The following is a 115343-nucleotide window of genomic DNA, read 5'->3' as shown; positions in this document are numbered from 1 at the left end:
ATGCCGCAGCAAATATAGTATGTTTGCCTTCCTATCGAGAGGGTTTGCCGAAAAGTCTTGTGGAGGCTGCTGCTTGTGGCCGTGCGGTTGTCACGACCGATGTGCCGGGTTGCCGCGATGCGGTCATCTGTGGTGTAACGGGTGTGCTGGTGCCTGTTAAAGACGCCGATGCGTTGGCAGATGCCATTCAGTGTCTAATTTCCGATCCTGTGATCAGACACCGAATGGGGCGCGAAGGTCGACTATTGGCTGAAGAAAGTTTTGCGATTGAAAAAATTGTGGAGCAGCACATGAGTATCTATAAGGAGCTGCTACATGGTGCTTAAGCCACATAGAGTTCTTGTCACAGGGGCGACTGGGTTTGTGGGCCGGGCCCTAATGTTTGCGTTGGCACAGGAAAGTATAAATGTCGTTGGGACGGTTAGGCGATCAACGCTAACCGGCCCTAATAGGCAGGATCTAGGATGTGTTGGTGAACTGAATGCAACAACCGACTGGTCGTCAGTGCTTGTTGGGGTACAGATTGTCATTCATGCTGCGGCTCGCGCCCATATAATGAAAGATGAGCTTGCCGATCCTCTTGCCGAGTACCGGCTTGTCAATGTGGAGGGCACGCTTAATTTGGCCGGCCAGGCTGCTGCTGCCGGAGTCAAGCGTTTTATTTACATCAGTTCTATTAAGGTCAATGGTGAGTCGACGCCCTTGGGCAAACCATTCCTATCCTGTGATGCACCTAGGCCTGAAGATCCCTACGGACTTTCCAAGTGGGAAGCTGAACAAGGCCTGATGCAACTGGCGGCCGATTCTGGCATGGAGGTAGTCGTCATTCGCCCTCCGCTGGTGTACGGGCCAGGAGTCAAGGGGAACTTTGCGACCATGATCAAACTGGTCGACAAGGGGTGGCTGCTGCCCTTGGGCGCCATCCATAACAAGCGCTCCTTGGTCGGTATCGACAACCTGGTTAATTTGATCATCCGTTGCATCGATCATCCCGCTGCCGCCAATCAGGTATTTCTAGCCAGTGATGGTGAGGATCTTTCGACCACTGGATTGTTGCGTGGCGTGGCCGCGGCGATGGGTAAGCCCGCACGACTGATTCCCGTGCCGGCTGGCATACTTCAGCTTGTTGCTACGTTGCTGGGCAAAAAAGCGATGGCCCAACGGCTGCTCGGCTCGTTGCAGGTCGATATCAGAGAGACCTGCGAAATGCTGGACTGGAAACCACCCTATACAGTGCAAGAAGGGCTCAAGCGTTGCTTCGAGCGTTCCAATTGATCTATTACCGGATAAACCCGTGATTCGAGTTTTTGATTTTTTCTTTTCGCTGGTGGGCTTGGTGGTTGGCTTCCCTGTGTTGCTCGTGCTGACGCTTATCGGCCTATTCGATACGGGCTCACCGATTTTTCGGCAAGTGCGTGTCGGCCGCCACCAGCAGCCGTTTACGCTGGTTAAATTTCGCACCATGAAGGTGGACACCGCATCGGTGGCCACGCATCTTGCGAACAGCGCGTCCATTACCCGTTTTGGCCATTTCCTGCGCAAGACCAAGCTGGATGAGCTGCCTCAGTTATGGAACGTCCTTAAGGGCGATATGAGCCTGGTGGGGCCGCGGCCGGGGTTGTTCAACCAGGAGGAACTGACTGCGGAGCGCGCCAAGCGAGGGGTGTTCGATGTACGTCCAGGGATTACCGGACTGGCCCAGGTGAGCGAGATTGATATGTCCACACCCGCTCTGCTGGCCGAGACGGATCGGAAGATGATCAGCAGCCTGACGCTGGGTGATTACTTCAAATACATCTTCATGACCGTAGCGGGCAAGGGCGCAGGGGACCGGATAGTGAAGCGCTGACCTCAGCACACTCTCTAACCATGTTGTCTAGCGTTCGATCGATTGAATAAATGGACTGGGTAACCGAAGCGGCCGGTGTTCCGGCTCTGGGAAGGGTAGCTTTGTGTTGAGATTGGCTGAAAAACTACGTACGAGGCTGGTGCGGTTGCCCAGGCGCTACAAGCGCTTGATTCAAGTATCGACCGATGTGGTGTTGGTTTGGGCTGCGCTTTGGTTGGCGTTTGTCGTTCGATTGGGCGATACCCGTAACATTGAGCCTTTTGGTGGGCATGCCTGGTTGTTTAGTATCGCGCCTTTGATTGCCATTCCGTTCTTCGTTCGGTTTGGTATGTACCGTGCGGTCATGCGCTATTTCGGCAATGACGCCCTGATGGCTATTGCCAAAGCCGTAACGCTATCAGCGCTGCTGCTTTCCCTGGCTGTGTATTGGCGCAGTGATGCACCCAAGGTCATTCCGCGCTCGATGGTGTTCAACTATTGGTGGCTCAGCCTGGTATTGATCGGCGGCTTGCGCCTGGTAATGCGTCAGTACTTCATGGGCGACTGGTTTTCGCCGGATTCGCCCACCAAGTTCAAGGGGCGCGATGCGGGTCTGCCGAAGGTCGCCGTCTACGGGGCCGGTGCAGCAGGTAACCAGCTGGTAGCCGCATTGCGCCTGGGTCGGGGCATGCGCCCGGTCGCGTTCATCGACGATGATCCCAATCTCTACAACCGGAGCATTTCCGGGCTGCGGGTGTATTCGCCCAAGCATATCCAGCAGATGATCGATGAAACGGGTAGCGACGAGATTCTGTTGGCCATCCCTTCGGCCTCGAGAGCGCGGCGGCGCGAGGTGTTGGAGACGCTCGAGCATTATCCTCTGCATGTGCGCAGTGTGCCGGGCTTCATGGATCTCGCTAGCGGGCGCGTGAAGGTCGAGGACATCCAGGAAGTGGATATCGCCGACCTGCTTGGGCGCGATGCGGTGCCGCCGCAGCAGGCGCTGTTCGAGCAGTGCATTCGCCGTAAGGTGGTGATGGTCACTGGCGCCGGTGGCTCGATCGGTTCGGAGCTGTGCCGGCAGATCATTTCCAACAAACCCAAAGCCTTGCTGCTGTTCGAGCATAGCGAGTTCAACCTCTACAGCATTCACATCGAGCTTGAGCGAGAAATCGAGCGGGCCTCGTTGCCGATCAAGTTGGTGCCAATCCTGGGCTCCATTCGTAACGCCGATCGTCTGTTGGATGTGATGCACACCTGGCAGGTAGAGACCATTTACCACGCGGCGGCCTACAAGCACGTGCCGATGGTGGAGCACAACGTCGCCGAGGGTGTGCTGAACAACATACTGGGCACCATGAATACGGCCCAGGCTGCTGTGCAGGCAGGTGTGGCCAACTTCGTGCTGATCTCCACCGACAAGGCGGTACGGCCCACGAATGTGATGGGCAGTACCAAGCGCGTGGCCGAGATGATCCTGCAGGCGCTGAGCCGCGAGACAGCGCCGGTGCTGTTCAACGCGGACGGTGCGGTGCATCACGTCAACAAGACGCGATTCACCATGGTGCGGTTTGGCAATGTGCTGGGCTCGTCGGGGTCGGTGATCCCGCGGTTCTATCAGCAGATTCGCAGTGGCGGCCCAGTGACGGTGACCCACCCGAAGATCACGCGTTACTTCATGACCATCCCTGAGGCGGCGCAGCTGGTAATCCAGGCGGGCTCGATGGGGCAGGGCGGCGATGTCTTCGTGTTGGATATGGGCCAGCCGGTAAAGATTGCTGAATTGGCCGAGAAGCTGATTCACCTGTCTGGTCTGAGCGTGCGGTCGGAGAAGAGTCCGCATGGCGATATCGCCATCGAATTCACAGGCTTGCGGCCGGGCGAGAAGCTATATGAAGAGCTGCTGATCGGCGACAATGTCAGCCCCACCGAGCACCCGATGATCATGCGGGCCGACGAGGAGTATTTCACTTGGGACGTGCTGCGTGGGGTACTGGCAAAGCTGCTCAAGGCGGTGGAACAGGATGATTATCCGCAGGTTCGGGTACTGCTGCGCGAAGTGGTGAGCGGCTATGTGCCTGAGGGTGAGATCGTCGATCTGATCTACCAACAGCGGCGGGTTGGGCCGGCTGAGTAGCGATTCCGGTTGGCGGGCTGCCGCCCGCAATCGCCGCGGGGGCGGCCCCCACAAAAAAGCAGGTCACTGCGGGCGATGGGCGCTTCGGTTTTCTTTGGCTTTTGAGCTTTGTTTCTGTGGGAGGCCCGACCCCGGGGCGAAGCGTTTGGCTCTTGGGTGAGTAGGAAGCCCGTGTTCGCCGCGGGGCGCGGCTCCTACAAAAAAGCGCCTATCGGTCTGGCCCGTCCATCCACTTCGGTTTTGGGTAGCGGCGGTCGGCTTTACCTGCCTTGAGCACAGCGCCCGGAACCTCATGGCCGACCAGCTCGGGCAGGCTGGCGGCACATTGCAGCAAGCGGTCCAGATCGACGCCGGTATCCAGGCCCATGCGCTGGAACATGTGCACCAGATCCTCGGTACAGATGTTGCCGCTGGCGCCGGGTGCGTAGGGGCAGCCGCCCAGGCCGCCGAGCGAGGCATCGAAGCGGTCGATACCGGCGTTCAGCGCAGCCAGTGCGTTGGCCAGGCCCATGCCTCGGGTGTTGTGGAAGTGCGCGGTGAATACCGCGTCTGCCCAGCGGGTCGTTGCGTGGCGGCAAAGGCGTTCGACCTGTGCCGGATCGGCCATGCCGGTGGTGTCGCACAGGGTGATGCCCTGCACGCCGATGTCCAGCAGGCGTTGGATCAGTTCATGAACCCGCGCTTCGGGCACCTCGCCCTCGAACGGGCAGCCGAAGGCCGTGGACAGCGAGGCGTTGATGAATACCTCGCTGCCGCGCGTCACCTCGATGATCTCGCGAAACTGGGCCAGCGATTGCTCCGGTGTCATGCGTAGATTGGCCATGCCGTGTGTGTCGCTGGCGGACATCACCAGGTTGATCTCATCCACATTGCAGGCGAGGGCGCGCTCGCAGCCCCTGACGTTGGGGGCTAGCACGGTGTATTCGACACCGGGTGCACGGCGGATCCCGCGCATCACATCTTCGGCATCGCGCAGGTTGGGGATGGCCTTGGGCGAGGTGAAGGAGGTGACCTCGATCTTGGCCAGTCCGGTTTCCGAGAGGCGGTCAATCAAGGCGATCTTGTCTTCGGTGGAAATGAAGTTCGGCTCGATCTGAAAGCCATCGCGCGTTGCGACGTCCTGGATATAGAGGCGTTTCGTCATGGTGATCTCCATTGGGTGGCAAGGCTGCGTTTAGTTCATGGTGTGAGTCGCGACCGGAGGGCTTTGCCACCGGGTAAAACGGCTTTTGTAGGAGGCGCGACCCCGCGCCAAAGGCGGGCGTTCGGCCCGCACAAAAGCAACAGCTTCGCCCCGGGGTCGGGGCTCCCACGGAAGCGCCAAAGCGGCACCCGCACAGCTTTTGTAGGAGGCGCGACCCCGCGCCGAATGCGGGCGTTCGGCCCGCACAAAAGCAACAGCTTCGCCCCGGGGTCGGGGCTCCCACAGAAGCGCCAAAGCGGCACCCGCACGGCCTTTGTAGGAGGCGCGACCCCGCGCCGAATGCGGGCGTTTGGCCCGCTCAAAAGCAACAGCTTCGCCCCGGGGTCGGGGCTCCCACAGAAGCGCCAAAGCGGCACCCGCACGGCCTTTGTAGGAGGCGCGACCCCGCGCCGAAGGCGGGCGTTTGGCCTGCTCAAAAGCAACAGCTTCGCCCCGGGGTCGGGGCTCCCACAGAAGCGCCAAAGCTTCGCCCCGGGGTCGGGGCTCCCACAGAAGCGCCAAAGCTTCGCCCCAGAGTCGGGGCTCCCACAAAAAACCAAAAGCGTTGTGCGCAGCGTCTGGAATGCTCAGATAACTCCTCTATCGCGCAGCCCCTGGCGTTGCGCTTCGGTCAGGCCGAGGCCCGCCAGAACGTCTTCGGTGTGCTCGCCTAATTGCGGGCCGCCAGCGCCGATACGGCCGGGGGTACGGCTGAGTTTGGGTAGCACGCCTGGGACCTTGAGAGGGCCGGCGAAGGTCTGTACCTGCTCGATCATCTGTCGCGCCAGGTAATGCGGGTCCTTGACGATATCCGCGGCGGTGTAGGGGTAGCCCGCCGGGACGCGGGCCGCTTTCAGTGCTTCGATGACTTCGTCGCGGCTGTGCTGGATGGTCCATTCACCGATGGCCGCATCGATCAGTTCGGCGTGCTGGGCGCGACCGTCGTTGTGCGCGAAACGCGGATCCTCGGCCAGGTCCTGGCGGCCCATGAGGGTCATCAGGCGCTTGTAGATACTGTCGCCATTACCGGCGATCAATACGTAGGCGCCGTCATTGCACAGGTAGGAGTTGGACGGCGTGATGCCGGGCAAGGCGCTGCCGGCCGGTTCGCGCACATAGCCGAAGGCATCGTATTCGGGCACCAGGCTTTCCATCATGGCGAACACCGATTCGTACAGCGCGACGTCGATTTCCTGGCCTTTGCCGCTGCGGTTGCGTTCCTGCAGGGCGAGCAGCACGCCGATCACGCCATACAACGACGACAGCGAATCACCAATGCTGATGCCTACGCGCACCGGCGGCTGGCCTGGATAGCCGGACAGGTGGCGCAGCCCACCCATGGCCTCGCCGATCACACCGAAGCCGGGCAGGTCGCGGTAGGGGCCGGTCTGACCGTAGCCGGAAATGCGCAGCATGATCAGCCGCGGGTTGAGTTTGGACAGTTCGTCCCAGCCCAGGCCCCAGCCTTCGAGTGTGCCGGGGCGAAAGTTTTCCACCAGTACATCGGCCTCGGCGACCAGCTGACGGACGATCTGCTGGCCCTCGGCGGCCTTCAGGTCCAGCGTGACGGATTGCTTGTTGCGCGACTGCACGTGCCACCACAGCGACGTACCGTCCTTGAGCTTGCGCCATTTGCGCAGCGGATCGCCCACCCCCGGCGGTTCGATCTTGATCACCTCGGCGCCGAATTCGCCGAGCATCTTGCTGGCGAAGGGGCCGGCGATCAGCTGGCCCATTTCGATGACCTTGAGGCCGTGCAGCGGCAAGCCGTTTCCATTCTGTTCGTTCATCGCAACACCTGTACCGGGTCGAATCATGTGCGCAGGATGACCGAGCGCCGCGTGGCGGACAATTGCTGAATAACCAAGGCTGGTTTCGTGAAGCACGAAGGCTGCTGGTTGATGCCTTTCCGTTGCAGGCGGTTTATGGTGATCGCTTCGTAACCTGCGAATCCGAGAGGCAACCATGCGGCGTGTCGATTTCGTTACCCTGCGCCTGTTCGTCGCCGTAGCCGACGAGCGCAGCCTTACCCGCGCTGCCGAGCGCGAACACTTGGCGCTCGCGGCGGTGAGCAAGCGCATCAGTGACCTCGAGGGCCAGCTCGATGTGAGCCTGCTCTATCGCCAGCCCAAGGGCGTCGAGCTGACGCCCGCGGGCCATGCGTTGCTGCACCATGCGCGCAACCTGCTCGACGGGCTGCAGCAGATGGATGCCGATCTCAGCGAATTCAGCCAGGGCGTGAAAGGGCATGTCCGTATCCATGCCAACACCTCGGCGGTGATCGAGTTCCTGCCGGAGCACCTCAGTGATTTCGCGCGGCTGCACCCGGAAGTCAAGATCGATCTGGAGGAGCGCGTCAGCAGCGATACCCTGCGTGCCTTGCGCGAAGGCTTGACCGACATCGGCATCTTCGCGGGGCATATGCCAGCCGACGACCTCCAGGTGTTCGGCTATCGCGAAGACAGCCTGGTGCTGGTCACGCCCCGCGAACACCCACTGGCCTCGCGGCAACGCCTTGCGCTACGGGACGCCGCCGGCTTCGATTTCATCGGCCTGCAACAGGACGCCTCGCTGCATGCCCTGCTGCAGCAGGCCGCGTTGCAGGTGGGTACGCCGCTGCGTCTGCGCATCCAGGTGCGTAGCTTTGAAGCCATCTGCCGAATGATCCATACCGGCATGGGAATCGGCGTGTTGCCGGAAAAGGTGGTCCGCAACTATCTGCCGGCGTTGGATGTGGCAGTTGTCCCGCTGACCGACGCCTGGGCGCGGCGTGAGTTGAAGATTGGTGTGCGTAACCTGGAGAGCCTGTCGGTGACGGCGCGCCAGATGCTCGAACACCTCACCGGCCGCGAAGGCAACCACTGAGAAGCGCCGAAATGCGGCGTGACCAAGCCGCTGCCTTCGTCGAAAGCGAAGCCTAGCTTGGCCAAATATGAATGTCGTCTGCCAAGGACTGCGGGGTAGAGTCGGACCGGCTATTCGGCTCACACAACTACAAAATGGAGCTTTTCCATGGCACGACTTACCCGTGGTATCACCCGGCTGCTCGCCGCTTCGGCCCTGTTCAGCGTTTTCGCCGCGCAGGCTGCCGATCCGATTCTGATCAAGTTCTCCCACATCACCGCCGACAGCACGCCGAAGGGGCAGGGTGCGTTGCTGTTCAAGAAGCTGGTGGAAGAGCGTCTGCCGGATCAGGTGAAGGTGGAGGTGTATCCCAACTCGTCGCTGTATGGCGATGGCAAGGAAATGGAAGCCTTGCTGCTCAATGAGGTGCAGATGCTCGCTCCGGCGCCATCGAAGCTGGAGCAATACACCAAGCAATTGCAGCTGTTCGATCTGATGTTCCTCTTCGATGACGTCGCCGCGGCGCAACGCTTCCAGCAGTCGGACAAGGGCAAGGCCATGCTCAAGTCGATGGAAGACAAGGGCATCACCGGGCTGGCTTATTGGCTCAACGGTATGCGCCAGTTCACCGCGAACAAGCCACTGCGCGAGCCGGCCGATGCGCGTGGGCTGAAATTCCGCGTGCAGCCCTCGGATTTGCAGGCAGCCCAGTACACCGCACTGCGCGCGGTGCCGCGCAAGATGGCCTTCGCCGAGATCTACCAGGGCCTGCAGACCGGCGTGGTCAATGCCCAGGACAATCCCTGGTCGAACATCTACAGCCAGAAGTACTACGAAGTGCAGAAGTACATGACCGAGTCCAACCATGGCATCGGCAACTATCTGCTGATCACCAATACCCAGTTCTGGAACAGCTTGCCGGCGCCGGTGCGCACCGAGCTGGAGCAGATCATCGAGGAGGTGACCGTCGAGGTGAACCGCCAGGCTGAGGCCCTGAACGAGAAGGCGAAGCAGAACATCATCGATACCGGCAAGAGCGAAATCCTGGTGCTCACCGAAGAGCAACGCAACGCCTGGCGCGACGCGGTACGCCCGGCCTGGAAAAAGTTCGAGGCGGAAATCGGCACCGACCTGATCGAGGCCGCCGAGGCGGCGAACCACGCGCAGTAAACGCTACCGCTATGCGCCTCCAGAACAGCCAAAGCACCGCTCGCACAGCTGTTGTAGGAGGCGCGACCCCGCGCCGAAGGCGGGCTTTCTGCCCGCTCAAGAGCAAAAGCTTCGCCCCGAGGTCGGGGCTCCCACTGAAAGGGCAGGCTTTTGCCCGAGGTCGGGGCCTCACAACAAAGGGCAGACCTTTGCCCGAGAGCGAGGCCTCACAGAACAGCCAAAGCACCGCTCGCACAGCTGTTGTAGGAGGCGCGACCCCGCGCCGAATGCGGGCTTTCTGCCCGCTCAAGAGCAAAAGCTTCGCCCCGAGGTCGGGGCTCCCACTGAAAGGGCAGGCTTTTGCCCGAGGTCGGGGCTCCCACTACAAAGGGCAGACCTTTGCCCGAGAGCGAGGCCTCACAGAACAGCCAAAGCACCGCTCGCACAGCTGCTGTAGGAGGCGCGACCCCGCGCCGAAGGCGGACGTTCAGCCCGCTCAAGAGCAAAAGCTTCGCCCCGGGGTCGGGGCTCCCACAGCAAAGGGCAGGCGTTTGCCCGAGGTCGGGGCTCCCACAGCAAGGCTAGGCTTTTGCCCGAGGTCGGGGCTCCCACAGCAAAGGGCAGACCTTTGCCCGAGATCGAGGCCTCACAGAACAGCCAAAGCACCGCTCGCACAGCTGTTGTAGGAGGCGCGACCCCGCGCCGAAGGCGGGCTTTCTGCCCGCTCAAGAGCAAAAGCTTCGCCGCGAGGTCGGGGCTCCCACAGCAAAGGGCAGGCTTTTGCTCGAGGTCGGGGCTCCCACAGCAAAGGGCAGGCTTTTGCTCGAGGTCGGGGCTCCCAGAGCAAAGGGCAGACTTTTGCCCGAGATCGGGGCCTCACAGGACCGCAACAAGCTCTTTCCGTAGCGAGCGCGCGTCGTCAGCTTAACGGCAGAAGTTCTGCTCCAGGACGTGACGCCCATCGTGCGCCCTGGGTCTGCAGCAGCCGTTCGAGCTCTTCGTTGATGGCGCGGCGGTCGCGTGGGTTTTCGATCTTCGCGTCGGCTTCGTCGCGCAGGGCATGAATTTCCTCCCGAAAGGCGTCGAGCTGTGCGTCGCTCGGGTCGCCATGCAGGGCATTCTTCAGGCAGCGCAGCAGCGTGATCAGCACCTGCGGATCATGGCCGGCGTAGATGCGGATCGGGGCGATTACGGTCTGTAGCAAAAGCGTCATGCCCGGTTGCGGATAGAACAGGCGCGCCTGGCCGTCGATGCAGCCGATATCGAACGTCGGCACGCCGCCGAGCCGCTTCAGCAGAACGCCGAGCAGGTTGATTGCCCGTATCGCCGTACCAGGGTCGTTGATGGCCGGGCTGATGGCCTTGACGGCAATTTCGGATATCTGGCGCATGCCATAGGCGACGTTGGCGCCAGCGAATTCCCGGTCATGAAAGTCGAAGCAATCGAGTACTTCGGCCGCCTCGGCATCGTTCAGCGGCTCGCTGAACTTGATCAACGGGTGGCCCTCGATCAGAAAGAATCCTGGCTCGACCTGGATTACGGCCATCAGGTCGCGTTTGCCCATGAGTTTGCCCAACCGACGTTCGTTTACTTCGCGCAGGTAGCCGGGCCGGATGGCAGGCAGACACCACCAGTCGCCTGCGTCGGGCGGCTCGGCGATCCCGGTGATACGTCGACGGCGCTTCTCGAGATTGGCCAATGCATCGCCGTAGAGCTGACTGAGGATCCAGTCGACCTGAATCGATTGAGATACCGAGCGAATGAAAACGACGAACAACGCCATGCATACCATGCCGAACAGCAACGCCAGCAGCAGGCCGAGTGCCGGAACGCTGGCCGGGTCGTTCTTGTTCAGGGTGCCGATCATCAGCAGGAAATAGACGATGCTGCCCAGGTAGATGCCCAGGATCACCTGATTGCGCGTGTCACTGACCAGCCCGGGCAACACCCGCGGTGACAGGCGCGCAGCGGCACCATTGAGCACGACCATCACCATGGAAAAGCTGAACACGGTCAGGGAGATGATGCCGGTGATCAGCGTGCCGAGGATTTCACGGCTGTTGTCGGCATCGATCAGACCTGGCGGGAGCTTGTCGCGCAGGGCTGCGGCAGCGCCGGTCGACTCGAATGCCAGCACCAGCACAGCCAGCGCGGCATAGGCAGCCGGAATCAGGACCGGATAGAGGGCGATGCTCCCCCTGATGCGTTCAGCGACACGAAAGAAGACGTTGGCTGGATCTGACATCCGCGAGTTCCCGGGACGGCGAGCACTGGCCCTGAATATTCTAGGACCACAACGGACGTCGAAGTACGCCTCGGCCGAAGGGTCTATGCTCTAGTGGAAAGTCAGTTCTTGAAGGCTCGCAAGCCAGCGGAACGCTTCGACCCCGCGTCGCTCGAACGTGGAGTCGCCAGGCGCTCGGTGTGATTCGCATGGACGCCTGTGGACAGGGTTATTCAAAAAGATAAAAAGACCGACGATTGAGGTATTGCCAATGAGTGCTGCGTCCCTGTACCCCGTGAAACCGGAAGTTGCGGCTCGGTCGCTGACCGACGAGGCCGCCTACAAAGCCATGTATCAACAGTCGGTGGTCAATCCTGACGGCTTTTGGCGCGAGCAGGCGGAGCGTATCGACTGGATAAAACCATTTTCGCGGGTCAAGCAAACCTCTTTCGATGATCACCACGTCGATATCCGCTGGTTTGCCGATGGCACGCTGAACGTGTCGGCCAATTGCCTGGACCGTCACCTCGAAACGCGGGGCGACGAGGTCGCGATCATCTGGGAAGGAGACGATCCGTCCGAGCACCGCCACATCACCTATCGCGAGCTGCATCACGAAGTTAGCAAGTTCGCCAACGCATTGCGCGGGCAGGACGTGCATCGGGGCGATGTGGTGACCATCTATATGCCGATGATTCCCGAGGTAGCGGTCGCCATGCTGGCCTGCGCGCGCATCGGTGCCATCCACTCCGTGGTGTTCGGCGGGTTTTCCCCGGAGGCCCTGGCGGGTCGCATCATCGACGGCAGCTCCAAGGTGGTGATCACCGCCAACGAGGGGTTGCGTGGCGGCAAGCGTATTCCTCTGAAAGCTAACGTCGATGAAGCGTTGACCAACCCGCAGACCAATTGCGTGCAGAAGATCATCGTGGTGCGCCGTACCGGCGGAGACATCCGCTGGCACGAGCATCGCGATATCTGGTACGACGATCTGATGCGAGTGGCCGGCGATGTCTGCGCGCCGAAAGAAATGGGCGCCGAGGAGCCGCTGTTCATCCTTTATACCTCCGGCTCGACTGGCAAGCCGAAGGGTGTGATGCATACCTCAGGCGGCTACTTGCTGTATGCCGCACTGACTCATGAGCGGGTCTTCGACTACCGGCCTGGCGAGATCTATTGGTGTACCGCTGATGTCGGCTGGATTACCGGGCACAGCTACATCATCTACGGACCGCTGGCCAACGGTGCGACCACGCTGATGTTCGAAGGCGTCCCCAACTATCCGGACATCAAGCGGGTCGGCCAGATCGTCGACAAGCACAAGGTGAATATCCTCTATACCGCGCCCACGGCGATCCGCTCGATGATGGCCGAGGGGAGTGCGGCCATGGAGGGCGCAGACGGCTCGAGCCTGCGACTGCTTGGTTCAGTGGGTGAGCCGATCAACCCCGAAGCCTGGCACTGGTATTACGAAACGGTCGGCCAGTCACGCTGCCCGATCGTCGACACCTGGTGGCAGACCGAGACGGGCGGCATCCTGATTAGCCCGCTGCCTGGCGCGACGGCGCTGAAACCTGGCTCCGCGACGCGGCCGTTCTTCGGCGTGGTTCCCGGCCTGGTGGACAACCTCGGCAACCTGCTCGAAGGCGCCACCGAAGGCAATCTGGTCATCCTCGACTCCTGGCCGGGGCAGATGCGCAGCATCTATCGCGACCACGATCGCTTCGTCGACACCTACTTCAAGACCTTCCGCGGCATGTATTTCACTGGCGACGGCGCGCGCCGCGACGAGGATGGCTACTACTGGATCACTGGCCGGGTGGATGACGTGTTGAACGTGTCCGGCCACCGCATGGGCACCGCGGAAATCGAGAGCGCCATGGTCGCCCACCGCAAGGTGGCCGAAGCGGCGGTCGTGGGCGTGCCGCATCCGCTCAAGGGGCAGGGGATCTACGTGTATGTGACGTTGCTGGCGGGTGAGGAGCCGTCCGAACAGCTGCGTCAGGAGCTGCAGCAGTGGGTGCGCAAGGAGATCGGGCCGATTGCCGTGCCGGATGTCATCCAGTGGGCGCCGGGCTTACCGAAGACGCGTTCGGGCAAGATCATGCGGCGTATCCTGCGCAAGATTGCCACCGACGAATATGACGCCCTGGGTGATATCTCGACGCTGGCGGACCCGGGCGTCGTGCCGCAACTGATCGAGACTCACAAGCAGATGCGCCTGCGTTGAGCTGAACCTTGGTAGCGCCGCCAGAGATGGCGGCGCTACCACTGTCATCAACTGTTCGGCAAAGCGCTAGGCGCTTGTTGCTGGTTGGCAGCGGGCGTTTCCTTCGGTACGCCCGCCACCGTCAGTTCCGGAAAGCTGCCGCCAATGAACTCCACACTGCGGGTCGGGAAGGCGAACTGAACGCCCATCTCACGAATCCCGTCGAGCAACCGCAGGTTGATCTCCTGCTGGGTATCCATGTACGCGTTGTAGTCCGACACCTGCATGATGTAGACGACCTCGAAGGTGAGCTGGCTGTCGTCGAAGGCGAGAAAATGTGCGCGGTCGAACTTGGCGTTATCCAGCCCATCGATGATTCGCTTCACCAGGGCTGACACCTCGCGCACCTTGTCCGACGGCGTGTTGTAGGTGATGCCGAATTTGAACACGATGCGTCGGGTGTTCATGCGTTTGTAGTTGTGCAGGATCTGCTTGAGCAGGTCGGCGTTGGCGCAGACGATTTGCTCGCCGCTCAGGGCGCGGATGCGTGTGGTCTTCAGGCCGATGTGTTCGATGTTGCCCGCGACGCTGCCAAACACGACGAAATCACCGATCTCGAAGGGCTTGTCCACGCCGATGGACAGGGATGCGAAGATATCACTGAGCAGCGTCTGGACGGCCAGGGCAATGGCGATACCGCCAACGCCGAGGCTGGCGACCATGGCGGTGATGTCCACGCCCAGGTTGGCCAGGATCGACAGCAGCATCATCGTCCAGATGACGATGCGAATCATGATGCCGATGATCGTCGTGGTAACCGGGTTTCGCGCTTTACCGTCGCGGGTCAGGCTTTCCATCCACAAGCGAACGGCGGTATCCATCCAGAGCGCGATCTGGAACGCCAAGGCGATGAACCAGCCGTGCGACATGGCCAGTTCCCAGCGCGTCGGCAGTTCGACGACCTTCAGCGCGATCAACAGCGACAGCGCAATCAAGAGCAGATGGCTGGTGCGGCTGAGCATCTCGGCGGCAATGGCCACAAAGCCGCTCTTCGAGCCCTTGGCCATTTTTCGCAGGCGGTTGGTGATGATCCGTAAAACGGCCTGCAGGATCAGATAGCTGACGATCGTGACGCCAGCGATTATGGCGATATTGATCCAAAGCCGTTCATTCAACATCACATCCCAATTCATCGGCTGGATTCCTCCGGAGTACGCGCGACCAAGCGCTTGAGCAATGGCTCCTTTTTCGGTAGCCACGGCTGCGCATTAGTTCCCGCGATAGGCGAAGGGCTGATGAGTCAGTTGAAGCGATCGGGCGGTCGGCGAGGCGGATATGGGCAGGTCAGCGAGACGGGACGACGTCCTTTAGATCGTCATAACCACCGGCGTTGATGACCTGGCGATAGCCCATGTCTTGCAAAAGGTCCTGCGCGGCGGACGAGCGCCTGCCGCTGCGGCAATAGACCACCACCGGTGCGTCTTTGTCGGGTGCGACGCTGGCGATGCGCGCGGCGAGATCCTGGGTTTCGATCCGTGTAGCGCCAGGCAGCGCGCCGTCGGCGTATTCCTCCGCGGTGCGGACGTCGAGCAGAACGACATCAGGACGCTCCAGGGCCGACAACGCGGCGGGTCGATCGATCTGACCGCCCAGCACGGTGCCGGTCATCGCCATCAGCAACCAAAACACACGATGCATACGACTTCTCCGGATTCCCCGCTGCAGGCTAGCTGATCAAGCGGGTCAGATTCGGCAGGATCAAGATGACTGCGGTAGCCACGAGGATGAAGGTTGCCTGCCTGACTTTCTTTTGTTTGAACATAGTAGCGGCCTTTTCTTGTTCTGACGCCAAGCCCTCCGTTTGATTGGATGAGTCATTGCGCCTTGCCGGTTAGGGGGCGCGCCTCGAAAGGAAGCGCAGTGAAAATGCCCTGGCGAGTAGCAGAGGTCTGGTCCGCTTTCCAGACATGCTCGGCCGAAGGACCGATTTCTGAACAGAGCGTTGCCTTTGCTAAAGCAATATATGGGCCAGCGGTTCGGTGAAGACTTGCTTGTCGACCTTTCTGTGGAAGCCCCGACCTCTTTCCTGTGGGAGCACCGACCTCGGGGCGAAGCTTTTGGCCCTTCCTGTGGGAGCCCCGACCTCGGGGCGAAGCTTTTGCTTCTGGGCGGGCAGAAAGCCCGCACTCGGCGCGGGGTCGCGCCTCCTACAAAAGCGGTGCGGGTAGCGGTTTTGTGGAAGCCCTGATCTCGGGTTGGAGCTTTTGGCCCTTCCTGTGGGAGCCCCGACCGCAAGGCGAAGCTTTTGCTTTTGGGCGGGCAGAAAGCCCGCCTTCGGCGCGGGGTCGCGCCTCCTACAAAAGCGGTGCGGGTAGCGGTTTTGTGGAAGCCCTGATCTCGGGTTGGAGCTTTTGGCCCTTCCTGTGGGAGCCCCGACCTCGGGGCGAAGCTTTTGCTTCTGGGCGGGCAGAAAGCCCGCCTTCGGCGCGGGGTCGCGCCTCCTATAAAGCGGTGTGGGTAGCGGTTCTGTGGGAGCCCCGACCTCGGGGCGAAGCTTTTGGCCCTTCCTGTGGGAGTCCCGACCTCGGGGCGAAGCTTTTGCTTTGGGCGGGCAGAAAGCCCGCCTTCGGCGCGGGGTCGCGCCTCCTACAAAAGCGGTGTGGGTAGCGGTTTTGTGGAAGCCCTGATCTCGGGTTGGAGCTTTTGGCCCTTCCTGTGGGAGCCCCGACCTCGGGGCGAAGCTTTTGCTTTGGGCGGGCAGAAAGCCCGCATTCGGCGCGGGGTCGCGCCTCCTACAAAAGCGGTGCGGGTAGCGGTTTTGTGGAAGCCCGAGCTGGGGTGAAGCTTTTGGCCTTTCCTGTGGGAGCCCCGACCTCGGGGCGAAGCTTTTGCTTTGGGCGGGCAGAAAGCCCGCATTCGGCGCGGGGTCGCGCCTCCTACAAAAGCGGTGCGGGTAGCGGTTTTGTGGAAGCCCTGATCTCGGGTTGGAGCTTTTTGCCCTTCCTGTGGGAGCCCCGACCTCGGGGCGAAGCTTTTGCTTCTGGGCGGGCAGAAAGCCCGCCTTCGGCGCGGGGTCGCGCCTCCTACAAAAGCGGTGCGGGTAGCGCTTCTGTGGAGTCCCGATCTCGGGTTGGAGCTTTTGGCCCTTCCTGTGGGAGCCCCGATCTCGGGGCGAAGCTTTTGCTTTGGGCGGGCAGAAAGCCCGCCTTCGGCGCGGGATCGCGCCTCCTACAAAAGCGGTGCGAGTGGCGCTTGTGTGGAGTCCCGATCTCGGGGTGGAGCTTTTGGCCCTTCCTGTGGGAGCCCCGACCTCGGGGCGAAGCTTTTGCTTTTGGGCGGGCAGGAAGCCCGCATTCGCCGCGGGGTCGCGCCTCCTACAAAAACGGTGCGCTTCTGTGAGCCCGAACCTCGGGGCGAAGCTCTGTTTTTCGATCGACACCCACTTGTATTAGCCGCGGGGCGAAACGAGCGTCGATTCGGTCCCGACCGTTCGTCAGGTCACCTCCAATACAGCATTTTAAAGGTGAGCGATCGGTCCCCGCGTCGTTGCGTTCGCTCAAAGGGTGGAGCGAATGGAAACGCCGCCCGACCTGCCTGCGTCAGCGGCGGGTGAAATCGGAACATCCAGAGTAACGAGCGCGGCTGCGCCTTCGGTTGAAGAGCGAGCCCAACACATTGGGCACGCGTCGGTCTGCGAAAGCCAATAGGCAGAAACAACAAAGCCCCGATAAACGGGGCCTTGTAGGGGATCTGGCGGTGAGGGAGGGATTCGAACCCTCGATACGATTTCTCGTATACACACTTTCCAGGCGTGCTCCTTCAACCGCTCGGACACCTCACCGGATCTCGGCGGAGGTTTGAAGTCCGTCGAGGCGCGCTAATGTAGCCGAAGTGCTTGCCTATGGCAAAAGTTTTTTCAGTTTTTTCATGCGGTTAAGGCACCGTTGGAAAACCGGCTGAGTGGCTATGGCAATGAACCTCTCGTTGTTCTAGCGTTCGAACGCCTATGGAAATGGTGCCAGCGCCAGCGCCAGCGCAGTTACCTTTTGTGAATATGTAGAGCCGGGAAATGGCTTGATGAAGTTATTCAAAAGCAAGCGTAAGCGTCCAGACGTGGTGGAGGTCGCCACGAAACGGCGTCTACACGTCAGCCATCTGGAACTCGGCATGTATATATGCGAGCTGGACCGGCCATGGCGTCAGACTGACTTCCTGTTTCAGGGCTTTCCGCTGCTCAAGATCGAGCATATCCAGGCGGTGCGAGAGCGCTGCGATTATGTCTTCGTCGACGATACCCGGCGGGTGATGCTCGATCAGGGCCAGGTGATCGTACCCTCGGCGACGCCGCTGCGCGTGACGCGCACGATGACGCGTATCCCGCTCGCACTCGAGGTCCAGGAAGCGCAGGAGGCCTATCGCAGCAGCGCGTTGGCGCTCGATCAGGTGCTGTCGGATGTTCAGCATGGGCGGCCGATCGACACCAAGGCCTGTCAGGCGCTGGTCAAGCGAAATCTCGAAAGCATGCTGCGCAACGAGAGCGCCATGCTCTGGCTGGCGCGCTTGAAGTCACAGGATATCTACACCAGCCTGCATTGCTTGTCCGTCTCCATTTTGGCGATGGGTTTCGGTACGCATCTCGGCCTGCCCGACGAGAAGATCGAGCTGCTCGGGCTAGCCGGTTTGCTGCACGACGTCGGCAAGATGAAGATCGATCCGGCTATCCTCAATAAGCCGGGCAAGCTGACCCAGGCCGAGTTCGAACATATCAAGCTGCACCCGAGCTTCGGTTACCAGGCGCTGTGCAGCCAGGACGACATTCCCGCCGCTGCCGTCCAGGCGGCTCACGGGCATCACGAACGGCTCGACGGCAAGGGCTATCCGCAGGGGCTCGATGCGTATCAGATTCCGTTCATCACGCGGGTGGTCACCATTGTCGATGCCTTCGATGCCATCACCAGCCATCGCGCCTACGACGATGCGAGGCCGATTCAGACGGCCTATGACGTGCTGCGCAGCGGTGCCGACAAGCAGTTCGATGGTGCCCTGGTACACGAATTCATTCGCTGGCTCGGCGTCTTTCCGGTGGGCACGCTGGTGGAGCTGCATACCGGCGAAGTCGCCCTCGTGCTGGAAAAGCACCCCCAGCTGCATTTGCGGCCAAAGGTGGTGGTGCTGCGCGACGCGAACAAGGCACCCTGCGAGCCGCGCTACCTGGATCTTTCCCAGTTGACCGTCGACGTCGAGGGCACGCCTTATCGGATCAGCCTCGGTATAGCCGACGGCTCCTACGGTCTGTATATCGCCGATCCCCAGTTGCAGTCGATCTTGCATCCAGAGCTGTTCGCAGTGCTCGAGCTCGAGCCGGAAGAACCGGAAGCCTGAGGGCGTCAGGCTGCCCTGGTTGGGCCGCGATTCGGCTGCGTTTCATGACTCACCGGTCAGTCACGACGCTTTACCTGACGGGGCGTGCTGGGTAACGTCAGCGCACTTCTAACAAGGAATATTCGTCATGAGTGATCTGGTTTCTTACGAACTCGAAGACGGCATCGCCACCCTGACCCTGAACAATGGCAAGGTCAACGCGTTGTCTCCGGTGATGTTCGACGCGCTCAACGCGGCTTTCGATCGCGCCGAGCAAGACCGTGCCGTCGTGATTCTCACGGGCCAGCCGGGGATCCTTTCCGGTGGCTACGACCTCAAGGTCATGACCTCGAGTCCGGAAAACGCCATCGCGCTGGTCACGGTTGGCTCGACGTTCACTCGACGGATGCTGGCTCATCCTTTCCCGATCATTGTCGCGTGCCCAGGGCACGCCATCGCCAAGGGTGCTTTCCTGCTGCTGTCGGCTGACTATCGTATCGGTGTGGAAGGGGCGTTCAACATCGGCCTCAACGAGGTCCAGATCGGCATGACCATGCACCACTCCGGTATCGAAGTGGCGCGCGATCGCCTGACCAAACCCGCTTTCCATCGCTCGGTGATCAATGGCGAGATCTTCAACCCACAGGCGGCACTGGACGCCGGCTTCCTGGACAAGATCGTTCCGGCCGGCGAGCTGATGGAGGTGGCCAAGACCACAGCGGCCCAGTTGAAGAAAATCAACATGACGGCCCACAAGAACACCAAGCTCAAAGCGCGCAAGACGCTGCTCGAGACACTGGACCGCGCCATCGAACTGGACCAGCAGCACTCGATCGTGCCTTGAAGAGAATTTTCGCTGGACCGTCCATTCTCGGCGGGCCTGCGTTTAAACTGAGCCTGCAACGCCCCGCCACGGTGGGGCGTTTTTCATTCCATGAGTGCCGTATCGCAGGAGAGTCCTGATGTCCGCCCCGCACACCCCGGTAGAACGCGCCGATTTCGACCAGGTTATCGTTCCCACTTTTGCACCTGCCGCCTTCATACCTGTGCGCGGCGAGGGCTCGCGAGTCTGGGATCAGAGCGGGCGAGAGCTGATTGACTTCACCGGTGGTATCGCCGTCAACGTGCTTGGCCACGCGCATCCGGCATTGGTGGCCGCGCTCACCGAGCAGGCGAGCAAGCTCTGGCATATTTCCAACATCTTCACCAACGAACCTGCGCTACGCCTGGCCAAGAAGCTCACCGCGGCGACCTTTGCCGACCGCGCGTTTTTCTGCAATTCGGGCGCCGAAGCCAACGAGGCGGCATTCAAGTTGGCCCGTCGTTACGCCCATGACAAGCACGGTGCGCAGAAGCACGAGATCATCTCCGCTGTGAACAGTTTCCACGGCCGGACCCTGTTCACCGTGACGGTGGGTGGCCAGCCGAAATATTCCGACGGTTTCGGACCGAAGATCGAAGGCATCAGCCACGTTCCGTACAACGACCTCGACGCGCTCGCGGCGGCTATTTCAGACAAGACCTGTGCCGTGGTACTGGAGCCGATCCAGGGCGAGAGCGGTGTTCTGCCAGCCGACCAGGCGTACCTGGAGGGCGCGCGCAAACTCTGTGATCAGCACAACGCGCTGCTGATCATGGACGAAGTGCAAACAGGGATGGGGCGCACCGGTGAGCTGTACGCCTACATGAACTACGGCGTCACGCCGGACATCCTGACCAACGCCAAGAGTCTCGGCGGCGGCTTCCCGATCGGTTTGATGCTGACCACCAACGAGATCGCCGCCCATTTCAGCGTCGGTACCCACGGCACGACCTACGGCGGCAATCCGCTGGCCTGCGCAGTGGCCGAGGCGGTGGTCGATATCGTCAATACGCCGGAAGTGCTCGGTGGGGTCAAGGCGCGCCATGAGCGCTTCAAGCAAGGTCTGCTGGAGATCGGCCAGCGCCACGGGTTGTTCAGTCAGGTGCGTGGCATGGGCCTGCTGATCGGCTGTGTGCTGAATGACGCCTGGAAGGGCCGCGCGCGGGATATCTTCGATGCCGCGGAGCGGGAGGCGCTGATGATTCTGCAGGCCGGTCCCGACGTGATCCGCCTGGCGCCGAGCTTGATCATCGAAGAGGCCGACATTGCCGAAGGCCTCGCCCGTTTCGATCGCGCCGCGGCCAAACTGACCCAGGCCTGAGCACGGCCGTTATCCATGGCAGGACGTCATCCGTCCTGCCTCGTTCCCCTATCGAGAAAATGACCATGAGCGATAGCCTGCAACTGATTCTGGAAGATGTAGACGGCACCCAACTGGAGACTTCCTGCACCCGGTTTGCCGTGATGTGGCAGGGACGGGAGGTCTGGATTCAACAGGTCGGCAACAACCAGTTGATGATCGGTGTCGATGTTGAAGACGGTGATACCGAATACGCCAATTTGCTGCTGCGTCCGTTGGCGACCAACCTGGTCAGCCTCGAGCTGGAGATGGAGCCGGTCGAAGCCGTCGAAGACGATCACGTGCATGGGCCCGACTGTAATCACGACCACTGACGACTCCGCCACGCCGGTCCTCGGCCAACTGCTGGAGCTGACGCTGGCCGGGCGCGAGCCCGATCAGAAAGTTCACCTCACGGCTGAGGGTGTCAGGCTGCAGTGGCTGGGTGAGGGCGCGCTGGAAGTTACGCCGCCGCCTGGTCAGGACGCCGGTCTTGATTTGATCGTGTCGGCAGGCGTACACGGCTGCGAGCTCGTCCCGATCACGCTGCTCGATCGCCTGATACGCGCAATTGGGCATGGCGAGATCCGTCCCCGTGCCCGCCTGTTGCTGCTGTTCTGCAACCCGCCGGCGATGCGCCAGGGGGTGCGCCGGATCGGTCAGGACCTGAATCGGCTGTTCTGCGGCAAGCATGCGGGTGATGCCTCCGACGAGGCTCGCCGCGCCGCGCAGCTGGAAGCTTGGGTCGCCGGGTTCTTTCGCGATCCAACCCGACGTCGTTGGCACTACGATCTGCATTCGGCCATGCGCGCATCGAAGTTGCCGCAGTTCGCCGTGTGCCCGTGGATGCCGGATCGCGAAGCATCCGCCGAGAGTCTGCTGCGGTTGCGCCAGGCTGCAGTAGATGCCGTGTTGTTGCAGCAGAAACCTTCCGCGACGTTTAGCGCCCATACCGCCACTCGCCACGCTGCCGAGGCGTTCACGCTGGAAATGGCCGAAGCGCCTGACGGGACATGGCCGCAGTGCCTCGATGATTTCCTACAGGCGGCCCGCCAGTGGATCGAGGTGAGCCCCCCTGAGCAGACGCAGCTGTCGCGGCCGTTGAGGGCGTTCCGGTTGGCGCGGGAAATCATCAAGCGTAGCGAGGCATTTGTCCTGCGCCTGCCAGCCGATATCGAGAATTTCACCCTATTGCCACCGGGAATGTTGCTGGCAGAGGACGAGGGTGGCGTCCGGTGGGTCGCCGAGGAGCCAGACGCGCATATTCTGTTTCCACTCGCCGACGTCGCGATCGGCGAGCGCGCCGGGTTGATCGTGGTGCCGCGCGACTGAATGGGGAGGTCCGGGCCTCGTATTGGCGGTTCTGTGCAAGGCGGTGGTGGCTCTTGCGCGCCTTTGTAGGAGCCCCGCCCCGGGGCGAAGCCTTTGCTCTTCCGCGGGTACATCACGCCCGCATTCGGCGCGGAGTCGCGCCTCCCACAAGATGCAGTGAGTCGGTGCCTTTCGCGCTTTTGTAGGAGCCCCGCCCCCGGGTCGAAGCCTTTGCTCTTTCGGGGGCATGACGCCCGCATTCGGCGCGAGGTCGCTCCTCCCACAAGACGCCGCGAGTCGGTGCCTTTCGCGTTTTTGTAGGAGCCCCGACCCGGGGCGAAGCCTTTGCTGTTCCGCAGGCATGACGCCCGTACTCGGCGCGGGGGCGCGCCTCCCACAAGATGCCGTGAGTCGGTGCCTTTCGCGCCTTTGTAGGAGCCCCGACGCGGGGCGAAGCCTTTGCTCTTCCGCGGGCATGACGCCCGTATTCGGCGCGGGGTCGCGCCTCCCACAAGACGCCGCGAGCCGGTGCCTTTCGCGCTTTTGTAGGAGCCCCGACCCGGGGCGAAGCCTTTGCTGTTCCGCAGGCATGACGCCCGTACTCGGCGCAGGGTTGCGCCTCCCACAAGACGCCGCGAGCCGGTGCCTTTCGCGCTTTTGTAGGAGCCCCGACCCGGGGCGAAGCTGTTGTTCTTCCGCGGGCATGACGCCCGTCTTCGGCGCGGGGTCGTGCCTCCCACAAGACGCCGTGAGTCGGTGCCTTTCGCGCTTTTGTAGGAGCCCCGACCCGGGGCGAAGCCTTAGCTCTTCCGCGGGCATGACGCCCGTATTCGGCGCGAGGTCGCGCCTCCCACAAGATGCCGTGAGTCGGTGCCTTTCGCGCTTTTGTAGGAGCCCCGACCCGGGGCGAAGCTGTTGCTCTTTCGGGGGCATTACGCCCGAATTCGGCGCGGGGGTGCGCCTCCCACAAGACGCCGCGAGTGCCTTGCGCACCTTTGTAGGAGCCCCGACCCGGGGCGAAGCCTTTGCTCGTTCGGGGGCATGACGCCCGAATTCGGCGCGGGGGTGCGCCTCCCACAAGACGCCGCGAGTGCCTTGCGCACCTTTGTAGGAGCCCCGACCCGGGGCGAAGCCTTTGCTCGTTCGGGGGCATGACGCCCGCATTCGGCGCGGGGTCGCGCCTCCCACAAGATGCCGTGAGTCGGTGCCTTTCGCGCCTTTGTAGGAACCCCGCCCCGGGGCGAAGCCTTTGCTCTTTCGGGGGCATGACGCCCGCATTCGGCGCGAGGTCGCGCCTCCCACAAGATGCCGTGAGTCGGTGCCTTTCGCGCTTTTGTAGGAGCCCCGACCCGGGGCGAAGCCTTTGCTCTTCCGCGGGGTATTCGGCACGAGGTCGCGCCTCCACAAAACGCCGCGAGTCGGTGCCTTTCGCGCCTTTGTAGGAACCCCGCCCCGGGGCGAAGCCTTTGCTCTTTCGGGGGCATGACGCCCGCATTCGGCGCGAGGTCGCGCCTCCCACAAGATGCCGTGAGCCGGTGCCTTTCGCGCTTTTGTAGGAGCCCCGACCCGGGGCGAAGCCTTTGCTCTTTCGGGGCATGACGCCCGCATTCGGCGCGGGGTCGTGCCTCCCACAAGACGCCGTGAGTCGGTGCCTTTCGCGCTTTTGTAGGAGCCCCGACCCGGGGCGAAGCTGTTGCTCTTTCGGGGGCATGACGCCCGCATTCGGCGCGAGGTCGCGCCTCCCACAAGATGCCGTGAGTCGGTGCCTTTCGCGTTTTTGTAGGAGCCCCGACCCGAGGCGAAGCCTTAGCTCTTCCGCGGGCATGACGCCCGCATTCGGCGCGGGGTCGCGCCTCCCACAAGACGCCGCGAGTGCCTTGCGCACCTTTGTAGGAGCCCCGACCCGGGGCGAAGCCTTTGCTCTTCCGCGGGCATGGCGCCCGTATTCGGCGCGGGGTCGCGCCTCCCACAAGACGCCGCGAGTCGGTGCCTTTCGCGCTTTTTCGCGCTTTTGTAGGAGCCCCGACCCGGGGCGAAGCTGTTGCTCTTTCGGGGGCATTACGCCCGAATTCGGCGCGGGGGTGCGCCTCCCACAAGATGCCGTGAGCCGGGGCCTTTCGCGCTTTTTCGCGCTTTTGTAGGAGCCCCGCCCCCGGGGCGAAGCTGTTGCTCTTTCGGGGGCATTACGCCCGAATTCGGCGTAGGGGCGCGCCTCCTACAAAAGCCGCGAGGTGAGTGCTTTGCCTGATCAGACGCCCGCTGGCGGGTTGTCGAGCGAGTCGTTGCCGGTCACGGTCGCTGTAGCGGTAGCCGCCTGGGCGTTGGTTTTCAGGCGCACATCGTCGGCTTCACTGCGCTCGAGCGGCATGCTTCTGGAGTTGCCTTCGGCCATCCTGGCATGCTCGCTCACTTCGCAAAGCACGCGCTTGGCTTCGCAGTGGCCGGTGAACCCGCGCGCCAGAGCCATACCGCCCATTGCCAGTTGGATCAGTCCGCCTAAACCGCCCCGTCCAAGCCCTTTGCCGACAAAATAAAGCCCGCCGATGACCGAGGCGGTGCGCTCCCAGCCATGCACGTTCTGCGATGTCCTGTTCATGTCATTTCACTCCAAACGGTGATATGAGACTGACAGTGGCGGGCAGGGCGCCGTTCCGACCGTAAGTCGGCGGAGGCATCCGTGCCTGCCAATGCGCCAGCGGTGCCGCATGCTGCACCCACCTGACGCTAGGCCATGCCGAATACCTTGAGCACGAAGGCGTATTCGAGTGCGACGTCCTTGAGCGCCTGATAGCGACCGCTCATACCGCCATGCCCGGCGCCGAACTCGGTCTTGAGCAGTAGCAGGTTGTCGTCTGTCTTGCTGGCGCGCAGCTTGGCGACCCACTTCGCCGCTTCCCAGTACTGCACCCGGCTGTCGTTATAGCCGGCCACCGCGAGGATCGGCGGGTAGGCCCGGGCCTGCACGTTCTCGTACGGCGCATAGGCCTTGATACGCTCGTGGACGTCGGGCTGGTTCGGATCGCCCCATTCGTCGTATTCGGTGACGGTCAACGGCAGGTCAGCGTTGAGCATGGTGTTCAACACGTCGACGAAAGGCACTTCGGCGATCGCGGCGCCGAACAGCTCGGGCTGCAGGTTGAGCACGGCGCCGATGAGAAGGCCACCGGCGCTGCCGCCGCTGATAGCGAGTCGAGCGGGCTCGGTGTAGCCCTCGGCGATCAATGTCTCGGCGCAGGCGATGAAGTCGTTGAAGGTGTTGGGTTTATGCTCCAGCTTGCCGGCGCGATACCAGGCTTCGCCCAGATCCCCACCGCCCCGCACGTGGGCGATCGCGAAGACGAAACCACGGTCGAGCAGCGACAGCCGTGCGTGGGAGAACCAGGGGTCGAGACTGTGCCCGTAGGCGCCGTAGCCGTACAGGTAGAGGGGAGCGGGCTTGCCGAAGTGCTCGCGACGGCCGACCAGGCTGATCGGCACCTGCGTGCCGTCCGCGGCGGTGGCCCAGATGCGGCGGCTCTCGTAGGCATCGGCATCGAACGGGCCTTCGACCGGGGTTTCCTTGAGGACTTGCTGCTCGCCATTGGCCAGACTCAGCTGGCGGATCTGCGCCGGGCGGTTCAGGGCTTCGTAGCGCAGCCGGATGACAGGGCTGTCGAACTCGAGCGTGTTGTGTACGTGCAGGCTGTAGGCCGCATCGGGCAGCTGTAGCCGGTAGGGTTCGCCGGCCGAGGGCCTTACCTCGATGATCGGCAAGCCCGCTTCGCGCAGGCTCAGCGTGACTGCGCTGGCGTTCAGGCTGACGTCCTCGAGCATCACCGCATCGCGATGGCCGATCAGTTCCTGCCAATGCTCGCGTTGCGGCGTGCTTTCCGGTGCCTGATACAGCGCGAAGTTGATGCCGGCCTGGTTGCTGCGGATCAGCCAGCTCCACTGGCCGTCGAGCAGACTGTGATCGGGGAAATACTCATGATCGTCCTCGCGCGGCGCGAGGCAGGTCCAGCGTCCTTCGGGTTGATCCGCCGATAGAACCCAGGCTTCGCTGGTGGTCTTGCTGTTGGACAGGATCACCAATTGGCGCTCGGAGCTGGCGCGGTAGCAATGCACGAAAAAGCGCCCGTCCGGGTCGTGGTAGACCTCCGTGCGGCCGCTTTCGCCCAGCCGATGGCGGTAGATCTTGTGTGGGCGGTGGGTCTCATCGAGTTCGCCGAAGAACAGCGTCTGATGATCGTTGGCCCAGGTCAGGCTGCCGTCGCAATCGTCGAAGGGCAGGGCGATGACCTCGCCTGTGCTCAGGTCCTTGACGAACAATCGGTAGATTTCGTCGCCCTGGGTGTCGAGGCTGTAGGCCAGCTTGCTGTGGTCCTGGCTGATGGTGAAGGCGCCGAGTGACAGGAAGCCACCAGCGGCCAATTCGTTTGGATCGAGCAGCAGTTGCTCGGCATGCTCGTCGACGTCGAGCGAGCCGTCGGCTGGTCGCGGGCAGCGGTAGTGGCGTGGGTATTCGTCGCCCGCCGTGGTGCGTTGGTAGTACAGCCATGGGCCCCACGGCGAGGGCAGCGACAGGTCCGTCTCGCGAATACGGCCTTTGATTTCCTGGAACAACGCCTCGCGCAAATCTGCCTGCTCTGCCAGTTGACTGTCCAGGTAGGCATTTTCCGCCTTCAGGTAGTCGAGCACCTCAGGTGCGTCGCGGTTCTCCAGCCACTTGTACGGATCTTGACCTTGATCGGCGCGGGCAATGGGGGCAGGCATGCATGACTCCTGTGAAGAGGCCGCGAGCGGGCGCAGCTGTACGATGGGCGGGCACGAGTGTACGCCTGCCCCACCGGTTTGTGACGATGACGCGCGGGCGGGGTTCACCGGCCAGCCGGCGCCGATCAGCGATATGAATGGCCGACAATGCGATGAAGCCAGGCCCATCCGGCTGCAACATGGCGGGTCTTGACTAGGCTTATTGATCGGACCGCGAAGGAAGGTGGTGGTCTGGATCGGCCAGCCGATTGACATTGCATCGCTTTTCCATGAAGGTGTGCTCACCCAAATCAAACGGGCGTATGAATCGAGCGTTTGCCACGCAAGCGCCGTCAGCCCGGTTTATCGTGTCGGTGGGTGTCGTTTCACCGGGCGTCGCTACGCCGCAGCGGTGACGGTCTGAGGACCGATGACGTGCGACACGTAACGTTCAGCTTCCATACCGTGGAGATCAGTTGATGATTTACGAAGGTAAAGCCATCACGGTTAAGGCTCTTGAGAGCGGCATCGTCGAATTGAATTTCGACCTCAAGGGTGAGTCCGTCAACAAGTTCAATCGCCTCACCCTCAACGACCTGCGCCAGGCCGTCGATGCCATCAAGGCCGACAGCTCGGTGAAGGGCGTCATCGTCACCAGCGGCAAGGACGTGTTCATCGTCGGCGCCGACATCACCGAGTTCGTCGACAACTTCAAGCTGCCGGACGAAGAGCTGGTCGCCGGCAACCTCGAAGCGAACAAGATCTTCAGCGATTTCGAAGACCTGGGCGTGCCCACCGTGGCCGCCATCAACGGCATCGCCCTGGGTGGCGGTTTCGAGATGTGCATGGCTGCCGACTACCGCGTCATGTCCACCACCGCCAAGGTTGGTCTGCCGGAAGTGAAGCTGGGCATCTACCCGGGCTTCGGCGGCACCGTTCGTCTGCCGCGCCTGATCGGTGTGGACAACGCTGTCGAGTGGATTGCCTCGGGCAAGGAAAACCGCGCTGAAGACGCCCTAAAGGTGCGTGCGGTCGATGCCGTGGTCGCCCCTGAGAAGCTGCAGGACGCTGCTCTGGACCTGATCAAGCGCGCCATCTCCGGTGAGCTGGATTACAAGGCCAAGCGTCAGCCCAAGCTGGACAAGCTCAAGCTCAACGCCATCGAGCAGATGATGGCCTTCGAAACCTCCAAGGGCTTCGTTGCCGGGCAGGCGGGTCCGAACTACCCGGCCCCGGTCGAAGCGATCAAGACCATCCAGAAAGCGGCCAACTTCGGCCGTGACAAGGCTATCGAAGTCGAGGCCGCGGGCTTCGTCAAACTGGCCAAGACCTCGGTTGCGCAGAGCCTGGTCGGTCTGTTCCTCAGCGATCAGGAACTGAAGAAGAAGGCCAAGGCCTACGACAAGCAGGCCCGCGACGTGAAACTGGCTGCGGTACTGGGCGCCGGCATCATGGGCGGCGGCATCGCCTACCAGTCGGCTGTCAAGGGCACGCCGATCCTGATGAAGGATATCCGCGAAGAGGGTATCCAGATGGGGCTGGACGAGGCGTCCAAGCTGCTCGGCAAGCGTGTCGAGAAAGGCCGTCTGACCGCTGACAAGATGGCTCAGGCGCTCAACGCGATCCGCCCGACCATGTCCTACGGTGATTTCGGCAACGTCGACATCGTCGTCGAAGCCGTGGTCGAGAACCCGAAGGTCAAGCACGCCGTGCTGGCCGAGGTGGAAGGCCACGTTCGCGAAGACGCGATCATCGCTTCCAACACCTCTACCATCTCCATTAGCTACCTGGCGCAGGCGCTCAAGCGGCCGGAAAACTTCTGCGGCATGCACTTCTTCAACCCGGTGCACATGATGCCGCTGGTGGAAGTCATTCGTGGTGAGAAGACCAGTGAAACCGCTATCGCCACCACCGTCGCCTACGCCAAGAAGATGGGCAAGAGCCCGGTCGTGGTCAACGATTGCCCAGGCTTCCTGGTCAACCGCGTACTGTTCCCGTACTTCGGCGGCTTCGCTCGCGCCATCGCCCATGGCGTCGACTTCGTTCGCGCCGACAAAGTGATGGAGAAGTTCGGCTGGCCCATGGGCCCGGCGTACCTGATGGACGTCGTCGGCATGGACACCGGCCACCACGGCCGTGACGTGATGGCCGAAGGCTTCCCGGACCGCATGAAGGACGACAGCAAGACCGCTGTTGACGTCATGTATGAGGCCAACCGCCTCGGTCAGAAGAACGGCAAGGGCTTCTACGCCTACGAGATGGACAAGAAGGGCAAGCCGAAGAAGGTGGTCGATCCCCAGGCCTATGAGCTGCTCAAGCCAATCGTCAGCGAGACCCGCGAGCTGTCCGACGAGGACATCATCAACTACATGATGATCCCGCTGTGCCTGGAAACCGTTCGGTGCTTGGAAGACAACATCGTCGAAACAGCTGCCGAAGCCGACATGGGCTTGATCTACGGCATCGGCTTCCCACCCTTCCGTGGTGGTGCGTTGCGCTACATCGATTCGATCGGCGTCGCCGAATTCGTCGCGATGGCCGACAAGTATGCCGACCTGGGGCCGCTGTACCACCCGACTGCGAAGCTGCGTGAGATGGCTGCCAACGGCCAGCGCTTCTACGGTTAATCGAGGAAAGAATATGAGCCTTAATCCGAGAGACGTCGTCATTGTCGACTTCGGCCGTACCCCGATGGGTCGTTCCAAGGGCGGCATGCACCGCAACACCCGCGCCGAGACCATGTCCGCGCACCTGATCGATGGCTTGCTGGCACGTAACCCCAAGGTCGACCCGGCCGAAGTGGAAGACGTGATCTGGGGCTGCGTCAACCAGACCCTGGAGCAGGGCTGGAACATTGCCCGCATGGCCTCGCTGCTGACCCGCATTCCCCACACCAGCGCCGCGCAAACCGTCAGCCGCCTGTGTGGCTCGTCGATGAGCGCGCTGCACACGGCCGCCCAGGCGATCATGACCGGCAACGGTGATGTCTTCGTCGTCGGTGGGGTCGAGCACATGGGCCACGTTGGCATGATGCACGGTGTCGATCCGAACCCGCAGCTGTCGCTGTACGCAGCCAAGGCGTCCGGCATGATGGGGCTGACCGCCGAGATGCTGGGCAAGATGCACGGCATCACTCGCGAACAGCAGGATGCCTTCGGTGAGCGTTCGCATCGCCTGGCGCATCAGGCAACCGTCGATGGCATGTTCAAGGATGAAATCATCCCGATGGAAGGCTACGACGAGAACGGTTTCCTCAAGGTCTTCGACTACGATGAAACCATTCGTCCGGAAACCACCCTCGAGAGCCTGGCCGCGCTCAAGCCTGCCTTCAATCCGAAGGGCGGCACCGTCACCGCGGGTACCTCCTCGCAGATCACTGATGGTGCCTCGTGCATGATCGTCATGTCGGCGCAGCGCGCGCAGGATCTGGGCATCCAGCCGATGGCCGTGATCCGCTCCATGGCTCTGGCAGGTGTCGACCCGGCCATCATGGGCTACGGCCCGGTACCGGCCACGCAGAAGGCGCTCAAGCGTGCCGGTCTGACCATGGACGACATCGACTTCGTCGAACTCAACGAGGCCTTCGCTGCCCAGGCTCTGCCTGTGCTCAAGGACCTCAAGCTGCTCGACAAGATGGAGCAGAAGGTCAACCTGCACGGCGGCGCCATCGCGCTGGGTCACCCGTTCGGTTGCTCCGGGGCACGTATTTCCGGCACCCTGCTCAACGTGATGAAGCAGAAGGGCGGTACCCTGGGTGTATCCACCATGTGTATTGGCCTTGGCCAAGGTATCACCACGGTGTTCGAACGCGTCTAAGCTGTGCGGTGACACGAAAACCGGGGCCTCGTGCCCCGGTTTTCATTTTGTAGATGGTTTTTCAGAGGCAGTCGAGATGCAGGTCACGCCAGGCCGTTATCGTCATTACAAGGGCCCCGAATATCGGGTATATGCGGTTGCGCGGCACTCCGAGACGGAGGAAGCGATGGTTTTCTATCAGGCGCTGTATGGCGATTTCGGCCTTTGGGTGCGCCCGCTTTCGATGTTTAACGAAACGGTGGAAGTCGACGGTGAAACGCTGCCTCGTTTCGCGCTGATCGAGGCGGAGCCCAGTCGTTTCTGACGCAAGAGTCGGGTCGTTGGCTTAACCCTCAAGCTTGACCTCGGCTCGGTCACCACTATATATAGCGGTGCTTTCGGGCCGAGCCAACGCAAATGCTCTCGGTCCCAAGCGGTAAAAACCATTGCCCGGCCGCCAGGTTGTCACCTGACTTGGCCGTGGTATGAAAGATTTCGGAGCAATGGAATGCTCTTGCAGTCCCTGAAAAGACTGCTTCGCTTCTTCCTGTCAGGCTGGGCGCTTTTGCGGTGTTTGGCTTCTGCCAGTTCAATATTTTCAGTTCACCTCTCGATTCAGGAACTCTCCTCTCCATGGGTAAATCGCTGGTCATCGTGGAATCACCGGCCAAGGCCAAGACAATCAACAAGTATTTGGGCAACCAGTACGTGGTGAAGTCGAGTATCGGCCACATCCGCGACCTTCCCACCAGCGGCTCTGCCAACAAGGAACCGGTCAAGCGCGGCAAGGCCGCGGCCGCCGAAGCGCCAGCGTTGTCGCCGAAGGAAAAGGCCAAGCGCCAGCTGTTCGCCCGCATGGGTATCGATCCCGAACATGGCTGGAAGGCCAAGTACGAAATCCTGCCCGGCAAGGAGAAGGTGATCGAAGAACTTCGTCGCCTGGCCAAGGAAGCCGACACCATCTATCTCGCGACCGACTTGGATAGAGAAGGGGAGGCCATCGCCTGGCACCTGCGCGAATCCATCGGTGGCGACGACAGCCGCTACAAGCGTGTCGTGTTCAACGAGATCACCAAGAAGGCGATTCAGGAAGCCTTCTCCAAGCCGGGCGATCTGGACATCAACCGGGTCAACGCGCAGCAGGCACGGCGTTTTCTCGACCGGGTGGTCGGCTACATGGTTTCACCGTTGCTCTGGTCGAAGATCGCCCGCGGCCTGTCCGCCGGCCGCGTCCAGTCGGTTGCCGTAAAGCTGGTCGTCGAGCGTGAGCGAGAAATTCGCGCCTTCGTTCCCGAAGAGTATTGGGAAGTCCATGCCGATCTCGCCACGGCTGATAACGCCAAGGTCCGCTTCGAGGTCGCTCGCGAGAATGGCGAGGCGTTCAAGCCGCTGAACGAAGGCCATGCCATGGCCGCCCTGGAGCAGCTCAAGGGGGCGAGCTACAGCGTTGCCAAGCGCGAGGACAAGCCGACCAGCAGCAAGCCTTCCGCGCCGTTCATCACATCGACTCTGCAGCAGGCGGCGAGCAACCGCCTCGGCTTCGGCGTGAAGAAGACCATGATGATGGCGCAGCGGCTCTACGAAGCCGGCTACATCACCTACATGCGTACCGATTCGACCAACTTGTCGGCCGACGCCTTGAGCATGGTGCGTACCTTCATCGAGGATGAGTTCGGCAACAAGTACCTGCCGGAGAAGCCGAATTTCTATTCCAGCAAGGAAGGCGCGCAAGAGGCCCACGAAGCGATTCGCCCATCGGACGTCAACCTGCGCCCCGCTCAGCTATCGGGTATGGAGCGCGATGCCGAGCGTCTCTATGACCTGATCTGGCGACAGTTCGTGGCCTGCCAGATGCCGCCGGCGCAGTACCTGTCGACCAGCGTTACCGTCGCCGCCGGCAACTTCGAGTTGCGTGCCAAGGGGCGGATCCTGAAGTTCGACGGTTACACCAAGGTGATGCCGCAGCAGAGCAAGAGCGGCGAGGACGATGTACTGCCGGAAATGAACAAGGGCGACGGGATGAAGCTGGTCAAGCTCGACCCGAGCCAGCACTTCACCAAGCCGCCGGCGCGCTACTCCGAAGCGAGCCTGGTCAAGGAAATGGAAAAGCGCGGGATCGGTCGTCCATCCACTTACGCAGCGATCATCTCGACGATTCAGGACCGCGGCTACGTGTCGTTGCACAACCGCCGGTTCTATTCCGAAAAAATGGGCGACATCGTCACCGAGCGCCTGTCCGAGAGCTTCAACAACCTGATGGACTATGGGTTCACCGCCGGCATGGAGGAGAACCTCGACGATGTCGCCCAAGGTGAGCGTGAGTGGAAGCACCTGCTCGACGAGTTCTATGGCGATTTCCGTAAAAAGCTCGAAGTGGCCGAAGCCAGCGAGAACGGCATGCGTGCCAATCAGCCGACGCTGACCGACATCCCGTGCAAGGTCTGCGGCCGGCCGATGATGATTCGCACCGCATCCACGGGCGTGTTCCTCGGTTGCTCCGGCTACAGCCTGCCGCCGAAAGAACGCTGCAAATCCACCGTCAATCTGATTCCGGGTGACGAAATCGCCGCCGACGACGAGGGCGAGTCCGAATCCCTCGTACTGCTTGGCAAACACCGCTGCCCGATCTGCAGCACGGCGATGGATGCCTATCTGCTCGACGAGAGCCACAAACTGCATATTTGCGGCAACAATCCCGATTGCAGTGGTTACGAGATCGAAGAGGGGCAGTATCGCATCAAGGGCTACGAAGGCCCGAGCCTGGAGTGCGACAAGTGCGGCAGCGAAATGCAGCTGAAAACCGGCCGTTTCGGCAAGTTTTTCGGTTGTACCAACGCCGAGTGCAAGAACACCCGCAAGCTGTTGCGCAACGGCGAAGCCGCGCCGCCGAAGATGGATGCGGTGAAAATGCCCGAGCTCAAGTGCGAAAAGGTCGACGATACTTATGTTCTGCGCGACGGAGCGTCCGGCCTGTTCCTGGCGGCCAGCCAGTTCCCGAAGAACCGCGAGACTCGCGCGCCGCTGGTGCAGGAGCTGATCCCGCACAAGGATGAAATCGATCCGAAGTACCACTTCCTGCTGAGCGCGCCGCAGAAAGATCCGGAAGGCCGCCCAGCGGTCATTCGCTTCAGCCGCAAGACCAAGGAGCAATATGTGCAAACCGAGGTCAACGGCAAACCGACTGGCTGGAAAGCCTTCTTCGATGGCGGAAAATGGAAGGTCGAAGACAAGAGCACCGGTAAATAAGCGCTGCGCTGGATTGGAGCCGGATAACCGGTTCCAATCCGTCACGTTCAACATCTGGAGACCGTCGCCATGGCTCACGAGCTGTATACCCGCACCAACCAGAAAATCTATTTCGCCGGGCTGGCGCTCGAGAGTTGGCGGCGGGCCGAGGATAACGGCGCGATGAACGCACCGGGCGTGATCCAGGCCGAGCGAGAGGCGTGTCTGTTTCATCTCTACGGCGCGCTGCTGGGGTTATGCCACGAAATCGCCGGCTATTACCGATTGCCCGGCGCCAATGCATCGCGGGTGGAGATGCTGCTGGTGCGTTCGCCGAGCAATGCATCGCCGAGCCCGGAGCTGGCCGAGCTGATCGAGCTGGCCGAACACTCCGAAACCTGGCTAGCCCAATTGCTGAAGGCCTATGCGGCACTGTTCGAACCGCCGCGCCCCCCGGCCAAGGCCAAGACCGACCCGACCCTGCCCTTGATCGAGGCGGTTAGCGTGGAGGAAGACGTGCCGGCTATCGGGCGCACTGAGGTGGAAGCCTGGCGAGGCAATCTGAAGGCACTGGCGTTGCGCTTTCGCGAGTCGCTTACCGAGTGGTAGGTAAAGCGTGAATCGAGCAGCCCGGTGTGGCGTCACGCCCGGTACTTGTATCGCAGCACCAGGGCGATGCCGCCCAGGATCGCGACCCCCGCCAGAATCAATCTTCCCGTCAAGGTTTCGCCCAGTAGCGCGCTCCCTGCCAGTGCGGTGAGGAGTGGAACGCTCAGCTGCACACTGGCCGCTTGTATGGCGGCCAGTCCAGGCATTGCCGCATACCAGATCGCATAGCCGATACCGGAGGTAATGCCTCCGGATAGCAGGGCATACAGCACGCCGGCGCTGTCCCATTCCAGCGAGCCCAGCGCCAGCAGGCACAGCATGGCCGCGATGGGGAGTGTGCGGATGAAGTTGCCGGCGGTCGCGGCGAGCGGATCGGGCGTTCCCTTGCCCAATAGCGAATAGGCGCCCCACGCCACACCTGCCAGCACCATCAACAATGATGCCGACAAGGACGGCGTGCTCGCGCCGGGCAGCAGGAGCGCGACCAGCCCGGCGGCCGCCAGTACCAGCCCGACCAGCTGCAAACGATGCAGGCGCTCCCCCTTGAACAGGCCCCAGGTGATCATGCTCAGTTGTACGGCGCCGAACAGCAGCAGTGCGCCGGCGCCCGCATCGAGGTGCAGGTAGGCATAAGAAAACGCCGCAGCATAGATGAACAGTGAACAGGCGCCTGCCCAGTTGCCAGGCACCGTGGTGGCGCGCTTGCGAGTACGCAGTAGCAGCCACAACACCAGCGCGCCAGCAAACAGGCGCAGTGCAGTGAAGCTGGCGGGATCGATTTGGCTGTCGCGCAGTGCGGCTCGGCAAAGCAGCGAGTTGCCTGCAAAGGCGAGCATGGCCAACGCCGTCAGCAGCAGAGTTCTAGCGGTCATTCGAGTGGCCGGCCGAGGATACAGCGGGCATCGTACTGTGCCATTACCGCAGGCTGCCAGCATCGGATGTGAGGCGCATCCGCTTGTTGGCGACGCCAAGGCTGCCTGAGGGGCGGTCGGCTGGTACAATGCGCCGTTTAACGGGGAGCAGACTCATGCCAACGTCTTTTTTGGAAATCGTCGAGCTACCCGACGGCAGTATCGTTTTGCGTCGTGCTGAGGATGAGGGCGTACTGGTAACGTTGGATTTCTCCGACGATGCCAAGGTGTTTCTGCAAGGTCAGCATGTCGAAATTGCCAAGGCGATGTTCAACGTCGGTGTGCAGATGGCGGGGCGGGTATCGGAAGGGGAATTCGAGCGGGAAGAGGAAGGTCCGCGCGTACTGCATTGATTAAGCGGGCTGATTAAAGGTTCAACGGCGCTGTTCCGGCACATCCATATGCCGAGCGATTGGGCGGATTATCCCAGGCGTATATTCAGGCTCTGTGCGTTGCCTTGCTCCGCCGCCACGCAGAGCTTCAGTCGGCTCGCTTTGTCCAGGCGCGGAAACCAGGTGATTACCGTGTGGCTGCAGCCGGACATCAATGCCTTGCAGGCCAATTCGAGCGTGGCCTGTGTCTCGCGGGCCTGCAGCAACAGAATGCGGTCGCGGTTGAGCCCGGCTTCGCGCAGCCAGCTTTGCGAAAGGGCGGCAGGCGGCGCGATCAAGGTCAGCCACCGTGTATCGGTCGCCTCGCTGAACTCGCGCAAGATGGGCGCAAGCAGCAGTCGGCAGTGATCTTCGCGACCGCTCAGTGTCATTTCGCTCAAGCGATCATCGGCAGGTTGCGGGGTGCAGGCAACGCTAGCGAATGGTGCCAGGCTGTGCGCGATCAGCCCTTCGAACAACGAAAGTTGGGGTGGCTGGCCTGCGATGGGTTGGGGTTGGTACTGCATACACCTCTCCTTAGCAGGCGTCGAAACGTCCTGCATTGCCAATACTTGTTGAACAGCCTCGTCTTGCCTGCGTCACGTTTCGGTGATTGGTCAGCGACGTATCACGCCGACGCTCAGGCCCTCGATAACCAGCTCCTGTTGCTCAAGGTCGATTTCGATCGGAGCGAACTCGGCATTCTCGGCGAGTAGCCAGACCTTGCTGCCCTCACGCTTGAAACGCTTGACCGTGACTTCATCATCGATGCGTGCCACCACCACCTGCCCATTGCGTGCTTCACGGGTGGTATGCACTGCAAGCAGGTCGCCGTCGAATATGCCAATGTCCTTCATGCTCATGCCTCGGACCCGCAACAGGTAATCGGCCTTCGGCTGAAAGAATGAAGGGTTGATCTGGCAGGACTCCTCGACATGTTGCTGCGCGAGGATGGGGGCTCCGGCCGCGACCCGGCCAATGATCGGCAACCCGCTCTCTTCGGTGGCGGGTTCGAAACCTGGAATACGTATCCCGCGCGACGCGCCGGGCGTCATCTCGATAGCGCCCTTGCGAGCGAGCGCCTTGAGGTGTTCCTCGGCCGCATTGGGCGACTTGAAACCCAGCTCTTGAGCGATCTCCGCGCGCGTCGGCGGATAGCCATTGTCTTCCAGGCAGCGCTTGATGAAGGCGAGGATTTCCGACTGGCGAGGGGTGAGCTTGATCATGAGCGGTCTCTGTTCTTTTATACAGTGACTGGGATTATATACAGTGCTTGGTGCTTGGCAATCTTTGTTTGGTTGAGGGCCGAGGCGGCTTGGTGCAAGCTTTGCGAGGCCCATTGGGGTCATCGAACGCTTTTCGTGGTTGACTTGAAGTAGGTTGAAACGTAAGTTTCAAACGAGTGTTTGTCAGGGGAGGGGGCATGGCGCAGTCTGAAACAGTGGAGCGTATTCTGGACGCGGCGGAACAGCTATTCGCCGAGAAGGGCTTCGCCGAGACTTCGTTGCGCCTGATCACCAGCAAGGCCGGCGTGAACCTGGCGGCGGTGAACTATCACTTTGGCTCCAAGAAGGCGCTTATCCAGGCGGTTTTCTCACGCTTCCTCGGCCCGTTCTGCGCCAGTCTGGAGCGTGAGCTGGATCGACGTGAGGCGGAGTCCGACCGCAAGGAAAATCTCGAGGAGCTCCTGGAGATTCTGGTCGATCAGGCACTCGCCGTGACGCCGCGCAGCGGTGATGACCTGTCGATCTTCATGCGCCTGCTGGGCCTGTCCTTCAGTCAGAGCCAAGGTCACCTGCGACGCTATCTCGAAGACATGTACGGCAAAGTATTTCGCCGCTACATGATGCGCGTCCATGAGGCCGCTCCATCCATTCCGCCGATCGAACTTTTCTGGCGCGTGCACTTCATGCTGGGTGCGGCTGCGTTCAGCATGTCCGGTATCAAGGCGTTGCGTGCGATCGCGGAGAATGATTTCGGCGCCAAGACGTCCATCGAGCAGGTCATGCGCATGATGGTGCCCTTCCTGGCGGCCGGGATGCGTGCCGACTCCGGTGTGGTCGATGAGAGCCTGGCACAGGCGCATCCGGTCGCTCGTCGTAACGCCCTGGCGATGCCCGCCAAGGGGTGAGGTGCATGGGCATGGGCGTATCGGCTAAGCTTGCCGCCCATGCCTGATCTCGATTTCATTCATATCTCGATTGCCGACCAGCTGCTGTACGGATTCTCCGAAGGCAGGCTGTGTCTCCGCTTGCCTGTGTCCACTGCACGTAACGGCGTTGGCGAGCGCAATGGTTCCGGTTGTACCCCGCGTGGCCGCCATCAGGTGCGTGCGCGCATCGGCGATGGGCTGCCCCTCGGTGCCGTTCTGCGCGGCCGTCGGTGGACCGGCGAGGTCTGGAATCAGGCGCTGCATGAGCAGTTCCCGGGCCGCGATTGGATCCTGACCCGGATTCTTTGGCTCAGCGGTTGTGAGCCGGGGTTCAATCGTCTGGGCCCGGTCGATACGTTTCGCCGTTACATCTATTTGCATGGCACGCCTGATTCCGAACCCATGGGTGTGCCGCTCTCCCATGGTTGCATCAGGCTGCGCAATGTCGATCTGCTCGACCTTTTTCCTCGAGTGCCGGCTGGCTGTGCCGTGCAGATAGAGGAAGCAGCCCGTCCTGACTGGTCGAGTGCAACGCTGAATTAAGGATTTGCCCACTATCATGCAAGGCTCACTGATGCTGGACATCGCCGGTACCTGGCTGACCGCCGAGGATCGCCAGATACTGCGCCAGCCGGAAGTAGGCGGACTCATTCTGTTCGCCCGCAATATCGATAACCTGCACCAGGTGCAGGAGCTGTGTCGCGCGATCCGTGCCGTACGCCCCGACATCCTGTTGGCCGTCGATCAAGAGGGCGGCCGGGTGCAGCGGCTGCGGCGCGATTTAGTGCGCCTGCCGGCGATGCGCGAGTTCGCTACACGCCCTGATGCTGAGCGCCTGGCTGAACTCTGTGGCTGGGTGATGGCGACCGAGGTCCTGGCCGTAGGTCTGGACTTCAGTTTCGCGCCGGTGCTCGACCTTGACTATCAGCGCAGCGCCGTCGTGGGTAGCCGGGCCTTCGAGGGCGATCCTGAGCGTGCCACCGCGTTGGCCGGAGCCTTCATCAAGGGCATGCACCGTGCGGGGATGGCGGCTACGGGCAAGCATTTCCCAGGTCATGGTTGGGCCGAAGCCGACTCGCATGTCGCCATTCCGGTCGATGAGCGCGGGCTGGATGAGCTGCGCGGTGGCGATCTGGTTCCGTTCCAGCGCCTGTCGAGTGAGCTGGACGCCGTTATGCCCGCGCACGTGATCTATCCGCAGGTGGATGACAAGCCCGCAGGGTTTTCCCGCCGCTGGCTGCAGGATGTGTTGCGCAATGAACTGGGCTTTCGCGGCGTGATCTTCAGCGATGACCTGTCCATGGCGGGTGCGCATGTCGTCGGCGATGCCGCGAGCCGGATCGAGGCTGCGCTGACGGCAGGCTGCGACATGGGCCTTGTATGCAATGATCGAGGCGCTGCCGAGCTGGCGCTGTCGGCGCTACAGCGGCTTGGTACGCAGCCGTCCCCCGCACTGGCAAACATGCGCAGGCGTACGTCCGTTTCGCTGGAATACAAGCAGGACCCGCGCTGGCGCGCGTCCGTTGCGGCGCTGAAAGCCGCCGAACTGATCGTTTGACTCAAGGAAACCAGATGACTGTCTATGCCATTATCGGCGGCACCGGCCTGACCGAGCTGCCCGGCCTTGCCCTGGACGAAGCGGTGCCGATGGAAACGCCCTATGGTGCTCCTTCGGCCGATGTTCTGCGCGGCACCTACGCCGGTCGGGAGGTGCTGTTCCTGGCTCGTCATGGCCATCCGCACCGGATCCCCCCGCACCAGGTGAACTATCGCGCCAATCTCTGGGCGCTGCGGCAGGCGGGTGCGCAGGCGATCATCGCGGTCAATGCTGTCGGCGGCATTCACTCGGCGATGGGAGCAGGGCACCTTTGCGTGCCGCACCAGCTGATCGACTACACCTATGGCCGTGCGCATACCTTCTTCGAAGGGGATATCGAGCACGTTACCCATATCGACTTCAGCTACCCCTACGATGAGCCGTTGCGCCAGCGTCTGATTGCCGGTCTGGCCGCCGAGGGTTACCTGTTCAGCAGCCATGGGGTCTATGGTTGTACTCAAGGCCCACGGCTGGAGACGGTGGCCGAGATTGCCAGAATGGAGCGCGACGGCTGCGATATCGTCGGTATGACGGGCATGCCCGAAGCGGTACTGGCCCGCGAGCTCGAGCTGCCGTACGCGTGCCTGGCACTGGTGGTCAATCCGGCTGCTGGCAAAACCCAGGGCGTCATTACCATGGCGGAGATCGAGGCGGCTCTGGCTGATGGAATCGTCAAGACACGTGCCGTGCTGGCGCGTGCGCTTGCCGGCTGATGCGTCCAGCGCCGGTGTTTTCGGGTGGAGTCGCGACGGCCGTTGGCGATGATGGCAGGGGCGTGAAAAGTCGCTGCTATTTTCGCTGAGCACCCATTGCAGCCAATCTGCCGCTTGCTACACTTGGCCGTCCTTTGGAGTACCGGAATGCCTTGCCACGCAGTTATAAGAAGAACGATGAAAGCGGTGGTTATGTTGGGTTTGCTGTCCGCGCTTGCCGGGTGTTCGACCTGGTTCAGCAGCGATTTCCAGGACCCCCGCGTGCAGCTCGCCGACGTCGAGATCATCAAGGCCAGGCTTCTCGAACAGCAGTTCATGCTGCGGTTCCGAATCGACAACCCCAATGAGCAGAGCTTGCCGGTTCGCGGCCTCGTCTATCGGGTGCATCTCAACGACGTCGAATTGGCCAGCGGTGAGTCCAGTGGCTGGGCCACGGTGCCTGCGCATGGCTTCGGCTACTACGAGGTCCCGGTTCAGACCAATCTCTGGCGGCACATGAAATACATCGTGAGGCTATTGGAGAAGCCAGACCGGCCCATCGCCTATCGTCTGGAAGGTGAGTTGAAAACGGGGCTACTGGCTGGACGGCGCGTGCACATCGCCACCAATGGCGAGATAATTCCCGGCAACTTTATTCCGGAGTAGCGACATCGATGAACCACGAAACCCACGTACACGGTCCTGATTGCAATCACGATCACGACCATGCGCAGCATGACCATGTCCACGGTCCGCATTGCAACCACAGCCATGATCCGGTCCGCAATCCGCTGAAGGATGTCGGTCGTAACGATCCCTGCCCGTGTGGCAGTCAGAAAAAATTCAAGAAGTGCCACGGGGCCTGATCCGCTCATGACACCCCTCGCCATCGGGCTCCTCGCCGCCGGTGTGCTGTTGATCGCCGCGCTGGCCGGCTACGCGCTGCACTTATGGCGTAAGGTCTGGCGCAGGGAGCAGGCGATCGCCGAGCAGCAGGCACAGCAGCACGCCGCCCTTGCGGCCGATCTGCGAGTGCTTGCCAGCAGCCTGCTCGATGAGCAGGTACCGCTGATCGAGGGCGCGATACGGATCAAGGTCCTGCTGGACAATTACGATTCCAACCTGGGCCAGAATCCGCGTTGCCAGGTCTTCCAGGTGCTGTTCGAAGCCACCGAGCAGGTGCCGACCCATGCTGCCTGGAAGGCGTTGGACAAAGCCGAGCGTCGCCGCTACGAAGCCAACTTCAGCGCGCTGGAGTTGCAACACAAGGCCGAGGCCCGTCGTTCGGCTCGCTGGCTCCTTGACGAAGTCTTGCCGAAGAACCGCGAAGCCGCCTGAGCACGGCGGCGCTGACCACCATAGCCTCTGTCCTTTCTTCCCCATAGCGCCCTGTCTGCAAGGAGCCGTCGATGTCGTTGCGTCTGCCGTTTTTTCTGCCTTGTCTGACCCTCGGCGCGGCATTGGTCGCCGGTGGGCTCGTGGGCTGCCAGCCGTATCTGGACAGTCGCTACGCGGACAGCCTGCCGCCGGCACAGGGCGTTCAAGCGATCACCGGCCTGGACAAGAGCGTGAGCATTCGGCGCAATACGCTGGGGATGCCACTGATCGAGACCGCGACCTTCCACGATGCCTTGTTCGGGCTGGGCTACGTGCACGCCACCGATCGGCTGAGCCAGATGGTCAGCCTGCGCCTCATGGCCGAAGGGCGGCTGGCGGAAATGGCAGGCCCGGGCGTGCTGGAGATCGACCGCTTCATGCGTGCGGCGAACCTGAAGCAAAGCGCTGCGTTGCTGTATCGAGACAGCTCGCCGCGTATGAAGCGTTTTTTCGAGGTTTACGCGCGGGGCGTCAACGCCTACCTGTTCCGTCATCGCGACAAACTGCCGATGGATCTGGCGGCCGCCGGTTACACGCCCGAATACTGGAAGCCTGAAGATTCGGTGCTGGTGTTCTGTCTGTTGAATTTCGGCCTTGCGGTCAATCTTCAGGAAGAGATCGCGTCGCTGGCCATGGCGCAGAAAGTTGGCAGCGACAAGCTCGCCTGGTTGCTCCCCACTTACCCCGACGAGCCGCTTCCGTTCGCCGAGGCGGACAAGCTGAAGGGCCTGAAACTGGGTGGCGCGATACCCGGACTTGCCGCTCTCGACAGTGCGGCGGCGCAGGTGGCTTCGTTGAACATGTTGGGTGTCGCGGCTTCCAACAACTGGGCGGTATCCGGCAGCAACACCCGTAGCGGCAAGCCGCTGATGGCCAACGACACGCATCTGCCGCTGTCGATGCCCTCGTACTGGAACTTCGTGCAGATCCGCTCTCCGAAATTCCAGGCCGCGGGGGTGACGATCGCAGGCGTTCCTGCTGTGGTTGCCGGCTTCAACGGCAAGCTGGGCTGGGGCATGACCATGGTCATGGGCGACACCCAGGACGTGTTCCTGGAGCAGGTGCGCCGCGAAGGCGGGCGCCTTATGTATCTGGCCGACGGCAAGTGGGTGCCGGCGCGTGAGCGTCATGAAACCTTCTTCATAAAGGGAGAGCGACCGGTCCGCGAAACGGTCTACGAGACCCGTAACGGGCCTTTGCTGAACAGCGTGCTGGGCGAACGCAAGCATCCTCTGCAACCGCTGCAGCTGAGCAGTGGTTACGGACTGGCATTGAAGACGATCCAGTTCGAAGCCGATCAGTCGCTCGATGCATTTTTCGACTTGAGTCGTGCCCAATCGGTAGATGAGGCATTCGAGGCAACCCGCGAGATTCGGGCGGCTGCGCTGAACATTGTCTTCGCCGACCAGCAGAGCACCGGCTGGCAGGTAACGGGGCGCTACCCGAATCGCCGCGAAGGCCTGGGGTTGGTGCCCTCGCCGGGTTGGGACGGGCAGTACGACTGGGACGGCTTCGCCGATCCCATGCTGCATCCCTACGATCAGGACCCGGCGCAAGGCTGGTTGGCCACGGCCAACCAGCGCACGGTGCCCAAAGGCTATGGCATGCAGTTGTCCAACTCCTGGTTCTACCCGGAGCGGGCTGAACGCATCGGTGAACTGCTGGCGCGTGGTAAGCAGGACACCCGCAGCGCGGTGGCGATGCAGTACAACCAGACGACGACCTTTGCCGCCAAGCTGCAAGCCATGCTCGAGGCGCCGGGTATGGCCGAGCCGCTGCGGGCCGCCATTGACGCGCTTGCCGAGCCTCAGCGAGGGCGGGCTCGTGAAGCCTTGTCACGGCTGCTGAAATTCGACGGCAAGCTCAGTGCGGATTCGACCGATGCGGCGCTGTATGAGGCTTTCCTGATGGAATCCGCACGCCAGACGTTCCTGGATGAGTTGGGACCCGACAACAGCGCCGCGTGGCGGGCACTCGTGGAAACAGCGAACACCTCGTACTCCGCGCAGGCCGATCACTTGCTGGGCCGCGACGACAGCCCGTTCTGGGACGATCTGAACACCCCGCAGCAAGAAGACAAGCCGGCGATACTGGCGCGCGCCCTCGCGATGGCTGTCGGCCGTCTCGAGGCGGCGCTGGGCACTGATCGCAACGCCTGGCGCTGGGGAAAACTGCACACCTATACCTGGCAGACCGGCAGCACCCAGCTGGCTCCCTACTTGCCCGCCAGTCAGCGCGCCGGCATCAAGGCCATCAGCAACTACCTGGATCGCGGACCCTACCCGGCCGGTGGCGATCACAGCACCTTGAACGTGTCGGCCTACCGCTGGGGTGACGACTTCGATACCTGGCTGATCCCGGCCATGCGCATCATCGTCGACTTCGGGCGCGACGAGCCGATGATCGGGCTCAACAGTTCCGGCCAATCTGGCAACCCGGCCAGCCCGCACTATGCGGACGGCATCGAGGCCTGGATGAAGGGCAGCTACATGAGCTTTCCATTCCAGTCGCAGAACCTGGACAAGGTCTACGGCAGCCAACGCTTGCTGCTGACCCCGGCACGTCCATAGGCGGCCCGCCGCGACGAGGTCGCACGAGGCCGGGCCGGTCCCGTAATACGGGCCGGTGGGCGTCTGCAGAGGGCAAAGGCGTTCGGCTTGCCGGGGGCATGCCCGAGCGTGGGCATGATGCGAACTAGGCTCTGTACGAAAAGTCGTCGAGCGAAGGTCAGGCCAGGCGAAAACGCTCGAAGAAGCGCAGTTTACGCAGTGTAAATGAGCATTCTGACCGGGCTGGCGTACCAGAGCGATTTCAATGCAGCATCACCGAGCGCAGGCACTTTTCGTACAAAGCCTGGCGCTACACCCGCGTCACTTCCACGACGGTAATCGAGGCGGGATCGGGGTAGTGCCAGCGCACCTCGACATCCCACAACCGCGTGCCGTAACGCCGCTCCGGGGCAGGCGTCTGATAGGCCGGCCGCGGATCCTGTGCCAGGCACTGCTCGACCAGCGCCTGCAACGGCTGCTCGAGCCGACTCTCCTCGCGACGGACCTGCTCCAGGCTCGTTGCGGTCCAGCGAACGGCAATGGGTTCGGGCGCGTCGGCCGCCAGGTCATTGCGCGCCTCGGCGACGATATCGGCGTAGGGGACATAGGGCTTGATGTCCAGCACCGGCGTGCCATCCAGCAGGTCGATTCCCGACAGATGAAGACGGCCAGGCTCGACCCCGTCGAGCCTGACCACCGACTGGCCGATGCCATTGGGACGATGCGTCGCGCGTGTCGCAAACACACCGACCATGCGATTGCCACCCAGCCGCGGCGGGCGAACGCGCAGGCGGGGCTCGGCCTCGAGTGCCTGATGGAACATGAACAGCAGCCAGACATGGCTCACCCGTTCAAGGCCCTCCAGGGCGTGCGCTTGATCGAAAGGAGGATGCAACTCCAGAACGCCCCGCGCCGCCGGCGCCAGCTGCGGCTGGCGCGGGATGGCGAACTTTTCCTTGAAGCAGGAGCGGACAATGCCGATGGGGGTAACGGAGTAAGACATGTCGAAGCCGCGGCGAAAACGTGGGCCGCCATCTTACCCGCTGTGGTGGCTGGGGCGCGGACCAAAGAGGCCGTATCGACTATCCAGGAGGCGTCCCGAATGGACGAGTACGCGCGGCGCTCGGGCAAGGCGCCGCGAGGATCTGTACAATAGCCGCCCTTTTTTCGGATATAGGCTATTTTTCGAGTATTACTGCTCCGTTTCACCCTTCCATGCGCCGTGCCTCGTGCCGGCAGACTCAGGCGTGCCAAGAGGCATCGCCGCTTTTCAGGCGCACACGGGCGTGGCTCTTGCGAGCACGTACAGCCTGACGCGATTCATCGCTCTGCGATGTCATAAAAGCCAGAACAAGTTCAGGAGATAGAACTGATGAACGAGGCTGAGCTCTCACCCGGCAACACCAATCCACCACAGGATCGCATCAATCCGGTGGTTTTCTACAGTTCGGCAATCGCCATCGTGCTTTTCGCCATCTGGGCGATGTTTTTCAAGACCTCCTCCCTTTCGGTCATCAACACCGTTCTAGGCTGGATATCCAACACCTTCGGCTGGTTCTACTTTCTCGCGGTGCTGGGCTACCTGCTTTTCGTGGTCCTCATTGCCACCAGCCGTTACGGCAAGATCCGCCTGGGCCCGGATCACTCCAAGCCCGAATTCAACGTCATCACCTGGGCCGCCATGCTGTTCTCGGCTGGCATCGGCATCGACCTGCTGTTCTTTTGCATCGCCGAGCCCATCACCCAATACCTCGAGCCCCCGGTGGGCAAGGGCGGTACCGTGCAGGCGGCGCGTCATGCGCTGGAGCTGACCTTTCTGCACTGGGGCTTGTCTGGCTGGGGGGTTTATACGCTGGTGGGCATGTCCCTGGCCTATTTCAGCTTTCGTCAGGGTTTGCCGCTCTCGATCCGTTCCTCGCTCTACCCGATCTTCGGCAAAGGCATCTACGGTCCCATCGGCCATACCGTGGACACAGCTGCGGTGCTGGGCACGGTATTCGGCATCGCCACCAGCCTGGGCATCGGCATCATTCAGCTCAATTTCGGCCTGAACTACATCTTCAACATACCGGAGGGCACCTTCACCCAGGCAGTGCTGGTGGTGCTGATCGTGGTGTTCTCGGCGATTTCGGCGGCCACGGGTGTCGAGCGCGGCATCCGCCGACTCTCCGAATTCAACATGTTGCTGGCGGTCCTGCTGTTGTTGTTCGTGCTGTTCGCGGGCAAGACGACCTTCCTGCTCAACGCCCTGGTGATGAACATCGGTGATTATTTCGCCAATTTCATCAGCCTGTCGTTCGACACCTATGCCTATGACCAGCCCACCGATTGGCTGAACGCCTGGACCGTGTTCTTCTGGGCCTGGTGGATCGCGTGGGGCCCGTTCGTCGGCCTGTTCCTGGCGCGCATCTCGCGCGGGCGGACGATACGTGAGTTCGTCGTCGGTACGTTGCTGTTGCCGCTGGCCTTCATGATGGCCTGGATGTCGATCATGGGGAACAGCGCTATCGACATGGTCATGCACGGCGCGGTTGAACTCGGTACGCAGGCCGTGAGCAATCCGGGTTCATCGATCTATCTGTTTCTCCAGAGCATGCCCTGGGCCGGCTTGACTACCGCGGTCGCGACCGTTCTGGCGATCGTGTTCTTCGTTACCTCGGGCGACTCCGGTTCGCTGGTGCTGTCCAACTTCACCTCGATCCTCAAGGACGTGAACAGCGATGCGCCGGTCTGGATGCGCGTGCTGTGGGCCGCCATCATCGGTGTACTGACCCTGGCGCTGCTGATCGCTGGCGGGCTGACGGCGTTGCAGGGGACCGTGGTGATCATGGGGCTGCCGTTTTCCATCGTCCTGCTGTTCATGATGGTCGGGTTGTTCAAGGCCCTGCATGTCGAAGGCGTCATGGCCGACAGCTACCAGAAGAGCCTGTCCGGCCAGCTGTCCGGGCGGGCGACGCTCGAGCACGCGCACATGAACTGGAGCCAGCGGCTCTCGCGGGCGATGAGCTTCCCCAGCCGTTCGCAGATTCGCCGCTACCTGCAGGAGGTGTGCAAGCCGGCCATGGAGGAGATTCGCCTCGCGCTGGGTGACAAGGGCGTGGCGGTCGAAATCATCGAAGGCGAGGCGGGCAACGAGCACCTGGCGCTCAACGTCAATCTCGGCAGCGAGCAGGATTTCACCTACCAGATCTGGCCCGTGCGCAGCGCCATGCCGTCGTTCGCGGTGCGTACTCAAAGCAGTCGGGCGCATTACTACCGCCTCGAAGTCCATCTGCGCCAGGGCAGTCTCGGCTATGACCTGATGGGCTACTCCAAACGCCAGCTGATCGAAGACGTCCTCGATCACTATGAGCACCATATGGAGTTCCTGCATCTGCAGCGTGAGAAGGGCAGCCTGACCGACAGCACCTCCGAGCCGGGTACCACGCCAGGCGTCAGCTAATCACCAAACGGCGAACCGGCAAGTTCGCCATTCCGCCACAAGGGCCGCGAGCGCGAAGGAGGAATCATGGAGTACGACTACATCATCATCGGCGCCGGGTCGGCCGGCAACACGCTGGCGGCGCGCCTGACCGAAGATGCCGAGGTCAGCGTCCTGCTACTCGAGGCCGGTGGCCCGGACTACCGTTTCGACTTCCGCACCCAGATGCCTGCTGCGCTGGCCTATCCGCTGCAGGGCACGCGCTACAACTGGGCCTACAAGACCGACCCTGAACCGCACATGAACAACCGTCGCATGGATTGCGGCCGCGGCAAGGGGTTGGGCGGCTCGTCCCTGATTAATGGCATGTGCTACATCCGCGGCAACGCGCTGGACTACGACAACTGGGCCAGGATCCCGGGGCTGGAGGACTGGAGCTATCACGACTGCCTCCCGTACTTCCGTAAAGCCGAATCCCGAGACATCGGTCCCAACGAGTATCACGGGGGCGAGGGCCCGGTCAGCGTGACCACGCCCAAAGCCGGGAACAATGTGTTGTTCCACGCCATGGTCGAGGCCGGCGTACAGGCCGGTTACCCGAAGACCGAGGATTTGAACGGCTACCAGCAAGAGGGCTTCGGCCCCATGGACCGGACGGTGACGCCCAATGGCCGTCGCGCCAGTACCGCCCGGGGCTACCTCGACCAGGCCAAGGAGCGGCCGAACCTGACCATCGTCACGCACGCCGTGACAGATCGGGTTCTCTTTGAGGGTAAGCGGGCCGTGGGCGTCAAATACCTGCGCGGGCGGGAACAGCCGACCATCGTTTGTGCTCGTCGCGAAATACTGTTGTGCGGGGGCGCCATCGCCTCGCCGCAGATACTGCAGCGTTCAGGGGTCGGACCGGCTGCGCTGCTCCGTGAGCTGAGCATCGATATCGTGCATGACCTGCCCGGCGTCGGGCAGAACCTGCAGGACCATCTGGAGATGTACCTGCAGTACGAATGCACACAACCGGTTTCCCTTTACCCCGCGCTGAAATGGTGGAACCAGCCGGCGATCGGTGCCGAATGGCTGTTCCTGGGCTCCGGCATAGGCGCCAGCAATCAGTTCGAGGCCGGCGGCTTCATCCGCAGCCGCGACGAATTCGAGTGGCCGAATATCCAGTTCCACTTCCTGCCGGTGGCCGTCAGCTACAACGGCAGCAACGCCCACGATGGCCACAGCTTCCAGGCGCATGTGGGCTCGATGCGTTCGCCCAGCCGCGGCCGCGTTCAGATCCGCTCGACCGACCCGCGGGTCGATCCCAGCATTCTGTTCAACTACATGTCCCACGAGCAGGACTGGCAGGAGTTTCGCGACGGCATTCGCCTGACCCGCGAGATCATCGCGCAGCCGGCCCTCGACCCCTACCGCGGCAAAGAGTTGAGCCCTGGGGCACAGGCGCAAAGCGATGCCGACCTGGATGCCTTCGTACGCGAGCACGCCGAGACGGCCTATCACCCGTCCTGTTCCTGCCGCATGGGCCCGGACGAGATGGCGGTGGTCGATGGGCAGGGGCGTGTGCATGGCGTGGAAGGGTTGCGCGTGGTGGACGCGTCGATCATGCCGCAGATCATCACCGGCAACCTCAATGCCACGACCATCATGATCGCCGAGAAGATCGCCGACCGGATTCGGGGCCGCGAGCCCTTGCCGCGCAGCACCGCCGCGTATTACGTGGCCAATGGGGCGCCCGTGCGTCAGCCGCCGCTGCGTAGCTGAGGTGTAGCGAGAAGTGCGGCCTCGGCCGTGACGCTTCCGCGGGCGAATGGCTCGCAGCGGCCGGGATTGGCTTTGCCATCGATCCGAGCCGTGCCGTCCGAGGGAAATTTACCGTCGCTTGGCGCGTCCGATGACGAAACGCCCTCAAGAGATTTCCGCATGTTTCAGACCCTGAAAGACGAAGCCTTCCTGGTCGCCGCGCTGGTGATGGCGGTACTCGCTTATGTCTTCGAGGGCTATCTCATCCATGGCGGCAGGCTGACCGCGATGGTGCCGACGGCGGTCCTGGTGCTGACCATCGTGCTGGCCTCGGTACGGGTGGCGCACCATGCCGAAATTCTCGCCGAAAAGGTCGGTGATCCTTACGGCACCATGATCCTCACGCTGTCCGCGGTGCTGGTGGAAGTGGTGATCCTCGGCATCATGATGTCCCACGAGCCGTCACCCACACTGGTGCGCGACACCATCTACGCGGCGGTGATGCTCGATCTCAACGGCATCCTCGGCCTCGCTGCGCTGCTGGGCGGGCTGCGCCACGGCGAACAGCCCTACAACGACGATTCGGCGCGCACCTATAGCGTGATGATCCTGACCGCCATGGGCGTATCGATGGTGGTACCCGAATTCATTCCGCGTGACGACTGGCGGCTGTATTCGGCATTCACCATCGGCGCGATGCTGTTGCTCTACGGCGTGTTCCTGCGCATGCAGGTCGGTGCGCACAGTTATTTCTTCAGCTACAGCTACCCCGAAAAAAAGCGCCGTCGCAAGGTGCAACCGGATGTCGACCAGCCGCCGACCAGCCGCAGCCGCTCGATCATCCTGCTCTGCGCCGGCGTGGTGCTGATCGGTGCCCTGGCCGAGGTGATGTCGCAATCGCTGAGCGTCAGCCTGAAAGGCAGCGGGGCGCCGCCCATGCTGGCGGCGCTCGTGGTCGCTGCGATTTCGGCCAGCCCGGAGATCCTCACCGCCCTGCGCGCGGCACTGGCCAACCGCATGCAATCGGTAGTCAACATTGCGCTCGGCGCCTCGTTGTCGACGGTCATCCTTACCGTGCCGGTCATGGAAGCGCTGGCTCTGTATAGTGGCCAACCGTTCCAGATGGCGATGACGCCCGTACAGACGGTGATGGTCATCATCACGCTGATCGTCGCGGCCATCAACCTCAACGACGGCGAGACCAACGCGATCGAGGGCATGACCCACTTCGTGCTGTTCGCCACCTTCATCATGCTTTCGCTGATCGGCCTCTGAGCCGGTCGGCCTGACGGACATTAATGGACGTACGCATCTATCTCGCCGGGCCCGGCGTATTCCGCCCGGACGCCATCGAACATGGCGAGCGGCTCAAGGCACTCTGCACCGAGTTCGGCTTCACCGGCCTGTACCCGCTGGACAAGCAGGTGCCAGCGCACATTGTTCAGCCGCGCCAACAGGCGGCCTGGATCTACCAGGCCAATCTGGACCTGCTCAATCAGGCCGATGCCGTGCTCGCGGACCTGAATTTCTTCCGCGGCGGCGAGCCGGACAGCGGCACCAGCTTCGAGGTGGGTTATGCCGTGGCGCTCGGCAAGCCGGTGGTCGGCTACCTGGAGGGCGCTGGCAGCTATGCCGAGCGCCTGCAGCAGCGCTTTGCCCACCTGTGCGGGGAGCCCGGCTTCGACTGCGACGGTTTGCAGCTGGAGGCATTCGAGTTGCCGCTGAACCTGATGCTGGCGGTGCCGGCTCAGCTGGTCGTGGGCGGCCCGAGGGAAGCACTGCGGTGCCTGGGCGAGACGCTCTCCAAGCCCATCGACGACCGCTAGTGCAGGCGGCGCTTCGACGCGGGACTCGCGCCGAGCGAAGCGATCTCATGGTGCCCGCTAGGGTAGGTTAGCGCCACTCGCAGAAACGGCTCACCAAGCGGGCCATAGGCTGCCGGCGTACGCCGCGGCCCTGTGCCTGTGACGGGCGGCACGCTGCGAGACTCATACCGGAGGCTTCAGGCCGCAGCCCTTGAGGATGACCTGGATCAGCGTCTCGGTACCGCGTGCGAAATCGTCCTTGGTCACTCGGCGGCCGGTGATGCGGCGGATCTGGTCGGAGAAGTCGGCATAGTGTTGGGTGCTGCTCCAGATCAGGAAGATCAGGTGCATGGGGTCGACCGGGTCCATCTTGCCCGCATCACTCCAGGCCTGGAGCACCGCAGCGCGACCGCGAAACCATTCGCGGTAGTCCTCGTTGAAGTGCTCGGAAAGGTGCTCGCAGCCGCTGATGACCTCCATCGCGAAGATTTTCGAGGCCTGGGGCTGTTTTCGCGAAAACTCCATCTTGGCGCGTATGTAGGCTGCCAGCACGGTAGCCGGGTCGTCCTCAACGGTGAGATGGTCGAAGGCGTTGTCCCACAGCTCGAGAATATGCCTCATCACTTCGACGTACAGCCCGAGCTTGCTGGTGAAGTAATAGTGCAGATTGGCCTTGGGCAGCGCGGCACGCAGCGCGATGGCATTCATGCTCGTGCCCTTGTAGCCGTAGCGGGCGAATTCTTCCGCCGCCGCCGCGAGGATCAGTTCCTCGTTCTTCTGGCGAATCCGGCCGGTGTGTTTGCGGGTGATGGGCGGCGTCTGGGTGAGTGTGGCGTCGAAGCTGTTCATGGGTCCGTTCCCTGTGGTGGCGACATCTCGGGTCCGATGCGCATCCTAATGCTAGCGTAGGCGGTCGGGGTCGATTGTCCTCGCGGCGGCAACCGATCGAGCATGAACGTCCGCTCAGGCGCTCAACGGTGTCCAGCGCTGAAGCAGGCGCTCGGCCCGGACGCGACGCGTGCGTGGCCAGGCCGGCGATGGGGACCGCATTAACGAAGAACCCCGCCGAAGGGCGGGGTTCGTTTGTCACCTCGAGTCCCGCCGAGGCGAGGTCCCGTCGGGATTACGGCAGGTGCTGATCAGATCGTCTCGGCCCACAGATCGTATTCGTCGGCGTTGGTCACGCGGACCCAGACCTTGTCGCCAGGCTGCAGCGCCCGCTCGCTGTCGACGTAGACCATGCCGTCGATTTCCGGCGCATCGGCGTAGGAGCGACCGATGGCGCCGTCTTCGTCGACTTCATCGATCAGCACTTCAATCTCCTGGCCGATCTTGCGTTCCAGGCGGGCGGCACTGATGGCCTGCTGGTGGGCCATGAAGCGGTCCCAACGGTCCTGCTTGACCTCGTCCGGGACCGGCTCCAGGCCGAGCGTCTCGGCGGGCGCGCCCTCGACCGGTGAGTACTGGAAGCAACCGACACGGTCCAGCTGTGCCTCGGTCAGCCAGTCCAGCAGGTACTGGAAGTCTTCCTCGGTCTCGCCGGGGAAGCCGACGATGAAGGTCGAGCGGATGGTCAGTTGCGGGCAGATCTCGCGCCACTGCTTGATGCGCGCCAGGGTCTTGTCTTCGAAGGCCGGACGCTTCATGGCCTTGAGCACTTTCGGGCTGGCGTGCTGGAACGGGATGTCCAGATACGGCAGCAGCTTGCCGGCTGCCATCAGCGGGATCACGTCGTCGACGTTCGGGTAGGGGTAGACGTAATGCAGGCGCACCCATACGCCCATGCTCGACAGCGCCTGGCAAAGCTCCAGCATGCGGGTCTTGACCGGCTGACCGTTCCAGAAATCGGTCTTGTACTTCATGTCGACGCCGTAGGCGCTGGTGTCCTGGGAAATCACCAGGATCTCCTTGACGCCCGCTTTGACCAGACGCTCGGCTTCGCTGAGCACATCGCCCACCGGACGGCTGACCAGCTTGCCGCGCATGGACGGGATGATGCAGAAGCTGCAGGTGTGATTGCAGCCTTCGGAAATCTTCAGATAGGCGTAGTGCCTGGGCGTGAGCTTGATGCCCTGCGGCGGCACCAGGTCGACAAAGGGGTCGTGGTCGATGCTCGGTGGCACCACTTCATGCACGGCGTTGACCACCTGTTCGTACTGCTGCGGCCCGGTGACCGCCAGCACGCTGGGGTGCACGTCGCGGATGCTGTCTTCGGCCACGCCCATGCAGCCGGTGACGATGACCTTGCCGTTCTCGGCAATGGCTTCGCCGATCGCGTCCAGCGATTCGGCCTTGGCGCTGTCAATGAAACCGCAGGTATTGACCACCACCACGTCAGCGTCCTGATAGGTGGGCACGATGTGGTACCCCTCCATGCGCAGCTGCGTCAGGATGCGTTCGGAGTCAACGGTTGCCTTGGGGCAACCCAAACTGACGAACCCGACTGTTGGCGTTTTGCTCATCGACAATGTCCTCGGAACAGCGCATGAAAAAGGCGCGCGAGTATACAGAGTTGGGTATTTTTTAGCCATGTCGGCCGTCGCATGCGTGAGCCGCTGCGAGCGACCTGTTTTGGATAGGCGTTGGGCAGGCGGGGCGTTGGTTGCGGCGACCGCGGGCGCCGTCCTACAGGCTCAGTTCGAGCAGCGCCGGCTCCTCCTCCGAGGCGGTGCGCTGGCGGTATTCGCTGGGCGTGCAGCCGACGAACTGCTTGAAGGCTCTGGCGAAATAGGACGGGTCGCGGAATCCCGCTTCGTAGCCGATCGTGGTGATCGGCATTTGCGTGTTGTCCAGCCGCTCCTTGGCGAATTCGAGTCGCTTTTCCAGGATGTATTCCAGGTAACAGACGCCGTGGACGTCCTTGAACAGTCGGCTGAAGCGCGAAGGCGTCATCCCGCAGAGCCGTGCCAGTTCCTTCTGGTCGAGGCTCTCGCGAAAGTGCAGATCGATGTACTGCAGGGCATGGCCGAGCGACTGATGTTTCTGGTGCTCGGTGGTCAGGCGAATGCTCGGTGGCAACGCCGGGAAGTGCTCGCTCAGCACCTTGGTCGCGCCCCGTTGGGCCTGCTGCCGCAGCTCGAGCAACCGTTGCAGCGCCTGGCGATAGCGGCACAGCTCGGTCTCCGACAGCGGCAGAGTGACGTACTCCCAGACCCCCGAGCGCATCGCCCACACCGCCAGTTCTTCGGAGTGCTGAACGGTGAACATGCTGATGGGGATCGAGGGTGCGGCCCGTTTGATCTTCAACAGCTGATTCAGGCCGAGCGCATCGGGGCGATCGAAATGCATGCAGATCATGTCGATCCGGCGGGTCTTGGCGCTATCCACCACGCTGTGACTTTGCACCAGACGACACTCGCTGAACACCCGGAAAGGCGCCATCAGCGCTTCGGTGCCGCCGTCGTGCGTCAAGTCGAGCCATAACAGCAAAGGCCCATTCTGCGTGTTGGCCATCGGCGCGGATCTGCTCTGCGGTGGTATTCACACAGTATTGGCCATTGGCCAGTACCGACAAGAATAGATTCTGCTAAGCGAGGCGGTAATGGCTATTTGCTGTTATGAGGCGCAGCGGCAGTCGCCAGCTGACGGGCAATGGCGATCTGGGCCGGTTCGCTCAATCGCGTAGCGCGTCGGTGCGGCTGAAAAAAGTGAGTCCTAGCAACGCGCAAAAGAGTCCTAACGCCCGCCCGGGTCCGCTGACTAGTGTTTACCTCGAGCGTCGCAGGAGCGTCGCCGCCGTGAAAACCACTGTCGAGTGAGGTGAGCGAGATGACCATTCAAACCATCAGGACCGCAATGCTGAAGTTCGCCAAGGACGAAGACGGACTGACGATCGTGGAGTACGCCGTGGCGGGCGGACTGATTACCGCCGCCGTAGCCGCGATGTTCGTCAGCCTCGGCGGAGAGGTGAACACCCGGATTACGGCGCTGTGTGCCGCCGTCAAAGGGAGTGCGTGCTAGTCAGCCGCCTGGTCGTGAAGGGGGAGTCGTCATGATGCTGTCGGCGCCGCAGGCCTCGCTGATCGTTCTGTTCGGGCTGCTGGCCGTTGCGGTGGTCGGCGATCTGCGCCGCCACCGCATCCCCAACACCCTGGTGTTGAGCGGATTGGCGTTGGGCTTGGCCGGGCAGTTAGTCATCGGCGGGCTGCCCGGATTGATCGACGGCGTGCTGGGCATGGCGGTGGGGTTCGGCCTGTTCCTGTTGCTCTACGTCGTAGGCGGCATGGCCGCCGGCGACGTGAAGCTGATGGCCATGGTCGGCGCCTTTTTCACGCCGCAGCAGGCACTGGTGATTACCGCGGCGAGCCTGATCGCCGGTGCCCTGTGCGGGGTGGCGTTGGTGCTCTGGCACGGCCAGGTGCGGCTGACCCTCGGGCGTTACGGCGTGATGCTGCGAACCTTCACCTACCTCGCGCCGGACGACGGCGAGGTGGCCGGCAAGCCTTTCCCTTATGCCATCGCGATTTTCCTCGGAACCCTGGCCGGCAGCCTGTGGTTCCACGTCGAACCCTAGCGCGGGAGGCCGTCATGCATGCCATCAGCGACAGCGACGCCTACCCGAGCGAACGCGAGGCGGTGCAGCACCTGGCTCCGCAGCCGCGGACCATCGCGGAGACCGGCCTGAGCGATCAGCTGCTCGCCGATCTGCTGTGCAAGCACCTGCACGAGGCAGGCCCCTTGGATCTGTCGCGGCTGGCGGAGCGCCTGACGTTGCCTGGGGCCGTGTTGGAGGAAGTGCTGGGCCTGCTGCGCAAGGACGGGCGGGTCGAGGTCCTCGGCCAACACAATGGTCAGAGCCTGCGCTACGGCCTGACCGAGCGTGGCCGCAACGCCGCGCGCGACGCGCTGGAGCGTAGCGGCTATATCGGCGCCGCGCCGTTTCCGGTCAGCACTTACCGTTCGCTGGTCAAGGTGCAATCCGTTCATAGCGTCCGGGTGAGCGTCGAGAAAATGCGCTCGGTGTTCAGCGGCATCGTCCTGGCCGACGGCCTGCTCGACCAGCTCGGCGTGGCGGTCAATTCCGGGCGCGCCATCATGATCTACGGCCCGGCCGGGACCGGTAAGACCTACATCAGCGCTCGCCTGGTGCGCCTGTTCAACGAGGCGATCTGGGTGCCCTATGCGATCGCCGTCAACGATGCGGTGGTGGAGATCTACGACCCCCAGATCCATCAGCGTCTGGACGATCGCGACCGCTACAACAGCCTGCTGTTCAGCGAAGGTATCGACCGCCGCTTGCTCTGCTGCATGCGCCCGCAGGTCATTTCCGGCGGCGAACTCAGCATGGAACAGCTGGATGTGCTCTACGATCCGTTCAGCCGCCGTTATCAGGCGCCGCTGCACATCAAGGCCAGCAACGGCCTGTTCATCATCGAGGACCTTGGCCGCCACCGGATGTCGCCGGCCGAGTTGCTCAACCGCTGGATCGTGCCGATGGAGGACAAGCGCGACGCCTTGCACCTGGGCGGCGGTTACCAGTGCGTGCTGCCGTTCGACACGGTGCTGGTGTTCTCCACCAACCTCAATCCGCTGGAGCTGGCCGACGAGGCCTTCCTCCGGCGCATCGGTTACAAGCTGCATTTCAGCTACCTCAAACCGGCGGAGTACGAGCGCATCTGGCGGCAGGAGTGCGAGCGCCTGGGTGCGCTCTTCGATCCGCAGCTGCTGCGCTTCGTGCTGTGCGAACTCTACGAAGCGGAGGGCATGCCGCTGGTGCCTTGCCATCCGCGTGATCTCTTGGGCATGGCGATGGATCGTCAACGCTACACCAATCGAACCGGGCCGCTGGCGCCAGACGATCTGCTCTGGGCCTGGCGCACCTACTTCGTTCAGCTGGAATTCCTCGGATAAGGAGACAAGGCCATGGGCTCTCGGACTCTCACGCTGGTTGCACTGTCGCTGTCGCTAGGACTCGGAGCGGTCTGGATGGCGAACAACTGGCTCAGCGCCAGACTCGATGCCGGGCCTGACGACGATTCGCGAAGCGTGGTGATCGCGACCACCGAAATCCCTTTCGGCCATCAGGTCGACGCCCAGTCGGTGGCGCTGGTCCGCATGCCGCGGGGCACCGTACCGGACGATTCGTTCGAGACCACCGACAGCGTGGTCGGCAAAATCGCCACCTTTGGCCTGTTGCGTGGCGATGTGCTGCGCGGTGCCCGTCTGGCCGAGCATCTGGGGGGCAGCACCCTGGCTTCGCTGATCGCTGCCGACAAGCGCGCGGTGTCGGTGCGCGTCGATGACGTGGTCGGGGTCGGCGGCTTCCTTCTGCCGGGCAACCGGGTCGATGTCCTGGCCACCAAGCGCAAGGGCAACGGTGATGAAGCGCAGGCCGCCACGATTCTCGAGGATCTGCGGGTGCTCGCCGTCGATCAGACCGCCAGTACCGACAAGACCCAGCCGGTGGTGGTGCGGGCGGTCACCCTGGAAATGGCCTCCGATGAAGCGGAAGTGCTGGTCAAGGCCATGACCGAAGGCCGCCTGCAACTGGCACTGCGCAACCCCCTGGATAACAGCAAACGTCCCGCTGAGGCCGCGCCAAAGCCGGTCGTCGCCGCGGCCAGGCCCGTGGTGCGCCGCGCGCCGGTGGATCCTGGCGTGACGGTGATCCGCGGAACCCAGGTGAATTTGACCAAGGTGGGTCTGTAGACGAACGACGATGGCCGCCGGCTGATGCCCGGGGCCCTGCTGGCCGGATACCGGAGGAGAAGGACATGAAAGGCATGTGCAGATTGGGATGCTGTGCGCTGATGCTCGTCGGCGCGACCACGCTGTCCGGGCTGACGCAGGCGGCGGAGACCTCGTCGACGGTGGTGTCCACCCCGGCGGCCAATGTCAGCGACATCCAGGTGCCGCTCTACAAGTCCCGGGTGCTGACCACCCGCACGGCCGTCAAGCGCATCTCGGTGGGCAATCCCGAGATCGCCGACATCCTGATCACCACCCCGACACAGCTCTACCTGCTCGGTCGCTCGCTGGGCAGCACCAACGTGTTGATGTGGGACGGCAACAACCGCCTGATCGATAGCCTGGATCTGGAAGTGGTTCATGACCTCAGCGGGCTCAAGAGCAAGCTGCATCAGGTGTTGCCCAACGAGCGGATCGAGGTGTTCAGTGCCCAGGGCGCGCTGGTGCTGCGCGGGCAGGTCAGCAGCGCCGCGGTGATGGACAGTGCGCTCAAGCTGGCGACCTCCTACGCCGAGCAGGCGGCGGCCAAGCCGCAGGGGCAGGGCGCAGCGCCGGCGGCCGCTCCTTCGCAACAGCCGCTGCAACTGATCAACCTGCTCAGCATCGGCGGCAGCCAGCAGGTGATGCTGGAGGTCAAGGTCGCCGAGATGCAGCGCAACCTGTTCAAGAACCTCAACGTCCGTTTCAACGCGCTGGACTTCGGCTCGAGCGGTCGCTGGTCCAGCGGTGCCTTCAATAACGGAGACGGACTGGGCTTCGACAAGGACGGGCTGGTCAATCCGACCACGCTGTTCGGCAATGGCACCGGCATCTTCGGTCAGTTCCTGTCGGACAACTTCCTCTTCAACGTGGTGCTCGAGGCTGCCAAGGACAATGGCTCGGCCAAGGTGCTCGCCGAACCGACGCTGACCACATTGACGGGGCAGCAGGCGGAGTTCATCTCCGGTGGCGAGTTCCCGGTGCCGATCACCGAGGACGACGGCATCACCATCGAATTCAAGGAATTCGGGGTCGGGGTCAAGTTCCTGCCGGTGGTGCTCGATTCGGGGCGCATCAACCTGAACCTGAATGTGTCGGTCAGCGAGCTTTCCAACGCCAACGCGCTGGTGCTGGACACCGGGCTGGAAAGCATCCTCGGCAATGGCGTCAATCAGCTGATCCCGTCGCTGACCAAGCGCAGTGCGCAATCGACCGTCGAGCTCGGCAATGGCCAGACCATCGCCATTGCCGGCCTGATCAGCGAGAACACCCGCGACTTTGTCAGCCGCTTCCCTGGGCTGGGCGACGTGCCGGTGCTCGGGCAGCTGTTTCGCAGCCAGCAGTTCATCCATGGCGAAACCGAGCTGGTGATCCTGGTGACACCGCATCTGGCGCAGCCGGTGGACGCGGCGACGGTACGGCTGCCCACCGAACGCTTCGTCGAACCCAGCGATGCGGCGTTCTACCTGCTGGGCAAGACCAAGGGCGATACCGAGGGGCGGGCCGTGCCGGTCAGCCTGGGCGTCAGCGAAGGCCGCTTCGGCCACGACCTCAACTAAGCGGAGCCGCAATCATGAAAAAGCTGCCATGTGCCTGTTTGCTCGCCTTGCTGGCTGGCTGCATTCCCTATCAGGAAGGTCGTGTCGGCCCGCTGGGCAGCTCGGTCAATGCCACCCTCTACCAGCAGATTGCCGACAAGAACGTCGCCCGCGCGCCAGGCATGGCGCTGTCGCCAGCCGGCGTCGACGGTCCGTTGGTCGAGCAGGCGCTGGAGGGCTATCGGGGCGCTAACGGCGAGGCGAACCCGATCGCGCAGCCGATCCAGATCAACGTTGGCCGGTGAGATCGCCCACATGAACGCCAATCGCATGACATTGCCGGCACCCCGGCGCCAGACCGGCTCGGTCATGGTGCTGATCGTCGTGGCACTGGCGGCGATGTTGCTGATGGCGGCCCTGGCGCTCGATGGCAGCCATATGCTGGTGAACAAGACCCGCTTGCAGAGTGCCGTGGATGCCGCGGCGCTCAGCGGCGCCAAGACGTTGCAGCAGGTCATGGGATCGGGCAACGAGGGCAGCCTGACGCAGACAGCGGCCCGGGATACCTTCCGGCGCAATGCCGAAGCCGTCGGAAACGGCGAACTGTTGAGCGCGCTTGGCGGCGATCTGCCGGGCTTGGTGCGCGTCGAGCTGGCGGCCAGCGTCTATGGGCCGTTCTCCTTCCCCGGGCCTGCGGATGCGCGCTACGTACGCGTCACGGTGGCCCAGTTGCCGCTGGCGGGCTTCTTCTGGGGCCTGCTGCAGGCCTTCGGCAGCGCCGCGGACAAGGCAGTCGCGGCGGTCGCCACCGCCGGGCCGAGCCCGGCCAGCCCGTGCAACATCGCGCCGTTGATGGTGTGTGGCAATCCGGGGCAGCACGAGCCGAGTAACGGGCTGTTCTGGGGCTATCGACTCGGCGATCTCGAGGTGCTCAAAGGCGCAGCCGGTAACGCGTCGGCGATAGGGCCCGGCAACTTCCAGCTGATTCGTCTGGGCGACGGCGCCGGCGGTGCGGACGTGCGGCAGGCGTTGGCCGGCGGGATCGAGCAGTGCAACGGTGTCGGCGAGACGGTGGAAACCGAGCCCGGCAACACCGTCGGCCCGGTCTCGCAAGGCTTCAACACCCGTTTCGGACGCTACGCCGGTGCCTTGGCCAACAGCGCCAGCGAATACCCACCGGACTTCATCACCGACTACAGCGCGCCGCTGATGACCTATAACGCGACCACCGGGCAGGCCGAGTACCAGGGGCAGGTGGTGAGCGCCAATGGTGCAGACCTGTCGACGTCGAGCACCGCGCTGTTCGACTACAACGACTGGCGCCAGCGGGTCGCCGACTGCCCCACCGGGTGCCGGTCGGACGGCGTGTTCGAGCGGCGCATGCTGAAGATCGTGCTGGGCGATTGCACCGGCGGTACCGGCGGCCAGACATCCGTGCCGGTGCTGGGGTTCGGGTGCTTCTTCCTGGTCCAGCCGCTACCGACCGGGGCCGGCGGTGATGCACAGATATTCGGCCAGTTCGTCAGCGACTGCGAGGGCGACAACGTGCCGGACATCAACCCGGTCAACGACGGCGGCCCGCAGATCATTCAGCTGTTCAAGACCTATATCGACAACAACCGGACGCCGAGCAGCGACTCGTAGGAGGCGGCCATGGCGAGCAGGGAATACCGACCGGCAATCCATCAGCGCGGTGTCGCGATGGTCGAGCTGGTGATCGCACTGCCCTTGTTGCTGTTGCTGTTGCTGGCGATCGGCGAGGTGGCGCGCTTGTTGTTCCAGTACAACACCTTGCTGCAGGCCAGCCGCGACGCTAGCCGTTTCGTCGCCGGGCAGGCCTGGAATCACACCCTGGGGCGGATCGAGCTGACCGCCGAGCTGCAGCAGAAGGCCCGCTCACTGGCCGTTTACGGCGTGCCGGTCGCCCCGGCCGGCAGCCAGCCGCTGGTGAGCAACCTGAGCCCCGACCAGGTGGTGGTCAGCGCGCAGGGGAGCGATCACGTCCAGGTCAGCATCAGCTACCCATTCCAGCCGATCGTCGGCGGTGGTTTGCCCGACGTGGGCTTTGGGGCGACCTCGCTGGCCTTTCCGTTGGTGGCCACCAGTGTGATGAGGGCGCTGTGATGAACGCCAAACGCATGCGCGGCGTGTACGTGGTGGAGTTCGCCATTGTCGGCCTGTTGGTGTTCACGCTGCTGTTCGGCGTGCTGGAAATGGGCCGGCTGCTGTTTACCGTCAACGCGCTGAACGAAACAGTTCGCCGCGGCGCGCGACTGGCCGCGGTGTGCGACATCCAGGAGCCGCGCATCCTGCGCCGGGCGATTTTCAACGCCGCCGAAGATGCCGGCGCCAGCAGCCTGATCGCCGCGCTGACCACCGCCCATCTGACCCTGGTTTACCTCGACGCTGACGGCAACCCCATCGCCAGCCCCAGCGGCAGCGGCGCAGCCGGTTTCGGCGCGATCCGCTACGTGCAGTTGCGCGTGGAAAACTTCACCTTCACGCCGTTGATTCCCGGCTTGAACGGTGTGATCACCTTGCCGCCGTTCTTTTCGACCCTGCCACGCGAGAGCCTCGGCCGTCACGCCGAGCCAGACGTGGTCCCGGAGATCACACCATGCTGAACGCCAATACCCTCGAAACGTCCACGACCAGCACGGTTGGCCGGCACACGCTGCGGGCCCTGATCAGCAGCCGCAACGCGACGGCCCTGACGCAGCTCAAGGCGCTGGCGCAGCAATTGACCGGCTTGCAGATCAGCACCCGGCTGGTGAGCAACGGGCACACGGACCCGCTGTACGGGGTGGAGCAACTACCCGACCTGCTGCTGCTGCACGTCAGCCACCTGTGGCGCGAAGAGCTGGCCGCGCTGCAGCAGCACCCGGCCCAGCAACGTCCGGCACTGCTGGTCTGCGGCCCGCAGGACCCGGAGTGCATGCGCATGGCGATGCAGGCCGGTGCCCGCGATTTTCTGCCCGAGCCGGTGGTGGCCCAGGAGCTGCTCGCGGCGATCGGCCGGATCGCGCTGGAGGCAAGTGACGAGTCGTCGCCAGGCGGCAAGCTGATCGCGGTGATGAACGCCAAGGGCGGCTCCGGCGCGACCATGCTGGCCTGCAACCTGGCGCACAGCCTCAGCGCGCCAGGCCAGCGGACCTTGTTGCTGGACCTGGATCTGCAATTCGGCAGCGTCGCCCATTGCCTGGACGTGCAGCCGACCCATAGCCACATGGATGTCTTGCAGCGCATCGACGATCTCGATGGCGTTGCGTTGCATGGCTTCTGCAGCCACTTCAGCCCGACACTCGACGTGCTCGGTGGCCGTGCCAGCGAACTCTGCCTGACCCAGGACGTCCAGCTGGAGCAGCTTGAAGGGCTGCTCGGCCTGGCTCGCGCCCACTACGACTGGATCGTGGTCGACCTGCCGCGACAGATCGACCACCTCACCGGTATCACCCTCGAACAGGCCGATCACATCTTCGTGGTCCTGCAACAGTCGCTCAGCCATCTCAAGGATGCGGCCCGCCTGGTGCGCATCATGCGCGAGGACCTCGGCGTACGCGGCAGCCGCCTGCAAACGGTGGTCAACCGCTACGACAAGACCGCACCGGTCAGCCTCAAGGACATCGCCGATGCGCTGAATTGCCCGGCGCTCCAGCGGCTGCCGAACGACTACGCCGTGGTCAACGAGAGCCAGAACACCGGTGTGCCGCTTGGCCTGCATGCACCGCGCGCGCCATTGACGCGCAGCATCGGCCAGATGAGCCAGGCGCTGCTCGGCCAGGAGGCCGCCGAGTCGGGGCTGCTGAAACGTACGTTCGGCCGACTCTTCAGGGGATGACCATGCTCAGCGAACTACGCAACCGCCTGCAGGCAGGCAAGAAAACCTCGACCCGGCAGGCGGAACCGCGCCCTACCGCCGACCCCGCCGACAGCGGCATGGCGTGGGAGCTGCCGGCGGCCGAGTCGGTGTACGAGACCCGCAGCCAGCTCAACACCACCGACACCGAATGGCGGGAGCGGATCTATGAGCAACTGCTCAAGGTCATGGACCTGTCGCTGATCGACGCGCTCGAGCCGAGCGAAGCCGCCTGGCAGATCCGCGAGATCTGCCAGCGCCTGCTCGACGAGCATGCCGCGCCGGTCAGCGCCGCCAGCCGCCAGTTGATCATCAAGCAGATCAGCGACGAGGTGCTGGGCCTTGGGCCGCTGGAGCCGCTGCTGGCGGACGCGACGGTGGCCGATATCCTGGTCAACGGCCATGCCTCGGTCTACGTCGAGCGCCATGGCAAGCTGCAGCGTACCGACGTGCGCTTCCGCGATGATCGGCATCTGCTCAACATCATTGACCGTATCGTCTCCGGGCTGGGTCGGCGCATCGATGAATCCTCGCCGCTGGTGGATGCGCGGCTGAAGGACGGCTCGCGGGTCAACGCCATCATCCCGCCGCTGGCCATCGACGGGCCGAGCCTGTCGATTCGCCGTTTCGCGGTGGATCTCCTGAACGCCGAGAGCCTGATCCAGATGGGCACCCTGACGCCCGCCATCGCGCTGGTGCTCAAGGCCATCGTGCGGGGACGCCTCAATGTGCTGGTGTCGGGTGGTACGGGCACCGGCAAGACCACCATGCTCAATGTCCTGTCGGGCTTCATTCCGCACAACGAGCGCATCGTCACCATCGAAGATTCGGCCGAGCTGCAACTGCAGCAGCCCCACGTGGTGCGCCTGGAAACGCGACCGGCCAACATCGAGGGCCGTGGCGAGGTCAACCAGCGCGAGCTGGTGCGCAACAGCTTGCGGATGCGGCCGGATCGCATCGTCATCGGCGAGGTGCGCGGCCCCGAGGCGCTGGACATGCTGGCGGCGATGAACACCGGTCACGACGGTTCGATCACCACCATCCATGCCAACACGGCGCGCGACGCCCTGGGTCGTATCGAGAACATGGTGGCCATGAGCGGCGCGACCTTTCCGGTCAAGTCGATGCGCCAGCAGATCGCGTCGGCGATCGACGTGGTGATCCAGCTGGAGCGCCAGGAGGACGGCAAGCGCCGACTGGTCAGCGTGCAGGAGATCAATGGCATGGAAGGCGAGGTGGTGACCATGACCGAGATTTTCGCCTTCGAGCGGCGTGGCCTCGACGAGCATGGCGCGGTGCTCGGCGACTATCGACCGACCGGCATGGTGCCGGCCTTCCGCGATGTGCTGGCCAAGCGCGGCATCGAGCTGCCGCTGGAACTGTTCCGCCCGGACTGGATGGAGGGCATGCAGCCATGAGCCAAGTCCCCAGCGAATTCATCCTGATCTTTCTCGGCATGATCTTCGTCGCGGCATTCCTGCTCAGCCAGGGGCTGACGGTGCCGGTGTTCGGCGAGGCGGGGCAGGTGCGCAAGCGTATTCGTGCGCGTCTGCATCTGCTCGAGCAGGCCAACGACCTGCCGAACATGCAGGTGCTGCTGCGGCAGAAATACCTCAAGCGGTTGTCTCCGCTGGATGCAGCCTTGGAGCAGTGGCCGCTGATGGAGCGGCTCGCCCAGCTGATCGAGCAGAGCGGCCATCACTACCGGGCGCACCGCGTCGTGCTGCTCGGCCTGGTGCTGGCGGTGCTGGTCGCGCTGGGCAGTGGACTGCTGCTGCCGGCGTGGTGGTGGATGGGCGTTGTGCTGGGGTTCGTGGTGTTCTGGCTGCCGATCTTGAAGATCGCCCGCGACCGCAGCAAGCGTTTTGCGGCATTCGAAGAAGGCTTGCCCGATGCGCTGGATTCGATGTGCCGTGCGCTACGCGCCGGTCACCCCTTCAACGAGACACTGCGCCTGGTAGCCGAGGAGCAACGGGGCGCGGTGGCCCAGGAGTTCGGGCTGACCTTCGCCGACATCAACTATGGCAACGACGTGCGCCGCGCCATGCTCGGCCTGCTGGAGCGCATGCCCAGCATGACGGTGATGATGCTGGTGACGAGCATCCTCATCCACCGCGAAACCGGCGGCAACCTGACCGAAGTGTTGGAGCGGTTGAGCCGGTTGATCCGCGGTCGCTTCCGCTTTCAGCGCAAGGTCAGGACGTTGTCGGCCGAAGGGCGCATGTCGGCCTGGGTGCTGATCTCGGTGCCATTCGTGCTGGCGGGCGGAATCATGCTGACCACGCCGGAGTATCTGCCGTTGCTGCTCAACGAGCCGATCGGCCAGCGACTCAGCGTGGCGGCGTTCGGCGCCATGCTGGTGGGGATCTTCTGGATTCGGCGGATCATCCGCATCCGGGTCTGAGGGAGGGCAGGGTCATGGATTACCTCTATGGGCTGGTGGCGAGCGTGATCGGCGACGAGCAATGGGTGCGGCTGATCTTCCTGCTGGCCGTCGCGCTGAGCGTGGTTCTCGCGTCGGCCACCGTCGCGGTGCTGGCCATGGGCCTGCAAGACCCGGTCCGTCGGCGCCTGGCGATCATCAAGCGCGGCGGCGAATGGGGCCGTGGCGACTTGCCGCAAAACGGTTTGCACCTGTTGCTGGAGCAGGTCGGGCAGCGCTTCGTCAGCGCGGACGCGGGGCAGGCCCCCGGCACGCGGATGCTCCTGCTGCACGCCGGCTTTCGTTCGGCCTCGGCGGTGCAGGTGTACTGGGCGACCCGGGTGCTGTTGCCGCTGTTGCTGCTGGTTGGCGCGCTGGTGGCGCTGCCGCTGGTCACCACCGTCAGCCTGACGACCGCCTTGCTGACCGCAGGGCTGGCGATTGGACTCGGCTGGCTGGTGCCGGCGCTGTACGTCGAACGACGCAAGGACGCCCGGCAGACGCGCCTGCGCAGCGCATTTCCCGACGCCCTCGATCTGATGGTCGTCTGCGTGGAGTCGGGCCTGGCCTTGCCCCAGGCCATCGAGCGGGTCGCCGAAGAACTGGCGGTGAGCCAGGTCGAATTGGCCGAAGAGCTGGCGACGGTGAATGCCGAGATTCGTGCCGGCATTCCCAGCGCGACGGCCCTGGCCAATCTGGCCGAACGCACGGGGCTGGAGGACATGCGCGGCCTGGTCAGCCTGCTGGCGCAGAGTATCCGCTTCGGTACCAGCGTCGCCGACACACTGCGCATCTACGCCGAGGAATTTCGTGACCGACGTACCCAGGCCGCGGAGGAGCAGGCGGCCAAGATCGGTACCAAGCTGGTGTTTCCGCTGATTTTCTGCCTGTGGCCGAGCTTTTTCCTGGTCGCCATCGGCCCCGCCATGATCGGTGTTCTCAAAGCGTTCGGGAGATTATGAAATGAGAGGAATCTATCTGCTGCTGGCGGTATCGAGCGTGCTGGTCGGCTGCCAGTCCATGGGCCCGGAACCGGGCAACGAGCGCTCCATCTATTCCGGCGACCACTCGGTGCTGTACCGCGCCCGGCAACAAGGTGGCTCGCTGGAGCAGGCCTTGCGAATGGCCGACGTGGCGTATCACGCCGGTGATCTGGACCAGGCGCTGTTTCAGTACCTGCGGGCACTGGAACTGGATCCCGGGCGGCATTCGGCATTGGTCTGGGTAGGCCGCATCCACCGCGAGCGCGGCAACATCCAGCTGGCCGAGATGGCGTTCGATGAGGTATTGAGCAAGGCGCCGAACAACCTCGACGCACTGGCCGAAATGGGCATGTTGCAACTGGCCAAGCGTGACCAGCCGAAGGCACGCGAGCTGCTGTACAAGGCGGTGCAGCTGGACCAGCAGAGGCTGGGCCGGGATCCGCATGACGGGCTGCCGGCCGTGGGTGCGCTCACGGTGGATCGGCAGTCGCCAGTGCGGCTGTACAACGCCCTGGGCGTTCTGGCAGACCTCAACAACGATTTTCCCCTGGCCGAGCAGTATTACCGCCTGGCGCTGCAAGTCGAGCCGCGCTCGCTGCTGGTCCAGAACAGCCTGGGCTACTCCTACTACATGGCGGGCCATTGGCAGGAGGCCGAACGCGTCTATAGCCGTGCGCTCGACCAGAACAGCGCCTACGCGCCGCTATGGCGCAACTACGGCCTGCTGCTAGCGCGGACGGTGCGCTACGAGGAGGCGCTGTCGGCGTTCGAGCAGATCGGTTCGCGGGCCCAGGCCAGCAACGAGGTGGGTTATGTCTGCCTGGTGGAAGGCAAGCTGGACGAGGCCGAACAGTTCTTCCGCAGCGCGCTGGAGCAGTCGCCATCGCACTATGCCACCGCCTGGGACAACCTCGAGCGGGTACGGCAACTGCGCAAAATTCGCCAGATCGCCAGCGGCTTCTAAAGGCGCCCCGCGTATAGCCGGCTCAGTGCCGCTCGTCCGGAGCGGTAGGCAAGTCGGCGACCTCGGCACGGTTGCGGCCGTGCTGCTTGGCCAGGTAGAGGGCGCCATCGGCCAGTTTGAGGACGCGTTGCACGTCGCTGTGGTGGCTGGGCCAGACGGCGATGCCGAGGGAAATGGTGATATGGCCCACTGGCGCGATCTGTTCGTCCTCGACGCACAGGCGCAAACGTTCGGCAACCCGCAACGCTGATTCGGTGTTGGTGTTGGGCAAGAGCATCAGGAATTCCTCGCCGCCGCTTCGGCAGAGGATGTCAGCGTCTCGCGAGCAGGCGATCATCAGCTGCGCGAGCTGCCGAATGACCTGGTCGCCAACGTCGTGTCCGTGGTTATCGTTGATGCGTTTGAAATGATCGATGTCCAGGGCGACCACTGCGAAGGTGTGGTCGGCGGCCGCGAAGGCCTCCAGGGCGAGTGAAAGGCCACGGCGGTTGTACAGGCCGGTCAGCGGGTCCGTCTGCGCGTCGAGGTGCAGTTTGCCGATACGTTGATGCAGTAGGTTGATGCCCAGTTGCATGGCGCGCTTGAGCTGCGCGGCCTCGAAATACCAGGAGCGAATTCGCTGAATGCGCTCCGCGCTGGTGGCGGCGTCCATTTCGCCCGCGCTCTTGGCCAGCTGCCAGAGCGGCCGGGAGATCAGGCCCGAGAGCAACCAGACGCCGAGAAACGTCAGCAGGGCCAGTGGTGTGGTTTGGCGTAGCACCTGCCGCATCAAGCCATCGAGCGGGTGCAAGGTTGCGGCGGTTGGGCGTTGCGCGACGATGCCCCAGCGGGCGATCGGTACCGCCGCGAAGCCGGCCAGCATGTCCTGGCCCAGGCTGTTGGTGACCCGCTGGCTGCCTGATTCACCGCTGATCACGCGGTCGATGACGGTGTTTTCGCCCACCACGGTGCCGACGCGTCGGGGATCGGGGTGGTAGAGCAACCGCCGACGCTGGTCGACAGCATAGAGGTAGGAGCCGTCTTTATAGAAATGCTCACCGAGCATGCTGCTGAGGATATTCGGCTCCTTGAGGCTGATGATGCCGCCGATATAGCCGAGATAGGTGCCTTGCTGGTCGATGATCGGCTGCGAAACGGAAATCACCAGGGTGCCGATCGCCGAGACGTACGGGTTGCTGATCAGAGGCCGTCGCTCACGCAGCGCTTCACGGGCGCCGGGCGAGTCCAGGACATGGCCGACCAGCGGCGGGCCCGTCGGCGAAACGGCCCGCACGATGCCGTTCGCATCGGTGACCACGACATTGTTGAAACTGTCGGTCTGCAGCCGCAGTCGTTCGACCTCTTCGCCGAGCGTATCGGCGTCGAACCGTTCGGCGAGGACTGTGGCGCTGTACTTGAGCTGTTGCTGCAGCGTGGCGAAGAAGCCCTCGGTGCCGACCGCGAGCTTGGCGGCATAGGCGCGGTTGGCTTCCAGCGTGCTGTCGATGAGCGATGCACGCTGGACTTGGTAGCTCGAATAGAAGCTGATGCTCAGCGTGACCAGGCCGCTGAAGATAGCCAGCGCCACGATCAGTCGCCTCAGGTCTACGCGAAACAGTGAAGCAAAGGACATGCGCTCAGATTGCCGGTCATAAATGGGGAAACGACGTGCATGGTAGGGGGTTTGGGTGAAGGGCTCCAGCGCGGCGGGGAATCAATCGTCCACCGAGCAGGGTCGAATGAGTCCGTGGTGAGGCTGGGGCGGCGCTGGCGACGGGCTGCCGGGGCGTGTTCCGAACGTCCGCGCGCGAACGCTGACCAAGCTGAAGAGCCGGCGACCGTAACCGCACCCGCCTTTTGTTAGGATGGCGGCATTGAGTTGAACGGATAGCAGCTGTGATCGATATCGATACTTCATCGCCAAAGAGGCCTGTCCATGTGCCGACGGGCGTTCCAGGGCTCGACGCGGTGCTCAACGGCGGCTTGTTGCCGCGAGCGGTGTACATCGTTCAGGGTGGGCCCGGTGAGGGAAAGACCATACTGGCCAACCAGATCTGCTATAGCTGGGCGGCCCGGGCGGAGCGCTCGCTGTACGTCACCTTGCTGGCCGAGACGCATCATCGCCTGTTGCGCCATCTGCAGAACATGGCGTTCATGGATAACCGCTACGCCGGGACCTCGGTGGTCTACGAGAGTGCCTTCGACATCCTGCGCACGGATGGGCTGGAAGGCATCCTTCGTTATCTGGCGCGCAACGGCAAGCGCCAGAATCCTGCCTTGATCGTGATCGACGGGCTCTTCGCGCTGGAAGAAAACGCCGCCTCGGAGCGGGTGTTTCGCGAATTCATCAACGACCTGTCGGTCTACGCGGACGTCGTCGGCTGCACCATCTTGCTGCTGACCAACAGCAAGCGCGATGCCGGCAGTCCGGAGTTCACCATGGTCGATGGCTGGCTGACCCTGGGCAGCGAACAAGACCATTTCCGCACCTATCGCTACCTGCAGGTGCGCAAGTTCCGCGGCAGCGATTTCATTTCCGGCCGGCACATGACGTCCATCACCAGCGATGGGTTCCGAGTGTTCCCGCGGCTGGAGGCCGTCACTGGCGAGCAGACGTCCGCGCCGATGCGTGATCAGCGGCTGAGTACCGGGGCCGATGGGCTGGATCGGATCATACGTGGCGGCATTCCGTACTCCTCGACGACCTTGCTGGTTGGCCCGACCGGCATCGGCAAGACGACCCTGGGCCTGAGCTTCATCTGCCAGAGCACCGCGCAGGAGCCCGGCCTTGTCTTTGGCTTCTACGAGGATGCGCATCGCCTGCGCCGGCGCGCCGCCACCTTGGGGCTGGACCTCGATGGGCTGATCGATGACGGCGTCGTCGAAGTGCTTCATCGATCGCCCACCGAACTGCTGCAGGACCAGTTGGCCGAAGAAATCCTCGCGGCGGTCCGTCGGCGTGCGGTCAAACGCTTGTTCATCGATGGCGTCGATGCGTTCAAGCAGGCGGCTATCGATTCCGATCGGCTCGGTCGCTTCTTCAGCACCCTGACCGCCATTCTCCGCAGTGAAGGGGTGACGACGGTATTTACCGCCGAGTTGGCGGAAATAGTGGGCGGTAGTAACGGCCTGAAGTTTCCGGCGGTATCGGCCATCGCGGAGAACATCCTGCTGCTGCGCTATGCCGAACTCGAGTCGCGGCTCTACCGAACGCTGGCTGTGTTGAAGATGCGCGAGAGCGACTTCGAACCCTATGTGTTCGAGTTCACCCTGGGGGAGGGCGGTTTCAGGCTGGGGCGGCGCATGGAGCATACCGAAGGCGTCGCGATTGGCCGGCCGCATCGCCAGGCGCCGCCAGGGGGCGAGGATGTCTAGGCAAGGGCAGGACGCGCTGGCGCCGCTTGTGCTGCTGGTCGAGGACGAACTCGGCCTGAGCAAACTGATGGTGATGATCCTCGAAGACGAGGGCTATCGCGTCGCTACCGCGAGTAACGGAGCGCTGGGCTTGCGCATGCTCGAGCAGGAGAAACCGGCGCTGATCGTCACCGACTACATGATGCCGGAGCTCGATGGTGCCGAGATGGTCCGGGCCATTCGCCGCAACCCCGCCTATGACGACGTTCCGATCCTGATGATGAGCGCTGCGCTGGCGCAACAGATTCCGGGACGCGAGCTGGTCAGTGAGTTCCTGGCGAAAGGCACCGGGCTCGCTCCGCTGATCGATGCCGTTCGACGACTGACCGGAAGAGATACAGATACCACCGAGCCGGGCGCGCTCGACACCTGAAGCCGTGCACGCGATTCAACGCGCGCGGTTCAGCCGGCCTCGCCAAGAGGGCTGGGCACTCGGGGCAGATAGCGCTTCAACTGCAGCGCTGGCAGCTCGACGAAATGCCAGGACAGAACGGCCACGGCGATGCTCACCACCAGGCTGATCACCACGAACAGGCCCAGCGAGAGCTGCGGGCCGAAGGCGTGCATCAGCCATTGCTGGATCGGAAAGCTGAAGATGTAGATACCGTACGAGAAATCGCCATACCGGCCGAATCCCGCCAGCCGCGGGATCGGCAAGTGGGCCAGATAGATGGTCAGGTAGGGCAGCGTCAGCACGTGTACGTACGGCCATAGCTCGGTTCCTGCACTGAGCAGGGACAACCCCAGCAGGCTCAGGGCCACTTTCCAGTTCCACGGCAGGACGCGGCGATACAGATACAGGGTCGCGCCGAAGAAGAAGAACATGCCCAGCCGCGTCGTCTTGCGCAGTACCTCGCTCTCCAGGCCGAGCCCAGGTATCAGGTAGAAGTGAACCAGCATCAGGGCCAAGGGCACCGCCAGCGTGGCGGCTCGGCCAATCAGACCGATCAACCCCAGCAGCATCAACGAGGCGTACATCAGCACCTCGTAGGGCAAGGTCCAGACCGACCCGTTGACCGTGTCTGGAAACGGGTTGGTGGTGAACACCTCGGGCAGATGAAAGTGCGTGACCAACGCCATGTTGCCCAGAAAGCGCGCCGTCTGGCTGTGCAACAGGTAGTCCTTCAGGGGCAGGCCGGTCACCAGCGGGCCGACGATCAGCACGGTGAGCAGCACCGAAACGCACAGCGCCGGGAATATGCGCAGCGCACGTTTGGCGGCGAAGTTCAGCACGTTGCGGCTGTTCATCCATGACGCGGCGATGAGGAAACCGCTCATCGCGAAGAACAGGTTCACCGCGATGTCAGCCGTATCCAGCGAGCCGGTGAACAGCCGCATCGGTTCGCTGGCACCGGCGCCCGATAACCAGTAGCAGTGACCCACGACGACGGCGCAGGCGGCGACGAATCGCAGGAAGTCGAAATTGTTCGCGTCACGTTGTAGGGAAGCGACATCCATAGGGGCAATGCCTTCGATGAGACGGGTGGGGCGCGGGCCGGTGGAGCGGTCAGCGCAACGGAAAGGTCTTGCTCATGCCCAATGCGCCGTTTTCGCCGTCATGAATGGCTTGCTCGATGAGCGCCAGGCGTTGCGGGGCATGGCGTAGCCGGGCGATCAGGCGCAGCAGCGTGAGAAACAGCCAACGGTTCAGGCGATGCAGCCGAGGCGAGGCGGCCCAGACGTTCTTGTCGAACCAGGCTTGATTGCGCGCGGCGTAGTAGGCGCGGAAATCCGAGTCGCCGAGCAGAAAGGTCTCGTAGATGTTGCGAGTCCGTGCCTTGATGTTCCAGGACTGCTCGAGCTCGTCGATCACCGCGTCGGTGAACAGAAACAGGTGCCCGCCACCGGCGGTGATGCGCCGGGTGTATTCAGTGTCGTCGACATAGAGCACCAGCTCTTTGAGCGGGACGCCGATGCGCTCGTACAAGCTGCGGTGGGCGAGCATTCCGCCGTACGGAGCGAAGGGCAGGCTGATGCTCACGGGTCGCTTGCCGGGGCGACGCGTCCCGGGCAGGCGCCGCCAAAGCTTGTAAGGAAGCTGCGCGATGTGAAAGCCGAAGTAGCTGGAACGTGGCTGAAGCAGGTAGCGCGTCGGCACACCTTGGGCGATATCCGCTTGCTGGGTCGCGCGGTAGCCCAACACCGCGACCCGGTCCGGGCCCAGCAGCCCGCCAAGACGGGATACCTCGCGATGCAGGATGGACACCGCCGCGGCAGTCGGCGCGTTGTCGTCATCCATCATCCAGATGTAATCGGCGCCGCCTGCCAACGCGGCTTGCAGCGCGACGGCATAGCCGTTCGCCGAGCCGGTGTTGTGTTGCAGTTGAATGAGTCGGACCTTGTTCGGCCAGCGCGCTGGCAATTGCTCCAGCGGCGCTGACGAGGCGTTGCTGACGATGATCACCTCGGTGATCTCGACGAACGCCAGTGCGCGTTCGACCAATTGCGCAAGGTAAGGCAGCCGATCACCGTAGGTGACGGTCACCACGGACGTTTTCGGGGTCATGGAATGTCTCGGTATGAAGCGAAGCGGTGGCCGTTGCGTCAGCGAAGGGTTCGCTGACGAGGCGTTCGAGCGGCCGCGGGACGGGCCTGATTCAGATCCCGCCGGCGAGTTCCGTCAGTGGTGGAGCGGCTACGAGGAGGTCGGCGTTCTCGTTTTCACGGTCGTGGTCTGAGGTAAAGAACGCGTGGAACACGCTGATCAGCCGGGTACCGCCAGGCACTCCAGGCATTTCCGGGGCCTGGAATATTTCGGTATAGGAATAACCGTCAGCGTAAACCAGCGTTTGGCTGTTTTGGTCTGCACTGTTCATTGCGCCTCCAGGGAGGGTCACGGAATTAGAACGAGTAACGGGTGGTGTCGCCAGAGCGCAGGTACGGATCTCCCGAAAGCGGTTTGGCCAGGCGCACGGTCGGTACTGTGACTGCGGTCGATTCGGTGCGCTGGCAGGGGCCTGCATTAGCGCGAGCACCCTGATCGAAGATGATCACCCGAGGGCCCTGACTGGCGGTGCAGCTGGACGTGTCGTCGGTGAAACTCGCGTGCCCTTGCCGGGAAAAACCGTTGGCGTCGTGCTCGGCCAGGTGGACGGCACCTGTCGTGCCGCTGATCAGCAAGGCAAAGCTTAATACGCAGGAGGTCTGGATTCGTTGAGTGGCAGTTGCTGTGTTCATCCGTGAAACCTCGCAGTGAGTGGGGCTGTTTAGGCATGCTTCATGGGAACCGCCGCAGGGTAGACCGGGGTGACGCTGGCCGGGGTTACGCTTGGGCGATGCAAGAGCGCATCCTGTCCTTGGAGCGAAATGACTTCGCGGGCGCTAGTATCGACGAAAGACTTAATCTCCTGCCTGAATCGTTCGGTTGAAAAACGCTCCGCGCTGGCCCGACAGACGCTGGGCAGAATGTGATGCGCTTCCGCTTCGAACTCCTGGACCGCAGCCATCAGCGACTCGGGGGTCTGTTCGGGGTAGAACACGCCGGTGGGTTCGGGGTGGTCGATTCCCCTCACGGTTTCCAGTACGCCCCCTCTGCCATACGCGATCACCGGCGTGCCGCAGGCCTGCGCCTCGATGGGGGCGATCCCGAAATCTTCCTCGGCGGCGAAAACGAAGGCCCGCGCGCGTTGCATGTGATGCAGCAGCACCGCGAAGTTCTGGTAGCCCATCAGTGTCACGTTGGGGGTGGCCAGTTCCCTGGCCTTGTCCATCTCCGGTCCGGTGCCGATCACCACCAGCTTCTTGTCGGGCATCCGCGAAAAGGCTTCCACGATCATCGGGATGCGCTTGTAGGGCACCATGCGCGAGGCGGTGAGGTAGTAGTCCTCCTTGTCGGCGTAGAGGGTGAATTGGCGGGTGTCGACAGGCGGGTAGATCACGGTCGATTCGCGCCGATAGCTCTTGTTGATGCGTCGACCGATGAAGTGCGAGTTGGCGATGAACTCGTCGACGCCGCTCGCGGTGCGCTGATCCCACATCCGCATGTAGTGCAGCAGCATGCGCGCGAGCTTGGCTTTGAAGCCGTGGTCCAGGCTGGCCTCGTGCAGGTACTGATGCTGCAGATCCCAGGCATAGCGGATCGGCGAATGCACGTAGCTGATGTGCAGCTGGTTCGGCCCGGTGAGTACTCCCTTGGCCACGGCGTGGCTGCTGGAAATCACCAGGTCGTACGCCGACATGTCGAGCTGCTCGATGGCCAAGGGCATCAGCGGCAGGTACTTCTGGTAATGGGTCTTCGCCTTGGGCAACTGCTGGATGAAGGTCGTGGTGGCGCGCTTACCACCGAGGCTGGCGCGATCTTCATCGGAGAGGAAGTCGATCACGGCGAACAGGTCGGCTTCCGGCCAGGTCTCGAGCAACCCGGCGAGCACGCGTTCGGCGCCCGCATAGGTCACCAGCCAGTCATGAACAATGGCGATTTTCATAGGATAACCTTTCGATAGAGAGGGGCAGCGAGGCGGTTGCCGAGGACTCGGCAACCGGGAATCTCAGGCCGCGCTGGCGGATGCCGGCGTGGCCGTGCTGGGCAGTGCGCGATACGTGGCAGCTAGTGTTTGGGCTGGCCGAGCGGCAGCTGCTGCAAGCCCGCTTTGCCGCCTTTGCGCACCCCGGTGAAGGCCTGATCGATCAGACGGGAGACCTGCCGCGCCGACGAATTCCAGCAATACCGCGCCACGTTCGCCTTGCCGCGCCGGCGCAGGTCCTGACGCAGGGCCTCGTCGCGCAGGACGCGCTGCATGCAGTCGGCAATGTCCTTGACCTTCAGCGGGTCGAAGTACAGCGCGCTGTCGCCCAGCACTTCCGGGATGGACGCTGCCCGCGCGGCGATGACCGGGCAGCCACAGGCCTGCGCCTCGAGCGGGGGGATGCCGAACCCTTCGTACAGCGAGGGGAACACGAACGCCGTGGCGCCCTGATACGCCTCCACCAGCTCTTGATCGGTCAGCCGGCCGAGCATGCGAATGCGACGGCTGCCGGCGATGTCGTGCAGGCTGCCGGAGAAGACCCGGTTCGAATCGCCGATGATGCGCAGCTCGACGTCATCGAAGCCTTCGAGCTTGAGGAAGGCCGCCACCATCCTGGCGAAGTTCTTGTGCGCGCTGTGCGATGACACCGCCAGCAGGTAGGGCGTCGAGCTGCTCGGGCATTGCTCGGCGCAGAAGGGTTGGAAGCGGGCGTCCACGGCGTTGGGTACCACCCAGATGTGGCGTGCCGGGTAGCCATAGAAGCGTGCAATTTCCTGCCGGGAAAATTCGCTCACGGTAATCAGCGCCTTGATTCGTTTGAGTAACAGCGGGGTCAGGTTGCGATAGGTCGCCCTGAACGCGCGTGAATAGGCTTCCGGATGCCGCACGTAGGTAATGTCGTGGTGAGCCGCGATCTGGTTGCCGTAAGCCAGCGGCGCGGTGTTGCACAGCGAGACCAGCGGCGGGCTGCCGTTGCGCAGCAGCCACAGCGGCAGGTCGAGTTGCTCCCAGAGCTGGCCCCGGTGGCGGCCGATGCGGCGAACCTGGAGCAGTTCGGCGCTTTCATGCAGGCGGATGTCGTCCGGCGCGACGAACACCAGATCGTCGCGCAGGCCGTTCAGTTGCAGGCTGATCTGCTCCGCGAAGCGCTGCACGCCTCGTATTTCCTGGGTCAGAAAGCGCGCGTTGATGACAATCATTTTGAAATTCCTCTTTTCAAAAAAGCCCTTCGTGAACCCTTGGCATCAGTGGGCGCTGGAGCCCGGCCCCGGCGCGTTGCCGAGGCTGATGATCTTCGGAAAGCCGTCGAGCTCGACCTCCGCGGTGCAGCGATCTGCGCGGTCGGGGCATCGCCAGGTCGCGTCGCTGGCGACTCGGCCATCCTCGGGATGCTCGGTATCGATCAGCGCCAGGTGGCCGCTCGCCTTGCCGGTCGACTCGATCGTAAGCGTGCGTGTCTGCTCCGGGCTCCAGGCCACCAGCAGCTGCTCGTCCGCGTTGCCGAAACGCAACAGCACGGCGCCTTTCTTCGAGCCGTCGGCGTGACCCAGGAAGCGGTAGTCACGGATGATCGGGCTGATCGCCTTGAGCGCCCGATAGGCCGGCTTGAGGGCGTAGTCTTGTCGCAGCAGGCCGAAGTTGTGCTCGCGCTCGCGTACGTTGGTGCCGTCGTTGCGCCAGTCGTACCACCAGTAGCCCCGCACGTTGGGCAAGGTTCTGGCGAGAAAGAAGCTGCGCACCAGATAGGCCGCTTGCAGGTGCTCGTCGATTCCGCAGGATCCCTGGTAGGCCGGCCAGCTCATTTCCGTCAGATACAGCGGCACCGGCTGGCCGGCCGCGCTGGACAGTTCCAGATCGACATCGGCGAGCCATTCGATCCACGCCTCCGGTGTGTTTTTCCCGCGTCCGCGGCAGTGGACATAGGGATGTAACGAAAGGCCATCGATCGATTGCATCACGCCGGCTTCGATCAGCCGGGTGGCGAAGCCCGACTCGATGCCTTCGGTGGTCACCGCGCCGGCCAGCACCTTGGCGTTTGGATCGTGCTGGCGAATGATGCCGGCGGCATCGGCGATCAGCCGCGCGTAGTCCTGGGTGAACTGCGAATCGGTGGGGTTCTCCGCGTCCCATTCGTTCCAGACTTCGTAGTGCTTGATCCGGCCCCTGAACTGTTCGGCAACGAAGGCGACATAGCGATTGAAGGCGCTGCGAACCGGCTCGCTGCGCGGCTTCTCCCCGGCGCCATGGAAAGAATTGCCGTAGCCAAGAATGAACAGGTTGTCGATCCCCTGGGCTTCGTTGCCGGCCAGATAGGCTTGCCAGTGCGGCTCCACTTCGAGGCGGTCGCGCTTTCGCTCCACAAAGGCCCAGTGAGCGTCGGTCCTGACCGATGCGATACCCGCGTCGTGCAGCAGCTGGAGCCCCTCGCTCCGGGTGTTTCGCAGATGCAGGTCGTGCGAGCAAACGCCGACGATGAAGGGATCTTCCGCTTGTTGTGCCGGTACCGCGATAGCCAGGGCAGACAGGCTTGCCGCAAACGCCAGGCGGCAGGTAAGGCGGCGTAGGCTCATGGCTGCTCGCCCCTCGGTTCCCAGACCCGCGGTTCAAGCCCTGTCTGTGGGCGCACGGCAATGAACCGTTTGTACGGGGCAGGCACCGGCTGCGGCGTCAGAACATGGGCGATGGCCATGCCGAGAAACAGGGTAGCGGTGGTGACCTCCAGCACATCGGTCGCCCAGCCGATCAGGCAGGTGCAGAAGACGATGCCCAGCAGTGCGTCACGAATGCGGGGGCCGCGGTCATGCAAACGCAATAGCAGCGGGAACAACAGGAAATACAGCAGCACACCGAACGCGCCGAGCATGCCCCACAGATACAGCGCCGTGTTGTCGGCAATGCTCAGCAGTTCCAGCCAGGCCAGTGGAAACGCCGCCGCGCTGCTGCCTACCGCTCCGAACCCGGCGCCCCACCAGCCCCAACCTTCGTTGACGATCACATCGATGAAGTTCGGCCAGCTGTTGATCAGGCGGTCGTTGAACGAGGCCAGCATGCTGGCGCTATAGGCCTCGCTCTGCGGAATGTTCAGCATCAGGCTGGCGATTGGCAGCGCCATGCCGGTCACCACCGCGACGAAGAACGCCGTGGCGCTGGGCACGCGGTAACCGGCGAGAAACAGCATCGCCAGGGTCAACAGGTATGCCGCCGCGGTCGATTTGTTGGTGGTCAGGAAGATCGCGCCGAATGCCAGCGGGTACAGCATCAGGCGCAACAGACGTGACCGCAGGAACGCCGCCAGGAACAGGCTGTACAGCGCGATCATCACGGCCAGGTTGGTCGACATCCGGGCAAAGCCGGCCAGCCGGTCAGTGCTGCCGAAGGCCCAGGACTTGTTCGCGGTCAGCTCGACGTCGCCCATCATGTAGCTGTATCCCTTCCACGGTACGTTGCTGAACATGTCCAGGGCGATGCCGATCAGCGAGGCCATCAGACAGAACCCGATCACCCAGCCCAGCAGGCTGGCCCTGCGCTCCAGGTAGCGGCCGCAGAACAGCCCGAACAGCAGCGGCAGGTAAATGAACAGACTGAATCCGACGTTGCCCGGCGAGGCGCCATGCAGCAGCGCCAGCAGGCTCGAAACCAGCAGCGCAAACAGCACCAGCCATACCTCGGGGGCGCTCCGCGCGCGGGGCAATTCCAGCGCCACGGCGGCGAGACACGCCAGCTTCGGCAGGTAGAGCAGGGCGGAGACGCCGGCGATATCGAGGTAGTAACGCAGCGCCCCGGCGAAGGTTTCACTGATCAGCAAGGAGGCGGCGATCAGCGCCAGCAGCGTGGGCTTGTCGATCGTCAGCGGGCTCGGTCTGGGCGGTGAAAGGCTCAATGGAGTCGGGGTCATCGTGGGCTCTCCGGCCGTGTAGCGCGCTATGCAGGATCGATTGGTACTGATCGAGCATTCGCTCCATGTTCAAAAAGGCGGCGACGCTGGGGCGCGCCTGTTGCGACAAGCGCTGGCGCAGGCCGCTGTCCAGATAAAGCCTGAGCATTGCTCTGCCCAGCGAGTCGGGATCGTCAGGCGAGCAGAGCAGGCCGTTGAGGTTGTCGCTGATGATCTCCGGCAGGCCGCCGCGGGTGGTCGCGATGACCGGAAGATGCTGGGCGCAGGCCTCGACCGCGACCAGCCCGAACGGCTCGGCCCAGATCGAGGGCACCACCAGCACATCGATGTTGCGCATGAAGGCCTCGGCGTGCTGATAGCCGACGAAACGGACCTTGGCCGGATCGGCCAATGCCTTGAGCTGCGCCTCGTAATCCAGCTTGCCGCGACCGGCGATCTCCAGGGTGGCGTTGATCGACAGGGCCTGAAACTGCTCGATCAGCCACCCCAAACCCTTGTTGGCCGACAGCGTGCCGATGTAACCGAACCGGAGCAGGCCGCTGTGAGGATGGCGCGGCGCCGCGACCGAGCCTTCGGCCAACGGGACGCTGTTGTGCACCACATGGCGGCTGGCCTGGTTGAAATAACCGTAGGCCGTCACCCGATCGAGGATGAAGCGACTGACGCCGATCACCGCCGCCACCTGAGCCGAGCGTGCCGCATGGCCTCGACGAAAAGCCGAACACAGCCCGCACTGGCGTTCGCAACTGTGCCCTTTGTTGAACATGGTGTCCTTCGGGCACAGCAGATAGAGGTCATGCACGACCTGGACGATCGGAAGGCCCGCCGCGGTGATCTCGTCCCAGGCCGATACGGACCAGCCGGTGAGGTTGTGGCAGACCACCACGTCCGGTCGCTCGCGGGCGATCACCTCGCGTACGTACTCGCGCATGCCGCGGTTGTAGCGGTCGCGGTAGTGCCAGCCCAGGCGCAACAGCGGGTTCGGCCGGGTCTGGGTGAAGTGCCAGTAGAGGTTGCGCAGCCCGGCGCGATAGATCCGTACGCCGCCCAGTTGTTCTTCGTGCAACCCCAGCTCGGGGCCGGTAGCCAGCACGGCGAGGTCCCAGCCGCGGGCATGCAGGCCTTCGGCGAGCTGACGTACCACCACTTCCGCGCCGCCTCCTACATGAGGCGCGTAAAGGCTGTGCAGAAACAGAATCTTCATGAGCGAACCCTCCCTGGTACGTCAGTCGGTCCGGCAGCTGACGGGCAGACCGGGTTGGGCAGCGCAGCCGGTGAGGTAGCGTGTGGGCACACGCACCTTCTGCTCACGCTGCAGCAGCGTGAGCAGGATCACCGAACGTTCCTCGCCGTCCGCGCTGACAAAGATCGCTTCGAGCTCATTGAAGGTGCCGCCACGCAGTTGCACGCGCTCGCCAGGGCGAAAGCGCGGCGGCTCGACCGGCGTTGCCAGCCGCTGGCGTAGCTCTTCGATCAGGGCGTCGCGAACCGGTGTGGGCTCGCCGCCGAAGGCCACCACGCGGGCGACACCACGGGTCGAGCGGATGGGGTACCAGTTGTCCAGCCGACGATCGAGGCGGATGAACAGATAGCCGGGGAACAGCGGTTCGCCGGGCTTTCCGTCGTCTGGCAGGCGCGGCTTGTGTGGCCGGTAGCACTCGAAGTGCTGGCGTCGGAGATTTTCTTCGGCGCGCGATTCCTGTCGGGGTTTGGTCTGGATCAGGTACCAGTGTGGATCGCTGTCGAGCGCTGCCATGTGAACTGCCTTCCATAGGTGAGTAGGTGCGGAGGTCCGTTTTGTCGTTCGTTCAAGCCGGTTGCGCGGCGTGCTGTTCGATGCCTTCGACGAGGGTGAAGCGCTCGAGCAAGGCCCGGGTGTCCTGCTGGCTGTTGAACATCAGCACGTCGATCACTGACAGGGCTGGCACGAATGGCTGCTTGAACTGCGGGTAGCTCAGGTCGTCCATTCGCAGAAATCGCAGCGAAAGGCCGTGCGATCTGAAGAGCGTGGGGCAGTACAGCGACACGCCGCCGATGGGGTTGATGTAGCGCTGCGCGTTCAGCAGCTTGGCGATGGTGATCACGCGCTCCTGCTTGTCCATTTGCGCGGGCAGGCCCAGTTCCGAGCCCATGCGGATCGGCGTCGTTATGTCCAGATAAGCGCACAGGCGGCGGATCGAGTACGCGGTGAAGCGGGCCAGGTTGCGTTCCGGCTGCTGCAGGATGTCCGCGATCAGGGCCAGCACCGGTTCCTGGTACGGCGCGCGGGCATAGGCGAGCTTGAGCATTTTCAGCAGCCTTTGCGCTTCCATGGGAAAGTCATCGCTCAGCCAGCGCTGGTTGATGGCATCGACGCGTCCGCCCTTGCGCAGCGGAAAGGTCATCAGCTTGGCCTCGCCGTTCACCAGCACGCGGTTGCGGTTGATCCAGGATGCTTTGGTGTATTGCAGGTCGTCGCCCAGCACGAAGGCATCGCTATGGGCGATCAGCTGGAAATAACCCAGGTAAGGGAACAGATAGGGCTGCATCATCGATACGGTTCTGACCACGGCGTTTCCCTCGCATGTGTCAGGCTTTTTGAGAATAGCTGTAGTAACCGTAGGCGCCTGTCTCATAGGCGGTGCTCGAGGCCCGACGTCTGACGCCGTTGAGGATGGCGCCCTTGAGCAGCACGCCGTTCTGCGCCAGGCGCCGCTTGGAGGCCTCGATCTGGCCGGCGGTACTCAATCCGTAGCGCGCCACCAGCAGGCAGGTGCCCGCCAGTTGGGCGACCAGAACGGCATCGGTTACCGCCAGTACCGGCGGCGTATCGATGATGACGAAGTCATATTCGCGCTCCGCCTCTTTCAGCAGCTTCGCGAAGTTCTCATGCATGAGCAGCTCGGACGGGTTGGGCGCCGAGCAGCCGCTGGCAATGAAATGCAGGTTGGCCTGGTCGGTCTTGTTGACCACCGCGGCGAGGCGCAGGCCGCCTGCCAGGGCATCCGACAGGCCGCTGCGCGGAGCCATGCCGAACATGCCGGCGAGATAACCGCGACGCATATCGGCGTCGATCAGCAGCACCCGCTGACCTGCCTGTGCAATGACCGATGCCAGGTTGCTGGAGACAAAGGACTTGCCCACCGAGGGCGTCGGGCTGGTGATCACCAGCAGCTGATTGCGCGCTTCGAGCATGGCGAACTTCAGGCTGGTACGCAGGCTGCGCAGCGACTCGATCGCCAGGTCGGCCGGGTCGGCGGCGCCCAGCAGCTTGCTGCGTCCGTCGCGCACTTTCCTCAGCCGATAGAGGTGCTCCTGCTTTGCCGAAAACGGCAGTGCGGCGTACACGGGCACCCCGAGGTGCTCGATGGTTTCAGGATTCTCGATGCCCCGATAGAACACCTGCCTCAGCAGGATGACCACGGCCGAGACCAGCAGGCCGATGAAAATGGCGACCAGCACCACCAGGGGTTTGATCGGCTTGGCCGGCTTTTCCACGACGGCATAGGCGCTGTCGATGATCCGCACGTTGCCGATGGTGCCGGCGCGCAGGATGTCCTGCTCCTGGGCCTTGTCCAGCAGCAGGGTATAGGTGCGCGTGGTGACCTGCATGTCGCGGTGCAGGCGCAACAATTCCTGCTGGGTCATGGGCAAGGTGTCGATCTTGCTCATCAGCGCGGCCTTTTGCGCTTCCAACTGGCCGATCTTCTTCATCAGCGTCTGGTAGGTGGGGTGCTCGGGGGTGTAGAGCTGGTTGTATTCGGTGCGCTTGAGGTTGTGCTCGGAGATCTGTGCTTCCAGCGCGACGATCTGATCGAGCACGCCCTTGGTTTCGATGCTGATGTCCACCGACTGGGCGCTGGTCTGATAGTCGTTGAGGGCCGCTTCGGCCTTCTCCAGCTGCTTGCGCACCAGTGGCACCTGCGAGCGCAGGAACTCGAGGCGTTGCGCCGCCTCGGCCGAGCTGCGCTCGATGTTCTGGCGCACATACAGGCGGCTGATCTGATCGAGCACCCGATTGGCCTTGTCGGCGTCAGGGTCTTCCAGGGTGAGGTAGATGATCCCGGAATCCTTGCCGGCTTCGCCCACCTTCAGGCGCTTCTGATAATCCAGCGCGGTGGTCTGCGGGCGACTGCGCACCACCGTGAACTCGGTGCCCGGACGCGCCTTGAGCGCTGCGATCTGGATCGTGAAGCCTTGCTGTTGCACCGTCTGGTGGCTGTTGCCGCTCAGCAGCAGGTGCTCGTCCTCGTCATAGAGGCTGAACGTGTCGGCGACACCGGCGCGCAGCGTCAGCTTCTCGCCCAGGTAGGCGTCGGGGACGTCCAGCTGGAACACGTCCAGCTTCTCGCCGCCCCAGGCGTAGCTGGTCAGGCCCAGCAGCGGCGCGGCGAGCTCGCCATCCTCGACCGGATCGTGCAGCCGCGCGATGTAGCCGCCCAGCAGCGGGATGTACTTGGGGCGAACGGTGATGTAGAGCTTCAGCGCCTCGACCGTGCGCCCCAGCACGGAGCGCGACTTGATCAGTTCGATCTCCGTGACCGCCTGGGAAACCGAGTTCGGCCTGGGAATGACCTCCGGGACTCCGGTAATACCGGCCTTTTTCGGTTCGATCTGAATCATCGCGCTGGCCTGGTACACCGGCGCGGCGACAATGGCGTAGCCCACGCCGAGCAGGGCGAAAAAGCAGGTGATGCTGAAGATCAGAGCCTTGTGATCGAAGGCGACGCGCAGAATGCGCGCCAGGTCGATACGGTTATCCCCGTCGTATTCCAGTGAAGAGCGGGCCATGGCGGTCATCGTGGATCCTTCCTTGATTGTTGCGGCATCGTCGTAGCGGTTATCAGGCGCCCGGTATCAGGCGGCGTAGCAGGTTGATGCTGATGTTCTGAAAGGCCTGGCTCAGCGCCTGGAGCTTGCTGAGCGGAGAGATCAATGCCAGTGCCTGGGTGAACACCTGGATCATGAAATATTCGAACAGCGACTGATTGCCGATCCGCTGGTAGTAGCGGGCCAGGCTGTAATAGGCGTGCATGGTCATCTGGATGCGCTGCTTGCTGCTGCGCATGGAAAAGATGCCGCCCTCGTGCACACGGTAGGCGGCGGGTCTTATCTCCTTGAGGAACTTGCCCTTGCCGTGGGCGCCGAGCAGCGACCACCAGCAGATGTCCAGCACCTCGACGCCGTGCAGCTCCGGCGGCAGCTCGTGCACCAGGTTGCGAAAGCAGGCGGTGAGGGTGGACACCGGTCGTCCCTGCATCAGCTGGCGGGCACTGGCATCGCGGCGATAGCGGCCCTGCATGTGGGGGCTACGCACGACGCCCTGGCTGTTGAACATGACGGCGTCGTGATAGGTCATCACGTAGTCGCGGTGCTGCTCGAGAAAGTCGACCTGAATCTGCAGCTTGCGCGGGTCGGTCCAGTAATCGTCGCCCTCGCAATAGGCGATGTACTTGCCCTGCGCCTGAGCGAACAGCCGGGTGCTGAACGGGACGCCTTTACGGTACTGGTTTTCGCGTTGGTAGATCGGCTTGATGACCTGCGGATAACGGGCGGCGTACGCGCGGATGATCGTCGCGGTGGCGTCCGTGGAGGCGTCGTCGTGGACGATGATTTCGAACGGAAAGGTCGTTTCCTGCCGGAGGAAGCCATCCAGCGTTTCGCTGATGAAGGCTGCGTGGTTGTAAGTCAGGCAGACGATGCTCAGCAGCGGCACGCGCCGCTCGCCCCAGGCGGCCATCAAGGCCTCTTCGCTTTTCGGTTGCATGTCCATCTCAGACGCTCGAGCGGGTCATCAGAAGATAAAGTCGCAAAACGACGGGTTTGGAGGTCAAGGTGACCAACGCCAGGCAGATCAAGCCGCTGACGGCCAGGCCCAGCAGGATGTCGAAGCGGTTGTCGCTGGCGATGGCCGAGAACAGGGGCTCGCCGATCAGCAGGCCGAGTCCGGTCATGGCGGTGATGCGCGATAGATCCTGCAGCCAGGGTCGATGCAGGCCGGCGGCAAAGCGCTTGTGAACCATCGATGGCCAGATCAGGAACGTCAGCATGCGTAACCCGAACCAGACCAACGCTGCGCCGTACACCCCGTGCGTGAGCGCCGCATAGATCACCAGCGGGATGCTCAGCGCCGCGCTGATCAGGCTGAACCAGACGTGCAGGCGCAGCTGGCCGTAGGCGTACTGCAGGTAGAACTGGAAGGCGGTGACGGCCATGATCGCGCTGCCCAGTACGTACCAGGGCAGTACCAGGCGGCTCCACTGCGCCGCTTCGGGGTCACCGGTCCAGGCGAAAATCAGCTCGTCGGAATGGAACGCGATCACGCCCGCCAGCGGACACAACAGGCTGCAGACGAATCGTGTGGCGTTGAGGTAGAGCCGCTGCATGTCGCCGATCCGCTCTTGCGCGACGAGCATGGTCATGCGCGGTAACAACGTCTGCACCAGCGGGTTGGTCAGGGTCATGATGCCGGTCGAGATCAGCGCGACCAGCGAGAAGTAACCGTACTCCTTGAGCAGCAACACATTGGACAGCAACACCTTGTCCAGCTGCGTCAGGATGATCCACAGCACCGAGGTGAGGGACATGCCGGCGGCGAACGGCAGCACCGGTTTGACCGCTGTCCAGTCGAAGCCGGTCAGCACCCTGGGCAGCGGCATCAGCGTGTAGGCCTTGGCGCCGAAGATCAGCGTCTCGATCAAGGCGACCGCCGTCTGGAAAACGAAGAAGTCCAGCGGGTTCTGGCTGATGTTGGCCACCAGAAAAAGGCCACCGAAATAGCGCAGGGTCGCGATCAGGATGTTGGCACCGTTCAGCCACGCATGCAGTTCGAGCCCCTGCAAACCACTCTTGTAGAGCGTGGCGTATAGCTTGAGGCCGATCATCAGCCCCATCAGGCTGATGCAATGGACGATGGTCAGGGTGTCCAGATCCTGCGCTTGCAACCAGCGCTGGGCGATCCAGCCGCTGGCGCCGTGGATGGCCAGCACCGTCAACGACGCCACCGGCAGGAAGATGATTTCGAACGAGCGCAGCAGACGTCCGGGTTCGTGACGGCGGACTTCGGGACGCCCGCGAAAGTGCGCGATCTGGCGGACCAGCGACGGCGACAGGCCGGCATCCAGCAGTTGCAGCCACGCCTGTAGCACGGCGAAGAACCCGATCAGGCCGTAGGCCTCGGCACCCAGGTGGCCGAGGTAGAAGGGCAGAATCAGGATGCCGACAAGCAAGGCATACGCCTGCCCGATGTAGCTCAGGCCGGTGTTGCGAATCATCGAGAGTTTTCGATCAGCCATGTAATCGGACCGCCGGAGGGGTTCAGTAGAGGCGCTTGCATTCGGGGGAGGACACGCCGAAGCGGTGCTCCATCAGCCCGATGGGGTTGACCTGCGGCCAGAGGCGTTCCGCTTGCAGCGGCTTGCGCCGGGCGACCTCGTTCAGCAGGGTCTGGATCACCGTGTTCTGGATCGGCCGGGGCAGGCCCGGATAAATCGGCAGACAGAGCACCCGGCGGCTCAACGAACGTGACTGGATCTGCGGCGGTTGCGGCTGCAGGTAACCGAGCGTGTCCAGCGACGGGTAGAAGTAGCGCCTGGGGTTGATGCCCTTGTCGTTCAGCGCAGTGCGGCAACGCAGCAGCTGGTCCTCGTTGGCCAGGGCGATCGGAAAGTAGCTGTAGTTGCGTTGGGAATCAGCTTGCTGCTGCTGCAGGTCGAAGTGGTCGCCCAGTTGCTGCTCGTAGCGTCGGGCGATCTCTTCCCGTTGTTCCAGGATCAGCGCCATGTCATCGAGGATGCACAATCCCATCGCGGCGGCGAACTCGTTCAGCTTCGCGTTGATGCCGATGCCGTCGATGATGTCGGTGTCGACGATGCCGAAGTTGCACAACAGGCGAATCCTGGCAGCCAGGGCATCGTCATTGGTGACGATGGCGCCGCCTTCGATGGTGTGGAACAGCTTGGTCGCGTGAAAGCTGAGGGTACTGATGTCCCCCCAACTGAATACCGAGCGCTCCTTGTAGCGCACGCTGAACGCGTGCGCGCCGTCATAGACCACCTTCAGGCGATGGCGCTCGGCAACGCGCGCGATGCCCTCCACGTCGCACGCATTGCCGAATACGTGGGTTGCGACGATGGCGCGCGTGTCGCTGTCGATCCGCGCTTCGATGGCCTGCGGATCCAGGTTCCAACTGGTCTTGTCGATGTCGGCGAAAATCGGGCGGATGCCTTCCCACTGCAGCGAACTGGTGGTGGCCACGAAACTGAACGGCGTGGTGATGGCGCTGCCCGTCAGCCCCAGCGCCCGGTAGGCGATCTGCAGGGCCAGGGTGCCGTTGTTGGTCAGGATGATGTTGCGCACACCCAGGTAATCGCGCAGCCGCTCTTCGAGCTCGGTAACCAGGGGGCCGTGATTGGTCAGCCAGCCCGATGCATAGATGCTGTCGACGTAGCTGAGAAACTTGGCTTTGTTGCCCAGGTACGATTGGGTGACATTGATCATCATGGATGTCCTTATCGTCGTCACATCGAGGTCGGCACGCTTGGTTCAGGTCTGCTGCTCTACACCGCCCGGTGTGTCCCCAGGAGGGTGGCGCGGCGGGCACGGCGCTGGTTCAGCTTGAGGATCAGGCGCGTCGCCAGGCTGCCCGCGTGCGGGTCGCCGAAGTGAAAGATCGCCGTGGCACGGCGGCTTGCCGGGTCGCACGGCTCGTTCGCATGCAGCGTGCGGTAGCCCCAGAACAGGTACAGGTTGCCGGGCACCAACTGGAGCTTTACGGGCTTCAGTAAACGGTGGCGGATGGCGGCAGCGATCAGTTTGCGGCTCAGCGCGTTCTGCAGCAGCGCCTTCTCCACTACGTTGAACAGAACGTTCGAACGTACGCGGCGCAGATTGGGAAACATGATCAGATCGCCCCGGTCCGTTCCGTTCTGCGGAATCTCGATTGGTAACAAAACGGTTACAAGACTGGCGTCGTAGTGAAAACAATTGGATTCGCGGCGACCTGAATTCCCTTGTACGCAGCGCAACACTTTCAGGATTTCGTCGCTGAAGGCCGCTTTCCCGGCGCCCGTGCGATAAAGGCTTGCCAGCAACTGCCGAAACTCCGGCGAAGCGCCTAGGACGCCCAATAGCGAACTTTCGATCTCGCTTCCACCATGGTGGGCAAAGTATTGACCGTTATGCCGCTGAGCATCGACTCGGACCTGCTCTTGTAATTCCGATAGTTGCTGCGGTGAGAGAAAGTTGGCAATACAGAAACTGCCTGTCTGATTCATCTCATCGGCAATCAATGTGTGCGATTCTATATCGATGCTACGCAATGAAGTGTTCACGAAGAACTCCAGCGGGTTGCCTTGAATAAATATCGAAGTGAATAACGGGCGGGCGCTACAAGTCACGTGAAGCGCTTTTTTATATGCCTGGCATATGCCAGTTAAATAATTGCCGCCGTGATAGTTGCTGGGTAAGGGCAGCGCTTTTTAATCAGACAAAGCTACCGCCAATGGCGGTTGTCGCCGCCAGCTCGCTATTGCTCCAGAGGGCGTCCGATCACGCGAACGCCAGCGCTGGCGGGACGTTCAGGCACGGCTACCGCACTCGGCTAGAATTCGAGAGGAGCAAAAAAGTAAGTTTTTCTAGTGCGACACAGCGCTGAGCTGTGGGGGAAGCCATCCCTGAGCACCAACAGCTGCAAAACGGGTAGTCCTGCTTGCGGCTCGGAAACATCCTGTCTCATGGTTGTGACGTAGTTATCATTCAGAAGCGGTTGGCAGTCAAGAAGAAGGCGAAAAAATATTTATATAGCGGCGCTATTTTGGGCCCTTGAGGGCCAACGGCTAAAAAGGTTTTATCTTCGGTTTTTAAATTACGGAATGAACTATCCATCGTTTGTATTAAACCGATCGATTGAGTGCGAGTATTAGTTGATAGCTGAGCTGGGATATTGTGAGGGTTTGGATATCCGGGCGAGGTCGAGCAGGAATCCAAAAGCGCGTGTACGACCGTACGGGAGGAGACAGGCAAGGCCCAGAACGAAAAAAGGCCACTTAGCGAAATGACCTTGTTCGTCCCTGGTTGGAGGAGGGCAGGGCGAGCCCTGCAGAATTGGGAAATCGTGCGAGCAGCCCCGCAAGGGGGAAGCCGAGCGCTCGGACAAGCCCACCCGGCGCGCCGAGAGGAGGCGTGGCGGTGTTCCCCGTTTTCAAGACGTCCGTAGAGCGGCTTCGGCTGACGTGGCATCAATCCAATCACGCAAGCGCGCTTCGTAGTCGGCGGCGGCGACTTCAAGCTCAGCAGGCGTCAACGTATTCGCCTCATACAGCACGAACGGCTCAGACCAGATCAGGCCGCAGCGGTGCGCCGTCGCGCGCAGCGGCGCGAGCAGTTCGGCCATCGGGAACATGTTGCGACCGCCGAAACGGTAGGCGTCACGCGTGTTGCCCGCCGTGGCGGCGATCATGAGCTGGGTCCCCTCCAGGCGACGCCCCTCGGACTCGTAAGCGAGGTAGAACATGCGGGTCAGGACGGCGTCCTGCCAAGCCTTCAGAAGCGCCGGGGTCGAATACCACTGGACGGGAAATTGCAGCACGATCCGGTTCGCGGTCAGCAGCCGTTGTGCCTCTGACTCGGCATGGCGAAACATGTCGATGCCGGCAGGATACGCGGCATACATGTCGATGACGCCCACATCCGGCATCGCGCCGGCAGCTTGCGCCAGGGCGGCGTTGGCCCTGGACTGAGGCAGGTTCGGGTGAAATAGCAGCACAAGGGTTCGTAGCATCATCGTCGCCTCCGGGTTGTTCGTGAGGCCAGATTGCTGAACGTTTGATTATTATTCCAATAGATATCTTGTCTAATCTATTATCCGCCATATGAATTTGCGCTCGGTCGACCTCAACCTCCTCGTGATACTGGACGCGCTGCTGGACGAAGCCCATGTCAGTCGCGCGGCCGACCGTTTGGGGCTTTCGCAACCGGCGGCTTCGGTGGCGCTCCAGCGCTGCCGCCACCTGTTCAAGGACGATCTCCTTGAACGCGGGCGCGGTACGATGCGCCTGACGCCCAAAGCCGCGTCCCTGCGTGCTCCCTTGAAATCCCTGCTGGCCGGCGTGACCGATCTGATCGATCCCCCGGAGGTCGCCCTGGCCGATATCCGCCAGACGCTTCGCATCGCCATGGCGGATTATCCGGCGCTGTTCGTGATCGGTCCCTTGCTCGATGCGCTGCGGGAACGCGCCCCCGGGATCGATATCGTGGTTCAACCCTGGCAAGGCGCCCAAGCTGCGAAAGGCGCCCTTGTCGATGGCAGCACGGATATCGCGATCTCGGTCTTTCCCGAGTCCGACGAGGATATTCGCTGCGAAGAATTGCTGACCGAGCACTATGTCGTCGCCATGCGCCCCGGTCATCCCGCCGCCGATGGCTTTGACCTCGAACGCTGGCTCGGCTTCCCGCACATTCTGGTTTCCGGGCGCGGGGACGGGCGTAGTCCCGTTGACGCTGACCTGGCCAAAGCGGGGCATTCGCGACGAGTCGGCCTGGTAGTGCCTACCTTTCAGATGGTGCCCGACCTGCTGCGAGCGTCCGACATGCTCGCCATGCTGCCCTCGCGCGTCGTGCCGGTAAGCGGGGCGCTGCAAACTTTCCAGCCGCCCATCCCGGTGAGCGGTTTCACGTTGCACCTCGCCTGGCACCGACGCCGCGAAAACGATTTGGGGCTACAGTACGTGGCGCAACGGCTGGCACAGCTGTTGCGCTGAATCGATTGTGCTTTTACCGGTGAGCGGCTGCGCAGCCTCCGGTGTCAGCCGTCCGTTCCCCGAGGCGTCCATTCTAACGCGGGGGAAAGCGGCGAATGACACGATTGCCAAGTATCTAGAGCGAAGCAGATGGATAATCTCCCGATCACCACACCTATCACCGCAACCCTGCTGAAGGGCGCTATCGAGCTGGAGCAAACCGAGTTCGGCGTGCTCCCGCATCGCTTGCCGGCGAGCGCGCGCTCCCAATGTCCCGACCCGCAGCTGGCCTCGATCGAAACGGAACCGTCTGGTGTCCGCCTGCAGTTTCGCACGGCCGCTACAGCGCTCGAACTCGACGTCATGCCAACCCGAAGGGAGCTCGTGGGCGTACCTCCACGGCCAAAGGGCATCTACGACCTATGCGTGGACGGGCAACTGGTTCGTCAGCAATCTGCCGATCAGGCAGCGATCTTGCGCACGGACATGTCCAGCGGAGCGACCGCTCGTGAACCCGGAACGATTCAGACCCTGCGTTTCGAGGGACTGGCTGGCCACGACAAGCTCGTCGACATCTGGCTTGCGCACAATGAAATCGTGGCGCTCGGGGAGCTGCACTCGAACGCTCCTGTCCGCCCGGTCGCAGACGAGGGCAGACCGATATGGCTCCACCATGGCAGTTCGATCAGTCATGGATCGAATGCCACCTCGCCGACCGGTATTTGGCCGGTTGTTGCGTCCCGCATGGCAGGTGTGGACCTGTTTAACCTCGGCTTGAGTGGCAATGCCCTGCTGGATCCGTTCGTTGCGCGCACCCTCCGGGACATGCCTGCGGATCTCATCAGCGTCAAGATCGGCATCAACCTCGTCAATGCGGACTTGATGCGATTGCGTGCTTTCGCACCGGCGGTTCACGGGTTTCTCGACACCCTGCGCGAAGGTCACCCCGGCACACCGCTTCTGGTCATCGCGCCGATTTCCTGCCCCATTCACGAAACCACACCTGGACCCAGCATGTTCGATCTGGAGGCTCTGGCCGAAGATGAGATCAGGTTTCAGGCTTCTGGTCGCCCTGATGAAACGGGTGCGGGCAAACTCACGCTGACGATCATTCGCGAGCATCTTCAAGCCATTGTCGAGCAGCGCTCGGTGGGTGACGCCAATATCCATTACCTGGACGGCCGCGAACTGTACGGCGAACAGGATCATGCTCGCTTGCCTCTGCCTGATCGGCTGCATCCAGACGCGCACACGCACCTTCTGATCGGCGAGCGCTTCGCTCCGTTGCTTCGTCGACAGTGGCGCCGATAACAGCGCCTCGGCGTGCCGAGCGGTGCTCAGACGTTCGGCAGCCTTATGTCGCTAGTGAGTGTGCACTAGCAAGACGAGGCAACGAGAGGCCTGTCCCCCACCCGGACGACCGGCAAGCCGCCGTAGCGCGGATGTTCCATGAGCGGCGCAACGGTGAATCGCCACATCGCAAGACGAAGTAAGGAGGGAGAAGAAGAGATCGCCGATATCAACCGGACGTCAGTAAGCGCATGGTGTGCTGACGCCCGCGGATGAAAGCTAGAGATCGCAATCGGCGGATGCCGTAAGTACTCCGGCCAAACGAAAAAGGCCACTCAAAGAGTGGCCTTTTCGTATTTGGTTGCGGGAGCCGGATTTGAACCGACGACCTTCGGGTTATGAGCCCGACGAGCTACCAGACTGCTCCATCCCGCGTCTGTGGGGCGGCATTCTACAGGCTCGAGGTCCGATGTCAACCGTAAGCCGGAAAGAAAGCGTTTTTATTCAAATGGTTAGCCGTTTCGCTCAGGCTGCCGTGCAGCGTTGGCACCGACACAAGGGCGCCCTGGAACGAAAAAGGCCACTCATGAGAGTGGCCTTTCGTATTTGGTTGCGGGAGCCGGATTTGAACCGACGACCTTCGGGTTATGAGCCCGACGAGCTACCAGACTGCTCCATCCCGCGTCTGTGGGCCGGCATTCTACAGCTTTCGGCGGCGCTGTCACGGCTTTATTGGGCGATGGCGCGATTTATTGCAGTGCCCAACGAAATCTTGGCGCCCGATTTCGCGGTTGCCTCGCCGATTCCCTGGTTTCGCGGTGCGTTCGTCCCGGCTTTGTGATGGTAGCGGGTGACTCGCAGCATGCCCCAGAGCATGGCCAACGCGGCGGCGCTCCAGCCGACGATCATCAAGAGAATTACCACAGCGGGTGCAATCATTGTTGGATTCCTTTCTAACCGGACAACTGCTCTCTGATGAATCGGACCCGGGTTCGGAACGACGGTTCCGCTCGCCGTTGGTCGGGTGCTCTGAACGACAGTGCACGGTGCCTCTGTCGGGGTGCCTAAAGACTGACCGCACTGCTGTGAGGAGGTCCCATGCGCAAAACTCTGCTCATCGTGCTTGGCACGCTGGCCGGACTCGTCGCGACGCTGGACGCGGCCGGCGGAACGCCTGCTGCGGCGGCCGGCACATACGGGTTGGCCCAGAACACAGGCGCGGCCGACCGGTCGCTGGGCAATGGCTCCATGGGGCTCGGTGACGGCATCGAACGGTTACCCGACCCCCCGGAAGCGGGGCACGAGGAAAAAGACAATCAGCATGGATCAAGGGCTTACGACGAGGCGGACCACGGCGACACTCACCCAGACATGGAGCACCGACCGCGTCGAACGCTGGGCGATCGGAACGATGACTGACTGTGGAGGAATGACGACATGCTGAACAAACTACTGCTGATGAGTGCCGGGTTGATGTTCGTTTCCGGCGTGGCGTTAGCCGAAACCGACAGCGATCTGTCCAGCCCATCGACTACCGGTACCGGCGCGATGGAGCAACCGTCATCGCAGATTGATGATGCGGGCCCGGATAGGCAGGGTCTCGACGAGCCTGAAGATGCCGATACCCCCTCTGGGCTGGGGACCATGGGTGCTGGCGCCAGGGGTACCACCGGCGGCATGGGCGCGACCACCGGGACCGATACGCTGGAAGACCGCGACGACGAAACGGATCAATAGCCGCCAGGTGGCGCGACGCAGCCGTTTCTTCGTCTCGGCCGGCTCCGTACAATGCGCACCTTTTGCGATTCGAGCGGTTCTTGATGCAGATTGCCTTGGCGCCGATGGAAGGCCTGGTCGATGAGATTCTTCGTGACGTATTGACCGGTGTGGGCGGCATCGACTGGTGCGTGACCGAATTCATCCGGGTCTCGGATCGTCTGCTGCCGCCGTCCAGTTTCCGCAAACTCGCACCCGAGCTCGACACGGCTGCCAGGACGCGGGCAGGCACGCCGTTGCGGGTGCAGTTGTTGGGTTCCGATCCGCTTTGCCTGGCGGACAACGCCGCCTTCGCCTGTACCCTCGGCGCGCCCGCCATCGACCTCAACTTCGGCTGCCCGGCCAAGACCGTGAACAAGTCTCGGGGCGGTGCGGTGCTGCTCAAAGAGCCGGAACTGTTGCACAGCATCCTGCTGGAAGTGCGCAAGGCCGTCCCTGCCCACATCCCCGTCACCGCCAAGATGCGGCTGGGTTTCGACAGCCCCGATGGCGCCCTCGACTGCGCGCGGGCGTTGGTCGACGGTGGCGCCGAGCAATTGGTGGTGCATGCCCGGACCAAGGTGGATGGCTACAAGCCGCCGGCGCATTGGGAGTGGGTCGCCAGGGTTCAGGACGTCGTCGCCGTACCGGTGTTCGCCAACGGCGATATCTGGTCGCTGGACGACTGGCGCCGTTGCCGGGAGGTCAGCGGCGTCGAAGACATCATGCTGGGCCGCGGCCTGGTTTGTCGGCCCGACCTGGCGCGTCAGATCAGCGCGGCGAAGCAGGGCGCCAGCGTCGAGCCGATGGGCTGGGAAGATCTCCAGCCGCTGCTGGCGGACTTCTGGATGCAGGCGCGCCGCAAGATCTCTCCTCGGTATGCGCCTGGCCGCCTCAAGCAGTGGCTGTCCATGCTCACCCGCAGCTATCCGCAAGCCGTTTCGCTGTTCGCGCAGCTGCGTCGGGAAAACGATTGCGCCCGGCTCGACGCGTTGCTGGGCCTCGACAGCGAAGCGATCGCCTGCAAGGTCGCGCTCTAGCGTCCGCCGCTGACGTCCAGCAGTGCACCGCTGGTGTAGCTGGCCTTGGCGCTGGCGAGCCAGAGGATGGCCTGGGCAACTTCTTCGGCTTCACCCCCGCGGCCCATGGGTACGCTGGCCTTGACGCGCTCGACCCGTCCGGGCTCGCCACCGCTGGCGTGGATCTCAGTGCGGATGATGCCCGGTCGGACGGCGTTGACCCGGATGCCCTCGGCGGCGACTTCCTTGGCGAGTCCCAGGGTCATGCTGTCTATCGCGCCCTTGGCTGCGGCGTAGTCGATGTATTCGTTCGGCGCGCCGAGCTTGGCGGCGACCGACGAGACATTGACGATCGCGCCGCCGTTGGCTCCGTGACGGGTGGACATGCGTTTCACCGCCTCGCGGGCACAGAGAAAGCTGCCCGTGACATTGACGGCGAACACGCGCGCCAGCCGCGCGGCATCCATGTCTTCCAGGCGCATCTGGCGTTCCAGCATGCCGGCGTTGTTGACCAGTACATCGAGCCGGCCGAACTCGGCGTCGATGGCGGCAAAGAGCGTCGCGACCTGGGCTTCGTCGGCCACGTCGGCGGCGACCGCGATGGCCCGGGCTCCGCTGCGCCGAAGTTCATCGAGCAACTGCTGCGCGGCGTCCTGCCGGCGATGGTAATTGAGACAGATCGCATAGCCTTCGGCCGCCGCGAGCCGCGCAGTGGCGGCGCCGATGCCGCGGCTGGCACCGGTGATCAGCATGACTCTGGACATAAAAAATCTCCGACGAACGGTCTTGAAATGAAACGGCCAATACCTATCTAGGGCGATACAGGATGCCGAATTCGGGTCCTGTGGTAACCACTCGCTGAATCTCAGGAGATAGCAAAATGACCAGTTTTTCGATGGCTCCACTGTTCCGCCAGTCCATTGGCTTCGATCGCTTCAACGATCTGTTCGAGTCGGCCCTGCGCAATGAGGCGGGCAGCTCGTTTCCACCTTACAACGTGGAAAAACATGGCGATGACCAATACCGCATCATCGTAGCAGCCGCTGGCTTTCAGGAATCCGATCTGGACCTGCAGGTCGAGCGTGGCGTGCTGACCATCAGCGGCGGCAAGCGCGAAAGCACGGGCGATAACGTCACCTACCTGCATCAAGGCATTGCCCAGCGCGCCTTCAAGCTCTCGTTCCGCCTCGCCGACCATATAGAGGTCAAGGGCGCTGCGCTCAACAACGGCCTGTTGGCGATCGAACTCGAGCGCGTCGTGCCGGAGGAGGCCAAGCCCAAGCGCATCCCGATCAATGGCGAGCGCCTGGCGCTGGAAGAGGCCTGATCCGCAGGATCGAACGCCTGTAGCGTTCTGCTGACTGAAGTGAACCCCGCCGCACGGCGGGGTTCTTTTTTGGCGTATCTGAATACGGATCAGCGATGGGCCGAGTGCGCTTCCAGCAACTCGCGGAACGCCGCCAGGCGCAGCGGCTGGCTGAATAGATAGCCCTGGTACAGGTGGCATCCCTTTTGCTGGAGCAGATCGAGCTGGGCCTGCTGCTCGACGCCTTCGGCAATGACCTCCAATCCCAGGCTTCGCGCCATCGCGATGATTGCGCGGATGATCTCGACGTCGTTGGAATCCTCCAGTGCATCACGAACGAATGACTGGTCGATCTTCAGCAGATTCACCGGCAGGCGTTTCAGGTACGTCAGCGAGGAATAGCCCGTGCCGAAGTCATCCATCGCAAAGCTCACCCCATGCCGGCAAAGACGGCGCATTTTGGCGATGGTGTCGTCGAGGTTCTGGATCACGATGCCTTCGGTGATCTCCAGCTTGACCATCTCGTGGGGCAGCTCGGCGGCTTTCAGCGTCGCGAGGATGCGTTCGACGAACTCGCTCTGGCGGAACTGGCGGGGGCTGATGTTGACGCACAGGCTGAAGCTGTCGGCCTGCACCAGGCGACTGGTCAGCAGGGAGGCGCCGATCCGGCAGGCTTCCTTTATGACCCAGTCGCCGACCTCGACGATCAGGCCGCTTTCCTCCAGAACATCGATGAACTGCGCCGGTGACCGCGCGCCATGCTCCGGGTGGTGCCAGCGCAGCAGAACTTCAGCGCCGATCACCGCGCCGGTACGTGCATTGACCTGTGGTTGCAGTTGCAGCTCGAACTCGTTGCGCTGCAACGCGAGACGGAGCTCGCTTTCCAGCTTCAGGCGCGCACTGGCCGCTTCCTGCATGGTGGAGCGAAACAGTTGGATGGCGTTACGCCCGGCATCCTTGGCCCTGTAGAGCGCAATGTCGGCGCGCTTGAGCAGATCGGGCGGCGTTTCACCGTGATCCGGCATCAGCGCGATGCCGATGCTCGGGGTGACCTGCAGCCGATTCCCCTCGAATACCATGGGTTCGGCTAGCAGGGTTCGCAGCTTTTCTGCGAACTGCCGAACGTGCCGGGTCACTTCCGAGCGCCTGCCGGTCAGGCCGGTCAACAGCACCACGAACTCATCACCGCCAAGGCGGGCGACCGTGTCTTCCTGACGAATGCTGGCCTCCAGGCGGGCGGTGATCATTTTCAGCACGGCATCGCCAACTGGGTGCCCCAGCGAGTCATTGATGTGCTTGAAATGGTCGAGGTCGAGAAAGAGCAGGGCGCCCCGCATGTGGTGCCGCTTATGCAGCGATGCTTGCTGATTCAGACGCTCCATCAGCAGTGTGCGGTTGGGCAGGTTGGTCAAAGGGTCATGGTAGGCAAGGTGCTGGATCTGTGCGCGAGCGGCCTTTAGCCGGCTGATGTCACGGGCCGAGAGCAACAGGCAGTCGGTGCCGTTGAGTTCGATCGGCTCGACCGATACTTCTATATGCCTGGGCTTGCCGTGACGGTCCTGACCGACCATTTCCCAATTGCTGACGCGCCCGTCGCGCTCCAGTCTTTCGAGAAGCTCCCGGCGCTGGTCGCCCGGCCAGAGTTTCAGTTCCGCAGAGGTACGGCCGATGGTTTCTTCGGAACGGTAGCCTGTCAGTCGGTAGAAGCCTTCGTTGGCTTCGATGAAGCGCCCGGTGCTGCGCTCACTGATGATGATGGCGTCAGGGCTGGAGTGAAAGGCGGTGGCGAATTTGGTCTCGCTTACCTTGAGCGCGGCTTCGGCCTGCTGACGCTTGGTAATGTCTCGGAAGGTGGTGACGATGCACAGCCGTCGCTCGATCCGAATGAAGCGACTGGAGACGACGCAGGTCACCAACTCGCCGTTTTTCGTGCGAAATTGCGCCTCGGCGTTGTCCAGGCGCTGATGGCGCGACAGCTGCTCGTAGAGTGACCTGCGCTGCGCCTCATCGCGCCAGATGCCGATTTCCGGGGCCGAGCGCCCAATGATCTCGCTGCTCTGCCAGCCGAAAACGGCGCTGAAGCTGGGGTTGATATCGATGAACACGCCGTCGCGGATGCGCGAAAGCGAGATAGGGTCAGGACTGCCCTGGAACAGGGCGGAGAACTTGGCTTCGGACGCGGCGAGGTATTGCTCGCGCAGGACCCGCTCAGTGACGTCGATGATGATCCCGGCCATCCGCAGCGGCTCGCCGTAGGGATCTCGATACAACTTGGCGGTGCTTTCCAGGTGCCGTGTCACGCCGTTTGGGTGCTGCGCCTGGTAGGTCGTCTGGTAGGTCTGGTGCCGCCCGGCAAGCAGGTCGCTGTATGAGTCGCGCATGGTTTGCCGGTTGTTCGGCGCGACGCTGCGGAAGAATTCGCGAAACGAGCCGTCGAACGGGCCTTCGGTCATCCCGTGCAGTTCCGACGCCCGAGCCGATGCGTAAAGCCGATCGCTGGGGATGTGCCATTCCCAGTAACCCAGCTCTGCCGAGGCGAGCGCCAGTTCGAGGCGCTCCTGGCTGTCTTCCAGAGCCTGGGCCTGAATATGCTGCTCGGTGATGTCCCGCACCGTGCCCATCAGGATCCCTGGCTCCGTTCCGGCAGCTTGCGGCAGGCCCTCTATCTCGAGCCAGCGTACGCTGGCGTCCGGTAGCCGCACGCGATGGCGAATGCGCAGGTGTGTCTCGTCGCCCGCCTGTACCGAGCGGGCAATGGCCTCGACATCGGCTCTATCCTCTTCGAACACCAATGCCAGGTACCGCTCCTGGGACAGTTCAGCGAGCGGCTCAGCAAGCCCGAAGAGGCGGCAAGTACCGGTAGAGGCATGCATGACGCCCCGATGCAGATCCCATGACCAGATACCCAAACCCGCATCGCTGAGCATCGACAGTAGTCGCGTGGCGTCCTGCCAGGGTTTGGCGCCAAGATTAGCGGACTCAGGCGGCAGCATGAACGGCCTCGATCGGATGGAGCCAGACGTCGCGCTTCGGTCGGCAGGCGGAGCTCATGAGATTCCCTTGGCCTTATCGTTATGCGACGAACTTATCCGTAGCTGATGGCAAAGTGCAAGTGCGGTTAGTCGGCTTCCAGCAGCGCCATGAACGCCTTTGCGGCGTTGGACAGGGTGCGCTCGGTATGGGTGATGTAGCCGAGCTGCCGCGACAACTGGACCCCCGGCACGGGCAGGCGCACCACCTGTTCATCGAGCATGGTGCGCGGCAGCACGCTCCAGGCGATGCCGATGGAGACCATCATCTTGATCGTCTCCATGTAATTGGTGCTCATCGCAATGTTCGGCGTGAGGCCCTCGCGCTCGAACAACCGCTGGGCAATATGGTGGGTGAAGGTGTTGCCACCCGGAAAAACGGCCGGATAGCGGGCAATGTCTGCCAGCGTGATTTCAGGGGTCTTCGCCAAGGGGTGCTCGGGCGCGACCACGAAGTCCAGCGGATCATCCCAGACCTTGCGGGCTCGAACCGGCGGGGCCGTTTGTGGCGCGAGCGTGATCACGGCGAGCTCGGCACGGCCGTGCAGCACCTCCTCATAGGCAATTTCCGAGTCGAGAAAACGGATGTCCAGGTTGACCTGGGGGTAGGCGCGAGTGAATGCCCTCAACAAGGGGGGCAGGCGATGCAGGCCGATGTGGTGGCTGGTCGCCAGGGAGAGTCGACCGCTGACGTCGCCGTTGAGATTGGTCAAGGCCCGGCGGGTATCGTCCAGCACATTGAGGATCTGATAGGCACGCGGTAACAGCGCCCGGCCGGCTTCGGTCAGACCGATCTCGCGCCCCAGCCGATCGAACAGCCGCACATTCAATTGCGACTCCAGCCCTGCAAGCCGCTTACTCACCGCCGGCTGGGTCAGATGCAAGCGCTCTGCTGCCAGGGAAAAGCTTCCCGTCTCGGCGATGGAGATGAAGGCGTTCAGGTTGGCGAGGTCCATCGGGCTGCTCCGCTGGGTGCGTCGGGTCGTTTGGTCAGGTGACTTTACGTTATTCCTTCCTGGAATGCTTTGGATGAAAAATATGAATTTGAGTAATTCGATCGCAACTCATAGCATTCACCCATAAGCAAAAGGGCTATAGCCCAACGTACTGATGAGGAAAGTCCGATGGCCGGCAAAACGCTCTACGACAAGCTCTGGGAAATGCACGAGGTCAAGCGTCGTGATGATGGCTCCTCGCTGATCTACATCGACCGTCACATTCTGCACGAGGTGACCTCACCGCAAGCCTTCGAAGGGCTGCGCCTGGCTGGTCGCAAGCCGTGGCGTATCGACGCCAACATCGCCACGCCGGATCACAACGTGCCGACTACCAAGGGCGAGCGCCAGGGCGGTCTGGAAGCCATCGCCGACGAGGTGTCGCGCATCCAGGTGCAGACGCTGGACGAGAACTGCGATGACTTCGGCATCCTTGAATTCAAGATGAACGACATCCGCCAAGGCATCGTGCACGTCATCGGCCCGGAGCAGGGCGCGACCCTGCCAGGCATGACCGTGGTGTGTGGTGATTCCCATACGTCGACGCACGGCGCCTTCGGCGCGTTGGCGCACGGCATCGGTACCTCGGAAGTCGAGCATGTGCTGGCCACTCAGTGCCTGGTGGCAAAAAAGATGAAGAACATGCAGGTCCGTGTCGAGGGCAAGCTGCCCTTCGGCGTGACCGCCAAGGACATCGTGCTCGCCGTGATCGGCAAGATCGGCACGGCCGGCGGCAATGGCCATGCGCTGGAATTCGCCGGCAGCGCCATCCGCGAACTGTCCATGGAAGGCCGCATGACCATCTGCAACATGTCCATCGAGGCAGGCGCCCGGGTTGGCATGGTCGCGGTCGACGAGAAGACCATCGCTTATGTCGAAGGGCGGCCGTATGCACCCAAGGGCGCCGACTGGGAGCGCGCCATTGCCGCCTGGAAGGACCTGGTGTCCGATGACGATGCGGTGTTCGACACCGTCGTCGAGCTGAATGCCGAAGACATCAAGCCGCAGGTCAGCTGGGGCACTTCGCCAGAAATGGTGCTGGCCGTCGACCAGAACGTGCCGGACCCGGCCGCCGAAGCCGATCCGGTCAAGCGCGACTCCATCAACCGCGCGCTCAAGTACATGGGTTTGCGGGCCAACCAGCCGATCACCGAGATTCAGCTCGATCGCGTATTCATCGGTTCCTGCACCAACTCGCGCATCGAAGATTTGCGCGCGGCGGCTGAAGTGGCGAAAGGGCGCAAGGTCGCGGCGACCGTCAAACAGGCGATGGTCGTGCCGGGCTCGGGCCTGGTGAAACAGCAGGCCGAAGCGGAAGGGCTGGACAAGATCTTCCTGGAAGCCGGTTTCGAGTGGCGCGAGCCGGGCTGTTCGATGTGCCTGGCGATGAACCCGGACAAGCTCGGCAGTGGCGAGCACTGTGCATCCACGTCCAATCGCAACTTCGAAGGACGGCAGGGCGCCGGCGGCCGGACCCATCTGGTCAGCCCGGCGATGGCCGCCGCGGCGGCCGTGACCGGTCGTTTCGTCGACGTACGTGAATTGATCCAGGCCTGAGGAATCCGACATGAAGCCATTTACCCAGCACACCGGTCTCGTCGCGCCGCTCGATCGGGCCAACGTCGACACCGACCAGATCATTCCCAAGCAGTTCCTGAAGTCGATCAAGCGCACCGGGTTCGGCCCCAACCTGTTCGATGAGTGGCGCTACCTGGACGTGGGCCAACCCAACCAGGATTGCGCGAGCCGCCCGGTGAACCAGGAGTTCGTACTCAACTTCCCTCGCTACCAGGGCGCGAGCGTGCTGTTGGCACGCGAGAATTTCGGTTGCGGGTCGTCGCGTGAGCACGCGCCCTGGGCGCTCGAGGAGTACGGCTTCCGGACGATCATCGCGCCAAGCTTTGCTGACATCTTCTACAACAACAGCTTCAAGAACGGTCTGCTGCCGATCGTGTTGAAGGAAGAAGAGGTCGATGCGCTGTTCGAGCAGACCGAGGCCACAGAGGGCTACCAGCTCACCGTGGACTTGGCAGCGCAGACCGTGACGCGCCCCGATGGCGTGCAGTACAGCTTCGAGGTCGATGCGTTTCGCAAGCATTGCCTGCTCAACGGCCTGGATGACATCGGCCTGACCCTGCAGGACGCAGACGCGATCAAGGCCTTCGAAAGCGGGCATCAGCAGCGTCAGCCCTGGCTGTTCGGCGCGATCCGCTAGCCATCACCGCGCCAGTCGGCGTCGCTCGTCAAATCAGGAGCCGTGTATGAACGTCAACGGTCACAGCCAGGTGGTACAGAAGCAGTTCGGGGAGCAGGCCGATGCCTACCTGAGCAGCGCGGTGCATGCACAAGGCGCGGAGTTCGACGAGCTGCTCGTGGCGGTGGCCGGGCGGAGCGATGCGCAGCTGCTCGATCTGGGGTGCGGGGCGGGACATGTCTCCTTCCACCTGGCGCCGGCCGTGGGCAAGGTCATCGCATACGATCTGTCCCAACCCATGCTCGATGTGGTTGCCCGCACAGCGCAAGCGCGCGGGCTGGATAACATCGAGACGGTGCATGGTGCGGCCGAGCAGCTGCCGTTCGAGGACGCCCGCTTCGATTTCGTTGTCAGCCGTTATTCGGCCCACCACTGGAGCGATCTCGGCCAGGCATTGCGTGAAGTGCGACGCGTCCTCAAACCGGGTGGCGTGGCAGCCTTCGTCGATGTCGTCGCGCCTGGCGTGCCGCTGCTCGATACACACTTGCAAGCCGTGGAATTACTGCGTGACAACAGCCACGTTCGCAACTATTCGCCGGCCGAGTGGGCGCGTCAGCTGGGCGAAGCCGGGCTGCACGTGACCTCTGGCAAGCTGCAGCGCCTGCGTCTCGAGTACCACTCCTGGGTCGAAAGGATGCGTACGCCCGAGGTGTTTCGCGCCGCCATTCGCCAGTTGCAGACCGGGGCCAGCCAAGAGGTCCGCGACTATTTCGAAATTGCCGACGACGGCTCGTTCAGCACCGACGTGTTGCTGATCTGGGCCGGACGTTGATCCCAACCTGGCGTTCTGCGCCTAACGAGAGAGCACGATGAGCAAACAGATTCTGATTCTTCCCGGTGATGGCATCGGTCCGGAAATCATGGCCGAAGCGGTCAAGGTGCTACAGCTCGCCAATGACAAGTTTCAGCTCGACTTGCAGCTGAGCTATGACGAGTTGGGCGGGGCGGCGATCGACAAGTACGGCGTGCCGTTGGCTGACGAGACCCTGGAGCGGGCCCGCGCCGCCGATGCCATCCTGCTCGGTGCTGTTGGCGGGCCGAAGTGGGACACCATCGACCCGGCCATCCGTCCTGAGCGCGGCCTGCTGAAGATTCGTTCGCAACTGGGCCTGTTCGGCAACTTGCGTCCGGCACTGCTGTATCCGCAGTTGGCCGAAGCCTCCAGCCTGAAGCCCGAAATCGTTGCGGGCCTGGATATTCTGATCGTTCGCGAACTGACTGGCGGCATCTATTTCGGCCAGCCGCGTGAGAGCACGGTGCTGGAGAACGGCGAGCGCATGGCCTTCGACACGCTGCCCTACAGCGAGAGCGAGATCCGGCGCATTGCCAAGGTCGGCTTTGACATGGCTCGTGTACGCGGCAAGAAACTCTGCTCGGTGGACAAGGCCAACGTCCTGGCCTCCAGCCAACTCTGGCGCGCCGTGGTGGAAGAGGTCGCGAAGGATTATCCGGATGTCGAGCTCAGCCACATGTACGTCGACAACGCGGCGATGCAGCTGGTACGCGCGCCGAAGCAATTCGACGTGATCGTGACCGACAATATGTTCGGCGACATCCTGTCGGACGAGGCCTCCATGCTCACCGGCTCGATCGGCATGCTGCCGTCGGCGTCTCTGGATTCGAACAACAAGGGCATGTACGAACCCTGCCACGGCTCGGCGCCGGATATCGCAGGCCAGGGCATTGCCAATCCGCTGGCAACCATCCTTTCGGTGTCAATGATGCTGCGCTACAGCTTCAACCAGGTCGTGGCCGCGGATGCCATCGAGCAGGCTGTCAGCAACGTCCTCGACGAGGGCTTGCGTACCGGTGATATCTGGTCCGATGGCTGCCAGAAGGCCGATACTCAGGCAATGGGTGACGCAGTAGTCGCGGCGCTCGCGAAGTTGTAATCTCTCAGGTCCCATTGCACCGGCCGTTGACAGAGCTTGCGGGCGACGGCTAGGCGGAAACGCCGAGTGATGGCGAGGCGCGCGGCACCGCGTGCCCTCGCTTTCGAACCCGAAAGCGTGTGTTTTTGTTATCGACGGCCTGCCAGGCGGGCCACATATATATAGGTAGTTGCGATGAAACGTGTAGGTCTGATCGGTTGGCGCGGCATGGTCGGTTCCGTGCTCATGCAGCGGATGCTGGAAGAGCGGGATTTCGACCTGATCGAGCCAGTGTTCTTCACCACCTCCAACGTAGGCGGTCAGGGCCCCTCGATCGGCAAGGACATTGCCCCGCTGAAAGACGCCTATAGCCTCGATGAGCTGAAGACGCTCGATGTGATCCTCACCTGCCAGGGCGGTGACTACACCAGCGAGGTCTTCCCGAAGCTGCGCGAAGCGGGCTGGAAGGGCTACTGGATTGATGCCGCGTCGACGCTGCGCATGCAAGACGATGCCGTCATCGTGCTCGACCCGGTCAACCGTAAGGTGATCGATCATCAGCTGGATGCCGGCACGCTCAACTACATCGGTGGCAACTGCACCGTCAGTCTGATGCTGATGGGGCTCGGCGGCCTGTTCGAGCACGGCCTGGTCGACTGGATGAGCGCCATGACCTATCAGGCGGCCTCCGGTGCCGGCGCGCAGAACATGCGTGAGCTGATCAAGCAGATGGGCAGCATCAATGCATCGGTCGCCGATGAGCTCGCCGATCCGGCCAGCGCTATCCTCGAAATCGATCGCAAGGTTGCCGAGTGCCAGCGCTCCGAGAGCTTCCCGGTCGATAACTTCGGCGTTCCGCTGGCCGGTAGCCTGATCCCCTACATCGACAAGGAGCTGCCGAACGGCCAGAGCCGGGAGGAATGGAAGGCGCAGGCGGAGACCAACAAGATCCTGGGTCGTTTCAAGAGCCCGATTCCAGTGGACGGCATCTGCGTGCGTGTGGGTGCGATGCGCTGCCATAGCCAGGCGTTGACCATCAAGCTGAACAAGGATGTCCCTATTTCGGATATCGAAGGCATGATCAGCCAGCACAACCCCTGGGTGAAGCTCGTTCCGAACCATCGTGATGCAAGCATGCAGGAACTGAGTCCGACTTCTGTGACCGGTACCTTGAGCGTCCCGGTTGGGCGCTTGCGGAAACTGAACATGGGCTCGCATTATCTCGGCGCCTTCACTGTCGGCGACCAGTTGCTCTGGGGTGCTGCCGAGCCGTTGCGCCGCATGCTGCGCATCCTGCTCGAGCGATGAACGCGTAAAAGGTGAGCAAAAGCGCCTCGGCATCGCCGCGGCGCTTTTTTTTTGCGTGTTTTTTGCGTGGCCCAAAGGCGGCGGTCGCCACTGGCAGTGCTTCTGAAAGCGCGCTTCGTCGGGCCAAGGCTTAATTGCTCTGCGCCAAAAGTGGTTTCGGCTAAAGTGCGCCTTCCTGTCGATGTCGGTGTCAGGGCTCATTGCCTGCCGGGACATCAGGGATGATCGCGCGGTGCTGAGCCAATTTGTGGATTGTGTCTGATAACTTGCCAAAAGGCGCGACAGGCCAGGGCGTGCGGTCTGGTCGGTTGTTGATAAAACACTATCTGTAAAAGATACTTACTGGGAAATTAGAAGAACTATTCTAGCTACGATGCTGTTTAGGCTTAATCGCTGACGGGGGACCGCCACACGGCGGGCGCAGGCAGTGACTATAAGACCCTCTCGAAGATCCGAGAAAAGTTAAAACAAGGGATTTACATAATGGTTCGGGTTCGCAATCTGGTGCTGGCAATCGCGGCTGCTACCGCGCTGACTTCCGAAATGGCTTATGCGCTGGGGCTGGGAGAGGTCACGTTAAAGTCTGCGTTGAATCAACCGCTGGTAGCTGAAATCGAACTTCTGGATGCTAAAACACTGGCCCCTGGCGAAGTCGTTCCGGTGCTGGCATCCGCAGAGGATTTCAACCGGGCAGGTGTTGATCGCCAATACTTTCTGACGGACCTTACCTTTACCCCAGTTTTACGACCTGACGGCAAAAGCGTCATACGTGTGTCGTCGACCAAGCCGGTTCGCGAGCCGTACCTGAACTTCCTTATCGAAGTGATCTGGCCGAGCGGTCGTCTGCTGCGGGAATACACCCTGCTGCTCGATCCGCCGCTTTATTCCCCGGAGGTGGCGGCTTCGGTTGCGCCCCAACTGCCGATCGCGGCTCCCGTTTCTCGTCCTGCCGCCCCGCGAGCGGCGCCTCCAGCCAAGCAGGCGTCTGCTGGGGCATCCAGTCAGCCGGGCGAGCAGTACAAAGTCACACCGAACGATACGCTCTGGGAAATCGCTGAACGTTCACGGCAGGGTGGCACCGTCCACCAAACCATGTTGGCGATTCAGGATTTGAACCCGAACGCCTTCATTGGCGGCAATATCAATCGCATGAAGAACGGCCAGGTGCTGCGCCTGCCGAACGCCGAGCAGATCGGTCGTCGCTCGCAAGCCGAGGCCATTCAGCAGGTGGCACAGCAGAACGCCAGCTGGCGCCAGACGATGGGCGCATCGCCGGCTGGGGCGCGTCAGCTGGACGCTACGCAGCGCGGTTCGGCTGGTGCGGCTCCAGCCCGCAGCGAGCAGGGCGATAATCTGCGCCTGGTTGCGCCGGAAGCCGGCAAGTCTACCGCTGGTGGCGATGCCGGTGCCGCAGATGAATCCCGAGCGCTGCGTGACAAGCTGGCCCTCACCGAGGAGAGCCTCGACTCCAGTCGTCGTGAGAACCTCGATCTCAAGGATCGCCTCAACGATCTGCAAAGCCAGTTGGACAAACTGCAGCGCCTGATGCAGCTCAAGGATGACCAGCTGGCCAAATTGCAGGCTCAATTAGCGACCGGCGCGGAATCGGGTGCAGGCGCAGCAGCGCCATCGAGTCCGGCCGAAGACAGTGCCAATGAAACGGCGGCTGCGCCGAGTACGAACCAGGCAGCGTCTGAGCCTGCCGTCGAAGCTGAGGCCCCAGCCGCTGCTCCTGCGCCGGAAAAACCCGCAGAGCAGGTCGAAAAGCCCGCTGCGAAGGCGCCTGCGACTCCGGCGCCGGCAGCCCCTGTAGCGCCTGCTCCATCGCCGGAGCCCGATAGCTACATCGATGAGCTGTTAGGTAACCCCATTCTGCTCGGTGTGCTGGGCGGTAGTGCGTTGCTGCTACTGCTGGTCGGGTTGATGGCACTGTCTCGCCGCAACGCAATGAAGGAAGCCGAGCTGCAGGAGAGTCTGCTCGCCGAAGAGTCTCCGGATGCGTTCTACGTGGCGCAGCACGACCTTCCTGCCTCGCAGGTCGAGCCGGTTGATCAGGGCGTCGCGCCTGTTTCGGAGCAGGCTGCTGATCCGCTGGCTGGCGTGAGCAGTGACCCGCTGGCAGAGGCCGATATCTATATCGCGTACGGGCGGTTCAACCAGGCTGCAGATTTGCTGCAGAACGCCTTGAACGACGAGCCGCAGCGCAGTGACTTGCGTCTGAAACTCATGGAGGTCTATGCCGAACTCGGCGACCGTGAGGGTTTCGCACGGCAGGAAGCCGAGCTTCGAGAGATCGGCGGCTCCTCTGCTGAGATCGATCAGGTCAAGGCCCGCTATCCTGCAATGGCCGCTGCGGCAGGTGCTGGCTTCGCGGCCGCCGCGTCGGTTGGCAACGATGACTTCGATACGCTCAACCTGGACGATCTGGAGCTTGATGAGCCGGCTCCCGTGAGCGCGGAGTCCGCTGACAACGGCTTCGATCTAACCTTGGACGACCTTGAGCTGGACGATGGTCTGTCAGACCGTTCGCCCGCTGCGGCCGAAGACGCCACCTCCGAACTGGAGACGTTCAACTTCGACGAGCTCGATCTGGAAACGGCTCCTCAAGCATCGAGCGAACATGACTTTTCGTTCGATCTGGACGAACCCAAGTCGGACTCCGCGTCGTTGGAGGACGAGCTGTCCGGCTTCTCGCTCGATCTGGATGATCAGCCTGGCGTCGCGATCGATGAAGAACCCGCTGCGTCGGCTCAGTCGCCTGCGTCAGAGGCGTTCGAGTCGACTGATGACTTTGATTTCGGCGTGTCCGAGCCCGCACAGCCTGCAGCCATGCCGGACGAGTTCGATCTGTCATTGGACGACGAAGCCGGCGAGCCCGCCCGCCCGGAAGTCTTCTCGTCCGAACTGGAGGAAGTTGAGGCCGAGCTTGACGATCTGTCCCGCAACCTGGCCGAGCCGCTGGATCAGCCAACCGCATCCGAGCCTTTGAACGAGCCCGCTGCGCCGGCATCCGAAGCGCTCGATGACGACTTCGACTTCTTCGCCGATACCGACGAGACCACCACCAAGCTGGATCTCGCTCGTGCCTACATCGATATGGGGGACGCAGAGGGCGCCCGGGATATTCTTGATGAGGTTATGAGCGAGGGCAGTGACAGCCAGCAGCAGGAGGCGCGCGATATGCTCGCCAAACTCGCCTGATCATGCATGAAGCAGTACCTGAAGCGGCAGCCTCTTCGGCTGCCGCTGACGTTTTCAGAATCGCTCTCGGGGTTGAGTACAAGGGCTCTCGGTACCGCGGCTTCCAACGGCAGCGCGACGGTGTGCCTTCTATCCAGCTCTCGTTGGAAAATGCACTGAGCAAGGTTGCCGGTGGCCACCCCGTGGTCCTGAGCTGTGCTGGGCGCACCGATGCGCTCGTTCATGCCTGTGCGCAGGTTGTGCATTTCGATACGCCGGTCATGCGTTCCATGCATGCCTGGGTGATGGGTGCCAACATGAACCTGCCGGGCGACATCAGCGTGACCTGGGCCAAGGAGATGCCCAAAACGTTTGACGCGCGTTTCAGTGCCATGGCGCGCCGTTATCGATACGTCATCTACAACGACCAGATTCGACCGGCCCATCTCGCCGAAGAGGTGACCTGGAACCATCGCCCGCTGGATATCTCGCGTATGCGCGAGGCAGCCAAGGCGTTCGTTGGGACCCATGATTTCAGTGCCTTCAGGGCTCGTCAGTGCCAGGCCAAATCGCCGATCAAGACCATCCATCATTTCGAATTGCTCGAGCACGGCCGGCTTATCGTGATCGATGTTCGCGCCAACGCTTTTTTGCACCATATGGTGCGCAACTTCGCCGGCGTGCTGATGACCATTGGTGCTGGCGAACGACCTGTGGAGTGGGCGCGAGAAGTGCTGGAATCGCGCGTCAGACGAACCGGCGGCGTGACCGCGCACCCTTATGGTCTGTACCTCGTTCAGGTCGACTATCCTGAGCAGTTTCAGCTACCTGAGCGTTATCTCGGGCCGCATTTCTTATCCGGTCTGCCGGACGTCAGAGCGTCATAAGCAGACGCCCGAGCTAAAGGACGAAGGCGCCGCGGCGCGATGAAGGTCGGCTTTCCCGCTACGCCACGCGATGCAGGTTGCAGCCGCCGGCGCTTTTGTTACCATCCGAGGTCTTCTGTCGCAGGTGCCTGCCATTGCCTATCGTTCGTAGCAAGATTTGTGGGATCACTCGGGTCGAGGACGCACTTATCGCTGCCGAGGCGGGAGCTGATGCGATCGGCCTGGTGTTCTACGCCAAAAGCCCGCGCGCGGTCAGTATTCAGCAGGCCCGTGCCATCATCTCCGCCTTGCCGCCATTCGTCACGACGGTCGGTCTGTTCGTTAACGCCTCGCGCTGTGAGCTGAACGAAATCCTCGACGCCGTAGCCTTGGACACGCTGCAGTTCCATGGTGATGAACAGCCGGCCGACTGCGAGGGCTTTCATCGCCCGTGGTACAAGGCGCTGAGGGTCAAGGCGGGAGACGATATCCGCGCGCAGGCGGCGCGCTACGTCGGAGCCAGCGCCATCCTGCTCGATACCTTCGTTGCGGGTGTGCCCGGTGGGACGGGGGAGGTGTTCGACTGGTCGTTGATTCCCGCTGATTTGCCCAAGCCGCTCATCCTGGCGGGTGGTTTGACGCCCGATAACGTTCACCAGGCGGTGACGGAGGTGCAACCCTTTGCTGTGGATGTCAGCGGGGGAGTCGAGGTGAGCAAGGGCATCAAGGATGCCGCCAAGGTTCACGAATTCGTTCGACAGGTTAGAGCAGCGATGTGACGAACCGAGGGCCGTTGCCGTCCAGTTACCATTCGCTGGCTTAGGCGTGCCCGCCATAAATGCCCGTCCGTTAGCTGACGGTTGGGCAAGTTTCAGCGATAGCCCCGATGGGCCAGCGCCTACGCGATGCGGTGAGCTCCAGGTGGAGACCGATCGCAACGATGAATTTGCCGGTGCGTGCAATCGCTACGCGCGGGACTGACAAGCTGTGGAGAATAAAAGCATGAGCAACTGGCTGGTAGACAAGCTGATCCCCTCGATCATGCGCTCGGAAACGCAGAAGAGCTCCGTGCCCGAAGGCCTGTGGCACAAATGTCCGTCTTGCGAGGCGGTTCTGTATCGCCCAGAGCTGGAAAAAACCCTGGATGTCTGCCCGAAGTGCCAGCATCACATGCGCATCGATGCCCGTACGCGCCTGGATATCTTCCTCGACAAAGACGGGCGCGAAGAGATCGCGGCTGATCTCGAGCCTGTCGATCGACTGAAGTTTCGAGACAGCAAGAAGTACAAGGACCGTCTCTCCGCTGCGCAGAAGCAGACCGGTGAGAAGGATGCATTGATCGCCATGCGTGGGACTCTGATGCAATCGCCGGTCGTGGCCTGTGCATTCGAGTTTTCGTTCATGGGCGGCTCGATGGGGGCGATCGTCGGCGAGCGCTTCGTCCGAGCGGCCAATGTTGCGCTCGAGCAGCGCTGTCCTCTGGTCTGCTTTGCTGCATCGGGCGGTGCGCGGATGCAGGAGGCCCTCATCTCCCTGATGCAGATGGCCAAGACGTCGGCGGTGCTGGCCCGCATGCGTGAAGAGGGGTTGCCCTTCATTTCGGTGTTGACCGACCCGGTTTACGGGGGCGTGTCGGCGAGTCTGGCCATGCTTGGTGACGTCATCGTGGCCGAGCCCAAGGCCCTGATTGGCTTCGCGGGCCCCCGCGTGATCGAGCAGACGGTGCGCGAAAAGCTTCCCGAAGGGTTCCAGCGCAGCGAGTTTCTGCTCGATCATGGCGCCATCGATCTGATCGTCCCGCGTTCCGAACTGCGTGCCCGCCTGGCGCGCCTGCTCGCTCAGTTGCAACATCGACCGACCCCGGCCGAGCCTGCGCGGGTGACGGCTAGCGCATGACCGTGCGCAGTCTGCAGGATTGGCTCGATTACCTCGAGCAACTGCACCCGACCGCTATCGACATGGGGCTCGATCGCTGCCGTGAGGTGGCCGCAAAGCTCGGGCTCACGCGCCCGGCGCCTCAAGTCATAACGGTGACCGGCACCAACGGCAAGGGATCGACCTGCGCGTTTATCGCCGAGTTGTTGGTCGGGCAGGGCAAGACGGTGGGCGTATACAGCTCACCGCATTTGTTGCACTACAACGAGCGCGTGCGCATCAACGGCGTCGATGCCAGCGACGACGCGTTGTGCGAGGCCTTCGAGGCGGTAGAGCGCGCCCGAGGCTCGATCTCCTTGACCTACTTCGAAATGGGTACCTTGGCTGCCTTCTGGCTTTTCGAGCGCGAAGGCTTGGACTCCGTTGTGCTGGAGGTCGGTCTGGGTGGGCGCCTCGACGCGGTGAATCTGGTCGATGCCGACGTGGCGGTGGTGACCAACATCGGCCTGGATCATGCGGAGTGGCTGGGTACCACCCGCGAGAGCGTCGCATTCGAGAAGGCGGGTATTTTCCGCTCCGCAATGCCTGCCGTGTGTGGCGATCCCTCGCCGCCGGAATCGATGCTGGCCAGCGCCGCCCAATCCGCTGTGCCGCTGCTCGTGCGAGGCCGCGATTTCGATCTGGAACGCAGCACGGACAGCTGGCACTGGCGAGGCAAGGATCGCGCCGGTAAGCCACTGGAGCTGCGCGACCTGCCAATGCTCACCTTGCCATTGGAGAATGCTGCGTTGGCGCTGCAGGCGTTCATCCTGGCCGAGCCCTCCTGGGAGGCGGAACGGTTGCGCGAGGCGCTTCAGCGCACCCGTGTTGCCGGGCGGCTGGACCGCAGAATAGTCAGCTGGCGAGGCCGCGATCTGCCGATTTTGCTCGATGTCGGACATAACCCCCATGCTGCCGCCTACCTTGCTCGTCATCTACAGAGGGAGCCTCGGCGTGGACGCCGCCTCGCGGTGTTCGGTCTGTTGGCCGACAAGGACCTGGCTGGCGTGATCGATGAACTGCTGCCTGTTCTCGATACTTGGGCGGTCGCGCCGCTGCATAGCCCGCGTTCGCGTGGCGCCGCCGAATTGAGTTCGGCATTGAAGGAACGCGGCGCGGCGGTCAATATCTACCCGGACGTAGCACGGGCGCTCGAAGGGCAGTGCGAGCAGGCGGCCGAGGGCGACCAGATCGTGCTATTTGGATCTTTCTATTGCGTAGCCGAAGCGCTGGCCTGGCTGGATCGGTGCGCGTCGAGTGGAGGGCAAGCTCTTGGTGGATAAAGGATTGCTGCAGCGTATCGTCGGAGCGCTGGTGCTCGTTGCGCTGGCGGTTATTTTCGTGCCGATGCTGTTCAATCGGGAAGATGCGGCTCGCGAAGTTGTCGTTGATGCGCCGCCAATGCCCGAGACGCCCCCTGCGCCTGTGATAGAGACACAGCCTGTCGAAGTCCCTGAGCCAGCAGCCGAGCCGTTTCCGGAAGACTACGAAATCGTCGAGGAAGGACCCGCAACCGAGCCCAGCGCATCTATCGACCCCAGTCCTGCTCCAGTGAAGCCTGAGCCAGCCCCGGTAACGCCCGAGCCGGCTACGGCTGAGCAATCGTCACCGGCCGCTACGGCTGCGCCGGAAGAGAAACGTCTGGACGCGGCAAACCTGCCGGTCAGCTGGTCGGTACAGCTCGCCAGCCTGTCTAGCCGCGAAAACGCCGACAAGCTTCAGAAAACACTGCGGTCTCAGGGCTACAACGCCTACATACGAACTGCGGACGGGATGAATCGCGTGTTCGTGGGGCCGTTGGTCGAGCGGGCCGAAGCCGACCGTCTTCGCGATCAATTGCAGCGGCAACAGAAATTGAACGGCTTCGTCGTACGTTTCAAGCCTGAGCAGGGCTGAGCGCGGGTGTCCGGGGAAGGCGGCAGCGCTTTTCCTGGAGCCGCCGCGAGGAGGCGTCGCGCAGAGCTTACTCCCGGACGGGTGCTCTGCTAAAATGCGCCGCCTTTCTCCCTAGCAGGAAACCACGTGACGCTCACTTGGGTCGATTGGGCGTTTATCGCCGTTGTGGTCATTTCCAGTCTGATCAGTCTGAAGCGCGGCTTCGTCAAGGAAGCGCTCTCGCTGCTTACCTGGATCGTTGCCGGTGTCATCGCCTGGATGTTCGGCGGTGCGTTATCCCATTATCTGGCTGATTTCATCAGTACGCCTTCCTTTCAAGTGATCGCGGCGTGCGCCATCCTGTTCGTCGTGACGCTGCTGGTCGGCGCACTGATCAACTTTCTCATCGGTGAGCTTATTCGTGTCACCGGTTTGTCCGGGACGGATCGGTTCCTAGGCATGGTATTCGGGGCGGCTCGGGGCGGACTGCTGGTCGTGGTGTTGGTGGGGCTTCTGAGCCTTGCCCCGGTTCAGCAGGACCCGTGGTGGCGTGAGTCGGCGCTGGTACCGCATTTTCTACTGGTTGCCGATTGGTCGAAGAACCTGATTCTCGGGTTTGGGAGCCAATGGGTTGCTGGCTCGCTCGATGCGTCGGGCTGAGACGAGTCTTTTCAACGGGCGTGTCGACGGTGTAAGCCAGCGCGTCCGGACAGTCTGTACCAACTGAGAGGTTCCTTGCATGTGTGGCATTGTCGGCATTGTCGGTAAGTCGAACGTCAACCAGGCGTTGTATGACGCACTTACCGTATTGCAACACCGTGGGCAGGATGCAGCCGGAATCGTGACCAGCGACGGCGGCAAGCTGTTTCTACGCAAGGACAATGGGTTGGTCCGAGACGTCTTCCAGCAGCGCCATATGCAGCGCCTGGTCGGTAACATGGGCATCGGTCACGTGCGTTACCCCACCGCGGGCAGCTCCAGTTCGGCAGAGGCCCAGCCGTTCTATGTGAACTCCCCCTACGGGATCACCCTGGCGCACAACGGCAATCTGACCAATGTCGATCAGCTGACCAAGGAAATCTACGAATCCGATCTGCGTCATGTGAACACCAATTCCGATTCGGAAGTGCTGCTCAACGTATTCGCCCACGAGCTGGCCGTGCGCGGCAAGCTGCAGCCCACCGAGGAAGACGTGTTCGCCGCCGTGGCCAAGGTGCACGAGCGTTGCGTGGGCGGCTACGCGGTGGTCGCCATGGTGACGGGCTACGGTATTGTCGGCTTCCGCGATCCGCACGCTATTCGTCCGATCGTCTTCGGCCAGCGCCACACCGATCAGGGTGTCGAGTACATGATCGCGTC

At 62.7% G+C, this 115343-nt stretch carries 101 protein-coding genes and 3 tRNA genes (2 of these 104 cut by a window edge); 65 read left to right on the top strand and 39 right to left on the bottom strand.

Annotation, left to right across the window (positions count from 1 at the left end; all coding sequences use genetic code 11):
- The 4 genes from KVO92_RS05395 to KVO92_RS05380 all read left to right on the top strand — a co-directional run.
- Positions 1–326, top strand: partial view of a glycosyltransferase family 4 protein gene (locus tag KVO92_RS05395; protein ID WP_217474606.1) — the 3' end only. 808 nt of this gene lie to the left of the window's left edge; the window shows 326 of its 1134 coding nt (coding positions 809–1134); its start codon lies beyond the left edge, outside the window; it ends in the stop codon at positions 324–326.
- A complete protein-coding gene (locus KVO92_RS05390; protein ID WP_217474605.1) occupies positions 316–1275 on the top strand; it encodes a UDP-glucose 4-epimerase family protein in 960 nt (319 codons plus the stop codon). Before KVO92_RS05395 ends, KVO92_RS05390 begins: the two co-directional genes overlap by 11 nt.
- A 19-nt stretch (positions 1276–1294) precedes the next feature.
- On the top strand, positions 1295–1849 hold the full coding sequence (locus KVO92_RS05385; protein WP_217474604.1) for a sugar transferase: 555 nt from the start codon (positions 1295–1297) through the stop codon (positions 1847–1849).
- Positions 1850–1961: 112 nt separating this feature from the next.
- Entirely contained in the window at positions 1962–3965 is a 2004-nt protein-coding gene (locus tag KVO92_RS05380; protein ID WP_217474603.1) for a polysaccharide biosynthesis protein, read from the top strand.
- Positions 3966–4173: 208 nt separating this feature from the next.
- On the opposite strand, the gene KVO92_RS05375 is transcribed toward KVO92_RS05380, so the two are convergent.
- Positions 4174–5109, bottom strand: coding sequence for a hydroxymethylglutaryl-CoA lyase (locus KVO92_RS05375; protein ID WP_217474602.1), 936 nt, complete (start codon positions 5107–5109; stop codon positions 4174–4176).
- A 626-nt stretch (positions 5110–5735) separates the two neighbouring features.
- Positions 5736–6938 carry a CaiB/BaiF CoA transferase family protein gene (locus tag KVO92_RS05370; RefSeq protein WP_217474601.1) on the bottom strand — a complete coding sequence of 401 codons (1203 nt, stop codon included), beginning with the start codon at positions 6936–6938 and terminating at the stop codon, positions 5736–5738.
- Between the two features lie 175 nt (positions 6939–7113).
- Between KVO92_RS05370 and KVO92_RS05365 the strand changes: the two genes are divergently transcribed.
- Together KVO92_RS05365 and KVO92_RS05360 are read left to right on the top strand one after the other, a co-directional pair.
- Positions 7114–8013 (top strand): LysR family transcriptional regulator, encoded by a 900-nt coding sequence (locus tag KVO92_RS05365; RefSeq protein ID WP_217474600.1) that lies wholly within the window; start codon positions 7114–7116, stop codon positions 8011–8013.
- Between the two features lie 147 nt (positions 8014–8160).
- On the top strand, positions 8161–9162 hold the full coding sequence (locus tag KVO92_RS05360) for a TRAP transporter substrate-binding protein (protein ID WP_217474599.1): 1002 nt from the start codon (positions 8161–8163) through the stop codon (positions 9160–9162).
- Positions 9163–10060: 898 nt separating this feature from the next.
- Here the strand turns inward: KVO92_RS05360 and KVO92_RS05355 are convergent.
- The gene (locus KVO92_RS05355) at positions 10061–11386 is read right to left on the bottom strand and encodes a DUF2254 domain-containing protein (RefSeq protein WP_217474598.1); all 1326 of its coding nucleotides are present in this window, start codon (positions 11384–11386) and stop codon (positions 10061–10063) included.
- A gap of 250 nt (positions 11387–11636) precedes the next feature.
- Here KVO92_RS05355 and acs point away from each other — a divergent pair, with 250 nt between their 5' ends.
- A complete protein-coding gene (acs, locus tag KVO92_RS05350) occupies positions 11637–13592 on the top strand; it encodes an acetate--CoA ligase (protein ID WP_217474597.1) in 1956 nt (651 codons plus the stop codon).
- A 47-nt stretch (positions 13593–13639) separates the two neighbouring features.
- Here the strand turns inward: acs and KVO92_RS05345 are convergent, their stop codons facing one another.
- The 3 genes from KVO92_RS05345 to KVO92_RS05335 all read right to left on the bottom strand — a co-directional run bounded on the left by KVO92_RS05345 (position 13640) and on the right by KVO92_RS05335 (position 17412).
- Entirely contained in the window at positions 13640–14764 is a 1125-nt protein-coding gene (locus KVO92_RS05345; RefSeq protein ID WP_217474596.1) for a mechanosensitive ion channel family protein, read from the bottom strand.
- Positions 14765–14915: 151 nt separating this feature from the next.
- Positions 14916–15269, bottom strand: a complete 354-nt coding sequence (locus tag KVO92_RS05340; RefSeq protein WP_217474595.1) for a rhodanese-like domain-containing protein — start codon at positions 15267–15269, stop codon at positions 14916–14918.
- A 2053-nt stretch (positions 15270–17322) separates the two neighbouring features.
- Positions 17323–17412, bottom strand: a tRNA-Ser gene (locus tag KVO92_RS05335).
- Positions 17413–17648: 236 nt separating this feature from the next.
- On the opposite strand from KVO92_RS05335, the gene KVO92_RS05330 reads away from it, so the two are divergent.
- The 5 genes from KVO92_RS05330 to KVO92_RS05310 all read left to right on the top strand — a co-directional run bounded on the left by KVO92_RS05330 (position 17649) and on the right by KVO92_RS05310 (position 22465).
- A complete protein-coding gene (locus KVO92_RS05330; protein WP_217474594.1) occupies positions 17649–18953 on the top strand; it encodes an HD-GYP domain-containing protein in 1305 nt (434 codons plus the stop codon).
- Positions 18954–19080: 127 nt separating this feature from the next.
- The gene (locus KVO92_RS05325) at positions 19081–19776 is read left to right on the top strand and encodes a crotonase/enoyl-CoA hydratase family protein (protein ID WP_217474593.1); all 696 of its coding nucleotides are present in this window, start codon (positions 19081–19083) and stop codon (positions 19774–19776) included.
- A gap of 118 nt (positions 19777–19894) precedes the next feature.
- Positions 19895–21115: an aspartate aminotransferase family protein gene (locus KVO92_RS05320; protein ID WP_217474592.1), complete on the top strand. Its 1221-nt coding sequence runs from the start codon at positions 19895–19897 to the stop codon at positions 21113–21115.
- 65 nt (positions 21116–21180) lie between these two features.
- Positions 21181–21468 (top strand): topoisomerase II, encoded by a 288-nt coding sequence (locus KVO92_RS05315; protein ID WP_217474591.1) that lies wholly within the window; start codon positions 21181–21183, stop codon positions 21466–21468.
- Positions 21440–22465, top strand: a complete 1026-nt coding sequence (locus tag KVO92_RS05310) for a succinylglutamate desuccinylase (protein WP_217474590.1) — start codon at positions 21440–21442, stop codon at positions 22463–22465. Before KVO92_RS05315 ends, KVO92_RS05310 begins: the two co-directional genes overlap by 29 nt.
- A gap of 2227 nt (positions 22466–24692) precedes the next feature.
- Here KVO92_RS05310 and KVO92_RS05305 read toward each other — a convergent pair.
- Complete coding sequence (locus KVO92_RS05305; protein ID WP_217474589.1) at positions 24693–25040, bottom strand: YgaP family membrane protein; 348 nt, start codon at positions 25038–25040, stop codon at positions 24693–24695.
- Positions 25041–25168: 128 nt separating this feature from the next.
- Complete coding sequence (locus KVO92_RS05300; RefSeq protein WP_217474588.1) at positions 25169–27196, bottom strand: S9 family peptidase; 2028 nt, start codon at positions 27194–27196, stop codon at positions 25169–25171.
- Between the two features lie 458 nt (positions 27197–27654).
- Between KVO92_RS05300 and fadB the strand changes: the two genes are divergently transcribed.
- From fadB to KVO92_RS05275, 5 genes are all read left to right on the top strand, one after another.
- Entirely contained in the window at positions 27655–29802 is a 2148-nt protein-coding gene (gene fadB / locus KVO92_RS05295; RefSeq protein WP_217474587.1) for a fatty acid oxidation complex subunit alpha FadB, read from the top strand.
- A 13-nt stretch (positions 29803–29815) separates the two neighbouring features.
- Positions 29816–30991, top strand: coding sequence for an acetyl-CoA C-acyltransferase FadA (fadA, locus tag KVO92_RS05290; protein WP_217474586.1), 1176 nt, complete (start codon positions 29816–29818; stop codon positions 30989–30991).
- Between the two features lie 76 nt (positions 30992–31067).
- A complete protein-coding gene (locus KVO92_RS05285) occupies positions 31068–31295 on the top strand; it encodes a DUF1653 domain-containing protein (protein ID WP_217474585.1) in 228 nt (75 codons plus the stop codon).
- A gap of 308 nt (positions 31296–31603) precedes the next feature.
- On the top strand, positions 31604–34216 hold the full coding sequence (gene topA, locus KVO92_RS05280; protein ID WP_217474584.1) for a type I DNA topoisomerase: 2613 nt from the start codon (positions 31604–31606) through the stop codon (positions 34214–34216).
- Positions 34217–34285: 69 nt separating this feature from the next.
- Positions 34286–34804, top strand: coding sequence for a DUF6586 family protein (locus tag KVO92_RS05275; RefSeq protein WP_217474583.1), 519 nt, complete (start codon positions 34286–34288; stop codon positions 34802–34804).
- 32 nt (positions 34805–34836) lie between these two features.
- Here the strand turns inward: KVO92_RS05275 and KVO92_RS05270 are convergent, their stop codons facing one another.
- Positions 34837–35676: a DMT family transporter gene (locus KVO92_RS05270; protein ID WP_217474582.1), complete on the bottom strand. Its 840-nt coding sequence runs from the start codon at positions 35674–35676 to the stop codon at positions 34837–34839.
- 155 nt (positions 35677–35831) lie between these two features.
- On the opposite strand from KVO92_RS05270, the gene KVO92_RS05265 reads away from it, so the two are divergent.
- Entirely contained in the window at positions 35832–36068 is a 237-nt protein-coding gene (locus KVO92_RS05265; protein WP_021210136.1) for a hypothetical protein, read from the top strand.
- Positions 36069–36136: 68 nt separating this feature from the next.
- Here KVO92_RS05265 and sulA read toward each other — a convergent pair whose 3' ends face one another.
- A complete protein-coding gene (gene sulA / locus KVO92_RS05260; RefSeq protein ID WP_217474581.1) occupies positions 36137–36613 on the bottom strand; it encodes an SOS-induced cell division inhibitor SulA in 477 nt (158 codons plus the stop codon).
- Between the two features lie 90 nt (positions 36614–36703).
- Complete coding sequence (gene lexA, locus KVO92_RS05255) at positions 36704–37312, bottom strand: transcriptional repressor LexA (RefSeq protein WP_217474580.1); 609 nt, start codon at positions 37310–37312, stop codon at positions 36704–36706.
- Between the two features lie 197 nt (positions 37313–37509).
- Here lexA and KVO92_RS05250 point away from each other — a divergent pair, with 197 nt between their 5' ends.
- The 8 genes from KVO92_RS05250 (at position 37510) to KVO92_RS05215 (ending at position 44474) form a co-directional block, all read left to right on the top strand.
- Positions 37510–38217: a TetR/AcrR family transcriptional regulator gene (locus tag KVO92_RS05250; protein ID WP_217474579.1), complete on the top strand. Its 708-nt coding sequence runs from the start codon at positions 37510–37512 to the stop codon at positions 38215–38217.
- Between the two features lie 39 nt (positions 38218–38256).
- Positions 38257–38781 (top strand): L,D-transpeptidase, encoded by a 525-nt coding sequence (locus KVO92_RS05245; protein WP_217474578.1) that lies wholly within the window; start codon positions 38257–38259, stop codon positions 38779–38781.
- A gap of 16 nt (positions 38782–38797) precedes the next feature.
- Positions 38798–39796, top strand: coding sequence for a beta-N-acetylhexosaminidase (gene nagZ / locus KVO92_RS05240; RefSeq protein ID WP_217474577.1), 999 nt, complete (start codon positions 38798–38800; stop codon positions 39794–39796).
- Positions 39797–39810: 14 nt separating this feature from the next.
- Positions 39811–40548 (top strand): S-methyl-5'-thioinosine phosphorylase, encoded by a 738-nt coding sequence (locus tag KVO92_RS05235; protein WP_217474576.1) that lies wholly within the window; start codon positions 39811–39813, stop codon positions 40546–40548.
- Positions 40549–40725: 177 nt separating this feature from the next.
- Positions 40726–41193 carry an LEA type 2 family protein gene (locus tag KVO92_RS05230; protein WP_254621288.1) on the top strand — a complete coding sequence of 156 codons (468 nt, stop codon included), beginning with the start codon at positions 40726–40728 and terminating at the stop codon, positions 41191–41193.
- 8 nt (positions 41194–41201) lie between these two features.
- Positions 41202–41393, top strand: coding sequence for an SEC-C metal-binding domain-containing protein (locus KVO92_RS05225; protein WP_217474575.1), 192 nt, complete (start codon positions 41202–41204; stop codon positions 41391–41393).
- A gap of 7 nt (positions 41394–41400) precedes the next feature.
- Positions 41401–41865 carry a DUF2489 domain-containing protein gene (locus KVO92_RS05220; protein ID WP_217474574.1) on the top strand — a complete coding sequence of 155 codons (465 nt, stop codon included), beginning with the start codon at positions 41401–41403 and terminating at the stop codon, positions 41863–41865.
- A gap of 71 nt (positions 41866–41936) precedes the next feature.
- Positions 41937–44474 (top strand): penicillin acylase family protein, encoded by a 2538-nt coding sequence (locus tag KVO92_RS05215; RefSeq protein ID WP_217474573.1) that lies wholly within the window; start codon positions 41937–41939, stop codon positions 44472–44474.
- 289 nt (positions 44475–44763) lie between these two features.
- Here the strand turns inward: KVO92_RS05215 and tsaA are convergent, their stop codons facing one another.
- Positions 44764–45456: a tRNA (N6-threonylcarbamoyladenosine(37)-N6)-methyltransferase TrmO gene (gene tsaA, locus KVO92_RS05210; protein ID WP_217474572.1), complete on the bottom strand. Its 693-nt coding sequence runs from the start codon at positions 45454–45456 to the stop codon at positions 44764–44766.
- A gap of 369 nt (positions 45457–45825) precedes the next feature.
- Here tsaA and betT point away from each other — a divergent pair, with 369 nt between their 5' ends.
- The 4 genes from betT to KVO92_RS05190 all read left to right on the top strand — a co-directional run bounded on the left by betT (position 45826) and on the right by KVO92_RS05190 (position 51443).
- The gene (betT, locus tag KVO92_RS05205) at positions 45826–47895 is read left to right on the top strand and encodes a choline BCCT transporter BetT (RefSeq protein WP_217474571.1); all 2070 of its coding nucleotides are present in this window, start codon (positions 45826–45828) and stop codon (positions 47893–47895) included.
- Between the two features lie 66 nt (positions 47896–47961).
- Positions 47962–49638, top strand: coding sequence for a choline dehydrogenase (gene betA, locus KVO92_RS05200; RefSeq protein ID WP_217474570.1), 1677 nt, complete (start codon positions 47962–47964; stop codon positions 49636–49638).
- Between the two features lie 159 nt (positions 49639–49797).
- Positions 49798–50892 (top strand): calcium:proton antiporter, encoded by a 1095-nt coding sequence (locus KVO92_RS05195; RefSeq protein ID WP_217474569.1) that lies wholly within the window; start codon positions 49798–49800, stop codon positions 50890–50892.
- 23 nt (positions 50893–50915) lie between these two features.
- Positions 50916–51443: a nucleoside 2-deoxyribosyltransferase gene (locus KVO92_RS05190; protein ID WP_217474568.1), complete on the top strand. Its 528-nt coding sequence runs from the start codon at positions 50916–50918 to the stop codon at positions 51441–51443.
- 162 nt (positions 51444–51605) lie between these two features.
- Here the strand turns inward: KVO92_RS05190 and KVO92_RS05185 are convergent, their stop codons facing one another.
- The 3 genes from KVO92_RS05185 to KVO92_RS05175 all read right to left on the bottom strand — a co-directional run bounded on the left by KVO92_RS05185 (position 51606) and on the right by KVO92_RS05175 (position 54875).
- The gene (locus KVO92_RS05185) at positions 51606–52271 is read right to left on the bottom strand and encodes a TetR family transcriptional regulator C-terminal domain-containing protein (protein WP_217474567.1); all 666 of its coding nucleotides are present in this window, start codon (positions 52269–52271) and stop codon (positions 51606–51608) included.
- Between the two features lie 290 nt (positions 52272–52561).
- Positions 52562–53884 (bottom strand): 30S ribosomal protein S12 methylthiotransferase RimO, encoded by a 1323-nt coding sequence (rimO, locus tag KVO92_RS05180; protein ID WP_217474566.1) that lies wholly within the window; start codon positions 53882–53884, stop codon positions 52562–52564.
- Between the two features lie 163 nt (positions 53885–54047).
- Positions 54048–54875: a helix-turn-helix domain-containing protein gene (locus KVO92_RS05175; RefSeq protein ID WP_217474565.1), complete on the bottom strand. Its 828-nt coding sequence runs from the start codon at positions 54873–54875 to the stop codon at positions 54048–54050.
- 315 nt (positions 54876–55190) lie between these two features.
- Here KVO92_RS05175 and KVO92_RS05170 point away from each other — a divergent pair, with 315 nt between their 5' ends.
- The 14 genes from KVO92_RS05170 to KVO92_RS05105 all read left to right on the top strand — a co-directional run bounded on the left by KVO92_RS05170 (position 55191) and on the right by KVO92_RS05105 (position 67851).
- A complete protein-coding gene (locus tag KVO92_RS05170) occupies positions 55191–55382 on the top strand; it encodes a Flp family type IVb pilin (RefSeq protein ID WP_102850972.1) in 192 nt (63 codons plus the stop codon).
- Positions 55383–55416: 34 nt separating this feature from the next.
- A complete protein-coding gene (locus KVO92_RS05165; protein WP_217475430.1) occupies positions 55417–55935 on the top strand; it encodes an A24 family peptidase in 519 nt (172 codons plus the stop codon).
- Between the two features lie 14 nt (positions 55936–55949).
- A complete protein-coding gene (locus KVO92_RS05160; RefSeq protein ID WP_217474564.1) occupies positions 55950–57272 on the top strand; it encodes an AAA family ATPase in 1323 nt (440 codons plus the stop codon).
- Between the two features lie 12 nt (positions 57273–57284).
- Positions 57285–58070 (top strand): Flp pilus assembly protein CpaB, encoded by a 786-nt coding sequence (gene cpaB / locus KVO92_RS05155; protein WP_217474563.1) that lies wholly within the window; start codon positions 57285–57287, stop codon positions 58068–58070.
- 65 nt (positions 58071–58135) lie between these two features.
- Entirely contained in the window at positions 58136–59647 is a 1512-nt protein-coding gene (locus KVO92_RS05150; protein WP_217474562.1) for a type II and III secretion system protein family protein, read from the top strand.
- Positions 59648–59661: 14 nt separating this feature from the next.
- Positions 59662–59931 (top strand): hypothetical protein, encoded by a 270-nt coding sequence (locus KVO92_RS05145; protein WP_217474561.1) that lies wholly within the window; start codon positions 59662–59664, stop codon positions 59929–59931.
- A gap of 10 nt (positions 59932–59941) precedes the next feature.
- Entirely contained in the window at positions 59942–61270 is a 1329-nt protein-coding gene (locus KVO92_RS05140) for a pilus assembly protein TadG-related protein (protein WP_217474560.1), read from the top strand.
- A 9-nt stretch (positions 61271–61279) separates the two neighbouring features.
- Positions 61280–61750, top strand: a complete 471-nt coding sequence (locus tag KVO92_RS05135; protein ID WP_217474559.1) for a TadE/TadG family type IV pilus assembly protein — start codon at positions 61280–61282, stop codon at positions 61748–61750.
- A complete protein-coding gene (locus KVO92_RS05130; RefSeq protein WP_217474558.1) occupies positions 61750–62250 on the top strand; it encodes a TadE/TadG family type IV pilus assembly protein in 501 nt (166 codons plus the stop codon). The genes KVO92_RS05135 and KVO92_RS05130 overlap by 1 nt, the downstream gene beginning before the upstream one ends.
- A complete protein-coding gene (locus KVO92_RS05125; protein ID WP_217474557.1) occupies positions 62244–63464 on the top strand; it encodes an AAA family ATPase in 1221 nt (406 codons plus the stop codon). The genes KVO92_RS05130 and KVO92_RS05125 overlap by 7 nt, the downstream gene beginning before the upstream one ends.
- Before the next feature lie 2 nt (positions 63465–63466).
- Positions 63467–64900 (top strand): CpaF family protein, encoded by a 1434-nt coding sequence (locus KVO92_RS05120; RefSeq protein ID WP_217474556.1) that lies wholly within the window; start codon positions 63467–63469, stop codon positions 64898–64900.
- The gene (locus KVO92_RS05115; RefSeq protein ID WP_217474555.1) at positions 64897–65886 is read left to right on the top strand and encodes a type II secretion system F family protein; all 990 of its coding nucleotides are present in this window, start codon (positions 64897–64899) and stop codon (positions 65884–65886) included. The genes KVO92_RS05120 and KVO92_RS05115 overlap by 4 nt, the downstream gene beginning before the upstream one ends.
- A 14-nt stretch (positions 65887–65900) precedes the next feature.
- Positions 65901–66866: a type II secretion system F family protein gene (locus KVO92_RS05110; RefSeq protein WP_217474554.1), complete on the top strand. Its 966-nt coding sequence runs from the start codon at positions 65901–65903 to the stop codon at positions 66864–66866.
- Between the two features lies 1 nt (position 66867).
- A complete protein-coding gene (locus tag KVO92_RS05105) occupies positions 66868–67851 on the top strand; it encodes a tetratricopeptide repeat protein (RefSeq protein WP_217474553.1) in 984 nt (327 codons plus the stop codon).
- A 22-nt stretch (positions 67852–67873) separates the two neighbouring features.
- On the opposite strand, the gene KVO92_RS05100 is transcribed toward KVO92_RS05105, so the two are convergent.
- Positions 67874–69463, bottom strand: coding sequence for a sensor domain-containing diguanylate cyclase (locus tag KVO92_RS05100; protein ID WP_217474552.1), 1590 nt, complete (start codon positions 69461–69463; stop codon positions 67874–67876).
- Positions 69464–69768: 305 nt separating this feature from the next.
- Between KVO92_RS05100 and KVO92_RS22825 the strand changes: the two genes are divergently transcribed.
- Positions 69769–71205 (top strand): RAD55 family ATPase, encoded by a 1437-nt coding sequence (locus tag KVO92_RS22825; RefSeq protein ID WP_336512603.1) that lies wholly within the window; start codon positions 69769–69771, stop codon positions 71203–71205.
- Complete coding sequence (locus KVO92_RS05090) at positions 71198–71617, top strand: response regulator (protein WP_217474550.1); 420 nt, start codon at positions 71198–71200, stop codon at positions 71615–71617. The genes KVO92_RS22825 and KVO92_RS05090 overlap by 8 nt, the downstream gene beginning before the upstream one ends.
- Before the next feature lie 29 nt (positions 71618–71646).
- Here KVO92_RS05090 and KVO92_RS05085 read toward each other — a convergent pair whose 3' ends face one another.
- The 17 genes from KVO92_RS05085 to KVO92_RS05005 all read right to left on the bottom strand — a co-directional run bounded on the left by KVO92_RS05085 (position 71647) and on the right by KVO92_RS05005 (position 90367).
- Complete coding sequence (locus KVO92_RS05085) at positions 71647–72702, bottom strand: acyltransferase family protein (RefSeq protein WP_217474549.1); 1056 nt, start codon at positions 72700–72702, stop codon at positions 71647–71649.
- A 49-nt stretch (positions 72703–72751) separates the two neighbouring features.
- Positions 72752–73750: a glycosyltransferase gene (locus KVO92_RS05080; protein ID WP_217474548.1), complete on the bottom strand. Its 999-nt coding sequence runs from the start codon at positions 73748–73750 to the stop codon at positions 72752–72754.
- Positions 73751–73841: 91 nt separating this feature from the next.
- A complete protein-coding gene (locus tag KVO92_RS05075; protein WP_217474547.1) occupies positions 73842–74060 on the bottom strand; it encodes a hypothetical protein in 219 nt (72 codons plus the stop codon).
- Between the two features lie 25 nt (positions 74061–74085).
- Positions 74086–74421, bottom strand: coding sequence for a hypothetical protein (locus KVO92_RS05070; protein ID WP_217474546.1), 336 nt, complete (start codon positions 74419–74421; stop codon positions 74086–74088).
- Positions 74422–74450: 29 nt separating this feature from the next.
- Positions 74451–75668 (bottom strand): glycosyltransferase family 4 protein, encoded by a 1218-nt coding sequence (locus tag KVO92_RS05065; protein WP_217474545.1) that lies wholly within the window; start codon positions 75666–75668, stop codon positions 74451–74453.
- A 122-nt stretch (positions 75669–75790) separates the two neighbouring features.
- Positions 75791–76909 carry a glycosyltransferase family 4 protein gene (locus KVO92_RS05060; RefSeq protein ID WP_217474544.1) on the bottom strand — a complete coding sequence of 373 codons (1119 nt, stop codon included), beginning with the start codon at positions 76907–76909 and terminating at the stop codon, positions 75791–75793.
- Positions 76910–76954: 45 nt separating this feature from the next.
- A complete protein-coding gene (locus KVO92_RS05055; protein ID WP_217474543.1) occupies positions 76955–78280 on the bottom strand; it encodes a hypothetical protein in 1326 nt (441 codons plus the stop codon).
- A complete protein-coding gene (locus KVO92_RS05050) occupies positions 78277–79605 on the bottom strand; it encodes a hypothetical protein (RefSeq protein WP_254621287.1) in 1329 nt (442 codons plus the stop codon). Before KVO92_RS05050 ends, KVO92_RS05055 begins: the two co-directional genes overlap by 4 nt.
- The gene (locus KVO92_RS05045; RefSeq protein WP_217474542.1) at positions 79502–80809 is read right to left on the bottom strand and encodes a glycosyltransferase family 4 protein; all 1308 of its coding nucleotides are present in this window, start codon (positions 80807–80809) and stop codon (positions 79502–79504) included. The genes KVO92_RS05050 and KVO92_RS05045 overlap by 104 nt, the downstream gene beginning before the upstream one ends.
- A 21-nt stretch (positions 80810–80830) precedes the next feature.
- Positions 80831–81361 carry a transcription/translation regulatory transformer protein RfaH gene (gene rfaH, locus KVO92_RS05040; RefSeq protein ID WP_217474541.1) on the bottom strand — a complete coding sequence of 177 codons (531 nt, stop codon included), beginning with the start codon at positions 81359–81361 and terminating at the stop codon, positions 80831–80833.
- 52 nt (positions 81362–81413) lie between these two features.
- Positions 81414–82154, bottom strand: a complete 741-nt coding sequence (locus tag KVO92_RS05035; RefSeq protein ID WP_217474540.1) for a WbqC family protein — start codon at positions 82152–82154, stop codon at positions 81414–81416.
- 19 nt (positions 82155–82173) lie between these two features.
- Positions 82174–84384 carry a polysaccharide biosynthesis tyrosine autokinase gene (locus KVO92_RS05030; protein ID WP_217474539.1) on the bottom strand — a complete coding sequence of 737 codons (2211 nt, stop codon included), beginning with the start codon at positions 84382–84384 and terminating at the stop codon, positions 82174–82176.
- 43 nt (positions 84385–84427) lie between these two features.
- On the bottom strand, positions 84428–85351 hold the full coding sequence (locus KVO92_RS05025) for a glycosyltransferase family 2 protein (RefSeq protein ID WP_217474538.1): 924 nt from the start codon (positions 85349–85351) through the stop codon (positions 84428–84430).
- A 7-nt stretch (positions 85352–85358) separates the two neighbouring features.
- Positions 85359–86879, bottom strand: a complete 1521-nt coding sequence (locus KVO92_RS05020; RefSeq protein WP_217474537.1) for a lipopolysaccharide biosynthesis protein — start codon at positions 86877–86879, stop codon at positions 85359–85361.
- Positions 86880–86901: 22 nt separating this feature from the next.
- Positions 86902–88083 carry a DegT/DnrJ/EryC1/StrS family aminotransferase gene (locus KVO92_RS05015; protein ID WP_217474536.1) on the bottom strand — a complete coding sequence of 394 codons (1182 nt, stop codon included), beginning with the start codon at positions 88081–88083 and terminating at the stop codon, positions 86902–86904.
- A gap of 59 nt (positions 88084–88142) precedes the next feature.
- On the bottom strand, positions 88143–88916 hold the full coding sequence (locus KVO92_RS05010; protein ID WP_423836223.1) for a hypothetical protein: 774 nt from the start codon (positions 88914–88916) through the stop codon (positions 88143–88145).
- Positions 88917–89785: 869 nt separating this feature from the next.
- Positions 89786–90367, bottom strand: a complete 582-nt coding sequence (locus KVO92_RS05005; RefSeq protein WP_254621286.1) for an NAD(P)H-dependent oxidoreductase — start codon at positions 90365–90367, stop codon at positions 89786–89788.
- An 88-nt stretch (positions 90368–90455) separates the two neighbouring features.
- Here KVO92_RS05005 and KVO92_RS05000 point away from each other — a divergent pair, with 88 nt between their 5' ends.
- On the top strand, positions 90456–91343 hold the full coding sequence (locus KVO92_RS05000) for a LysR family transcriptional regulator (protein ID WP_217474535.1): 888 nt from the start codon (positions 90456–90458) through the stop codon (positions 91341–91343).
- A 129-nt stretch (positions 91344–91472) separates the two neighbouring features.
- The gene (locus tag KVO92_RS04995) at positions 91473–92633 is read left to right on the top strand and encodes an SGNH/GDSL hydrolase family protein (protein WP_217474534.1); all 1161 of its coding nucleotides are present in this window, start codon (positions 91473–91475) and stop codon (positions 92631–92633) included.
- Between the two features lie 337 nt (positions 92634–92970).
- On the opposite strand, the gene KVO92_RS04990 is transcribed toward KVO92_RS04995, so the two are convergent.
- The 3 genes from KVO92_RS04990 to KVO92_RS04980 all read right to left on the bottom strand — a co-directional run bounded on the left by KVO92_RS04990 (position 92971) and on the right by KVO92_RS04980 (position 93551).
- Positions 92971–93047 (bottom strand) — tRNA-Met (locus KVO92_RS04990).
- Between the two features lie 172 nt (positions 93048–93219).
- Positions 93220–93296, bottom strand: a tRNA-Met gene (locus tag KVO92_RS04985).
- Positions 93297–93341: 45 nt separating this feature from the next.
- Positions 93342–93551 (bottom strand): hypothetical protein, encoded by a 210-nt coding sequence (locus KVO92_RS04980; protein ID WP_217474533.1) that lies wholly within the window; start codon positions 93549–93551, stop codon positions 93342–93344.
- 159 nt (positions 93552–93710) lie between these two features.
- Between KVO92_RS04980 and KVO92_RS04975 the strand changes: the two genes are divergently transcribed.
- The 3 genes from KVO92_RS04975 (at position 93711) to KVO92_RS04965 (ending at position 95407) form a co-directional block, all read left to right on the top strand.
- Positions 93711–94031, top strand: a complete 321-nt coding sequence (locus KVO92_RS04975; RefSeq protein WP_217474532.1) for a hypothetical protein — start codon at positions 93711–93713, stop codon at positions 94029–94031.
- An 18-nt stretch (positions 94032–94049) separates the two neighbouring features.
- Positions 94050–94349 (top strand): hypothetical protein, encoded by a 300-nt coding sequence (locus KVO92_RS22595; protein ID WP_254621285.1) that lies wholly within the window; start codon positions 94050–94052, stop codon positions 94347–94349.
- Between the two features lie 83 nt (positions 94350–94432).
- A complete protein-coding gene (locus KVO92_RS04965) occupies positions 94433–95407 on the top strand; it encodes a tRNA dihydrouridine synthase (RefSeq protein WP_217474531.1) in 975 nt (324 codons plus the stop codon).
- Here KVO92_RS04965 and KVO92_RS04960 read toward each other — a convergent pair.
- Entirely contained in the window at positions 95404–96150 is a 747-nt protein-coding gene (locus tag KVO92_RS04960; protein WP_217474530.1) for an SDR family oxidoreductase, read from the bottom strand. The genes KVO92_RS04965 and KVO92_RS04960 overlap by 4 nt on opposite strands.
- A 116-nt stretch (positions 96151–96266) precedes the next feature.
- Here KVO92_RS04960 and KVO92_RS04955 point away from each other — a divergent pair, with 116 nt between their 5' ends.
- Positions 96267–96713: an Hsp20 family protein gene (locus KVO92_RS04955; protein WP_217474529.1), complete on the top strand. Its 447-nt coding sequence runs from the start codon at positions 96267–96269 to the stop codon at positions 96711–96713.
- 89 nt (positions 96714–96802) lie between these two features.
- Here KVO92_RS04955 and KVO92_RS04950 read toward each other — a convergent pair whose 3' ends face one another.
- On the bottom strand, positions 96803–99685 hold the full coding sequence (locus KVO92_RS04950; protein WP_217474528.1) for a GGDEF domain-containing phosphodiesterase: 2883 nt from the start codon (positions 99683–99685) through the stop codon (positions 96803–96805).
- 125 nt (positions 99686–99810) lie between these two features.
- Positions 99811–100677 carry a LysR family transcriptional regulator gene (locus KVO92_RS04945; protein ID WP_217474527.1) on the bottom strand — a complete coding sequence of 289 codons (867 nt, stop codon included), beginning with the start codon at positions 100675–100677 and terminating at the stop codon, positions 99811–99813.
- 168 nt (positions 100678–100845) lie between these two features.
- Between KVO92_RS04945 and leuC the strand changes: the two genes are divergently transcribed.
- From leuC to purF, 13 genes are all read left to right on the top strand, one after another.
- Positions 100846–102273 carry a 3-isopropylmalate dehydratase large subunit gene (leuC, locus tag KVO92_RS04940; RefSeq protein ID WP_217474526.1) on the top strand — a complete coding sequence of 476 codons (1428 nt, stop codon included), beginning with the start codon at positions 100846–100848 and terminating at the stop codon, positions 102271–102273.
- Between the two features lie 10 nt (positions 102274–102283).
- Positions 102284–102931 (top strand): 3-isopropylmalate dehydratase small subunit, encoded by a 648-nt coding sequence (leuD, locus tag KVO92_RS04935; RefSeq protein ID WP_217474525.1) that lies wholly within the window; start codon positions 102284–102286, stop codon positions 102929–102931.
- A gap of 46 nt (positions 102932–102977) precedes the next feature.
- On the top strand, positions 102978–103742 hold the full coding sequence (locus tag KVO92_RS04930; protein WP_217474524.1) for a class I SAM-dependent methyltransferase: 765 nt from the start codon (positions 102978–102980) through the stop codon (positions 103740–103742).
- Positions 103743–103779: 37 nt separating this feature from the next.
- Positions 103780–104862 carry a 3-isopropylmalate dehydrogenase gene (gene leuB / locus KVO92_RS04925; RefSeq protein ID WP_217474523.1) on the top strand — a complete coding sequence of 361 codons (1083 nt, stop codon included), beginning with the start codon at positions 103780–103782 and terminating at the stop codon, positions 104860–104862.
- A 174-nt stretch (positions 104863–105036) separates the two neighbouring features.
- Positions 105037–106149 (top strand): aspartate-semialdehyde dehydrogenase, encoded by a 1113-nt coding sequence (asd, locus tag KVO92_RS04920; RefSeq protein WP_217474522.1) that lies wholly within the window; start codon positions 105037–105039, stop codon positions 106147–106149.
- 483 nt (positions 106150–106632) lie between these two features.
- A complete protein-coding gene (locus KVO92_RS04915) occupies positions 106633–109350 on the top strand; it encodes a FimV/HubP family polar landmark protein (RefSeq protein ID WP_217474521.1) in 2718 nt (905 codons plus the stop codon).
- Between the two features lie 2 nt (positions 109351–109352).
- Positions 109353–110216: a tRNA pseudouridine(38-40) synthase TruA gene (gene truA, locus KVO92_RS04910; RefSeq protein ID WP_217474520.1), complete on the top strand. Its 864-nt coding sequence runs from the start codon at positions 109353–109355 to the stop codon at positions 110214–110216.
- 134 nt (positions 110217–110350) lie between these two features.
- A complete protein-coding gene (locus KVO92_RS04905) occupies positions 110351–110974 on the top strand; it encodes a phosphoribosylanthranilate isomerase (RefSeq protein ID WP_217474519.1) in 624 nt (207 codons plus the stop codon).
- Positions 110975–111197: 223 nt separating this feature from the next.
- Complete coding sequence (gene accD, locus KVO92_RS04900; RefSeq protein WP_217474518.1) at positions 111198–112091, top strand: acetyl-CoA carboxylase, carboxyltransferase subunit beta; 894 nt, start codon at positions 111198–111200, stop codon at positions 112089–112091.
- Positions 112088–113392 (top strand): bifunctional tetrahydrofolate synthase/dihydrofolate synthase, encoded by a 1305-nt coding sequence (folC, locus tag KVO92_RS04895; RefSeq protein WP_217474517.1) that lies wholly within the window; start codon positions 112088–112090, stop codon positions 113390–113392. The genes accD and folC overlap by 4 nt, the downstream gene beginning before the upstream one ends.
- Entirely contained in the window at positions 113385–114005 is a 621-nt protein-coding gene (locus KVO92_RS04890; RefSeq protein WP_336512602.1) for an SPOR domain-containing protein, read from the top strand. Before folC ends, KVO92_RS04890 begins: the two co-directional genes overlap by 8 nt.
- Before the next feature lie 126 nt (positions 114006–114131).
- On the top strand, positions 114132–114644 hold the full coding sequence (locus KVO92_RS04885) for a CvpA family protein (protein WP_217474516.1): 513 nt from the start codon (positions 114132–114134) through the stop codon (positions 114642–114644).
- A gap of 79 nt (positions 114645–114723) precedes the next feature.
- A protein-coding gene (gene purF, locus KVO92_RS04880) for an amidophosphoribosyltransferase (protein ID WP_217474515.1) crosses the window boundary here: on the top strand, positions 114724–115343 show its start. The gene runs 886 nt beyond the window's last position; 620 of the gene's 1506 nt are visible here — the first part of the coding sequence; its start codon is at positions 114724–114726; its stop codon lies beyond the right edge, outside the window.

The organism is Stutzerimonas stutzeri, assembly GCF_019090095.1.
GTDB lineage: Bacteria > Pseudomonadota > Gammaproteobacteria > Pseudomonadales > Pseudomonadaceae > Stutzerimonas > Stutzerimonas stutzeri_AN.
Note: the sequence above shows the minus strand (reverse complement) of the source record. Positions and strands in the feature narration are given on the sequence as shown.

Excerpts from the sequence above, each read along its gene's own strand:
- KVO92_RS05390 (WP_217474605.1), top strand. The coding sequence starts at position 316 with ATGGTGCTTAAGCCACATAGAGTTCTTGTCACAGGGGCGACTGGGTTT.
- KVO92_RS05375 (WP_217474602.1), bottom strand. The coding sequence starts at position 5,109 with ATGACGAAACGCCTCTATATCCAGGACGTCGCAACGCGCGATGGCTTT.
- KVO92_RS05370 (WP_217474601.1), bottom strand. The coding sequence starts at position 6,938 with ATGAACGAACAGAATGGAAACGGCTTGCCGCTGCACGGCCTCAAGGTC.
- KVO92_RS05365 (WP_217474600.1), top strand. The coding sequence starts at position 7,114 with ATGCGGCGTGTCGATTTCGTTACCCTGCGCCTGTTCGTCGCCGTAGCC.
- KVO92_RS05360 (WP_217474599.1), top strand. The coding sequence starts at position 8,161 with ATGGCACGACTTACCCGTGGTATCACCCGGCTGCTCGCCGCTTCGGCC.
- KVO92_RS05355 (WP_217474598.1), bottom strand. The coding sequence starts at position 11,386 with ATGTCAGATCCAGCCAACGTCTTCTTTCGTGTCGCTGAACGCATCAGG.
- acs (WP_217474597.1), top strand. The coding sequence starts at position 11,637 with ATGAGTGCTGCGTCCCTGTACCCCGTGAAACCGGAAGTTGCGGCTCGG.
- KVO92_RS05345 (WP_217474596.1), bottom strand. The coding sequence starts at position 14,764 with ATGAATTGGGATGTGATGTTGAATGAACGGCTTTGGATCAATATCGCC.
- KVO92_RS05340 (WP_217474595.1), bottom strand. The coding sequence starts at position 15,269 with ATGCATCGTGTGTTTTGGTTGCTGATGGCGATGACCGGCACCGTGCTG.
- KVO92_RS05330 (WP_217474594.1), top strand. The coding sequence starts at position 17,649 with ATGAAGTTATTCAAAAGCAAGCGTAAGCGTCCAGACGTGGTGGAGGTC.
- KVO92_RS05325 (WP_217474593.1), top strand. The coding sequence starts at position 19,081 with ATGAGTGATCTGGTTTCTTACGAACTCGAAGACGGCATCGCCACCCTG.
- KVO92_RS05320 (WP_217474592.1), top strand. The coding sequence starts at position 19,895 with ATGTCCGCCCCGCACACCCCGGTAGAACGCGCCGATTTCGACCAGGTT.
- KVO92_RS05315 (WP_217474591.1), top strand. The coding sequence starts at position 21,181 with ATGAGCGATAGCCTGCAACTGATTCTGGAAGATGTAGACGGCACCCAA.
- KVO92_RS05310 (WP_217474590.1), top strand. The coding sequence starts at position 21,440 with ATGGGCCCGACTGTAATCACGACCACTGACGACTCCGCCACGCCGGTC.
- KVO92_RS05305 (WP_217474589.1), bottom strand. The coding sequence starts at position 25,040 with ATGAACAGGACATCGCAGAACGTGCATGGCTGGGAGCGCACCGCCTCG.
- KVO92_RS05300 (WP_217474588.1), bottom strand. The coding sequence starts at position 27,196 with ATGCCTGCCCCCATTGCCCGCGCCGATCAAGGTCAAGATCCGTACAAG.
- fadB (WP_217474587.1), top strand. The coding sequence starts at position 27,655 with ATGATTTACGAAGGTAAAGCCATCACGGTTAAGGCTCTTGAGAGCGGC.
- fadA (WP_217474586.1), top strand. The coding sequence starts at position 29,816 with ATGAGCCTTAATCCGAGAGACGTCGTCATTGTCGACTTCGGCCGTACC.
- KVO92_RS05285 (WP_217474585.1), top strand. The coding sequence starts at position 31,068 with ATGCAGGTCACGCCAGGCCGTTATCGTCATTACAAGGGCCCCGAATAT.
- topA (WP_217474584.1), top strand. The coding sequence starts at position 31,604 with ATGGGTAAATCGCTGGTCATCGTGGAATCACCGGCCAAGGCCAAGACA.
- KVO92_RS05275 (WP_217474583.1), top strand. The coding sequence starts at position 34,286 with ATGGCTCACGAGCTGTATACCCGCACCAACCAGAAAATCTATTTCGCC.
- KVO92_RS05270 (WP_217474582.1), bottom strand. The coding sequence starts at position 35,676 with ATGACCGCTAGAACTCTGCTGCTGACGGCGTTGGCCATGCTCGCCTTT.
- KVO92_RS05265 (WP_021210136.1), top strand. The coding sequence starts at position 35,832 with ATGCCAACGTCTTTTTTGGAAATCGTCGAGCTACCCGACGGCAGTATC.
- sulA (WP_217474581.1), bottom strand. The coding sequence starts at position 36,613 with ATGCAGTACCAACCCCAACCCATCGCAGGCCAGCCACCCCAACTTTCG.
- lexA (WP_217474580.1), bottom strand. The coding sequence starts at position 37,312 with ATGATCAAGCTCACCCCTCGCCAGTCGGAAATCCTCGCCTTCATCAAG.
- KVO92_RS05250 (WP_217474579.1), top strand. The coding sequence starts at position 37,510 with ATGGCGCAGTCTGAAACAGTGGAGCGTATTCTGGACGCGGCGGAACAG.
- KVO92_RS05245 (WP_217474578.1), top strand. The coding sequence starts at position 38,257 with ATGCCTGATCTCGATTTCATTCATATCTCGATTGCCGACCAGCTGCTG.
- nagZ (WP_217474577.1), top strand. The coding sequence starts at position 38,798 with ATGCAAGGCTCACTGATGCTGGACATCGCCGGTACCTGGCTGACCGCC.
- KVO92_RS05235 (WP_217474576.1), top strand. The coding sequence starts at position 39,811 with ATGACTGTCTATGCCATTATCGGCGGCACCGGCCTGACCGAGCTGCCC.
- KVO92_RS05230 (WP_254621288.1), top strand. The coding sequence starts at position 40,726 with ATGAAAGCGGTGGTTATGTTGGGTTTGCTGTCCGCGCTTGCCGGGTGT.
- KVO92_RS05225 (WP_217474575.1), top strand. The coding sequence starts at position 41,202 with ATGAACCACGAAACCCACGTACACGGTCCTGATTGCAATCACGATCAC.
- KVO92_RS05220 (WP_217474574.1), top strand. The coding sequence starts at position 41,401 with ATGACACCCCTCGCCATCGGGCTCCTCGCCGCCGGTGTGCTGTTGATC.
- KVO92_RS05215 (WP_217474573.1), top strand. The coding sequence starts at position 41,937 with ATGTCGTTGCGTCTGCCGTTTTTTCTGCCTTGTCTGACCCTCGGCGCG.
- tsaA (WP_217474572.1), bottom strand. The coding sequence starts at position 45,456 with ATGTCTTACTCCGTTACCCCCATCGGCATTGTCCGCTCCTGCTTCAAG.
- betT (WP_217474571.1), top strand. The coding sequence starts at position 45,826 with ATGAACGAGGCTGAGCTCTCACCCGGCAACACCAATCCACCACAGGAT.
- betA (WP_217474570.1), top strand. The coding sequence starts at position 47,962 with ATGGAGTACGACTACATCATCATCGGCGCCGGGTCGGCCGGCAACACG.
- KVO92_RS05195 (WP_217474569.1), top strand. The coding sequence starts at position 49,798 with ATGTTTCAGACCCTGAAAGACGAAGCCTTCCTGGTCGCCGCGCTGGTG.
- KVO92_RS05190 (WP_217474568.1), top strand. The coding sequence starts at position 50,916 with ATGGACGTACGCATCTATCTCGCCGGGCCCGGCGTATTCCGCCCGGAC.
- KVO92_RS05185 (WP_217474567.1), bottom strand. The coding sequence starts at position 52,271 with ATGAACAGCTTCGACGCCACACTCACCCAGACGCCGCCCATCACCCGC.
- rimO (WP_217474566.1), bottom strand. The coding sequence starts at position 53,884 with ATGAGCAAAACGCCAACAGTCGGGTTCGTCAGTTTGGGTTGCCCCAAG.
- KVO92_RS05175 (WP_217474565.1), bottom strand. The coding sequence starts at position 54,875 with ATGGCCAACACGCAGAATGGGCCTTTGCTGTTATGGCTCGACTTGACG.
- KVO92_RS05170 (WP_102850972.1), top strand. The coding sequence starts at position 55,191 with ATGACCATTCAAACCATCAGGACCGCAATGCTGAAGTTCGCCAAGGAC.
- KVO92_RS05165 (WP_217475430.1), top strand. The coding sequence starts at position 55,417 with ATGCTGTCGGCGCCGCAGGCCTCGCTGATCGTTCTGTTCGGGCTGCTG.
- KVO92_RS05160 (WP_217474564.1), top strand. The coding sequence starts at position 55,950 with ATGCATGCCATCAGCGACAGCGACGCCTACCCGAGCGAACGCGAGGCG.
- cpaB (WP_217474563.1), top strand. The coding sequence starts at position 57,285 with ATGGGCTCTCGGACTCTCACGCTGGTTGCACTGTCGCTGTCGCTAGGA.
- KVO92_RS05150 (WP_217474562.1), top strand. The coding sequence starts at position 58,136 with ATGAAAGGCATGTGCAGATTGGGATGCTGTGCGCTGATGCTCGTCGGC.
- KVO92_RS05145 (WP_217474561.1), top strand. The coding sequence starts at position 59,662 with ATGAAAAAGCTGCCATGTGCCTGTTTGCTCGCCTTGCTGGCTGGCTGC.
- KVO92_RS05140 (WP_217474560.1), top strand. The coding sequence starts at position 59,942 with ATGAACGCCAATCGCATGACATTGCCGGCACCCCGGCGCCAGACCGGC.
- KVO92_RS05135 (WP_217474559.1), top strand. The coding sequence starts at position 61,280 with ATGGCGAGCAGGGAATACCGACCGGCAATCCATCAGCGCGGTGTCGCG.
- KVO92_RS05130 (WP_217474558.1), top strand. The coding sequence starts at position 61,750 with ATGAACGCCAAACGCATGCGCGGCGTGTACGTGGTGGAGTTCGCCATT.
- KVO92_RS05125 (WP_217474557.1), top strand. The coding sequence starts at position 62,244 with ATGCTGAACGCCAATACCCTCGAAACGTCCACGACCAGCACGGTTGGC.
- KVO92_RS05120 (WP_217474556.1), top strand. The coding sequence starts at position 63,467 with ATGCTCAGCGAACTACGCAACCGCCTGCAGGCAGGCAAGAAAACCTCG.
- KVO92_RS05115 (WP_217474555.1), top strand. The coding sequence starts at position 64,897 with ATGAGCCAAGTCCCCAGCGAATTCATCCTGATCTTTCTCGGCATGATC.
- KVO92_RS05110 (WP_217474554.1), top strand. The coding sequence starts at position 65,901 with ATGGATTACCTCTATGGGCTGGTGGCGAGCGTGATCGGCGACGAGCAA.
- KVO92_RS05105 (WP_217474553.1), top strand. The coding sequence starts at position 66,868 with ATGAGAGGAATCTATCTGCTGCTGGCGGTATCGAGCGTGCTGGTCGGC.
- KVO92_RS05100 (WP_217474552.1), bottom strand. The coding sequence starts at position 69,463 with ATGTCCTTTGCTTCACTGTTTCGCGTAGACCTGAGGCGACTGATCGTG.
- KVO92_RS05090 (WP_217474550.1), top strand. The coding sequence starts at position 71,198 with ATGTCTAGGCAAGGGCAGGACGCGCTGGCGCCGCTTGTGCTGCTGGTC.
- KVO92_RS05085 (WP_217474549.1), bottom strand. The coding sequence starts at position 72,702 with ATGGATGTCGCTTCCCTACAACGTGACGCGAACAATTTCGACTTCCTG.
- KVO92_RS05080 (WP_217474548.1), bottom strand. The coding sequence starts at position 73,750 with ATGACCCCGAAAACGTCCGTGGTGACCGTCACCTACGGTGATCGGCTG.
- KVO92_RS05075 (WP_217474547.1), bottom strand. The coding sequence starts at position 74,060 with ATGAACAGTGCAGACCAAAACAGCCAAACGCTGGTTTACGCTGACGGT.
- KVO92_RS05070 (WP_217474546.1), bottom strand. The coding sequence starts at position 74,421 with ATGAACACAGCAACTGCCACTCAACGAATCCAGACCTCCTGCGTATTA.
- KVO92_RS05065 (WP_217474545.1), bottom strand. The coding sequence starts at position 75,668 with ATGAAAATCGCCATTGTTCATGACTGGCTGGTGACCTATGCGGGCGCC.
- KVO92_RS05060 (WP_217474544.1), bottom strand. The coding sequence starts at position 76,909 with ATGATTGTCATCAACGCGCGCTTTCTGACCCAGGAAATACGAGGCGTG.
- KVO92_RS05055 (WP_217474543.1), bottom strand. The coding sequence starts at position 78,280 with ATGAGCCTACGCCGCCTTACCTGCCGCCTGGCGTTTGCGGCAAGCCTG.
- KVO92_RS05050 (WP_254621287.1), bottom strand. The coding sequence starts at position 79,605 with ATGACCCCGACTCCATTGAGCCTTTCACCGCCCAGACCGAGCCCGCTG.
- KVO92_RS05045 (WP_217474542.1), bottom strand. The coding sequence starts at position 80,809 with ATGAAGATTCTGTTTCTGCACAGCCTTTACGCGCCTCATGTAGGAGGC.
- rfaH (WP_217474541.1), bottom strand. The coding sequence starts at position 81,361 with ATGGCAGCGCTCGACAGCGATCCACACTGGTACCTGATCCAGACCAAA.
- KVO92_RS05030 (WP_217474539.1), bottom strand. The coding sequence starts at position 84,384 with ATGACCGCCATGGCCCGCTCTTCACTGGAATACGACGGGGATAACCGT.
- KVO92_RS05025 (WP_217474538.1), bottom strand. The coding sequence starts at position 85,351 with ATGCAACCGAAAAGCGAAGAGGCCTTGATGGCCGCCTGGGGCGAGCGG.
- KVO92_RS05020 (WP_217474537.1), bottom strand. The coding sequence starts at position 86,879 with ATGGCTGATCGAAAACTCTCGATGATTCGCAACACCGGCCTGAGCTAC.
- KVO92_RS05015 (WP_217474536.1), bottom strand. The coding sequence starts at position 88,083 with ATGATCAATGTCACCCAATCGTACCTGGGCAACAAAGCCAAGTTTCTC.
- KVO92_RS05005 (WP_254621286.1), bottom strand. The coding sequence starts at position 90,367 with ATGATGCTACGAACCCTTGTGCTGCTATTTCACCCGAACCTGCCTCAG.
- KVO92_RS05000 (WP_217474535.1), top strand. The coding sequence starts at position 90,456 with ATGAATTTGCGCTCGGTCGACCTCAACCTCCTCGTGATACTGGACGCG.
- KVO92_RS04995 (WP_217474534.1), top strand. The coding sequence starts at position 91,473 with ATGGATAATCTCCCGATCACCACACCTATCACCGCAACCCTGCTGAAG.
- KVO92_RS04980 (WP_217474533.1), bottom strand. The coding sequence starts at position 93,551 with ATGATTGCACCCGCTGTGGTAATTCTCTTGATGATCGTCGGCTGGAGC.
- KVO92_RS04975 (WP_217474532.1), top strand. The coding sequence starts at position 93,711 with ATGCGCAAAACTCTGCTCATCGTGCTTGGCACGCTGGCCGGACTCGTC.
- KVO92_RS22595 (WP_254621285.1), top strand. The coding sequence starts at position 94,050 with ATGCTGAACAAACTACTGCTGATGAGTGCCGGGTTGATGTTCGTTTCC.
- KVO92_RS04965 (WP_217474531.1), top strand. The coding sequence starts at position 94,433 with ATGCAGATTGCCTTGGCGCCGATGGAAGGCCTGGTCGATGAGATTCTT.
- KVO92_RS04960 (WP_217474530.1), bottom strand. The coding sequence starts at position 96,150 with ATGTCCAGAGTCATGCTGATCACCGGTGCCAGCCGCGGCATCGGCGCC.
- KVO92_RS04955 (WP_217474529.1), top strand. The coding sequence starts at position 96,267 with ATGACCAGTTTTTCGATGGCTCCACTGTTCCGCCAGTCCATTGGCTTC.
- KVO92_RS04950 (WP_217474528.1), bottom strand. The coding sequence starts at position 99,685 with ATGCTGCCGCCTGAGTCCGCTAATCTTGGCGCCAAACCCTGGCAGGAC.
- KVO92_RS04945 (WP_217474527.1), bottom strand. The coding sequence starts at position 100,677 with ATGGACCTCGCCAACCTGAACGCCTTCATCTCCATCGCCGAGACGGGA.
- leuC (WP_217474526.1), top strand. The coding sequence starts at position 100,846 with ATGGCCGGCAAAACGCTCTACGACAAGCTCTGGGAAATGCACGAGGTC.
- leuD (WP_217474525.1), top strand. The coding sequence starts at position 102,284 with ATGAAGCCATTTACCCAGCACACCGGTCTCGTCGCGCCGCTCGATCGG.
- KVO92_RS04930 (WP_217474524.1), top strand. The coding sequence starts at position 102,978 with ATGAACGTCAACGGTCACAGCCAGGTGGTACAGAAGCAGTTCGGGGAG.
- leuB (WP_217474523.1), top strand. The coding sequence starts at position 103,780 with ATGAGCAAACAGATTCTGATTCTTCCCGGTGATGGCATCGGTCCGGAA.
- asd (WP_217474522.1), top strand. The coding sequence starts at position 105,037 with ATGAAACGTGTAGGTCTGATCGGTTGGCGCGGCATGGTCGGTTCCGTG.
- KVO92_RS04915 (WP_217474521.1), top strand. The coding sequence starts at position 106,633 with ATGGTTCGGGTTCGCAATCTGGTGCTGGCAATCGCGGCTGCTACCGCG.
- truA (WP_217474520.1), top strand. The coding sequence starts at position 109,353 with ATGCATGAAGCAGTACCTGAAGCGGCAGCCTCTTCGGCTGCCGCTGAC.
- accD (WP_217474518.1), top strand. The coding sequence starts at position 111,198 with ATGAGCAACTGGCTGGTAGACAAGCTGATCCCCTCGATCATGCGCTCG.
- folC (WP_217474517.1), top strand. The coding sequence starts at position 112,088 with ATGACCGTGCGCAGTCTGCAGGATTGGCTCGATTACCTCGAGCAACTG.